This window comes from Synechococcus sp. HIMB2401, assembly GCF_042883245.1.
In the GTDB taxonomy this organism is placed as follows: domain Bacteria; phylum Cyanobacteriota; class Cyanobacteriia; order PCC-6307; family Cyanobiaceae; genus Parasynechococcus.
Window position 1 is genome coordinate 1 of the sequence record NZ_JBDJKK010000001.1, and the last position, 105,287, is coordinate 105,287.

The 105,287-nt window shown below is 61.1% G+C and carries 130 protein-coding genes, 4 tRNA genes and 1 pseudogene (1 of these 135 running past the window's edge); 62 read left to right on the forward strand and 73 right to left on the reverse strand.

What is annotated here, in order from left to right:
• The first annotated feature begins 213 nt into the window (after window positions 1–213).
• A complete protein-coding gene (locus tag AAXE93_RS00005; protein WP_390128597.1) occupies window positions 214–420 on the forward strand; it encodes a YqaE/Pmp3 family membrane protein in 207 nt (68 codons plus the stop codon).
• An 8-nt stretch (window positions 421–428) separates the two neighbouring features.
• Here AAXE93_RS00005 and AAXE93_RS00010 read toward each other — a convergent pair whose 3' ends face one another.
• The 4 genes from AAXE93_RS00010 to AAXE93_RS00025 form a co-directional block, all read right to left on the reverse strand.
• A complete protein-coding gene (locus AAXE93_RS00010; protein WP_390127093.1) occupies window positions 429–941 on the reverse strand; it encodes a hypothetical protein in 513 nt (170 codons plus the stop codon).
• A 60-nt stretch (window positions 942–1,001) separates the two neighbouring features.
• On the reverse strand, window positions 1,002–1,640 hold the full coding sequence (locus AAXE93_RS00015; protein WP_390127095.1) for a DUF389 domain-containing protein: 639 nt from the start codon (window positions 1,638–1,640) through the stop codon (window positions 1,002–1,004).
• A gap of 13 nt (window positions 1,641–1,653) precedes the next feature.
• A complete protein-coding gene (locus AAXE93_RS00020; protein ID WP_390127097.1) occupies window positions 1,654–2,448 on the reverse strand; it encodes a prohibitin family protein in 795 nt (264 codons plus the stop codon).
• Window positions 2,449–2,551: 103 nt separating this feature from the next.
• On the reverse strand, window positions 2,552–2,830 hold the full coding sequence (locus AAXE93_RS00025) for a hypothetical protein (RefSeq protein WP_114988186.1): 279 nt from the start codon (window positions 2,828–2,830) through the stop codon (window positions 2,552–2,554).
• A gap of 557 nt (window positions 2,831–3,387) precedes the next feature.
• Between AAXE93_RS00025 and AAXE93_RS00030 the strand changes: the two genes are divergently transcribed.
• On the forward strand, window positions 3,388–3,681 hold the full coding sequence (locus tag AAXE93_RS00030) for a hypothetical protein (RefSeq protein WP_390127099.1): 294 nt from the start codon (window positions 3,388–3,390) through the stop codon (window positions 3,679–3,681).
• A 4-nt stretch (window positions 3,682–3,685) separates the two neighbouring features.
• On the opposite strand, the gene AAXE93_RS00035 is transcribed toward AAXE93_RS00030, so the two are convergent.
• Window positions 3,686–3,982 (reverse strand): hypothetical protein, encoded by a 297-nt coding sequence (locus tag AAXE93_RS00035; RefSeq protein ID WP_115010336.1) that lies wholly within the window; start codon window positions 3,980–3,982, stop codon window positions 3,686–3,688.
• 107 nt (window positions 3,983–4,089) lie between these two features.
• On the opposite strand from AAXE93_RS00035, the gene AAXE93_RS00040 reads away from it, so the two are divergent.
• From AAXE93_RS00040 to AAXE93_RS00055, 4 genes are all read left to right on the forward strand, one after another.
• Complete coding sequence (locus tag AAXE93_RS00040; protein WP_390127101.1) at window positions 4,090–4,578, forward strand: hypothetical protein; 489 nt, start codon at window positions 4,090–4,092, stop codon at window positions 4,576–4,578.
• A gap of 155 nt (window positions 4,579–4,733) precedes the next feature.
• The gene (locus AAXE93_RS00045; protein ID WP_390127103.1) at window positions 4,734–4,940 is read left to right on the forward strand and encodes a hypothetical protein; all 207 of its coding nucleotides are present in this window, start codon (window positions 4,734–4,736) and stop codon (window positions 4,938–4,940) included.
• Between the two features lie 80 nt (window positions 4,941–5,020).
• Window positions 5,021–5,305, forward strand: coding sequence for a hypothetical protein (locus tag AAXE93_RS00050; protein WP_255441877.1), 285 nt, complete (start codon window positions 5,021–5,023; stop codon window positions 5,303–5,305).
• A gap of 326 nt (window positions 5,306–5,631) precedes the next feature.
• Window positions 5,632–5,949, forward strand: a complete 318-nt coding sequence (locus tag AAXE93_RS00055; RefSeq protein WP_250397367.1) for a DUF3288 family protein — start codon at window positions 5,632–5,634, stop codon at window positions 5,947–5,949.
• 523 nt (window positions 5,950–6,472) lie between these two features.
• Here AAXE93_RS00055 and AAXE93_RS00060 read toward each other — a convergent pair.
• Window positions 6,473–6,676 carry a hypothetical protein gene (locus AAXE93_RS00060; protein ID WP_390127106.1) on the reverse strand — a complete coding sequence of 68 codons (204 nt, stop codon included), beginning with the start codon at window positions 6,674–6,676 and terminating at the stop codon, window positions 6,473–6,475.
• 120 nt (window positions 6,677–6,796) lie between these two features.
• A complete protein-coding gene (locus AAXE93_RS00065; protein ID WP_255441878.1) occupies window positions 6,797–6,967 on the reverse strand; it encodes a hypothetical protein in 171 nt (56 codons plus the stop codon).
• Window positions 6,968–7,107: 140 nt separating this feature from the next.
• Here AAXE93_RS00065 and AAXE93_RS00070 point away from each other — a divergent pair, with 140 nt between their 5' ends.
• The 3 genes from AAXE93_RS00070 (at window position 7,108) to AAXE93_RS00080 (ending at window position 8,699) form a co-directional block, all read left to right on the forward strand.
• On the forward strand, window positions 7,108–7,380 hold the full coding sequence (locus AAXE93_RS00070) for a DUF3303 domain-containing protein (RefSeq protein ID WP_390127108.1): 273 nt from the start codon (window positions 7,108–7,110) through the stop codon (window positions 7,378–7,380).
• A 282-nt stretch (window positions 7,381–7,662) separates the two neighbouring features.
• Window positions 7,663–7,950, forward strand: a complete 288-nt coding sequence (locus AAXE93_RS00075) for a DUF3104 domain-containing protein (protein ID WP_390127110.1) — start codon at window positions 7,663–7,665, stop codon at window positions 7,948–7,950.
• 575 nt (window positions 7,951–8,525) lie between these two features.
• The gene (locus AAXE93_RS00080; RefSeq protein WP_390127112.1) at window positions 8,526–8,699 is read left to right on the forward strand and encodes a DUF3104 domain-containing protein; all 174 of its coding nucleotides are present in this window, start codon (window positions 8,526–8,528) and stop codon (window positions 8,697–8,699) included.
• 141 nt (window positions 8,700–8,840) lie between these two features.
• Here AAXE93_RS00080 and AAXE93_RS00085 read toward each other — a convergent pair whose 3' ends face one another.
• From AAXE93_RS00085 to AAXE93_RS00095, 3 genes are all read right to left on the reverse strand, one after another.
• Complete coding sequence (locus AAXE93_RS00085) at window positions 8,841–9,254, reverse strand: hypothetical protein (RefSeq protein WP_390127115.1); 414 nt, start codon at window positions 9,252–9,254, stop codon at window positions 8,841–8,843.
• Window positions 9,255–9,328: 74 nt separating this feature from the next.
• A complete protein-coding gene (locus AAXE93_RS00090) occupies window positions 9,329–9,928 on the reverse strand; it encodes a hypothetical protein (RefSeq protein ID WP_390127117.1) in 600 nt (199 codons plus the stop codon).
• 439 nt (window positions 9,929–10,367) lie between these two features.
• Window positions 10,368–10,441: transfer RNA gene (locus AAXE93_RS00095), tRNA-Arg, on the reverse strand.
• 89 nt (window positions 10,442–10,530) lie between these two features.
• Between AAXE93_RS00095 and AAXE93_RS00100 the strand changes: the two genes are divergently transcribed.
• The gene (locus AAXE93_RS00100; RefSeq protein ID WP_390127119.1) at window positions 10,531–11,241 is read left to right on the forward strand and encodes a helix-turn-helix domain-containing protein; all 711 of its coding nucleotides are present in this window, start codon (window positions 10,531–10,533) and stop codon (window positions 11,239–11,241) included.
• A 19-nt stretch (window positions 11,242–11,260) separates the two neighbouring features.
• Here AAXE93_RS00100 and AAXE93_RS00105 read toward each other — a convergent pair whose 3' ends face one another.
• Window positions 11,261–11,497: a hypothetical protein gene (locus AAXE93_RS00105; RefSeq protein ID WP_115081645.1), complete on the reverse strand. Its 237-nt coding sequence runs from the start codon at window positions 11,495–11,497 to the stop codon at window positions 11,261–11,263.
• A 19-nt stretch (window positions 11,498–11,516) separates the two neighbouring features.
• The gene (rsmI, locus tag AAXE93_RS00110) at window positions 11,517–12,374 is read right to left on the reverse strand and encodes a 16S rRNA (cytidine(1402)-2'-O)-methyltransferase (RefSeq protein ID WP_390127122.1); all 858 of its coding nucleotides are present in this window, start codon (window positions 12,372–12,374) and stop codon (window positions 11,517–11,519) included.
• Window positions 12,375–12,400: 26 nt separating this feature from the next.
• On the opposite strand from rsmI, the gene AAXE93_RS00115 reads away from it, so the two are divergent.
• Window positions 12,401–13,318: a 3'(2'),5'-bisphosphate nucleotidase CysQ gene (locus AAXE93_RS00115; protein ID WP_390128599.1), complete on the forward strand. Its 918-nt coding sequence runs from the start codon at window positions 12,401–12,403 to the stop codon at window positions 13,316–13,318.
• 7 nt (window positions 13,319–13,325) lie between these two features.
• Here the strand turns inward: AAXE93_RS00115 and AAXE93_RS00120 are convergent, their stop codons facing one another.
• The 14 genes from AAXE93_RS00120 to sppA all read right to left on the reverse strand — a co-directional run bounded on the left by AAXE93_RS00120 (window position 13,326) and on the right by sppA (window position 24,712).
• Complete coding sequence (locus AAXE93_RS00120; RefSeq protein ID WP_188021730.1) at window positions 13,326–15,491, reverse strand: polyribonucleotide nucleotidyltransferase; 2,166 nt, start codon at window positions 15,489–15,491, stop codon at window positions 13,326–13,328.
• A 107-nt stretch (window positions 15,492–15,598) separates the two neighbouring features.
• Window positions 15,599–15,901: a 30S ribosomal protein S14 gene (gene rpsN, locus AAXE93_RS00125; protein WP_011363576.1), complete on the reverse strand. Its 303-nt coding sequence runs from the start codon at window positions 15,899–15,901 to the stop codon at window positions 15,599–15,601.
• A gap of 57 nt (window positions 15,902–15,958) precedes the next feature.
• Window positions 15,959–17,041 (reverse strand): RIP metalloprotease RseP, encoded by a 1,083-nt coding sequence (gene rseP, locus AAXE93_RS00130; protein WP_390127125.1) that lies wholly within the window; start codon window positions 17,039–17,041, stop codon window positions 15,959–15,961.
• Between the two features lie 24 nt (window positions 17,042–17,065).
• Window positions 17,066–18,343: a serine--tRNA ligase gene (gene serS, locus AAXE93_RS00135; RefSeq protein ID WP_390127127.1), complete on the reverse strand. Its 1,278-nt coding sequence runs from the start codon at window positions 18,341–18,343 to the stop codon at window positions 17,066–17,068.
• Between the two features lie 42 nt (window positions 18,344–18,385).
• Entirely contained in the window at window positions 18,386–18,547 is a 162-nt protein-coding gene (locus tag AAXE93_RS00140; protein ID WP_390127129.1) for a hypothetical protein, read from the reverse strand.
• Window positions 18,548–18,625: 78 nt separating this feature from the next.
• Window positions 18,626–20,116, reverse strand: a complete 1,491-nt coding sequence (locus tag AAXE93_RS00145; RefSeq protein ID WP_390127132.1) for an AAA family ATPase — start codon at window positions 20,114–20,116, stop codon at window positions 18,626–18,628.
• Window positions 20,113–20,649 (reverse strand): YceD family protein, encoded by a 537-nt coding sequence (locus tag AAXE93_RS00150; protein ID WP_390127134.1) that lies wholly within the window; start codon window positions 20,647–20,649, stop codon window positions 20,113–20,115. The genes AAXE93_RS00145 and AAXE93_RS00150 overlap by 4 nt, the downstream gene beginning before the upstream one ends.
• Complete coding sequence (gene yidC / locus AAXE93_RS00155) at window positions 20,646–21,776, reverse strand: membrane protein insertase YidC (RefSeq protein WP_390127136.1); 1,131 nt, start codon at window positions 21,774–21,776, stop codon at window positions 20,646–20,648. The genes AAXE93_RS00150 and yidC overlap by 4 nt, the downstream gene beginning before the upstream one ends.
• 56 nt (window positions 21,777–21,832) lie before the next feature.
• Window positions 21,833–22,240 carry a PH domain-containing protein gene (locus AAXE93_RS00160; protein WP_250397357.1) on the reverse strand — a complete coding sequence of 136 codons (408 nt, stop codon included), beginning with the start codon at window positions 22,238–22,240 and terminating at the stop codon, window positions 21,833–21,835.
• Complete coding sequence (locus tag AAXE93_RS00165) at window positions 22,237–22,623, reverse strand: ribonuclease P protein component (RefSeq protein WP_390127138.1); 387 nt, start codon at window positions 22,621–22,623, stop codon at window positions 22,237–22,239. The genes AAXE93_RS00160 and AAXE93_RS00165 overlap by 4 nt, the downstream gene beginning before the upstream one ends.
• Before the next feature lie 61 nt (window positions 22,624–22,684).
• On the reverse strand, window positions 22,685–22,822 hold the full coding sequence (gene rpmH, locus AAXE93_RS00170) for a 50S ribosomal protein L34 (protein ID WP_011363584.1): 138 nt from the start codon (window positions 22,820–22,822) through the stop codon (window positions 22,685–22,687).
• 46 nt (window positions 22,823–22,868) lie between these two features.
• Window positions 22,869–23,444, reverse strand: coding sequence for a DUF2808 domain-containing protein (locus AAXE93_RS00175; RefSeq protein ID WP_390127140.1), 576 nt, complete (start codon window positions 23,442–23,444; stop codon window positions 22,869–22,871).
• Window positions 23,445–23,519: 75 nt separating this feature from the next.
• Complete coding sequence (gene aroH / locus AAXE93_RS00180; RefSeq protein ID WP_390127142.1) at window positions 23,520–23,903, reverse strand: chorismate mutase; 384 nt, start codon at window positions 23,901–23,903, stop codon at window positions 23,520–23,522.
• Window positions 23,900–24,712: a signal peptide peptidase SppA gene (gene sppA / locus AAXE93_RS00185; RefSeq protein ID WP_115010417.1), complete on the reverse strand. Its 813-nt coding sequence runs from the start codon at window positions 24,710–24,712 to the stop codon at window positions 23,900–23,902. Before sppA ends, aroH begins: the two co-directional genes overlap by 4 nt.
• 53 nt (window positions 24,713–24,765) lie before the next feature.
• Here sppA and AAXE93_RS00190 point away from each other — a divergent pair, with 53 nt between their 5' ends.
• The 3 genes from AAXE93_RS00190 to AAXE93_RS00200 are packed head-to-tail and all read left to right on the forward strand — an operon-like array spanning window position 24,766 to window position 28,617.
• Complete coding sequence (locus AAXE93_RS00190; protein WP_188021738.1) at window positions 24,766–25,707, forward strand: DMT family transporter; 942 nt, start codon at window positions 24,766–24,768, stop codon at window positions 25,705–25,707.
• Complete coding sequence (locus AAXE93_RS00195; protein ID WP_390127145.1) at window positions 25,704–26,813, forward strand: glycosyltransferase; 1,110 nt, start codon at window positions 25,704–25,706, stop codon at window positions 26,811–26,813. The genes AAXE93_RS00190 and AAXE93_RS00195 overlap by 4 nt, the downstream gene beginning before the upstream one ends.
• The gene (locus tag AAXE93_RS00200; protein WP_390127147.1) at window positions 26,788–28,617 is read left to right on the forward strand and encodes an ArnT family glycosyltransferase; all 1,830 of its coding nucleotides are present in this window, start codon (window positions 26,788–26,790) and stop codon (window positions 28,615–28,617) included. Before AAXE93_RS00195 ends, AAXE93_RS00200 begins: the two co-directional genes overlap by 26 nt.
• Window positions 28,618–28,628: 11 nt before the next feature.
• Here the strand turns inward: AAXE93_RS00200 and AAXE93_RS00205 are convergent, their stop codons facing one another.
• Entirely contained in the window at window positions 28,629–29,150 is a 522-nt protein-coding gene (locus AAXE93_RS00205) for a DUF721 domain-containing protein (protein ID WP_390127149.1), read from the reverse strand.
• A gap of 64 nt (window positions 29,151–29,214) precedes the next feature.
• Between AAXE93_RS00205 and AAXE93_RS00210 the strand changes: the two genes are divergently transcribed.
• The 4 genes from AAXE93_RS00210 to AAXE93_RS00225 are packed head-to-tail and all read left to right on the forward strand — an operon-like array spanning window position 29,215 to window position 32,323.
• Window positions 29,215–29,988, forward strand: coding sequence for a PspA/IM30 family protein (locus AAXE93_RS00210; RefSeq protein WP_390127151.1), 774 nt, complete (start codon window positions 29,215–29,217; stop codon window positions 29,986–29,988).
• A 47-nt stretch (window positions 29,989–30,035) separates the two neighbouring features.
• Window positions 30,036–30,371 carry a thioredoxin gene (gene trxA, locus AAXE93_RS00215; protein ID WP_390127153.1) on the forward strand — a complete coding sequence of 112 codons (336 nt, stop codon included), beginning with the start codon at window positions 30,036–30,038 and terminating at the stop codon, window positions 30,369–30,371.
• A complete protein-coding gene (locus AAXE93_RS00220; protein WP_390127155.1) occupies window positions 30,358–31,548 on the forward strand; it encodes an aminotransferase class I/II-fold pyridoxal phosphate-dependent enzyme in 1,191 nt (396 codons plus the stop codon). Before trxA ends, AAXE93_RS00220 begins: the two co-directional genes overlap by 14 nt.
• Window positions 31,532–32,323 carry a biotin--[acetyl-CoA-carboxylase] ligase gene (locus tag AAXE93_RS00225; RefSeq protein WP_390128602.1) on the forward strand — a complete coding sequence of 264 codons (792 nt, stop codon included), beginning with the start codon at window positions 31,532–31,534 and terminating at the stop codon, window positions 32,321–32,323. The genes AAXE93_RS00220 and AAXE93_RS00225 overlap by 17 nt, the downstream gene beginning before the upstream one ends.
• Before the next feature lie 398 nt (window positions 32,324–32,721).
• Here AAXE93_RS00225 and AAXE93_RS00230 read toward each other — a convergent pair whose 3' ends face one another.
• The gene (locus AAXE93_RS00230; protein ID WP_390127157.1) at window positions 32,722–33,420 is read right to left on the reverse strand and encodes an ABC transporter ATP-binding protein; all 699 of its coding nucleotides are present in this window, start codon (window positions 33,418–33,420) and stop codon (window positions 32,722–32,724) included.
• Window positions 33,413–34,984: an NAD(P)H-quinone oxidoreductase subunit N gene (locus AAXE93_RS00235; RefSeq protein WP_390128605.1), complete on the reverse strand. Its 1,572-nt coding sequence runs from the start codon at window positions 34,982–34,984 to the stop codon at window positions 33,413–33,415. Before AAXE93_RS00235 ends, AAXE93_RS00230 begins: the two co-directional genes overlap by 8 nt.
• Before the next feature lie 111 nt (window positions 34,985–35,095).
• Here AAXE93_RS00235 and topA point away from each other — a divergent pair, with 111 nt between their 5' ends.
• Genes topA through AAXE93_RS00260 form a run of 5 tightly spaced genes read left to right on the forward strand, consistent with a single transcriptional unit; the run spans window position 35,096 to window position 41,054 of the window.
• Entirely contained in the window at window positions 35,096–37,795 is a 2,700-nt protein-coding gene (gene topA, locus AAXE93_RS00240; RefSeq protein ID WP_390127159.1) for a type I DNA topoisomerase, read from the forward strand.
• Window positions 37,795–38,223 carry a hypothetical protein gene (locus tag AAXE93_RS00245; RefSeq protein WP_390127161.1) on the forward strand — a complete coding sequence of 143 codons (429 nt, stop codon included), beginning with the start codon at window positions 37,795–37,797 and terminating at the stop codon, window positions 38,221–38,223. Before topA ends, AAXE93_RS00245 begins: the two co-directional genes overlap by 1 nt.
• Window positions 38,220–38,873: a DUF2232 domain-containing protein gene (locus AAXE93_RS00250; protein ID WP_390127163.1), complete on the forward strand. Its 654-nt coding sequence runs from the start codon at window positions 38,220–38,222 to the stop codon at window positions 38,871–38,873. The genes AAXE93_RS00245 and AAXE93_RS00250 overlap by 4 nt, the downstream gene beginning before the upstream one ends.
• Window positions 38,845–40,044: a nicotinate-nucleotide--dimethylbenzimidazole phosphoribosyltransferase gene (locus tag AAXE93_RS00255; protein ID WP_390127165.1), complete on the forward strand. Its 1,200-nt coding sequence runs from the start codon at window positions 38,845–38,847 to the stop codon at window positions 40,042–40,044. Before AAXE93_RS00250 ends, AAXE93_RS00255 begins: the two co-directional genes overlap by 29 nt.
• The gene (locus tag AAXE93_RS00260; protein ID WP_390127167.1) at window positions 40,041–41,054 is read left to right on the forward strand and encodes an ABC transporter substrate-binding protein; all 1,014 of its coding nucleotides are present in this window, start codon (window positions 40,041–40,043) and stop codon (window positions 41,052–41,054) included. Before AAXE93_RS00255 ends, AAXE93_RS00260 begins: the two co-directional genes overlap by 4 nt.
• On the opposite strand, the gene AAXE93_RS00265 is transcribed toward AAXE93_RS00260, so the two are convergent.
• Entirely contained in the window at window positions 41,028–42,149 is a 1,122-nt protein-coding gene (locus AAXE93_RS00265; RefSeq protein WP_390127169.1) for an aldo/keto reductase, read from the reverse strand. The genes AAXE93_RS00260 and AAXE93_RS00265 overlap by 27 nt on opposite strands.
• Complete coding sequence (locus AAXE93_RS00270) at window positions 42,146–42,694, reverse strand: bifunctional nuclease family protein (RefSeq protein WP_114988245.1); 549 nt, start codon at window positions 42,692–42,694, stop codon at window positions 42,146–42,148. The genes AAXE93_RS00265 and AAXE93_RS00270 overlap by 4 nt, the downstream gene beginning before the upstream one ends.
• A 49-nt stretch (window positions 42,695–42,743) precedes the next feature.
• Here AAXE93_RS00270 and AAXE93_RS00275 point away from each other — a divergent pair, with 49 nt between their 5' ends.
• Window positions 42,744–43,412 carry a riboflavin synthase gene (locus AAXE93_RS00275; protein WP_390128607.1) on the forward strand — a complete coding sequence of 223 codons (669 nt, stop codon included), beginning with the start codon at window positions 42,744–42,746 and terminating at the stop codon, window positions 43,410–43,412.
• Here the strand turns inward: AAXE93_RS00275 and AAXE93_RS00280 are convergent.
• Genes AAXE93_RS00280 through AAXE93_RS00295 form a run of 4 tightly spaced genes read right to left on the reverse strand, consistent with a single transcriptional unit; the run spans window position 43,397 to window position 46,918 of the window.
• Complete coding sequence (locus tag AAXE93_RS00280; protein ID WP_011363609.1) at window positions 43,397–43,768, reverse strand: AbrB-like transcriptional regulator; 372 nt, start codon at window positions 43,766–43,768, stop codon at window positions 43,397–43,399. The two genes, AAXE93_RS00275 and AAXE93_RS00280, sit on opposite strands and share 16 nt — an antisense overlap.
• Before the next feature lie 54 nt (window positions 43,769–43,822).
• The gene (locus AAXE93_RS00285; protein ID WP_186509149.1) at window positions 43,823–44,422 is read right to left on the reverse strand and encodes a cytochrome c oxidase subunit 3; all 600 of its coding nucleotides are present in this window, start codon (window positions 44,420–44,422) and stop codon (window positions 43,823–43,825) included.
• On the reverse strand, window positions 44,419–46,086 hold the full coding sequence (gene ctaD / locus AAXE93_RS00290) for a cytochrome c oxidase subunit I (RefSeq protein WP_390127172.1): 1,668 nt from the start codon (window positions 46,084–46,086) through the stop codon (window positions 44,419–44,421). Before ctaD ends, AAXE93_RS00285 begins: the two co-directional genes overlap by 4 nt.
• 1 nt (window position 46,087) lies before the next feature.
• Window positions 46,088–46,918 carry a cytochrome c oxidase subunit II gene (locus AAXE93_RS00295; RefSeq protein WP_390127174.1) on the reverse strand — a complete coding sequence of 277 codons (831 nt, stop codon included), beginning with the start codon at window positions 46,916–46,918 and terminating at the stop codon, window positions 46,088–46,090.
• 200 nt (window positions 46,919–47,118) lie between these two features.
• On the opposite strand from AAXE93_RS00295, the gene AAXE93_RS00300 reads away from it, so the two are divergent.
• Genes AAXE93_RS00300 through AAXE93_RS00325 form a run of 6 tightly spaced genes read left to right on the forward strand, consistent with a single transcriptional unit; the run spans window position 47,119 to window position 52,197 of the window.
• On the forward strand, window positions 47,119–48,045 hold the full coding sequence (locus tag AAXE93_RS00300) for a heme A synthase (protein ID WP_390127176.1): 927 nt from the start codon (window positions 47,119–47,121) through the stop codon (window positions 48,043–48,045).
• Window positions 48,038–49,021 carry a heme o synthase gene (locus tag AAXE93_RS00305; RefSeq protein ID WP_390127178.1) on the forward strand — a complete coding sequence of 328 codons (984 nt, stop codon included), beginning with the start codon at window positions 48,038–48,040 and terminating at the stop codon, window positions 49,019–49,021. The genes AAXE93_RS00300 and AAXE93_RS00305 overlap by 8 nt, the downstream gene beginning before the upstream one ends.
• A gap of 50 nt (window positions 49,022–49,071) precedes the next feature.
• Window positions 49,072–50,085 carry an ATP-binding cassette domain-containing protein gene (locus AAXE93_RS00310; protein WP_390127180.1) on the forward strand — a complete coding sequence of 338 codons (1,014 nt, stop codon included), beginning with the start codon at window positions 49,072–49,074 and terminating at the stop codon, window positions 50,083–50,085.
• A gap of 9 nt (window positions 50,086–50,094) precedes the next feature.
• The gene (locus AAXE93_RS00315; RefSeq protein WP_186497207.1) at window positions 50,095–50,949 is read left to right on the forward strand and encodes an ABC transporter permease; all 855 of its coding nucleotides are present in this window, start codon (window positions 50,095–50,097) and stop codon (window positions 50,947–50,949) included.
• 4 nt (window positions 50,950–50,953) lie between these two features.
• Window positions 50,954–51,502: a hypothetical protein gene (locus AAXE93_RS00320; protein WP_390127183.1), complete on the forward strand. Its 549-nt coding sequence runs from the start codon at window positions 50,954–50,956 to the stop codon at window positions 51,500–51,502.
• Between the two features lie 5 nt (window positions 51,503–51,507).
• Window positions 51,508–52,197 carry an N-acetylmannosamine-6-phosphate 2-epimerase gene (locus AAXE93_RS00325; protein ID WP_390127185.1) on the forward strand — a complete coding sequence of 230 codons (690 nt, stop codon included), beginning with the start codon at window positions 51,508–51,510 and terminating at the stop codon, window positions 52,195–52,197.
• Here the strand turns inward: AAXE93_RS00325 and groL are convergent, their stop codons facing one another.
• Window positions 52,198–53,877: a chaperonin GroEL gene (gene groL / locus AAXE93_RS00330; protein ID WP_390127187.1), complete on the reverse strand. Its 1,680-nt coding sequence runs from the start codon at window positions 53,875–53,877 to the stop codon at window positions 52,198–52,200.
• A 131-nt stretch (window positions 53,878–54,008) separates the two neighbouring features.
• Here groL and AAXE93_RS00335 point away from each other — a divergent pair, with 131 nt between their 5' ends.
• On the forward strand, window positions 54,009–54,185 hold the full coding sequence (locus AAXE93_RS00335) for a hypothetical protein (RefSeq protein ID WP_006850012.1): 177 nt from the start codon (window positions 54,009–54,011) through the stop codon (window positions 54,183–54,185).
• A gap of 9 nt (window positions 54,186–54,194) precedes the next feature.
• Here the strand turns inward: AAXE93_RS00335 and fabG are convergent, their stop codons facing one another.
• The 3 genes from fabG to AAXE93_RS00350 are packed head-to-tail and all read right to left on the reverse strand — an operon-like array spanning window position 54,195 to window position 56,895.
• On the reverse strand, window positions 54,195–54,947 hold the full coding sequence (gene fabG / locus AAXE93_RS00340) for a 3-oxoacyl-[acyl-carrier-protein] reductase (protein WP_390127190.1): 753 nt from the start codon (window positions 54,945–54,947) through the stop codon (window positions 54,195–54,197).
• A gap of 47 nt (window positions 54,948–54,994) precedes the next feature.
• A complete protein-coding gene (locus AAXE93_RS00345) occupies window positions 54,995–56,050 on the reverse strand; it encodes a potassium channel family protein (protein WP_390127192.1) in 1,056 nt (351 codons plus the stop codon).
• 11 nt (window positions 56,051–56,061) lie between these two features.
• Window positions 56,062–56,895 carry a glycosyltransferase family 9 protein gene (locus AAXE93_RS00350; RefSeq protein ID WP_390127195.1) on the reverse strand — a complete coding sequence of 278 codons (834 nt, stop codon included), beginning with the start codon at window positions 56,893–56,895 and terminating at the stop codon, window positions 56,062–56,064.
• Between the two features lie 72 nt (window positions 56,896–56,967).
• Here AAXE93_RS00350 and ispD point away from each other — a divergent pair, with 72 nt between their 5' ends.
• The gene (gene ispD / locus AAXE93_RS00355; protein ID WP_115081720.1) at window positions 56,968–57,648 is read left to right on the forward strand and encodes a 2-C-methyl-D-erythritol 4-phosphate cytidylyltransferase; all 681 of its coding nucleotides are present in this window, start codon (window positions 56,968–56,970) and stop codon (window positions 57,646–57,648) included.
• Here ispD and AAXE93_RS00360 read toward each other — a convergent pair.
• Both AAXE93_RS00360 and AAXE93_RS00365 read right to left on the reverse strand, forming a co-directional pair.
• Window positions 57,632–58,516, reverse strand: a complete 885-nt coding sequence (locus tag AAXE93_RS00360; RefSeq protein ID WP_390127197.1) for an LD-carboxypeptidase — start codon at window positions 58,514–58,516, stop codon at window positions 57,632–57,634. The genes ispD and AAXE93_RS00360 overlap by 17 nt on opposite strands.
• Window positions 58,516–59,409, reverse strand: coding sequence for a 4-hydroxybenzoate polyprenyltransferase (locus AAXE93_RS00365; protein ID WP_390127199.1), 894 nt, complete (start codon window positions 59,407–59,409; stop codon window positions 58,516–58,518). Before AAXE93_RS00365 ends, AAXE93_RS00360 begins: the two co-directional genes overlap by 1 nt.
• Before the next feature lie 87 nt (window positions 59,410–59,496).
• Between AAXE93_RS00365 and AAXE93_RS00370 the strand changes: the two genes are divergently transcribed.
• The gene (locus AAXE93_RS00370) at window positions 59,497–61,134 is read left to right on the forward strand and encodes a Ppx/GppA phosphatase family protein (protein ID WP_390128610.1); all 1,638 of its coding nucleotides are present in this window, start codon (window positions 59,497–59,499) and stop codon (window positions 61,132–61,134) included.
• Here AAXE93_RS00370 and AAXE93_RS00375 read toward each other — a convergent pair.
• The 6 genes from AAXE93_RS00375 to petC all read right to left on the reverse strand — a co-directional run bounded on the left by AAXE93_RS00375 (window position 61,118) and on the right by petC (window position 65,234).
• Complete coding sequence (locus AAXE93_RS00375) at window positions 61,118–61,894, reverse strand: helix-turn-helix domain-containing protein (protein WP_390127201.1); 777 nt, start codon at window positions 61,892–61,894, stop codon at window positions 61,118–61,120. The two genes, AAXE93_RS00370 and AAXE93_RS00375, sit on opposite strands and share 17 nt — an antisense overlap.
• A 90-nt stretch (window positions 61,895–61,984) precedes the next feature.
• Window positions 61,985–62,056: transfer RNA gene (locus AAXE93_RS00380), tRNA-Val, on the reverse strand.
• A gap of 25 nt (window positions 62,057–62,081) precedes the next feature.
• Window positions 62,082–62,843 carry a precorrin-4 C(11)-methyltransferase gene (cobM, locus tag AAXE93_RS00385; protein WP_390127203.1) on the reverse strand — a complete coding sequence of 254 codons (762 nt, stop codon included), beginning with the start codon at window positions 62,841–62,843 and terminating at the stop codon, window positions 62,082–62,084.
• The gene (gene lgt, locus AAXE93_RS00390; RefSeq protein WP_390127205.1) at window positions 62,840–63,718 is read right to left on the reverse strand and encodes a prolipoprotein diacylglyceryl transferase; all 879 of its coding nucleotides are present in this window, start codon (window positions 63,716–63,718) and stop codon (window positions 62,840–62,842) included. The genes cobM and lgt overlap by 4 nt, the downstream gene beginning before the upstream one ends.
• A 5-nt stretch (window positions 63,719–63,723) precedes the next feature.
• Window positions 63,724–64,659 (reverse strand): cytochrome f, encoded by a 936-nt coding sequence (petA, locus tag AAXE93_RS00395; RefSeq protein WP_390127207.1) that lies wholly within the window; start codon window positions 64,657–64,659, stop codon window positions 63,724–63,726.
• A 38-nt stretch (window positions 64,660–64,697) separates the two neighbouring features.
• Window positions 64,698–65,234, reverse strand: a complete 537-nt coding sequence (gene petC, locus AAXE93_RS00400; protein WP_006850760.1) for a cytochrome b6-f complex iron-sulfur subunit — start codon at window positions 65,232–65,234, stop codon at window positions 64,698–64,700.
• Between the two features lie 47 nt (window positions 65,235–65,281).
• Between petC and AAXE93_RS00405 the strand changes: the two genes are divergently transcribed.
• Window positions 65,282–65,698, forward strand: a complete 417-nt coding sequence (locus AAXE93_RS00405) for a DUF3067 family protein (protein WP_390127210.1) — start codon at window positions 65,282–65,284, stop codon at window positions 65,696–65,698.
• On the opposite strand, the gene tatC is transcribed toward AAXE93_RS00405, so the two are convergent.
• Window positions 65,679–66,383: a twin-arginine translocase subunit TatC gene (gene tatC, locus AAXE93_RS00410; RefSeq protein WP_170950543.1), complete on the reverse strand. Its 705-nt coding sequence runs from the start codon at window positions 66,381–66,383 to the stop codon at window positions 65,679–65,681. The genes AAXE93_RS00405 and tatC overlap by 20 nt on opposite strands.
• A gap of 125 nt (window positions 66,384–66,508) precedes the next feature.
• Window positions 66,509–68,236 (reverse strand): NFACT family protein, encoded by a 1,728-nt coding sequence (locus AAXE93_RS00415; RefSeq protein ID WP_390127212.1) that lies wholly within the window; start codon window positions 68,234–68,236, stop codon window positions 66,509–66,511.
• 38 nt (window positions 68,237–68,274) lie between these two features.
• On the opposite strand from AAXE93_RS00415, the gene gmk reads away from it, so the two are divergent.
• Window positions 68,275–68,832 carry a guanylate kinase gene (gmk, locus tag AAXE93_RS00420; RefSeq protein WP_390127214.1) on the forward strand — a complete coding sequence of 186 codons (558 nt, stop codon included), beginning with the start codon at window positions 68,275–68,277 and terminating at the stop codon, window positions 68,830–68,832.
• A gap of 113 nt (window positions 68,833–68,945) precedes the next feature.
• Here the strand turns inward: gmk and psaJ are convergent, their stop codons facing one another.
• Window positions 68,946–69,062: a photosystem I reaction center subunit IX gene (gene psaJ / locus AAXE93_RS00425; RefSeq protein WP_006850741.1), complete on the reverse strand. Its 117-nt coding sequence runs from the start codon at window positions 69,060–69,062 to the stop codon at window positions 68,946–68,948.
• A 32-nt stretch (window positions 69,063–69,094) separates the two neighbouring features.
• Window positions 69,095–69,571: a Photosystem I reaction center subunit III gene (locus AAXE93_RS00430; RefSeq protein WP_114988265.1), complete on the reverse strand. Its 477-nt coding sequence runs from the start codon at window positions 69,569–69,571 to the stop codon at window positions 69,095–69,097.
• 77 nt (window positions 69,572–69,648) lie between these two features.
• Between AAXE93_RS00430 and tsaD the strand changes: the two genes are divergently transcribed.
• A complete protein-coding gene (gene tsaD / locus AAXE93_RS00435; RefSeq protein ID WP_390127217.1) occupies window positions 69,649–70,722 on the forward strand; it encodes a tRNA (adenosine(37)-N6)-threonylcarbamoyltransferase complex transferase subunit TsaD in 1,074 nt (357 codons plus the stop codon).
• Window positions 70,723–70,763: 41 nt separating this feature from the next.
• Window positions 70,764–70,940 carry a chlorophyll a/b-binding protein gene (locus tag AAXE93_RS00440; RefSeq protein ID WP_115010387.1) on the forward strand — a complete coding sequence of 59 codons (177 nt, stop codon included), beginning with the start codon at window positions 70,764–70,766 and terminating at the stop codon, window positions 70,938–70,940.
• Here AAXE93_RS00440 and AAXE93_RS00445 read toward each other — a convergent pair.
• A pseudogene (locus AAXE93_RS00445) lies at window positions 70,941–72,127 on the reverse strand (type IV pilus twitching motility protein PilT).
• A gap of 97 nt (window positions 72,128–72,224) precedes the next feature.
• Here AAXE93_RS00445 and wecB point away from each other — a divergent pair.
• Genes wecB through AAXE93_RS00465 form a run of 4 tightly spaced genes read left to right on the forward strand, consistent with a single transcriptional unit; the run spans window position 72,225 to window position 75,408 of the window.
• On the forward strand, window positions 72,225–73,337 hold the full coding sequence (gene wecB / locus AAXE93_RS00450) for a non-hydrolyzing UDP-N-acetylglucosamine 2-epimerase (protein WP_390127219.1): 1,113 nt from the start codon (window positions 72,225–72,227) through the stop codon (window positions 73,335–73,337).
• Complete coding sequence (locus tag AAXE93_RS00455; RefSeq protein WP_390127221.1) at window positions 73,306–73,908, forward strand: DUF1643 domain-containing protein; 603 nt, start codon at window positions 73,306–73,308, stop codon at window positions 73,906–73,908. Before wecB ends, AAXE93_RS00455 begins: the two co-directional genes overlap by 32 nt.
• Window positions 73,908–74,153, forward strand: a complete 246-nt coding sequence (locus AAXE93_RS00460) for a hypothetical protein (RefSeq protein WP_390127222.1) — start codon at window positions 73,908–73,910, stop codon at window positions 74,151–74,153. Before AAXE93_RS00455 ends, AAXE93_RS00460 begins: the two co-directional genes overlap by 1 nt.
• Window positions 74,143–75,408: a cation:proton antiporter gene (locus AAXE93_RS00465; protein WP_390127224.1), complete on the forward strand. Its 1,266-nt coding sequence runs from the start codon at window positions 74,143–74,145 to the stop codon at window positions 75,406–75,408. Before AAXE93_RS00460 ends, AAXE93_RS00465 begins: the two co-directional genes overlap by 11 nt.
• Here the strand turns inward: AAXE93_RS00465 and gltX are convergent.
• The 6 genes from gltX to AAXE93_RS00495 form a co-directional block, all read right to left on the reverse strand.
• Entirely contained in the window at window positions 75,352–76,785 is a 1,434-nt protein-coding gene (gene gltX / locus AAXE93_RS00470) for a glutamate--tRNA ligase (protein WP_390127226.1), read from the reverse strand. The genes AAXE93_RS00465 and gltX overlap by 57 nt on opposite strands.
• A gap of 21 nt (window positions 76,786–76,806) precedes the next feature.
• Window positions 76,807–76,880, reverse strand: a tRNA-Asp gene (locus tag AAXE93_RS00475).
• Window positions 76,881–77,097: 217 nt separating this feature from the next.
• Window positions 77,098–77,286: a hyperconserved protein Hcp gene (locus AAXE93_RS00480; RefSeq protein ID WP_006043540.1), complete on the reverse strand. Its 189-nt coding sequence runs from the start codon at window positions 77,284–77,286 to the stop codon at window positions 77,098–77,100.
• A gap of 37 nt (window positions 77,287–77,323) precedes the next feature.
• A tRNA-Trp gene (locus AAXE93_RS00485) sits at window positions 77,324–77,396 on the reverse strand.
• 60 nt (window positions 77,397–77,456) lie between these two features.
• Window positions 77,457–77,930: a 50S ribosomal protein L19 gene (gene rplS, locus AAXE93_RS00490; RefSeq protein ID WP_390127232.1), complete on the reverse strand. Its 474-nt coding sequence runs from the start codon at window positions 77,928–77,930 to the stop codon at window positions 77,457–77,459.
• A 25-nt stretch (window positions 77,931–77,955) separates the two neighbouring features.
• Window positions 77,956–78,243: a PepSY domain-containing protein gene (locus AAXE93_RS00495; RefSeq protein ID WP_115081696.1), complete on the reverse strand. Its 288-nt coding sequence runs from the start codon at window positions 78,241–78,243 to the stop codon at window positions 77,956–77,958.
• Between the two features lie 53 nt (window positions 78,244–78,296).
• Between AAXE93_RS00495 and map the strand changes: the two genes are divergently transcribed.
• Window positions 78,297–79,142 (forward strand): type I methionyl aminopeptidase, encoded by an 846-nt coding sequence (gene map / locus AAXE93_RS00500; protein WP_006851506.1) that lies wholly within the window; start codon window positions 78,297–78,299, stop codon window positions 79,140–79,142.
• Here map and AAXE93_RS00505 read toward each other — a convergent pair.
• Window positions 79,123–79,860 (reverse strand): SDR family oxidoreductase, encoded by a 738-nt coding sequence (locus AAXE93_RS00505; RefSeq protein WP_390127235.1) that lies wholly within the window; start codon window positions 79,858–79,860, stop codon window positions 79,123–79,125. The genes map and AAXE93_RS00505 overlap by 20 nt on opposite strands.
• Window positions 79,861–79,896: 36 nt before the next feature.
• On the opposite strand from AAXE93_RS00505, the gene ebsA reads away from it, so the two are divergent.
• Genes ebsA through AAXE93_RS00520 form a run of 3 tightly spaced genes read left to right on the forward strand, consistent with a single transcriptional unit; the run spans window position 79,897 to window position 81,942 of the window.
• Window positions 79,897–80,265 carry a type IV pilus biogenesis protein EbsA gene (gene ebsA, locus AAXE93_RS00510; protein ID WP_390127237.1) on the forward strand — a complete coding sequence of 123 codons (369 nt, stop codon included), beginning with the start codon at window positions 79,897–79,899 and terminating at the stop codon, window positions 80,263–80,265.
• A gap of 26 nt (window positions 80,266–80,291) precedes the next feature.
• Window positions 80,292–81,389, forward strand: a complete 1,098-nt coding sequence (locus tag AAXE93_RS00515; protein WP_390127239.1) for a phosphotransacetylase family protein — start codon at window positions 80,292–80,294, stop codon at window positions 81,387–81,389.
• 16 nt (window positions 81,390–81,405) lie between these two features.
• The gene (locus tag AAXE93_RS00520; RefSeq protein WP_006851763.1) at window positions 81,406–81,942 is read left to right on the forward strand and encodes a hypothetical protein; all 537 of its coding nucleotides are present in this window, start codon (window positions 81,406–81,408) and stop codon (window positions 81,940–81,942) included.
• Here the strand turns inward: AAXE93_RS00520 and AAXE93_RS00525 are convergent, their stop codons facing one another.
• Entirely contained in the window at window positions 81,943–82,359 is a 417-nt protein-coding gene (locus AAXE93_RS00525) for an MAPEG family protein (RefSeq protein ID WP_115161484.1), read from the reverse strand.
• Window positions 82,360–82,458: 99 nt separating this feature from the next.
• Between AAXE93_RS00525 and AAXE93_RS00530 the strand changes: the two genes are divergently transcribed.
• Complete coding sequence (locus AAXE93_RS00530; RefSeq protein WP_006850457.1) at window positions 82,459–82,956, forward strand: YajQ family cyclic di-GMP-binding protein; 498 nt, start codon at window positions 82,459–82,461, stop codon at window positions 82,954–82,956.
• A 106-nt stretch (window positions 82,957–83,062) separates the two neighbouring features.
• Here AAXE93_RS00530 and AAXE93_RS00535 read toward each other — a convergent pair whose 3' ends face one another.
• Window positions 83,063–83,317 carry a hypothetical protein gene (locus AAXE93_RS00535; RefSeq protein WP_390127243.1) on the reverse strand — a complete coding sequence of 85 codons (255 nt, stop codon included), beginning with the start codon at window positions 83,315–83,317 and terminating at the stop codon, window positions 83,063–83,065.
• Window positions 83,318–83,352: 35 nt separating this feature from the next.
• On the opposite strand from AAXE93_RS00535, the gene AAXE93_RS00540 reads away from it, so the two are divergent.
• Both AAXE93_RS00540 and AAXE93_RS00545 read left to right on the forward strand, forming a co-directional pair.
• Window positions 83,353–83,745 carry a phosphoribosyltransferase gene (locus AAXE93_RS00540; RefSeq protein WP_390127245.1) on the forward strand — a complete coding sequence of 131 codons (393 nt, stop codon included), beginning with the start codon at window positions 83,353–83,355 and terminating at the stop codon, window positions 83,743–83,745.
• On the forward strand, window positions 83,745–84,215 hold the full coding sequence (locus tag AAXE93_RS00545) for a nucleoside 2-deoxyribosyltransferase (RefSeq protein ID WP_390127247.1): 471 nt from the start codon (window positions 83,745–83,747) through the stop codon (window positions 84,213–84,215). The genes AAXE93_RS00540 and AAXE93_RS00545 overlap by 1 nt, the downstream gene beginning before the upstream one ends.
• A 72-nt stretch (window positions 84,216–84,287) precedes the next feature.
• On the opposite strand, the gene AAXE93_RS00550 is transcribed toward AAXE93_RS00545, so the two are convergent.
• The 3 genes from AAXE93_RS00550 to hemL are packed head-to-tail and all read right to left on the reverse strand — an operon-like array spanning window position 84,288 to window position 86,449.
• The gene (locus AAXE93_RS00550; RefSeq protein WP_390127249.1) at window positions 84,288–84,707 is read right to left on the reverse strand and encodes a cytidine deaminase; all 420 of its coding nucleotides are present in this window, start codon (window positions 84,705–84,707) and stop codon (window positions 84,288–84,290) included.
• Entirely contained in the window at window positions 84,682–85,140 is a 459-nt protein-coding gene (locus AAXE93_RS00555) for a hypothetical protein (RefSeq protein WP_390127251.1), read from the reverse strand. The genes AAXE93_RS00550 and AAXE93_RS00555 overlap by 26 nt, the downstream gene beginning before the upstream one ends.
• A gap of 7 nt (window positions 85,141–85,147) precedes the next feature.
• Entirely contained in the window at window positions 85,148–86,449 is a 1,302-nt protein-coding gene (gene hemL / locus AAXE93_RS00560; protein ID WP_390128613.1) for a glutamate-1-semialdehyde 2,1-aminomutase, read from the reverse strand.
• A 136-nt stretch (window positions 86,450–86,585) separates the two neighbouring features.
• Between hemL and AAXE93_RS00565 the strand changes: the two genes are divergently transcribed.
• Window positions 86,586–88,037, forward strand: coding sequence for an FAD-linked oxidase C-terminal domain-containing protein (locus AAXE93_RS00565; protein WP_390127253.1), 1,452 nt, complete (start codon window positions 86,586–86,588; stop codon window positions 88,035–88,037).
• A 6-nt stretch (window positions 88,038–88,043) separates the two neighbouring features.
• On the opposite strand, the gene xth is transcribed toward AAXE93_RS00565, so the two are convergent.
• The gene (xth, locus tag AAXE93_RS00570) at window positions 88,044–88,874 is read right to left on the reverse strand and encodes an exodeoxyribonuclease III (protein ID WP_390127255.1); all 831 of its coding nucleotides are present in this window, start codon (window positions 88,872–88,874) and stop codon (window positions 88,044–88,046) included.
• A 55-nt stretch (window positions 88,875–88,929) separates the two neighbouring features.
• Here xth and AAXE93_RS00575 point away from each other — a divergent pair, with 55 nt between their 5' ends.
• Complete coding sequence (locus tag AAXE93_RS00575) at window positions 88,930–89,214, forward strand: hypothetical protein (protein ID WP_390127257.1); 285 nt, start codon at window positions 88,930–88,932, stop codon at window positions 89,212–89,214.
• Window positions 89,215–89,280: 66 nt separating this feature from the next.
• Here the strand turns inward: AAXE93_RS00575 and AAXE93_RS00580 are convergent, their stop codons facing one another.
• The gene (locus tag AAXE93_RS00580) at window positions 89,281–89,910 is read right to left on the reverse strand and encodes a hypothetical protein (RefSeq protein WP_390127259.1); all 630 of its coding nucleotides are present in this window, start codon (window positions 89,908–89,910) and stop codon (window positions 89,281–89,283) included.
• A gap of 174 nt (window positions 89,911–90,084) precedes the next feature.
• Between AAXE93_RS00580 and AAXE93_RS00585 the strand changes: the two genes are divergently transcribed.
• From AAXE93_RS00585 to AAXE93_RS00605, 5 genes are read left to right on the forward strand one after another with little or no spacing between them, the layout of a single operon-like run.
• Window positions 90,085–90,705: a hypothetical protein gene (locus AAXE93_RS00585; RefSeq protein ID WP_115081712.1), complete on the forward strand. Its 621-nt coding sequence runs from the start codon at window positions 90,085–90,087 to the stop codon at window positions 90,703–90,705.
• Window positions 90,705–91,352: a hypothetical protein gene (locus AAXE93_RS00590; RefSeq protein WP_115132139.1), complete on the forward strand. Its 648-nt coding sequence runs from the start codon at window positions 90,705–90,707 to the stop codon at window positions 91,350–91,352. The genes AAXE93_RS00585 and AAXE93_RS00590 overlap by 1 nt, the downstream gene beginning before the upstream one ends.
• Entirely contained in the window at window positions 91,349–92,557 is a 1,209-nt protein-coding gene (gene larC / locus AAXE93_RS00595; RefSeq protein ID WP_186541949.1) for a nickel pincer cofactor biosynthesis protein LarC, read from the forward strand. Before AAXE93_RS00590 ends, larC begins: the two co-directional genes overlap by 4 nt.
• Window positions 92,557–93,471: a lysylphosphatidylglycerol synthase domain-containing protein gene (locus AAXE93_RS00600; RefSeq protein WP_390127262.1), complete on the forward strand. Its 915-nt coding sequence runs from the start codon at window positions 92,557–92,559 to the stop codon at window positions 93,469–93,471. Before larC ends, AAXE93_RS00600 begins: the two co-directional genes overlap by 1 nt.
• 33 nt (window positions 93,472–93,504) lie before the next feature.
• Window positions 93,505–94,476 (forward strand): metallophosphoesterase family protein, encoded by a 972-nt coding sequence (locus AAXE93_RS00605; RefSeq protein ID WP_390127264.1) that lies wholly within the window; start codon window positions 93,505–93,507, stop codon window positions 94,474–94,476.
• Here the strand turns inward: AAXE93_RS00605 and AAXE93_RS00610 are convergent.
• A complete protein-coding gene (locus AAXE93_RS00610; protein WP_390127266.1) occupies window positions 94,453–96,147 on the reverse strand; it encodes an ABC transporter permease in 1,695 nt (564 codons plus the stop codon). The two genes, AAXE93_RS00605 and AAXE93_RS00610, sit on opposite strands and share 24 nt — an antisense overlap.
• Window positions 96,148–96,211: 64 nt before the next feature.
• Here AAXE93_RS00610 and AAXE93_RS00615 point away from each other — a divergent pair, with 64 nt between their 5' ends.
• A complete protein-coding gene (locus tag AAXE93_RS00615; RefSeq protein ID WP_390128615.1) occupies window positions 96,212–97,282 on the forward strand; it encodes an ABC transporter ATP-binding protein in 1,071 nt (356 codons plus the stop codon).
• A gap of 47 nt (window positions 97,283–97,329) precedes the next feature.
• On the opposite strand, the gene AAXE93_RS00620 is transcribed toward AAXE93_RS00615, so the two are convergent.
• The 4 genes from AAXE93_RS00620 to AAXE93_RS00635 are packed head-to-tail and all read right to left on the reverse strand — an operon-like array spanning window position 97,330 to window position 99,633.
• Window positions 97,330–97,512: a hypothetical protein gene (locus tag AAXE93_RS00620; RefSeq protein ID WP_390127268.1), complete on the reverse strand. Its 183-nt coding sequence runs from the start codon at window positions 97,510–97,512 to the stop codon at window positions 97,330–97,332.
• Window positions 97,513–97,529: 17 nt separating this feature from the next.
• Window positions 97,530–98,663 (reverse strand): CobW family GTP-binding protein, encoded by a 1,134-nt coding sequence (locus tag AAXE93_RS00625; protein WP_390127270.1) that lies wholly within the window; start codon window positions 98,661–98,663, stop codon window positions 97,530–97,532.
• A gap of 19 nt (window positions 98,664–98,682) precedes the next feature.
• Entirely contained in the window at window positions 98,683–98,973 is a 291-nt protein-coding gene (locus AAXE93_RS00630; RefSeq protein WP_115161708.1) for a 4a-hydroxytetrahydrobiopterin dehydratase, read from the reverse strand.
• Between the two features lie 42 nt (window positions 98,974–99,015).
• Window positions 99,016–99,633 carry a secondary thiamine-phosphate synthase enzyme YjbQ gene (locus AAXE93_RS00635; RefSeq protein ID WP_390128617.1) on the reverse strand — a complete coding sequence of 206 codons (618 nt, stop codon included), beginning with the start codon at window positions 99,631–99,633 and terminating at the stop codon, window positions 99,016–99,018.
• A 52-nt stretch (window positions 99,634–99,685) separates the two neighbouring features.
• Here AAXE93_RS00635 and AAXE93_RS00640 point away from each other — a divergent pair, with 52 nt between their 5' ends.
• The 5 genes from AAXE93_RS00640 to AAXE93_RS00660 all read left to right on the forward strand — a co-directional run bounded on the left by AAXE93_RS00640 (window position 99,686) and on the right by AAXE93_RS00660 (window position 103,214).
• A complete protein-coding gene (locus AAXE93_RS00640) occupies window positions 99,686–100,093 on the forward strand; it encodes a thiol-disulfide oxidoreductase DCC family protein (protein WP_114987985.1) in 408 nt (135 codons plus the stop codon).
• A gap of 198 nt (window positions 100,094–100,291) precedes the next feature.
• Complete coding sequence (locus tag AAXE93_RS00645) at window positions 100,292–101,800, forward strand: carboxypeptidase M32 (protein WP_390127273.1); 1,509 nt, start codon at window positions 100,292–100,294, stop codon at window positions 101,798–101,800.
• 62 nt (window positions 101,801–101,862) lie between these two features.
• The gene (locus AAXE93_RS00650) at window positions 101,863–102,450 is read left to right on the forward strand and encodes an inorganic diphosphatase (RefSeq protein ID WP_114987983.1); all 588 of its coding nucleotides are present in this window, start codon (window positions 101,863–101,865) and stop codon (window positions 102,448–102,450) included.
• Between the two features lie 224 nt (window positions 102,451–102,674).
• On the forward strand, window positions 102,675–102,893 hold the full coding sequence (locus AAXE93_RS00655) for a hypothetical protein (protein ID WP_390127276.1): 219 nt from the start codon (window positions 102,675–102,677) through the stop codon (window positions 102,891–102,893).
• Between the two features lie 3 nt (window positions 102,894–102,896).
• A complete protein-coding gene (locus AAXE93_RS00660) occupies window positions 102,897–103,214 on the forward strand; it encodes a L,D-transpeptidase (RefSeq protein WP_390127278.1) in 318 nt (105 codons plus the stop codon).
• On the opposite strand, the gene hemC is transcribed toward AAXE93_RS00660, so the two are convergent.
• Complete coding sequence (hemC, locus tag AAXE93_RS00665; RefSeq protein ID WP_390127280.1) at window positions 103,215–104,168, reverse strand: hydroxymethylbilane synthase; 954 nt, start codon at window positions 104,166–104,168, stop codon at window positions 103,215–103,217.
• Window positions 104,169–104,305: 137 nt separating this feature from the next.
• On the opposite strand from hemC, the gene AAXE93_RS00670 reads away from it, so the two are divergent.
• The gene (locus AAXE93_RS00670; RefSeq protein ID WP_390127282.1) at window positions 104,306–104,773 is read left to right on the forward strand and encodes a hypothetical protein; all 468 of its coding nucleotides are present in this window, start codon (window positions 104,306–104,308) and stop codon (window positions 104,771–104,773) included.
• A gap of 192 nt (window positions 104,774–104,965) precedes the next feature.
• Here the strand turns inward: AAXE93_RS00670 and rpoD are convergent, their stop codons facing one another.
• Window positions 104,966–105,287: the end of an RNA polymerase sigma factor RpoD gene (gene rpoD / locus AAXE93_RS00675; protein ID WP_390127284.1), read on the reverse strand. The gene runs 1,073 nt beyond the window's last position; the window shows 322 of its 1,395 coding nt (coding positions 1,074–1,395); its start codon lies off the right edge, out of view; the stop codon is at window positions 104,966–104,968.

Genomic DNA, 105,287 nt, shown 5'->3' on the forward strand with positions numbered 1-105,287 from the left:
CTGCTGAGTCCACTCCTGTGGCTCTGCAGGCTCCTGCCATCGGTTGATCTGGAATCAACAAACGGTTCAGATCAACTGAATCGGAAAGCCCCCTCCTCGGAGGGGGCTTTTTGTTGTGCTTGCAGAATTGAGCTCCAATCAACCATCCATAGCGAGGAGCCATCTGTGCTTCAGGTGGTGATGGCTAGACATGGGCACCCCCGTGCTCCTCTGATGACCTGCGGCGACATCTTTCGGATCATCATTGCCCTATTCATTCCCCCTCTGGGTGTCTTCACTCAGGTGGGATTGACGCAGCCCTTTTGGATCAACCTGGTGATCTATCTCTTTGCCGTTGGCGGCCTTGGGTTCCCAGTCTTGTTTGGCATGTGGCCAGCCGCTGTGGTTCACGCCCTGTTTGTCATCCTGACCCGCAAATAAATCGCGTTTCAGCAAACTGGTTTTGAACAGATTGCTGCTACGGCTGAATCTTCAGCTTGATCTTTCGGTTCATCTTCAAGCACCTGTGGCGGCGCAAGGTCTGTGTCCGCGTCGTTGAAGATTTGCTCGAGGTCAACCTCAAGGTCCACTTCATTGCCTTCCACCACGCTCACGTTGATGCGTTGCACCTGCATCTGCAGTTCAAGGCCAGGGAATTGTCCTGCAAGTCTGCTGTTGATCGTGTCTTGAATGTTCTGAACCTGTTTGTAACTCGGCAGCTTGGGGTCGAGTGATCGCACCACCACCAGGAAGCTTGGGGCTTGATTTTGTTCCCAGTAGTCGGGCCAGTCGAAGACGACCTTTTCCAGTTCCACGGCGTCGTTGGCGCCAAAGGTCAACGTCTCATTCTTGAGGTAGTAGCGGATCTCAGATTCAATCTGTTTTTGGGCCACCTCCCGATTGAGCCTGTATCGGTATTGCTCATACCTGCCATACAGTTTTTGACCCACCAGCACGGCCAAACCCAATGCCAACAGCACGGGTAAGCGTGAGCGGCGGCGGCGACTGAGTTTGTCGCGGAACTACGGCTCACGAATCGCCAGCACCGTGATCCCGCCAATCAGAATTCCAAGCAAGTTGGCGGCATAGAGCAGTGCAGGACCCTGGGCGCTGCTGATGTCTGGCCCGGAGAGCATCAATCCCATCACGCACACCGGCGGCACCAAGGCCACGGCAATCGCCGTGCCGGCCATCGAACTCACGGCCCCAGGGTTGACCTTGGCGTAGGTCGCGATGGCACCTGCCGCCAAGGCGATTCCCAGATCAAATGTGTTGGGTTCAAGTCGGGCGACGATCTGTTCCGGCAAGGCCTCGACCACAAGCAAGCCCTGACCGCGTGCGATGAGGCCCAATCCCATCGACAGGATCAAGGTGATCCCTGCTCCGGCGACAAGGGTGATCAGTGATCGTGACAACAGCCTGGCCTGCCCGATCAGGATCGCGAACACCGCCACCCGCAGCGGAAGGATCCACGGCGCTACAACCATGGCACCGATGATCACCGCATTGTTGTCGGCGACCAAACCCAGGCTGGCGATCAGGCTGGCGCCAACCGTCAGAACGATGAAGGATTCGTTCAGCCGTGCTTCAGCGTCGTAACTGCGGCGCAGTTCTTCGAGACGATCTTTGTCTTCGAGAAGCGATTGTTGATCAACAACCACGGCTGGCGTTGGTTCAGCTGCGTCGCCCCACAATTACTGGAGGTGTGCTGGGGTTGCTGCCCGGAAGGGCCGGTACCACCTCCGTTTGCCCATCCCATTTGTCGAGGAAAAGCTTGTAAAGCACCTGATCGTCCAGGCTGCGGTTGAGGGTGTCGTAGCGCAGGGCTTCCTGCTCAGCGATTTTCACTTCGGTCTGGGCGCGGAGCAGTTGCTGCTCTGCGATCTGTTTCTGTTCAATGGCAGCGCGATATTCCTCGGCGATCTGCAGGCCTGTGAGGTCGAGACCGCGCACTTCCACATAATCAAATTTGTCGAGTTCTTCGGCGACCGTGCGCTCTACCAGGGCGGAGATGTCGTTCCATTCGGTGGCAATGGTGACGAGCTCGTACTGGGAGAAGACCGACTTCAGGGCTTTCAGTAATGACGGCTGAATGATTCGGGGGTAGATCTCCCGGTCGTTGCCGGCGATAGTTCTGTAGATCCGTCCGGCTTCGTTGGGGCGAACGGCGTATTTCACGGTTGCGGTGGCTTCGATCACCTGGAGGTCTTTGGTGAGGGTGGCAAATTCCTCCGGTTTGACCTGGGTGCGCACATCAAAGGGATACACCGATTGAATGAACGGCACCTTGAGATTGAGGCCCGGGAGTCTCGAACCTCCGCTCACCTTGCCCAAGGTGGTGACCACGGCAACCTTGCCGGCCGGAACGATGAACAGAGCCTGCCCCAACAACAGCAGCGCGGTGAGAACGACGGCAACCACCACGGCGAGGCTATTGGCGGGATCGTTGATCCGTCGTGGGGTTTGCATGATGGGCCTAGATCCTGACTCGATGATGTCGGGTTTGCTCGTGCGCCGTTGGCTTAAGGCCCGGTTCTCCGCCAAACCGACATCATCAGGATCTGACGGATGCCTAGTTCAACCAAAGCGATTTAAAGGCTCTTGGGTATGAATCGCGCATGCTCATCGAGGTCTCGCGGATGAAGGTGATGCACGCCTTGGATCCGTCGAACACTTTCGCTTTGATCATCATCTGCATGGCTTGCTGAAGCGTTTTTCCTTGTCCCAGGCTGGTGTCGATGATCTTCACCGCTTCGGCCGGTTCACAAGGACCCAGCTCAAGGGCGCCTGCTGAAGACGGGAGCACGCTCAGAGCAATCGCTAGTAGCAGCAATCCGTTCAGGGCACGCATTTGGTCGAGATTTTGTGTTGCTGCACGGAGCCTATGGCGTGGATCTGAGTCTTGCCTGAATAAGTTGTTGGTTTGATTTCACGTGCTGGGTCAGAGCTGAAGCAGTCTTCAGTTCACTGAGATGCGTCAGATCCGTGAACAAAGTTATGCAGATGTGGCTTACCTCTTCTGCATGGGCATGCCCCTTGGCCATGTGAGCTCTGCAGACAGGGCTGCCTTGTCATGGAAGAAGGCATAAAAAAACCTCCGTTGGACGGAGGAATAAGCCAAGTAATCCCCATCACCCGGCGTTTCAATAAGTGTAGTGCTTCTCGTCAAGTTTGTGCAGCTGATCCACCAGATGTGGTGGATTGAATCTCACAAAATATCGCTTGGCGGGGCCTTATCCACAGGAAAGTGGAAAACTTTGCCAGCCCGTGTTGTCGCCATTTCTTCAAAAGGCCTGCAATCACTGGTTTGTTCGGGTAGGCTGTGGATATCCCCATCACCCGGCCGCCCATATGAGGCGGCTTTTTTGTGCCTGGGCTGCCAGTGTGGTCCCGTATTCCACAAGCCCTATGACGGTGAACCGGGAGCAGGCCAGGGATGCGCTGGCGACACTTCTCGAGGTTTTCGCTGGGCCGAACTACTCGGGCGCATTGCGTGATGGTGATCTCACCACCCGCCTTGAGCGATGCACGGTCTGGGTGAAGGCTGAAGCCTCTGAGGCGGCATCTCTGATCGAATCATGCGTCCCCCATGGCAAGCCGATGCTTGCTCAGGCTCAGCAACGCCTGGCTGTTCTGGAATCGTTGAAGACGTTGCAGGCGGTTGCCGTCAACCATTTCGGCTCCCTCGACGATCCCCGTTAACGCGTCAGTCGCGACGCAGCCATGGCGAAGCATTGCTGAACCAGTCGCCGAGATCATCTTCTGGATGCTCAGGGTCGTCTGGATGACGTCGCCCCAGGTCGAGATCGGCCATCAAGCCGTCGAGGCCTTGTTGTGTGCCTTCCCGTTGAAAGCGTTGCGCTCTGCTTACCCACGTGCTCACGCTGCGATCGCGTTCGGCAAATTTTTGAAGGTAGACGCGTTCCTGGAGTGACACGAACTCACCCTGAGCGAGGCGGCTGCAGATGTTTTGCAGTTTCAAGCGTGTCGATGTGGTCAGCATGATCGGTTCACCTTTTTCAGGTGATAGGGACTTCCGACCTTGCCTTCAGTGGCCCAAGGCACCATTTTTTGCACGGGTGCATGGTCTGGTTTTCATATCCTGACGGGATGGATCATGAGGAAACCCAGAGCCTGACGCCGATTGCATCGGACTCGCCCTGGTTGGAGCGCTGTGGCACCTTGTTGCGTCCGCAGAGCGATCCTGCATTGTTCGGTCCAGCGGACGCAGATCTCTTCTTCGCTGCAGATGGTCAACCGCGCTTTTACGTGATGCGGATCCGCCGCCGGCCTCCTGTGCTCAAGTCGATGACGCGGCACCATCGCGTGAGTCAGTGTCTGGGATCTGCCGATGCCCAACCCTGGTGGCTGGCCATGGCCCCTTCCACGGATTCTGGCTGTCCGCCCCTCGCTTCCTCGATCGCATTGATCAAGTTTCAGGCCGGTGAAGCCTTCAAGCTTCATCCGGGAACGTGGCATGCAGGCCCTTTTGTTCAGGAGCAATCAGCGCTCTTTTTCAACCTTGAATTGAGAACGACCAACGAAGACGACCACAATTCGCTCGCATTGGCGCAGCTTTTGCGGTTGAACTTGATTTAGTTGCCTCTGGCTGTAACGGGATGAACAGCGCAACTCAGCTTGGGTGCCCTATATTTAGTTTGTAGCAACCGCTACAAACGTTCACTTCGCTACACAGCGAAGCGCAGTTCGACTCAGGGCATGGAACGGGGCCTGAGCTTTCTACGAGGAACACCATGAATGCTCTTCAGCTTCTGAAGGAGCGTGAGCTGCGCGTGCAGCTCCGCAACAGCTCCAAAAAGGCCGTGGCTCGCGTATCTGAATCCGGCGACTACACCTCTGCACATCTCTCTCCCGTCAAGCTGGCGAAAGAGAAGGTGGCTCCAACTCAGTTGAAATATCGAGGAGTGACCTACGAAGCCATGCGTGCCAATTGGCTCTGACTCCTGTTTCACTCAAGAGATGAAGCCCCACTTCGGTGGGGCTTTTGTTTGGATGGACTGATCGTGTGTGCAAGTCGACAGTGGCCTTTGATGTTGCGACCACCGGGTCAATGTCGTATCTGGATGTAAGGGATCAACTGCCATCGATTGACCCAGAAAATCTTTCCCCGCAGGACGTTCTGACCATTCTCCTGCATCTGTTCCAGCAGCAGCCCGGGTTCGTTGACCGTGGCCATGAGGTCAATAATAAAGAAACAGCTTGGGTGAATGGCTTTCTCTTTCGTCTTCAAAATGATGCCTCAGCTGAGCGTCTTTTTATTGAGGAAGTTGGTTCAAGTGTCGACAAAATCTCGGCTTTGCGCTGATTACAACAGCTGATCAAGCGATCCCAACGAGTTTCTGTTGATCCTGCACAGAACGCACGTGCTCCTCGAGCCTTTGTTCAGTTCGAGTCAGGCGCATGTTTGCGGTTCAAGAGCTAACAGTTGATGGTTGGTCCAATCGTGCCGAACACGCTTCCAAAGACAATGCCTTCTGGCATGCCCGTGCCCGTAGTGATGCTGATGGGCACACGTATCGCCTGATCAGCGAGGAAAAGCACGTTGTCTGCCTGCTCACAAGTCGTGGGTCTGAGTGCTGGGAGCTCGACTGATCTGCTGCTCTGCTCGCCCTGTTCAGGCATGATCGGTGGATGACCGACGACACGCAGCAAACCCATCCGCTTTACGCCATCGATCGTGACCAGATCGATGCTGTGTTGGGTCATGGGGGCGAACCAGGCCCGCAGCAGTTGACAACGATTGCTGCATTATTTTCGCGATATGCGGATTTTCCTGGCGCTGAAGATATTCGTGATGATCTGCAGAAATGTCTCACGCTATGGGGACTTTCGCGCGACGAGTTGAATCTCAAGACGCGTCAAATCTGGGAGAGTGGCTGGCGGCCTGGGCAGGATCCTGGGGCTGAAGGTGTTGGTTCCGGGGCCGATGTGGAGGATGCAGATGCTTGATGCTTGCCTGTATGGCTCTTCCCTTAACTGTTTGAACGTGAGCCCGAGATGAGAGCGGGCTGGTGTTGTTTCATGGGTAATTAGCCAAAGAGGAAGGCCGCCCTTCCCGGTGGAAAGACGGCCTAACTCGCTCGTTTGTGCATCGTTCAACCCATCACTTCAGCTAGGGAAAGAAAGGGTCGAAGCGTCTGGCTCGAGGCGCCCTGGGGCCATGGACTCGAGTGTTGGGTCGTTTTCTCCGAGGGCACCTGAGACGGTGCAAGTGGAGCGTCGATTGGCGTGGCGGACCATTGCGTGCCCACCAAAGGACCAACCCAGGTCATTGTTGAGACTGTTGGAGCAGGGGCCAGAAAGTCAGTCTGCTTCTACGGTCTGCTGGGGTGGAGTGTCGTCCGTCATGGGCTCCTCCGATCTCGATGCCCATAGTTTTGTGCCTTCGGGGCACAAAGTCATCAGCATTAAGGCGCATTGCCTTGAGGGCCTGAACGATTGATTGTTGGGGTGGCGTGCCTTTCAGTTGGTTTCAAGCCTCGGGCTGGTTCTCGACGCCCCTTGATGCCCGTTCTTCCGCTGTGAGGTATTCCTCGATGAGGGGGGAGTGTTCACCTCGCTGAACGGCGGCGATCTCCCGTTCGATGTTCTGAATGAACAGCTCGTTCCCGTTCCGCTTGGCCACCGCAAGCACACGCTCGAGGCGTTCCAGTTCCGCCTGCTGCTTTTTATTCATCCCATGAAACGTCAGTGATTCCCCACGCTGGCAGGGTTGGATCAATAACGCTGAACAAGCTGGCCTGACGTGTTGCTGAACTCGCTGGAGTTTGGCGCTGAGGCTGATGTCAAAGCCCGCTTATGCAGCCTCTGATTCCTCCTCCTCATACAGAGCCTTGAGCTGATCGAGCTCAACCATCAGATATTGAATTTCAAGCCAGTCCGTCGAAAGGTCAATGGCGGTTTCCAGGCGGTCAATCTGACGCTTAAGAAGCTCCGGCATTCCGCCATCTGGCTGCATGGCTCCCATGTAACCGCGCATGACGCTGGATGCAAGACGACTGCTGATGACGATTGAGGGAAGGGCTTGCAGCGATCTATCTCGCCGTGTTCGCTCTCACAGACAAGCTGTTTGGCATGTGGGAATGTTCGATCGCTTCAACACCTTCCATGACCTTTTTGATGCACTGGTCGTTCAAGACCGGCTACCACGAAATCGCTGCCAAGAAGTTTCTGGCAACGGGTGCGCCTTTCCCTGAGTGCAAGTCCTGGAAGCGTTGGCACGCACCGGGTTCTGTTGAGGGCTGGATTCTCGTGGAGGCAGAAAATGCCGATGCCTGTTACGAGCACGCCGCGGAGTGGGCCGAGTGCCTCGACTGGGAGGTCACCCCAGTGCTGTCAGATGAGCAAGCTGGCCCCCTCATCGCCAAGGCCTACAGCTGATCGTTTGATCTGATCGGTGCCCCTCACACTTCGAGGGGCTCCACAACCCGTTTGAACCATTCCGAGACGTATTCGTTGGAGTGGCTTCGTCGTAGACGCCCCCTGATGGATTCGAACCATCGACCGACTGCTTAGAAGGCAATAGGTCAACCAGCTCAGATCGCAGGCTGTGACTAGAAGGCTCCCCGCCACTTTGCGGGAAGTGCGCAGATTGGTGCGCAGAACTGACCGTTGACTCTTCCGCTCCGAGGGGTTTAGTACATGCGTACTAGCAAGAGGGTTATGTCGGTTGATCATGCAAGCGGCGTTGCAGCGCCCAAATCAGATCCGGTTTTCTTGAGCGTCAAACCAGGCATGTGCGTGATCGTCACTGACACCGATGGTGCTTGGCGTATGGCTGACGTGATTTGGGTTGATGGTGGTGCCAGGAACCCCAAGGTCCCCACGCTCTTTCAGGTTGCTGACGTTGATACCGGCGTCATCAACTGGGTCAACGCTGACCTCGTGACCCACATCAAGCACTACGCCCAGTGGATTGACGAAACGACCTTGGTGGACCGAGTGGCGTAGTGGGAAGGGGTACTGGTCTCACAGCCGGAATCACTTACGAAGCGTCAGCAGCGGATGCAGCAACAGCAGTCGTGAATGGACTGGAGATGGAAGGGGAAGACGAATGGAGCTCTTGCAGCTGAGCCCAACCGCTTAGGAAGCAGGTAATGCGACGAGTCTGAGTCTCAACACAGCACAGCTTTAATGACTTGAATTTTCCAAAAAAAACCTTAAAAAAGGGTGTCTTTGAGTTTTGATCTCCTCAAGACAGCAAATACGCCTGATGACCTACGTCAGCAGTCGTATTTGTTCGTCTTTAAATCGTGACTACAGTCACATCCCCTTTGTCAGTAGCTTATAAGTGACAAGTCGCGTGGCTGAGCAAGTCCACGACTGCGGATCCGAGAGTCATCCTCACCTCTTGGATTCGTATGCCATAAATTAAGGACATAAGTCTAAAAATACAATCAATTTCAAACCCACTGCACATATCTACCAATACATAAAAAGAACGCTCTAGTGACCTAGTCGGCTTACTATTTGTGCGGTGTTGCAGCACACAAGGCGGATCCTGTCTTTCTGAATGTCGGGCAGGCATGACGGTGATCGTTGATGACGGCAGCGACTGGTGGATGGCTGACGTGATCTGGGTGGATTGCGGCGCCAGAAACCCCAATGTTCCAACGTTGTTCCAGGTGGCTGATGTCGATACCGGCGTCATCAACTGGGTCAACGCTGACCTGGTGACTCACATCTGCCCCAGGGTTTGAAACGTCAACCAAACGTCAACCAAAACGGCCTAGAAGTTCCAACCTGTTCTCAGAAGGCTCAACCTCTGTCAATTGACTCACATTTCTAGCGATCATGAGGACCCAGTAAAAGAAGTAAGAAGTAAGAAGTAAGAAGTAAGATTAGTCTATTATGTAGTAATAAGGATTTACCTGAATGCCAGACATGAACAAATTCAGGCGATGCCAAAATTCAGAATTTCCATGAAACTCAAAAGCCGCAAGCTTTTTTGCTTGATCTTTATCTCTATAAACAATCCAAACGGTTGAATTGACACCTTGGTGAAGCTTCCAAGTTCGTTCTATTTGTTCAGGAGTAATTCCTGGCCCTGAGTCAACAGTCATTTTTTCCTTGGAGAATCTGACCATGCACACCTGTCCCCATTTTTCACAGTAAGCTTTAAACTCATTTTCAAAGAAACCTCTAAACAATGTTTTGCCAGGACGACTGGAGTTAATTCCCTTTTCAGCAGCGCCAAGATCAGCAAACGCAGGTACTGGCATCAACAAGAGGATGGCAATTAATAACTGCTTCATGAGGTGATGTCTGAGTTGAAAGCAAGGCCTTGTTCAATTAGAAGCGATAGTTGTCGCAAGGGCTATAGAATTATTCACCAATCTCTTGGGGTTCTCCTGGGTTTTTTTGGTTTTTCTTCTTTGACTTCAGGAGAGTAATTTTGAATATATGTTCTAGTCATTTTTCCTGATTTTTCTGCGGCAGCATCGCCATCAAGAGTTCCTGTTGACCCCACTGCGGTTGCAGCAGATTCTGCATCTTTAATTTCTTGAGCTGTTCTTACCTGGCCCATCCCAAGTCCTGTTATTAGTTGCATCTCATTAATAAACCTTCTTGCTGGCTTATCATTTTTAAATTGAATATTTAGAGAAGTCCTTCTCCCTTCGCGATCATATCCATTGACTAAAAAGTTGAACTCATGATTCTTTGCCAAAAATCCAAGTAGGCCAAGAGGTCCAAGAAGAATCGTGGTAGCGACGCCCGTTCCAACCGAGGTTGAACTATCACCGCCGCCCCCCCAGTCGGTTACTCGCTCAGGGGGGATGCTGCCATTTGGAGATCGGATTTCACTAGCACTCACAAACACCGTGCACTTTGTTCCCCCACACAACGCCTCATAACTGCCTGCAAAAGCGGGTACCCCCGCATTCAGCAAAGCGGCACTGGACAGGACCGGTAAAAGCAGGCGTTTCAATTGATCTCATGGATACCACTCTCATTATTCCTCTTGCCTTAGCTACGCATCACGGAGGAAAGCCCGGGGTGTCCAAGCCCCGGGCCAGTACGCACCACAAGCAGGGCGCTGTCGCGGTTAGGCGCGCCAATAACTCACTGTCAGGTTCTGGTGTTGCCGTGGCGATAGCCCCAGCCAGGACGACTGGCTTTGGCAGCTTCGTGGTCCAACTTCCTGCGCAGCAGAAGCTCGTAAAGCATCTTCTGTGCGCCGACAGCAGCTGCGAACTGACCTGACTCTTCGGCTTTCAGAGCAGGTACCGGCTCCTGCGGCCAGTGCGCGGAAATCGCAACCCCACCCCCCGTGCAGTTGAGCTTGGGTCAAATCTGCGCACAAACGTCGCTTTTCAAGAAAAAACGGCTTCCAGCAAATCGCTGAAAACCATTGGTATGACTGTTAACGCCCCCTGATGGATTCGAACCATCGACCGACTGCTTAGAAGGCAGTTGCTCTATCCAGCTGAGCTAAGGGAGCAAGCGCCCACATATTGGCAGGCTGCTTCGAGGCAGGCTGGATTTGGAAGCCTTGCGCCATCTAAGGTGATGGGCTATTGATCGGCATCCATGGCCCCGCGTCGTCTCAGCGACAGCGAGAAGCAGGATCTGGTCGGTCGTTACAAGGCCGGCGAGTCAACATCAGCTTTGGCAGAGGCCTTTGGCTGCAGCCCTAACACCGTGAGTCGCACGGTGAAAGCACTGTTGCCAGCTGATGCTTATGCCGCGCTGAAGGCCAGCAGGCAAAAAGGGCTGGCGACTCCTCCTCCGCCAACCGTCACTCAGGTGGAAGAACCAGAGGCTGACTCCCTCAAGGAAGACGACAGCAGCCTGGCCCTGGATGACGCAGATGACTTCGGCGAAGACTCTGATGAGGAGCTCGCTGAAGACGATGACAACGGCAGCGTTGAAACGTTCACGGAGCTTGTTCCCCTGCTTGGGGTGGGAGATCTCAGTGATCGCCCACTGAATCAAGCCCAACCGTTCAGTGTCGACCTGCTGCCGGACAGCGCTTACATGCTGGTTGACAAGGTGGTCGAGCTGGATGCGCGCCCCCTCAAGGAGTTCCCCGAGTTGGGCCTCCTCGACGATGCCGAGCAGGAACGGCAGGGGTTGTGCCTGTTTGCCAGCCCCCGCGCGGCCAAGCGCCAGTGCGGGCGGAGTCAGCGGGTGATCAAGGTTCCCGATACGGCTGTGTTTCAGCGCACCAGCAGTTACCTGTTGGCCCGGGGCATTACACGACTAGTGCTGGACGGAACCTTGATTGCGCTGGATGCATGAGCACCGCCGCTGATTGCTCTTAATCGAAGCGATCGCGTTGATCGGGAAGCAAAACGGCCGTTGCGGTTCCGCCGCTGATCACCCCGATCACCATCGCAATCCCCACGAGAAAACCCGTGGGAAGAGGCACTGAGCGCTGCCCCCCGAGTTGGAGCGTGTGGCGATCCTGAAGGTTCTGGGCTCCAAGGCAGAGCAGCAGCAGCAGCAGCAGGCCACCGCCAAAGCTGATCAGCAGAAGACGCAGGCGAATCAACACAGCACAACCGTCGACGGGCTTAGTTTGACGTGCCCTGGTGCAAGAGGGCATACAGGCGTCGTCTGGACAGCCCTGTGGTCTGGGCCAGTTGCCGTGCAGCGTCACTGGCGCTTGCACCCTCGTCCTGCAACGCCTGCAGCTGCCTGAGCAGCTCATCGTCGTTGGGTTCTTCCACGTTCTGCGACGGTGCTCCCCCCAGCACAATCGTGCATTCCCCCTGGGGCGGGTGCTGCTGAAAGTGCAGCAGGGCACGATCCACCGTCGGCCCCACCTGTTCTTCATGGCGTTTGGTCAGTTCCCGTGCCACCTTCAGAGGACGGTCTCCTCCGCAGTGGTGCTGGAGTTCCTCGAGCAACGTGATCAGGCGGTGCGGCGCTTCGTACAGCACCGTTGTGCGGGGTTCATGGCTGATGGCTTCGAGGCGGGCCCGCCGTTCCTTGCCTTTGGCCGGCAGAAATCCTTCGAAGCAGAAGTGTCCACTGGGCAGGCCACTGCTCACCAGAGCAGTGGTGGCGGCGCAGGGGCCGGGGATGCAGATCACGGGATGGCCGGCCTGGTGCGCTGCGGCCACCAGCTCTTCACCGGGGTCGCTTATGCCCGGCAGCCCGGCATCACTGATTATCGCCAGGCTTTGACCCTCCGCCAGTAGATCCAGCAGTTGGGGCACGCGGGTGCGGGTGTTGTGCTGATGAAAGGACAGCTTGCGGCCGCCCGCTCCAAGGCTGCTGAGCAGCTGTCCGCTATGCCGAGTGTCTTCACAGGCGATCACATCGACGCTGCGGAGCAAGTCACGGGCGCGTGGTGACAGGTCCCCCAGATGACCAATGGGAGTGCCCACCAGATAAAGGCTGCCGCCGCTTGGTTCATCCCGCTGCATCACAATGGCGAGCGCCTCTGATGATCATGATGCCCAGCTCTGCCGTCCTCCCCGCTGGCGTTGACAAGGAGGCTCTGCTGACGGAATTGCGTCGCTTGAGTTGGGGTGCCGCCGACATCCTGCGGGCCTATGCCCGCGGCGAGCAGCCTCCGCATGGTTTCCCCAAGGCGTTGAGTGTCGATGAAGGCGGAGAGGGCCCCGTCTCTGCAGCTGATCTGGCCGTCAACAAGTGGTTGCTGGATGGGCTGTCGGCCGCGTTCCCCAAGGCCGACTGGACGCTGCTCAGCGAGGAGACCGCCAAGGAGCAGCTCACGGAAGGCCAACCGCTGCCGGCGGAGTGGCTGTGGATTCTCGATCCCCTGGATGGCACCAAGGATTTCCTGCAGGGCACAGGCGAATACGCCGTTCATCTGGCCCTGGTGCGCGACAAGCGGCCGGTGATCGGTGTTGTGCTTCTGCCGGAAGCCGATGAACTTTGGATCGGCATCGTTGGTGAGGGTGCCTGGTGTGAAGACCGTCAGGGTGAGCGGTCGCCGGTTCGCTTCAGCGCCAGAACCGAGGTTTCAGATCTGATCCTGGTGGCCAGCCGCAGCCACCGCGACGACCGTTTGGTCAAGCTCATTGATGCCCTCAATCTCGGCGGTTCCAAAGCCGTGGGCAGCGTTGGCTTCAAGGTGGCCACGATCCTGAGAGGCGAAACCGACCTCTACGTTTCCCTCTCCGGCAAGAGCGCTCCCAAGGATTGGGACATGGCTGCTCCGGAGGCGGTGTTGCTGGCGGCCGGTGGTCGTTTCACCCATGCCGATCAGGCCGACCTCACCTACAACACCGGAGATGTGCGACAGGCCGGCTGTCTGATCGCCAGCCATGGAAAAGCCCACGCCGAGCTCGGAGAGCGTGCGACGCGGGCCATGGCCGAGATCGATCCCGGCTTTCAGGTCTGAGACCTGATCAGCTGAGCGGTGCCACTGGGGTGGGTTGAGGCTCCACTTCGGCGGCATCGCCGGCCTGGGGCACGCCCCGCAGGGTGAGGTTGATGCGGCCGCGGTTGTCGATTTCGCGCACCCGCACGGTCACCTCGTCGCCCACCTTCACCACGTCTTCGACCTTCTCGACGCGAGCTTCGGAGAGCTGCGAGATGTGGATCATGCCTTCCTTGCCAGGGAGGATCTCCACGAAGGCGCCGATCGGGATGATCCGGGTGATCGAACCGGAGAACACCTCGCCCTCGTTCACCTTGCGGGTCAGGCCTTCGATGATCTTCTGGGCTTCTTCAGCCGCAGCACCATCGTGGGAGGCGATGGTCACGATGCCGCCGTCCTCGATGTCGATCTTGGTGTTGGTGCGCTCGGTGATGCCCTTGATCGTGCGTCCACCTGGGCCAATCACGGTGCCGATCAGCTCTGGATCAATCCGGAAGCTGAGCAGACGTGGGGCATGGGGAGACAGGTTGTCCCGAGGGGTGTCGATCGCCTCGAGCATCTTCTCGAGGATGTGCAGCCTTGCTGGACGTGCCTGGTTGACGGCTTCAGCCACCGTCTTCACCGAGAGGCCGGTGATCTTCATGTCCATCTGCAGGGCGGTGATGCCCTTCTCGCTGCCGGCCACCTTGAAGTCCATGTCGCCGAGGAAGTCCTCGATGCCCTGGATGTCGGTGAGGATCCGTACCTCATCGCCCTCTTTGATCAGACCCATGGCTGCGCCACTCACCGGAGCCTTCAGAGGCACACCGGCATCCATCAGCGACAGGGTGCTGCCGCAGACGGAACCCATCGAGGTGGAACCATTGGAGCTGAGCACTTCGCTCACCACCCGCACCACGTAGGGGAAGGTGTCCTTCTCGGGGAGCACCGGAAGAATGGCGCGTTCGGCCAGGGCGCCATGGCCAATCTCACGACGACCGGGGGAGCGCATCGGCCGTGTTTCACCGACGGAGTAGGGAGGGAAGTTGTAGTGGTGCAGGTACAGCTTCTCGGTGTTGGGATGGAGATCGTCCATCTCCTGGGCATCGCTGGGGGTGCCCAGGGTTGCGGTGGAGAGCACCTGGGTGAGTCCCCGTTGGAACAGACCAGAACCATGCACCCGGCGCGGCAGGACGCCGGCCATGGCGCTGATCTGGCGAACCTCGTCGAGGCCGCGTCCATCCACACGCTTGCCGTCTTTGAGAATCTGCTGGCGCATCAACTTCTTGGTCAGCGCCTTGAAGCTGTTGCCGAGCAGTTTCGGGCTGCTGGCCAGGGCTTGGCGAACGGCGTGGTCGTCCTTGAGACCTGCGATGGTCTCGGACACCTCGCCCTTCACGGTTTCCAGGGCTGTGTCCCGCTCGTCCTTGCTCTGATCAAATTTGCTGAGGACAGCGCTGATCGCCTTGGTGCACTGCTTCTCGAGATAGGCAGGAACGGTGCTGTCTTCCTCCGGCTTCTCCGGCTTCACCTGGGTGATGCCCAGATCCTTCAGCAGCTGTTCCTGTGCCTTGATCAGTTCGCAGATAGCTTCGTAGCCGAAATCAATCGCCTCGATCACGTCTTGCTCGGGCAGTTGGTTGGCGCCGGCCTCAACCATCACCACGCCGTCAGGGGTGCCGGCGACTACCAGGTCCAGATCACCCCGTTCGATCTCCCGATAACTCGGGTTGAGCACGAAGTCATCCCCGAGCAGTCCCACCCGCACGGCGGCCATCGGGCCGTTGAAGGGGATGCCCGCCAGCAACGTGGCAATCGATGCACCCGTCACCGCAAGAACATCGGCGGGGACCCGCTCATCAAGGGACAGGCAGGTGGCCACCACCTGTAGGTCGTCGCGCAGCCAGCTGGGGAACAGTGGCCGCATCGGGCGGTCAATCAGTCGGGCCGTGAGCGTGGCCCGTTCGGGGGGGCGGCTCTCACGACGCATGTAGCTGCCAGGAATGCGGCCAGCTGCATAAAGCCGCTCCTCGTAATCGCAGATCAGCGGCAGGAAATCAATGCCTTCTCGTCCGCCTGAACGGGTTGCGGTCACAAGCACGGCGGTGTCGCCACACTCCACCAAGACGGATCCTCCCGCCTGAGGGGCGAAGCGCCCGGTGGTCAGTCGAATCTCGCGTCCGTCAAAGGAGATCGACTGGGTTTGTCCTTGCACGACGTCTTATGTCCTTTTGTCAATCACAAGTCTGACATTTCATGGCTGCTCTTCACAAGAAAGGGGAGGCCAAGCCTCCCCCTCACGACGCCGTGGCGACAAGCTGATCACCAGCTGGACTTGACCACGCCGGGCAGTTCACCTTTGTGGGCGCGCTCACGCAGCTGGTTACGGCAGAGACCGAAATCGCGATAGACGCCGCGGGGCTTGCCGGTGGCCCAGCAGCGGTTGCGCACACGGATGCGTGCGCTGTTGCGGGGCAGAGCCTGGATCTTGCGATGAATCTCCAGGCGATCCATCGGATCTTCGGCTGCGTTGAAGGCTGCCATCAGTGCTGCGCGCTTCGCCGCATAGCGCTCAACCGTTTTCTTGCGCTTCACATCGCGAGCGATCATCGACTTCTTGGCCATGCAGCTGAGGGCAGCGAGTGAACGAATCGTCAACGATACATGGGCGCCATCACCCTCCTAGCGACCCATCAATTGCTGGACCACCGGTAGCTGGCTGGTGTCACGCACGATCAGCACAAGCGTGAGCCCCACCAACAGAAGAAAACCGGATTGCACGAAGGCCATTTGGATTCGTTCGGACACCGGACGCCCCCGAACGGATTGAATCGCCAGCATCATCATCTGCCAGCCATCGAGCAGCGGCAGCGGCAGTGAATTGAGCACTGCCAGATTGATGGAGATCAGGGCTGAGAAGAGCACCAACCCGGATCCCCCCTGCTGGCTGAGCTGAGCTCCCATCTCAACGATCTTGACGGGGCCACTCACCTGCCCCGCCGTGGCGCGGAAGTTGGTCAGGAGGCCGGCGTAGCCACGCACGGTTTGCTTCAGCATTTGGCTGAATTGCGAGCCGGTGGTGAGCACCAGTTCACCGGGATTGCGCACGGGGCGCATCTCCCCACTGATGTTGGCCTGCAGCTGGGCGCCGATTTTTCCTGTGCCCTCTTGATCGTCGGGGATGAGTTCAAGGGTGGACGTCTCGACTCCTCGCTTTCGCTCCACACGGATGGCTCGCTCGGGTGCTGCTTTCACATCCCGAACCATCGCTTCAACGCCCCGTTGTCCTGCAGCAAGGGGTTGGGCATTCAGGCTGAGGATCTGGTCACCGGCACGAAGCCCGGAGCGGGCGGCAGCGCCACCCGGTTGCACCTGCACCACCAGAACCCCTGGATCCGGCGCGGCGGGAACGCCGACAAACGCTGCCTGAGCGAACAGCACCACCAGTGCCAAGGCCAGGTTGGCCAACACCCCTGCAGCCACCACCAGGGCTTGCTGGGGGATGGGCCGGTTGCGCAGCAGATCAGGATCATCAGCCGGGATCGTGCTCTCTTCATCGTCGTCAGGGAAGGCGACGAAACCACCCAGGGGCAGCAGCCTCAGGGCGTAGGTCACCCCACGCCGTTGCCGCTTGATCAGGGCCGGGCCAAAGCCAATGGAAAAACCGCTGACGCGGATGCCCTGGAGCGTGGCAGCGAGGAAATGGCCGGCCTCATGCACCACGATCAGCAGGGCGAGCACCAGAAGGGCGGCCAACACGTTCATATGTCCGTCAGGAGTCCAGTCGGATCATTCTGGCTGGAGTCGCTCGCGGCCGACGTAGGGCACCAGCGCTTTGGGCAGCAGGACGCTGCCGTCGGGCTGTTGGCCGTTCTCCAACAGGGCCGCCATGGTTCTGCCGACGGCCAGGCCACTGCCGTTCAGGGTGTGAACCAACTTTGTGGCCTTGCCCTCCTTGGTGCGAATGGAGGACCGTCGCGCCTGGAAATCGCCACAGACGCTGCAACTGGAGATTTCCCGGTAAGCCCCTGCTCCCGGCAGCCAAACCTCGAGGTCGTAGGTCCGGCGGGCGGAAAAGCCGAGGTCGGCGGTGCAGAGGTCCAAGACCCGATAGGGCAGCTCCAGCGCCTGAAGCACGGCCTCTGCATCGGCCGTGATCTGTTGGTGCGCCTCTTCGGAGTGATCGGGGTGCACAAACCAGTACAGCTCCACCTTGTTGAATTGGTGCAGGCGGATCAGGCCACGGGTGTCGCGGCCGTAGCTGCCGGCCTCACGGCGGAAGCAGGGGCTGTAGGCGGCGTAGCGCAGGGGCAGTTGATCTGCCGGGATGATTTCATCCCGGTGCAGGGAGGTCACGGGCACCTCAGCGGTCGGTGTCAGCCAGAGGTCGTCCTCCGCGCAACGGAAGCTTTCCTCGGCGAACTTGGGCAGTTGTCCTGATCCGGTGAGGCTGGCGCTGTTCACCAGCACAGGGGGCAGCACCTCGCGGTAGCCCTTGCTCGTGTGGAGGTCGAGCATGAAATTGATCAGGCCACGCTCCAGCCGTGCCCCCTGGCCCATCAGCGTGACAAAACGGCTCTGCGCGATGCGGACGGAGCGCTCGGTGTCGAACAGCTGTAACCGCTCAGCGATCTGCCAGTGCTCGTCGAGGTTGTCATCAACCCAAGGGGTTCCCCAGCGGCGCACTTCAACGTTGTCGTCTTCGCTGCGTCCATCAGGGCAGGCCTCTGAAGGGAGGTTGGGGAACCCCAGCAGCTGCTGCTTGAGCTCACTGGAGAGCTGCTTTTCCTCCTCCTCCAGCACCGCCACCTTCTGCTTGATGGCATTGCCCTGTTGGCGGAGTTCGGCGACCTCGTCGCCCTTGGGATCAGCGCCCGACTTGATGCGTTGGCCAACCTCCTTGCCGATCCGGTTGCCTTCCGCCTGCAAGCCGCTGCGTTGTTGCTCCAGGTCGCGCTGCTGCTGGGCAATCAGCTGCAGTTTGCTGAGATCAACAGCCTTACCTCGTCGCCCCAGTTGCTGGGAGATCGTTTCGGGGTTGTCACGCACAAGGCGCTGATCGAGCACGGTTTCAGGGGCGTCAGCGCCGGCAGCCTATGGCAGTACCTTTCAGAGCACCTGGCCGACCATCACCGCCGCGATGCCCGAGAACAGGGTGATGCTAAGGGCGGTGAGGGGGCTTTGCCCCTGGGCCACGGCCATGGTCGTGATCACACCGGCACCAAGGCAGGCCACGCAGAGCTGAGTGGCGATGTCGTTGCGGCTCTCCACGTTGGTCCTGCTGTTGTTGGGACCGTAGGGAGCGCGCCGGCCAGCGCCTTACTCAAGGCGGGCGTTCGTTACGCCGCGTCAGGCTTCGTTACCTGCAGCAACAGAGGCGGGGCGGGCACGGCCGCCGGCAGCCCACTGCTTCAGCCGCTCGAGCTGTTCGCTGGCGGTGCGGGAGAGGGGGATGAGCTGGGAGGCCGCTCCAATCAGATCAGGCTCCGTCAACTCACGGTTGTCGGCGAAGGCCAGGTGCATCGCTTCGATCACGGTCTGCTCCAGCTCGGCACCTGAGAAGCCCTCACTGCGACTCACCACCGTGTCCAGGGGAAGCTTCAGCCCCGGTCGTCTCCCTTCCAGATGCAGCTCAAGAATGCTGTGGCGCTCAGCGCTGCTGGGCAGATCGAGCATGAAGATCTCATCGAAACGTCCCTTGCGCAGCAGCTCCGGTGGCAGCTTCTCAACGCCGTTGGCGGTGGCCACCACGAACACCGGTGACTGTTTCTCCGCCATCCAGGTGAGCACGTTGGCCAGAACCCTCTGGGTTGTGCCACCGTCACTGCGGCCATCCCCGCCGAAGCCCTTGTCGATCTCATCGATCCAGAGCACGCAGGGTGCCATGGCTTCAGCCCGTTGGATCATCTCGCGGGTGCGTGCCTCGCTGGCCCCCACCAAGCCCGCGAACAGCCGCCCCACATCCAGCCGTAACAAGGGCATTGACCAACTGCAGGCAATGGCCTTGGCCGTGAGTGATTTGCCGGTGCCTTGAGGACCCACGAGCAGGACGCCACGCGGCAGAGGCAGTCCGAAACTCCGGGCATCTTCCGAGAAGGCCCGGTGCCTTTGCTTCAGCCAGGTCTTGAGACCATCGAGGCCTCCGATGGCTTCGGTGCCCGCATCGCTGCGACAGAACTCCAGCACCTCACTGCGGGCAATCGTCTGGCGTTTTTCGTCCAGAACGTCCTGCAGATCCTCAGATCCCAACTGGCCGCGGCGGGCCAGGGCCCGGGCGGCCACCTGGCGTACACGCATCTCGCTGAGCCCGCTGCAGGCCTGAGCCAATTCATCCAGGACAGGAGCTGGCAGGGGGCTGCCGCTGCTGGTGCTGATGCTGCTGATCAGCCGACGCAGGTCGTTGTTGTCGGGAAGGGGGAGATCGAGAAGCGTGAGGCTTTCTTCCAGATCACCGGGGGGGGTCCATTGCCCGCAGCACAACACCAGGGTGTGCGGTGTGCTGCGCAGCGATCCTTCGAGATTGCGCAGCATCCGGGCAACGCCCGGGTCATCGCAGAAACGATGAAAATCCTTGGCCAGCAAAAGGGTTGGGCTGCCCGCATCCCGTTGCTGGAGCCACTGCAGCATGGCCATCGGTTGACGGCTCCCCTGGCCGTCGGCATTCACCGGCCCACTGATGCCATCGATGAAATTCCAGCAGACCAGCTGGCGTGCAAGCCGCTGAGCGGCTTCTCCCAGCAGGCTCTCCACCCGGGCTTCTTCATTGCTCCGCACCCAGATCAGGGGTGTGCGCGCACGCACCAGAAGGTCGATCTGATGTCCCCACGTGGCACTGCTCATGGCTGATCGATCTGCTGCTGAAGCTGGTGCAGGGCCTGCCAGCGGGGATCCACAGCCTTTGTCTTGGTGTCTGGGATCACGGGCTGCTGCTGGAGGCCTGGTGGGCCTGGGCAGTGGTCACCGCAGTGGTTGACGACCGGCAACAGCAGGTTGAGCTGTTCGAAGGCCCATTGCTGGGGGTCAAATTGACCGCGTGGATCGAGAACATCCACCAGCCCTTCCATTTCGGCCACCTCTCCGGAAAGCTCCAGCTCGTCGGCCGTCGGTTGCTCGTTTCCCAGCCAGATCAGCTCGGAAGGCGTGCAGCTGAGCTTCTGATTGAACTTATTGAGGCAGCGATCGCAGCAGAGGGTGACGATCGTGTTGAGTCTCCCCTCAACCGCCAAGACGTTGCCGCGGTGCTCTGCGGAAACATGGCCTCGCACTGGTGTGAGCGAGGGGAGCTCATCGAGCTCACCCTCAACCTCCCAGACTTTCGCGGTGCCGAGGGCCCGGAGCTCCTGGAGGGGAACAGGCTCCAGTGCCTCGATCACTTGCCTTTCGGTTCAAAGGGCAGGCGTGAGCCGCCTGAGGTGGCAGAGACCGTGACTGTTTTCTGGGCCATTTGCTGATCCAGAATTTTCTGCAGGTTGTCGGGCAATGCCTCTTTGGTGAGGATGAAGGTTTGCAGGCCTTGGAAGATGTTGGCGATCAGCATGTAGAGCAGAACGCCGGCGGGGAGTGGGAAGAACAAGAACATCCCCGTGATCATCACCGGGGTGATTTTGTTAGCCGTGGCCTGCTGAGGGTTGGCAGGCATACCCATGCCCGACAGCAGTTGGGAGATGAACAGGGTGATGCCGAAGCCGGCAACGAGAATGGCGATGTCCCAGTTGATGGCACCGTCGGCATAGAAGCCGACCTGGCCCAGGGCTTTGATGAACAGGAAGCCGCTGCGGGCTGCCAGGCCCGGAATCTTCGCTTCAACGGTGGCATCACCAGCGGCGAGGGCCGTGATCGTGCCGTCCTTGCTGACGCTGACGATGTCATCACCTTTGGTCACTGCCCATGTGGGGGCGAAGCGTCCAGGGTTCTCAACATCCGTGAGCACGTCGCTGAAAACGCGGCCGTCCTTCGTATGAAGGTTCACGGTGGCGCTGTCGCCAACGCCGATCTTGGTGCCCCGCGGCAGGCTGGCGATCACCGGCACATGGTCGGTTTCACCAATGAAGATGGAATGGCTGGCGCTGTTGAACGGTTTGGGTTCAACGGCAGCGATCTGGTCTGCCGGCAACACCTTCATGTTCAAGGTGTAGGGGACGTCGGCGAACGGTGACCCCCGCAGGGTTGCAAACAGTGCAAACAGGATCGGCATCTGCACCAGCAGAGGCAGGCATCCCGCCAGGGGGCTGCCGAATTCCTTCATCACATTGCCCAGCTCCTCCTGCTGTTTCTGAGGATTGTTGGCATACCGGCTTTTGATCTCAGCTTGACGTTTCTGAATCACCGGTTGGGCGATGCGCATGCGCCGAGCGCTGCGAATCGATCCTGCGCTCAGGGGGTAGAGCGCGATCCGGATCACGAGGGTGAGGGCGACGATGGCCAGGCCATAGCTCGGAACCAACCCATAGAAGAAGTCCAGGATTGGAATCAGCAGGTTGTCGGAGATGTATCCGATCACGTTGAAGAAACGGGGGGGCGGGACGTTGTGAGGCCAGTGTGCATGAACAGCTGCACTCAGGCGGCGAAACCTTCAGTGCTTTTCTCTTGGGCTTTGGTCCCGCGGCTGCTGATGCGTTCGAGGATGTAGGCCTCAACTTCCCGGAATCGGGGCATCGAGCGCAGTTCGAGCCTGGCGCCGTCCTTGAGCACCAACACCATGTCTCCCCAGGCACCGAAGCCCCGGGGCACGGTGCGCACTTCGCTGATCTGTGAATACACCACCTGGGTTTTGTCTTTGCCCATCCAGCCCCCCGTCACCGAGATGCGGCGACTGGTGATGCGGAAGCGCAGCCAAAGGGCCCGCACAACAGCTCCGATGGTGAAGGGAAGGCCGATCAACGTGAAGCCAAGCAGGATGTTGAAGATCAGATCCCCGCGGGCTGGTCCACCGTCGTAGTGGACATCTTCCTGAATGCTGGTCATGGATCCAGTCCGGCGCTTCTCAGAAGACTGTCGCATTCTTCGAGCAACTGTGTGGGTTCGGCTTCCGCGGCTTCCGGGCGAAGACTGATCAACAACCACCGTCCCGCCAGGTCGTTTCGCTGTTCAAAACGAAGACGCAGGTGATCGTGCAGAAGCCGCCTGAGGCGGTTCCGCTTGACGGAACGCTTGCTCACCTTGTTGCTGATCACCAGGGCGCAGCGGCAGGTTCTTTCCTGGATGCCCCGCAACTCCCGGCGAAGCAAGTTGGAATCACCTGCAGCAACGCGCAGAACCATCAAGGTTCCCTGTTGGCGCTTGGAAGACCGGTGCAAACGGTTGAAGCATCGATGCCCGCGCAATCGCATGGAGGCGGGAAGGACCATCAACCAATCCTATTTGGGGATGCCGAGGCTGGGATGAATCCTCTGGATTCATCCCACACCATCAAGCGGCGAGGCGGGCGCGGCCGCGCTTGCGGCGCGTGCGGATCACACGACGGCCGGTGTGGGAGCGCATCCGTACACGGAAACCCGAGACGCGCTTCCTCTTGCGGTTTGTTCCCCCGAGGGTGCGCTTGGTCATGGACGTCTCCTGGCTACCGGCCGATCTGAATCTGGGATTTTATCAGTCAGTCCACATCGATCAGCCAGCTGCCGCGGTAGCCGGACATCGGCACATCGCCGGGGGCCTGCACCAGGGCGTTGAACTGATACATGCGCTTCCCCTGGGGGTTGAACAGCTTGATGTGAAGCGAGTAGTCCCCGTCTGAAGGCAGCGGCGTGTCGGGGAAGACCACGATTTCTGTTTGGTCTTTGTTGACCTCGATCACGGCCGGGATTTCTTCGAGGCACTTGCTGCGGTTCATCATGCTGCCAACGCTGGTGCGGCAAATGCGCATGCGGTGGGGCTTGAGCTTGGCGTCGAAGTAGTCCGGAACGGTGACGGTGAGTTTGAGAATCGCGGTCTTGCGGTCCTTTTCGCGCAGGGTGAGATACCACTCCGAGCGGTCGTTTTCGATGCTGGAGGTTTGGTAGTAGTACAGCTTCCGGTAATCGCGGTCGTTGTCCCAGCGGAATTCCATCAGCCCCGGTGTGCCCTGGGCGTGGGCGATCTGCTCGGGAGTTCCGGTGAGTGCTGAGCCCATCAACAGAGCTGCAGCGGTGCCGGCTCCAGCAAGCAAGCGTCTGATGGTGGAACGGGCCATGGGAAGAATCTTGATGATGGGATTCTCCTGAGTCCAACCAGTGGGCGGTGATCTCAGGGGTCGGAGGCTGATCTGTCAGTTGTGACCAGATCTGTCTGGACGGAGCCGCTGCGCGTCGCCCTGATAAGGATGCACGGGTTGCTGGTCCTGTGGGATCCTGGCGTGGGCCAGAACACGGATGCAGCGTGGGAGGTCGCCTTGAACAGCCATTTGCTGGCAATCCAGCAAAGCCACCGTGTCCCAGCCGGGCCGCCGCCGGGCAATGGCCGCTGGGAAACAGGCGTCGAGATCGGCGGTGACCGAGAAGGTCACCGACACCAGCTGATCGGGGGTCAGATCATTGCGATCGACAAGGGCGTCCATCAGGGCGCTGACCGCCGCATGGATGGCCTCCGTGCTGTTCTCTGTGCAGGTGGTGGCCCCGCGCAGGCCTCTCAGAACAAGGGGTGAGCTGGTCATGGGCGGTACAGCCAAAGCACTTGACCGCTGCCCATCAATTCAATCGAGAGTCGCTGCTGCAGTTGATGCAGGAGCTGGGACCCAGGCAGCAAACCACTGAGCTTGCGGCGTTGCTTGCCCAGGGTGACGGGGCGAATGTCGTCCGCGTCGAGATCGGCCAGCTGCGCCGCGAGGCGACGGGCATGGTCTTCGTCGCCGAGTTCATCCACCAAGCCCAGCGCCTGTGCCTGTTCTCCGCTAAAAACCCGTCCATCGGCGAAGCGCTTCACCGTTTCCAGCTCGAGGTTTCGCCCCTGCGCCACAACACCAACGAACTGGCCATAGCTGCTGTCGATCAGCTCCTGCAGCAAGGCACGTTCGGCATCGCTCAGCGGACGATCCGGGGAAAGGATGTCCTTGAACGGGCCGCTCTTCACCGTGTCGAAGCGAATCCCGATCTTTTCGAACACCCGCGAGAGGTCGTTGCCCCGCAGGATCACCCCGATGGAACCGGTGATCGTGCCGGGATTGGCGACGATTTTCTCCGCAGCCACACCGATGTAGACGCCGCCGGAGGCGGAGATGTTGCCGAAGCTGGCCACCACGCGACAGCCCTGTTCCCGGAGCCGCAGCAGGGCTGCATGAATTTCCTGGCTGTCTCCAACCGTGCCGCCGGGGCTGTCAATGCGCAGCAGCAGTGCTGGAAATTCCCTTTGCTTCACCTCCCGCAGCGCTTTGAGCACCCGCTTCCGCGTGGCACCGGTGATGGGGCCATCAACAACGATGCGCGCCATCCGTCGTCGGGATTTTCGCCGCCAGGGCCAGATCATGTTGCGCATCTGCATCGCTCCAGATCTTAAAAAGAGCACCCCAGCGCCCATCCATGCCGTCGTTGCGACTCTGGTTTCTGATGGTGTTGCCCTTCGCGCTCTGGGGAACGGCGATGACCGCCATGGCGCCATTGCTCGCCAGTGCAGGGCCTTGGCTGGTTGCTGGCTTGCGCCTTGTGCCCGCCGGTTTGGCTCTTCTGCTCTGGGGGCAGTGCACCGGCCGAGGCCTGGCGATCGATTCCCGTGATCGGCCTTGGTTCCTCCTGTTCACCCTGGTGGATGCCACCTTGTTTCAAGGGCTGTTGGCGCGGGGGTTGGAGGGCACAGGCGCGGGTCTCGGTTCCGTCCTGATTGATTGCCAACCTCTGTTGGTGGCCCTGATGGCACGCGCGTTGTTCATGGAGTCGATCAATCCCATCGGCTGGATGGGGCTGGCCATCGGTTTGGCTGGAATCGTCTGCATCGGCCTACCGGCTGAGCTGTTGGGACATTGGTGGTTGCTGGCTGACCCGCCGGTGGTGCAGCAGTTGTTTCAGCCCGGTGAGGGCTGGATGTTGCTGGCGGCCGTCGCCATGGCAGCTGGAACGGTGTTGATTCGCTTTGCCTCACGCCACAGTGATCCGGTCAGCGTTACGGCCTGGCACATGGTGCTGGGCGGACTTCCCTTGCTCGGGGTTCATGCCCTGCAGCGCACGGATGCCGGCTTTGCCTGGACGGCAACGGACTGGGCGCGCATGGGGTACGCAAGTTTGCTCGGAAGCGCCCTGGCCTACGGATTGTTCTTCTGGTTCGCCAATCAGCGCGATCTCACCAGTTTCAGCAGCCTTGGATTTCTCACCCCTGTGTTTGCCTTGGCCACCGGTGGTTGGTTGCTTGGAGAGCGCCTTGATCTGCTCCAGTGGATCGGTGTTGTGATGGTGCTCGTGTCGGTGATCTTTGTGAGTCAACGTCGCCGGTTCTGGGAGCCGCTGCCGCTTGCGGACCCCTCCTCATGACGGAGTCGCCGCTTCACCTCGTCATCGTTAACACGCCCATCGGGGCCCTCGGTAGTGGCGAGGGTGGAGGTGTGGAGCTCACCCTCCGATCCTTGGTGCAGGGGTTGGTGCGGCGTGGCCACAGGCTCACGGTTGTGGCCGCCAAGGGCTCCACGCTCCCCGCCGACTGCAGCGGAGTTGAGTTGCTGGAGGTGGAGGGTGTAAACCAGCCCAGCTGGCAGCACGCCGCCGAGCATGCGCCGGTCGAAATTCCCCGTAATGGGCTTCTGCCGGCTCTCTGGGAGGCCGCGCTCGATGTGGGTGAGTCCGCCGACGCCGTGATCAACGGTGGCTACGATTGGTTGCCGCTGTGGCTGACGCAACGGGTCAGCGCCAGGCTCTTTCATCTCGTGAGCATGGGGGATGTGGCTGCGGTGATGCGCGATGTGATCGAAGCCGTCGCCGCCTGGGATTCCCGTCGCCTTGCTTTTCACACCCACCGCCAGGCCGCTGATTTCCGGCTGCCTTCTCCGCCTAGTGTTGTGGGCAACGGATTTGATCTCAGCAACTACACCTTCCAAGGGCAGACCAATGGCCCCCTTGGTTGGGCAGGCCGCATCGCTCCGGAAAAGGGGCTGGAGGATGCTGCTGCTGCCGCTGCCGCCCTGGGTGAACAGCTTCTGGTTTGGGGGCTGCGTGAAGACGACGCCTATGCCCGGCAGGTGGAGTCGAGTGTTCCCAAGGACACGATCGACTGGCGTGGATTTCGATCGACCCGGGAGCTGCAGCAGGAGATGGGCCACTGCCGCGCTCTGATCAACACACCGAAATGGAATGAGGCCTACGGCAATGTTGTGGTTGAAGCCCTGGCCTGTGGTGTTCCGGTCGTCGCCTATGACCGTGGAGGACCGGGGGAGCTGATCTGTTCCGGTCGCACTGGCTGGTTGGTGCCGCCCGACGATGTTGCTGCTATCACGGAGGCTCTTCGGCGCGTCGACAGCATTGAGCGCTCCCTCTGCCGCAGCTGGGCTGAAGAGCACGCCTCTTGTGAGGTCTTCAGTCAGCGTGTTGAAGCTTGGGTTCGAACAGGACTGACGGCGGATGTCAGCATCGACCGCAGGAGCTGAGGGTCCCTTGTCGGTCAATGTTTCAGGACGCCAGCGACGCCAGGTTCTGGCACTTGTGCTGATCCTGGGACTCGTTATCACCTTTTGGCGGTTGGGATCCACCGGTGTGGTGGATGAAACTCCGCCGTTGTTTGCCGCAGCCGGACGGGCCATGGCTGACACCGGCGATTGGCTGACGCCTCGGGTGAACGGCTTGCCCCGTTACGACAAACCGCCCCTGGTGTACTGGCTGATGGGGTTTGGCTATGCCTGGCCCGGACGCGAGGTTTGGGATCCTCTCGGCAGTTGGGCGGCACGGCTTCCTTCCGCCCTGGCCACGCTCGGACTGATGCTTGGCCTCGCCGATACGGTGCTGCGTTGGCCGTTCTCCGGCGATGCCCGTCCGCGTTTGACGGCACTGATCGCACCGCTGGCCTTTGCCTTCTCGCCGCTGGTGCTCGTCTGGAGCCGCACCGCAGTGAGTGATGCCCTGCTGTGTGGCCTGTTGGGTCTCAGCCTGTTGTTGCAGTGGAGGCGTTTTGCCTCCCCCCAAGAGGTGGCCTGGTGGCCAGCCTGGGTGATTCTCGGATTCGCGGTGCTGGCCAAGGGGCCTGTTGCTGTGGTGCTGTCTGGTCTCGCTCTGCTGATGTTCGGCGCGTTGCGACGGGATCTTGTTCAACCCTGGCAGCGGCTGCGCCCGCTGCCAGGGTTGCTGCTCACCGCTCTGGTCAGCCTTCCCTGGTATGCCCTGGAGTTGCTGGTGGAAGGACAGCCCTTCTGGGACAGCTTTTTCGGCTACCACAACCTTCAACGCTTCACCTCCGTGGTGAACGATCACCTGCAGCCCTGGTGGTTTTTCGGCCCGGTGATGCTCGTGGCTGCCCTGCCCTTCACGCCCTACCTGCTGATTGGCCTGGCACGGGTGCCCCGATCTCGGATCTCTCCGGAGCATTCGTTGCATCAATTCGCAGCGTGCTGGCTGTTGGCGGTGCTGCTGCTGTTCACCACCGCAGCCACCAAGCTCCCCAGTTATTGGTTGCCCGCCACCCCCGCGGCGGCCCTGTTGGTGGCCCAGGCCACGGTGGGCTCTTCGCGCTGGCAACGGATGGCCTGGGCAACTTGCCTGGCCTTGATCGCCGTCCTGGCTGCTGGGTTCTGGCGGGGATCGCTCTGGGTTCCCTTGATCGAGGATCCGGAGATGCCGACGCTGTCGGTGGATTTGCTTTCCAGCGGTTTGTTGAAGTGGGCTGCGGTCTGGTTCAGCGCTGCAGCCGTGCTTGGAGCCGGTCTGTTGCTTCAGCGTCGTGCTGCTGCTCAAGCCTTGCTGGCCATGCAGGGCTGTCTGCTCGGATTTCATCTCACGGCTCTGGTTCCCATCGCCGAACTCGCCGATCGTCTGCGTCAGCAGCCCGTGCGTGACGCGGCCTCACTGATGTTGTCGCAGCAGCGCCGTGGAGAGCCCATGGTCATGGTTGGCGCCATGAAGCCTTCGCTGCACTTCTACACAGGCCAGGTGATCCTTTACGAAGGCCAATCCGATGGGGCGTTGGTCAACATTGCGGATCGCCTGGCCCATGAACAGCGACGCGGCTGGAGTGGATATCCCCTCGGGAGCCCCGGTGCCTCCAGAACCGTACTGGTGCTGATCGATCGCAGAACGGCAGAACGGGATCATTGGAGGAACCTGCAGCCTGAGCTGCTGGGACAGATCGGGATCTACGACGTTTGGCGTCTGGACCGCACTCGCCTTGAGCAACGGGCACAAACCCTGATGGCCGATGGCGTAGATGCCGACTGGGAGGAGCCGCGCCCGGAGCGCTATTGAGTTATGGAGCCTTAAGAGGGCGACAAGGTCTGGCGATGGCAAAAGCCGCAGTGCCCCCAGAGCTTGATTTCTCCGTTGGGCGCTGGTCGGCCACAGCCCGGGCATGTCCCCATGCCATGCACATCGGTGCGGCTCGGATGTTTGGCCCAAATGCTGGCTTCACTCTCCAGCACCGGGGATTGGAGGGAGTGGTGTTGCTGAATGCGCAGATCACGCACCGCGTGGCCGGCTTGGTGCAGGGCGCTGATCAGTTGAGGCTTGTTGTAAAGGAGAGCCTGGCGCCATTGGGGATGGCTGGCTCCCACGGTCAGCACCCCGCGTTGCAGCGATAAGGGGCGGCAGTGCGGTGCCAGTTGCGCTCCCGCAACTCTCGGCCAGTCCTGCCAGAGCGCTGCAAGATGGTCGTCCTTGCGCCATTCCCTCTGAAGTGCGCCAAGACAGGTTTTCAAGGGTTCTGCCGGTGCTGGCGCAGCTGACTGCAGCAGCTCCAGCCCTGGAAGGCGACGCCGTTGGGATTCAGGTGCAACCGCCATGAGTTGATCCTAGGCAGAACTGCTGCAGGAACCTCGCTAATCTCAGCGCGTCTGAGGCCAAGTCATGGGTTTCTTTGATCGGCTGAGCAGGCTGGTTCGTGCCAACGCCAACGCTGCCGTCAGCAGCATGGAGGACCCGGCCAAGATCCTCGATCAATCCGTCGCTGACATGCAGGCGGATCTGGTCAAGTTGCGGCAGGCCGTCGCCCTGGCGATCGCGAGTCAGAAGCGACTGACCAGCCAGGCTGAGCAGGCTGCAGCTCAATCCAAGACCTGGTACGAGCGTGCTGAGCTGGCCTTGAAAAAAGGTGAGGAATCCCTGGCTCGGGAAGCATTGACCCGCCGCAAGACGTTCCAGGAGACAGCAACCTCGCTGACGGCCCAGGTGCAGGCCCAAGACGGCCAGGTGGAATCGCTCAAGAAGAGTCTGGTTGCCCTCGAAGGAAAGATCGCTGAGGCCAAGACCAAGAAGGACATGCTCAAGGCCAGGGCCCAGGCGGCCAAGGCCCAGCAGCAGTTGCAAAGTGCCGTCGGCAGCATCGGCACTGATTCCGCTATGGCGGCCTTCGAGCGGATGGAGGAAAAGGTGGAGGCCCTGGAGGCCACCGGTCAGGCTGCGGCTGAGCTGGCTGGATCTGATCTGGAGAGTCAGTTCGCTGCTTTGGAAAGCGGTGACGGTGTTGATGATGATCTCGAGGCGTTGCGCGCTCAGCTGAAGGGAGGCCCGGAAGCCGTTGCTCTACCCGCATCTGAGACCTCCGAGGCCGTGAAGCCCGTGCAGGTGGAAGAGGTGGATGCTGAACTCGAAGACTTGAAACGATCCATCGACAAGCTCTGATCAACCCAGGAAAGTCGTCCGGCTTTCCATAGGATCAGTTCAGTCATTTGAGTGCCTTGGCTGGAGCTGTTGCCAATTTCACCGACGCAGGTTTTGAACGTGAAGTTCTCAAGGCTTCCGGCACGGTCCTCGTCGATTTCTGGGCTGCTTGGTGCGGCCCCTGCCGACTGATCGCTCCGTTGATGGATTGGGTGGCGAGCGACTACGGCGATCGCGTCAGCGTCGGCAAGCTCGAGGTGGATTCCAATCCTCAGACCCGTGACGCTTATCAGGTTCAGGGCATTCCCACACTGATCCTCTTCCGCAACGGTGAAGTGGTGGCGCGGCATGAAGGTGCCATCGCAAAACCGCAGCTGCAGTCCTTCCTGGATGCCAACCTCTAAGCGGCTTGCCTCACTGGGCAGCGCTGTTTTTGCCCGTGTTGATGCCGCCAAACAGGCTTATCGGCTCGAGGCGTCTTCTTCGGTCCGTCCGGATCTGGTGGATCTCTCCATCGGATCCTCTGATCTTCGGCCTCCCACGGCGTTGTTGGACTCCATGGCCTCAGCGCTCATGGAGTCCAGCAGCAGCTCCTATTGCCTTCAAGCCGGACTGAGGCCTTTTCATGCCGCCGTCGCGAACTGGTGTCGGTATCGCTTCGACGTTGCCGTGGATCCTGATCATGAGGTCCAGTTGTTGGTGGGATCCCAGGAAGGAACCGCCCATCTGCCGCTGGCGGTGCTGGATCCCGGTGACGCCGCCTTGCATCTGGACCCCTGTTATCCGTCCCATACCGGTGGATTGCACCTGGCAGGAGCCCGGACCACGGCCCTTTCTCTTTCCCCTGAAAACGACTGGCGGCCAGACCTGACGACCATCAGCCCCCAGCTCTGGGATCAACTGAAGTTGTTCGTTTTGGGGTACCCCCACAACCCTTCAGCCCGGGTGGGGGATCAGGAGGATCTCAATCGCATCACGGCGATCGCAGCTCGGCATGACGTGGTGATCGCTCACGACAATCCCTATGTGGATCTTGCCCTGGATGGAGAGCCTCCCTCGCTTTTGCAGGCTCCGAACTGGAGGGAGTGCGGCATTGAATTCTTCTCCCTTTCGAAGGGCTGGTGCCTTGGGGGATTCAGACTCGGTTTTGCAGTTGGTGCGGCACCGCTGATTGCCGCCCTGCGTCGCGCCAAGGCCGTCATCGATTTCAACCAGAGCCTGGCTCTGCAGCAGGGTGCGATTCAGGCCTTGCAACGCTTCCCCGATTGGCCGCGGCAGCTGCATCCGACTTATCGCGAACGACGGGATCGTGTGGTCGAGACCCTCAGGGCACGCGGTTGGTCTGTTCCCTGTCCAGAGATGGCGATGTACCTCTGGTTCCCCTTGCCTGATGCGGCCCATCGTCGGGGCTGGAGTGATGAAGATGCCGCGAGGGAACTGCTTCAGCGGAGTGGTGTCGCCTTGACCCCTGGGTCTGGGTTTGGTGGCGGCGGTCGCCAGTGGCTGCGCATGGCGCTTGTACGGCCAGTGAATGAGTTGGTGGACGCTGCATCGCGTCTCGCGGATGCGATGGATGACTGATCCACGCATGCAGCAACATCGATTCCCACACTTCGGTGGTGGCCGGTTGATGGCGACGTATCGCCGCCTCGCTGGTGCCTCGGCACGCCACTGGTCCATCCGTCATGTGCCTGTGTGCAGCAGCACGGAGGAGCTGCTGGGGGCCTGGTTGCGCGATCAGCCTTCATTGATGGGACCTCGCGCCGTCATTGCCACCCACCAGCGCCGGGGAGTTGGCCAATGGGGGCGCGCCTGGGTTTCTCCGCCAGGTGGTGTCTGGATCAGTGCTGCTTTGCCTTGGCGGAGCCAAGGGTCCGGTCAGGCCGGCTTGCTTGGCTTGGCGCTGGCCCTTTCGGTGGTGCACCGGCTTGAGCAGCAGGGCCTTTCGGTTCAGATCAAATGGCCCAACGACCTGTTCGTGAACGGCCGCAAATTGGCGGGCCTTCTGCCAGGGGTGGTGCAGCGGGGCTCCCAGCTGCGTTTGCTACGCATCGGCCTGGGCCTAAATGTGCGGAATGCAGTTCCTGGCCATGCCATTGCCCTTAGAAGGCTAGAGGGGCAGCAGGCTGCGGATCCGATCCGATGGACGGCGGAGGTTTTGCTGGCCTTCGATCATTGTCACGACGAAGGAGGCGATGGGGCCTGGTGCCTCGATGGCGTTCAGGCCAGGCTCTGGTCCGATCAGCTCGTCCATCCTCAAGACGGTCAGATCTGGAGGATTGATGGCCTTGAACGCGATGGAGGGCTGCGGTTGCGTCAGGGTTCAAGGACTGAAACCTGGCGCCGCTGGCCCTGAGTTGGTGTCCCATCCATAGGATTCCTGAGCACAGCCGTCTTGTCCGTTGCTGGCTTGGTTCGCGCTGATCTGGATGTTGGTTCCAGCCGCGGCTGCGCAAGGTTTTGATCAGTCGCTCGATGGTCTGGTTCGCTAACTGGTGATCACGTCCCAGGAGCGCAAGCTGCTTCGGGGCGGTGGCGCGGCGGTTCCCATCGAAAGAAGCCGTTTTGAGGAGGCCTGTCGCACCGGTGCTCTGTCCCGGAAGCACGGGTTCGCTTGATCCCCTCGGGCCAACCGTTGCGTGTTCCTGCGTCAGCGCTTCTCGCCCCCGATGGCGGCACCTTTCGGCTGGAATCCGTCTTTGCGGTCACGCCCCGTCCGCTGCCAACTCCTGCATTAGCGCAGGGGCACTGCACTCATTGTGGGCATCCAGTGAGCACCCGACCATCCTGGAATCGAGCAATGCGTTGTGCTCGGGCTGCCACATCGTCCTCATGGGTCACCATCACCAGGGTGATGCCCTGTTGGTGGAGTTCATCAAACAGTTCCAGCACCTCGGCGGTGGTGCTGGAGTCCAGAGCTCCTGTGGGTTCGTCCGCCAGCAGCAGACTGGGGCGGTTGATGATGGCCCGGGCAATGGCCACCCGTTGTTGCTGCCCTCCGGAGAGCTGATTGGGCTTGTTCTCCAAACGCTGCGCTAGACCAACGCGGCGCAGGGCCGATTGGGCACGCTCGATCCGTTCCTCCCTGGGCACCCCCGCATAGATCATCGGGAGCATCACGTTCTCCATGGCGCTGGCGTGGCCGAGCAGATGGAACTGCTGAAAGACAAACCCGAGCGAGCGGTTGCGAACGTCGGCTAAGGCATCGTCATCCAACTGTTCAACAGCCGTGCCATTGAGTCGGTAGGTGCCACTGGTGGGCCGGTCCAGGCAGCCAAGGATGTTCATCGCCGTGCTCTTGCCTGAGCCGCTGGCCCCCATCACAGCCAGGTAGTCCCCCTCCTGAACGGTGAGATTCAGTTGGTCAAGGGCTTTTACTTCGAGATCACCAGATCCGTAGATCTTGCTGATCCCCCTGAGCTCAGCAACCGGCTGATGCACAGCCTCAGCCAAGACCCTTCAGGCTGGACAGGGCGATGGCTTGCTGAAGCAATGGCGTTCCTGCAACCGCTGTGTTGGCCCACTGGAAGAGTGGATTGGAAAGGATCCCACCAACGGCGGTGATCGCCACACATCCAATCAGGGCAACTCGAAGCGGCTGCATCCCCATCAACGACCAATTCACCTCGGGGTAGGCCTTGACCACATCGGAGGCCTCCTGAGGCTCTTTCACCACCATCATTTTGATGACGGAGATGTAGTAGTAGATCGACACCACGGAGGTGACCAGGCCAACCACCACCAGCAGGTATTCGTGGTTCGCCCAACCGGCAAAGAACAGATAGATCTTTCCGAAGAAACCCAGCATTGGCGGAATGCCACCCAGAGAAAGCAGGCAAAGACTGAGGCCGAGGGTGATCAGGGGATCCTTCTGGTAAAGCCCCGCGTAATCAGAAATTCGATCGCTTCCTGTGCGGATCGAGAAGAGGATGATGCAGGCGAAGGCCCCCAGGTTCATGAACAGGTAGGCCGCCATGTACAGAACCATGGCCGCGAAACCGTCCTCGGTGCCGCAGACCATGCCGATCATCACGAAGCCGGCCTGGCCGATCGAGCTGTAGGCCAGCATGCGCTTCATCGAGGTTTGGGCGAGGGCAACAATGTTGCCCAGGGTCATGCTCAACACCGCCAGAACGGTGAACAGCAATTTCCATTGATCATCGAAGGCACCGAAGCAACCCACCAGGATGCGAAGGGCCAGGGCGAATCCGGCGGCTTTGGAACCCACGGAAAGGAACGCCACCACAGGGGTTGGTGAGCCTTCGTAGACGTCAGGCGTCCACTGGTGGAAGGGCACTGCTGCGATCTTGAATGCAACCGTGGCCAAGACGAACACCAGGGCCAAAGCAGCCAGAGGTGTGGTGCTGGTTTGCAGAGCCAGGCCGATGGTGTCGAGGCTGGTGCTGCCGCTCAGGCCGTATAGCAGGGAAGAGCCGTACAGGAAAACAGCAGCGGCTGCCGATCCCACGAGCAGATATTTGAGTGCTGCTTCGGAGCTGCGGGCATCCCGCTTCATGTATCCCGACAGCAGATAGCTTGCGACGGAGAGCGTTTCCAGCGAGATGAACACACTCACCAGATCCGTTGCTCCGCAAAGGAGCATGGCGCCGAGGGTTGCGGCGAGGAGGATGGCGGCGTATTCGCCGACGGGTGTGCCGCTCTTCTCCGCGTAACGCCAGCTGATCAGCAGCGATAGAAGCGTGGACAAGGCAATCACGGCCCGGAACGCCACCGCCAGGTTGTCGGCGAGGAAGGCTCCAAGGAACGAGGGCTCCAGCGGTGCGTTCCACTGCAGGGCCAGCACCACCAGGGAGGTTCCCAGGCCCAGGTAGCAAATCGGCGGCACCCAACGTGTGGCGACCTTTTCGCCGGCCAGGTCCACCAAGAGGGTGGCGATCATCGCCAGCAGAACTGCAGCTTCGGGCAGTACGGCGGAGGCGTTGAGAGAGAGATTTAGCAGCTCACCAGGGGCAGCCATGGCCTGGGTGGCGAGAAGGAAAGCACCCATGTCGGGCATGGCGGCCTGGAACTGTTGCGCTGCGGCGACTGTAGCGGCGCTCGACGCGCCGACGGTCATGCAGAGCGTTGCTCGGTGCGATAAAGAAGGGGAACGGTTCACCTGCCGCTAGTGGCGCACACCCTCGTCATCGTTGAAAGCCCCACGAAGGCCAAGACCATCCGTGGCTTCCTTCCCAAGGGATTCAAAGTTGAAGCCTCCATGGGGCATGTTCGAGATCTTCCCAACAACGCCAGCGAGATTCCGGCATCGGCCAAGGGGCAGAAATGGGCCAACCTCGGCGTGAACACCGACGCGGATTTCGAGCCGCTGTATGTGGTCCCAAAGGACAAGAAAAAGACGGTTCGCGAACTCAAGGACGCTCTCAAGGGTGCTGATCAGCTGCTGCTGGCGACGGACGAAGACCGGGAGGGCGAAAGCATCAGTTGGCACCTTCTCCAGCTGCTGGCGCCGAAGGTGCCGGTGAAGCGCATGGTGTTTCACGAGATCACCAAGGAGGCCATTGGCAAGGCCCTGGATCAGACCCGCGACCTGGACATGGAGCTGGTCCATGCCCAGGAAACCCGGCGCATTTTGGATCGCCTCGTGGGTTACACCCTGTCGCCCCTGCTTTGGAAAAAGGTGGCCTGGGGACTGTCCGCCGGGCGGGTGCAGTCCGTTGCGGTTCGGCTCCTGGTCCAACGGGAACGGGCCCGCCGCGCCTTCCGCAGCGGCAGTTACTGGGATCTCAAGGCCCAACTCGAGCAGTCGGGCAGTGCCTTTGAGGCCAAGCTGACCCACGTGGGTGGCCAGCGGATCGCCACTGGCAACGACTTCGACGAGAGCACTGGCGGGCTGAAGGCGGGCAGTGCTGTGCGGCTGCTCAGCGAGAGCGAGGCCAAGGCGTTGGCTGAAGCCGTTCGATCCAGTGCCTGGACTGTGGATGCGGTGGAGGAGAAGCCCACCGTGCGCAAGCCGGTGCCTCCTTTCACCACCAGCACCCTCCAGCAGGAGGCGAATCGCAAGCTTCGCCTCTCCGCCCGGGAAACCATGCGCTGTGCCCAGGGGCTCTACGAACGCGGTTTCATCACCTACATGAGAACCGACTCGGTTCATTTGTCGGATCAGGCGATCAACGCATCCCGCAACTGCGTGGAGAGCCTCTACGGCAAGGAGTATCTGAGCAAAGGGCCGCGGCAGTTCAGCACCAAAGCCCGCAATGCCCAGGAGGCCCATGAAGCGATTCGTCCATCCGGCGAAAGCTTCCGAACCCCTGGTGAGACTGGTCTGGATGGACGAGATCTGGCGGTATATGAGCTGATCTGGAAGCGCACCGTGGCCAGCCAGATGGCTGAAGCCAGGCTCACGATGCTCTCAGTGGATCTCAGCTCAGGCGAGGCCAGTTTCCGGGCCAGCGGCAAGCGCATCGACTTCCCCGGTTTCTTCCGCGCCTACGTGGAAGGCAGTGATGATCCCGATGCGGCCCTTGAGGGTCAGGAAGTGTTGCTGCCGGCGTTGAGCGTTGGCGATGCACCGGAGCCGAAGACCGTTGAGCCCCTTGGCCATCAAACCCAGCCACCGGCACGGTTCAGCGAGGCATCGCTGGTGAAGATGCTGGAAAAGGAGGGCATCGGCCGGCCGTCGACCTACGCCTCGATCATTGGAACGATCGTGGATCGCGGCTACGCCACGCTGTTGGGCAACGCCCTGACCCCCAGCTTCACCGCCTTTGCTGTGACGGCGTTGCTCGAGGAGCATTTCCCTGAACTGGTGGACACCAGCTTCACCGCGCGGATGGAGAACACCCTCGATGAGATCTCCCACGGCAAGGTGCAGTGGTTGCCTTACCTGGAGGGCTTCTACAAGGGTGATGAGGGCCTGGAAAACCAGGTGCAGCAACGGGAAGGGGACATTGACCCCGGTGCATCCCGCACCATCGATCTGGAGGGCTTGTCCTCCGTGGTTCGCATCGGCCGTTTTGGCGCCTACCTGGAGGCCAAACGGGTCAGCGACGACGGTGAGGAAGAGCTGATCAAGGCCACCTTGCCCCGGGAGATCACTCCGGCTGATCTGGATGAAGAGCAGGCCGAGCTGATCCTCAAACAGAAGGCCGACGGCCCCGAAGCCATCGGTGAGGATCCGGAAACGGGGGATCTGGTCTACCTGCTCTTCGGCCAGTACGGGCCTTATGTGCAGCGGGGCCAGGTGAGTGATGAGAACCCCAAGCCCAAACGTGCCTCTCTGCCCAAGGGGCAGAAGCCGGAGGATCTCACCCTGGAGGATGCCCTCGGATTGCTCCGCTTGCCGCGTCTTCTCGGAGAACATCCTGATGGTGGGCGTATTCAGGCGGGGCTGGGCCGCTTTGGCCCGTACGTCGTCTGGGACAAGGGCAAGGGCGAAAAGGATTACCGATCGCTCAAGGGGGATGACGATGTTCTGGCGGTGGGGCTGAGCCGTGCCCTTGAGCTGCTGGCCATGCCCAAACGGGGTCGGGGTGGACGCACCGCCCTCAAGGACCTCGGTAAGCCGGAGGGCAGTGATGAAACGATTCAGGTCTATGACGGTCCTTACGGCCTGTATGTCAAACAGGGCAAGGTGAATGCCTCGCTGCCGGAAGGCAAGGGCGCTGACGATGTGACCCTTGAGGAGGCGGTGGAACTGCTTGCCGCCAAGGCAGCATCGAATAAGGGCGGTCGTAAAACCGCCGCGAAAAAAACAGCTGCCAAGAAACCAGCCGCCAAGAAACCAGCGGCCAAGAAACCCCCCGCCACCACCAAGACCGGTCGGCTCAGAGCCAGTGCGGTGCGGGTGATCAAGCCGGCTGACAACTGATGGCCCGTCTGCTTTGGCTGCTGCCTGTGGGGCTCCTGCAGGCCTGTGCCGGCACACCGGTCGCTGAACAGTTGGAACGCTCCTTCGCGGTGACTGAAGCCAGGCCGGCCCAGGCAGCTGCGCCCGTACCGGTTGTGAAGACCAGCCCAACAGTTGTCAGCCCATCGGTTGCCAGCCCTACTGCTGCGACTCCCTCCACGCCGGCGGCCGAGGCTGTTTCCCTGCCTGAGGCAACGGATGCTCCTGATCCCGTTCCACAGCCAAAACCGCGGACGGTGTCATCCCAACGTCTGCCCCAGGCGCCCTACCGGATCACCATCCGTTTGGCCGGAGCCGACCCTGCCGCTCCTGCTGAAGCCGTCACCCGCGCCCTGCGTGAGGCGGATGTTGGCTTTGCGGTGGAACGGATTGAGCGGGTTGAACCATGACCGACGTGACCCCCCGGTTGAGCCGCCAGCAGGCTCTGAGGCTGGTTGAGGGGGCATATCTCGCGGCAGCGACTGGGCTGATCTGGTTGGCTCTGTACTACTTGCCGGTGGGTGGTGCGCTGTTCCGTCTGGCCCTTCCCTTGCCCCTGATCCTGCTGCAATTGCGTCGTGGCAACCGTTCCGGTGCAGAGGGTCTGCTGCTCTCTTTGCTTCTGCTCACCGCCTTGATGGGCCCTTTGCGTGGACCGCTGCTGCTGTTTCCCTACGGCCTTTTGTCGCTCTGGCTGGGCTGGAGCTGGTGCCGGGGGATCAACTGGTGGCTGAGCTGGTCGGGGGGCGTTGTTCTTGGAACAGCAGGGTTTTTGGTGCGAGTTCTGGTGCTTTCGTTGCTGGTGGGAGAAAACCTCTGGGTCGTGATCACCCGGGCCGGTTCCGCTCTGCTCGAGCGCTTGATCGCGGTACTGCATCTGCCGATCACACCGGATCTCACCCAGGTGCAGTTGATGGCGTTGCTGTTGGTGGTGGTTCAGGAGGTCATCTATGTGCTGTCTCTTCATGCTTTGGCGTACTGGATCTTTCCCCGCCTGAAATCACCGATTCCGGAGCCTCCGAGGCTGCTGCATGGACTCATTGCCCTCGATCCCCTCTGAAGCCTCGGTGTTGCCTGAGGGCTGCCAGCAGCTGGGAGGTCTCGGTGCACGAACGTTGGACGCAGCGGCACTTCGTCCCTGGACCTCCAACGATCAACCGCTGGATCTTTTGCTCGTTCTGGCGGCCACACAAACTGCTGAGCATGAAGGGATTTCCGCCGCTGGCTCCACCGTGGCTTCGCGGCGCTACACCGCCCTGGCTGATGCGGAGCTTCTGATTCACGGGCCGGCGCGACAGCGCCGTTGGCCTCTGCCGCCTCTGCCCGCTGGCGTCTCCCCCGCCCTGCTCAGCCATGTCGCGGCGCGACGCTTGACGTTGAGGCCGCAGGTGGCGGCCCTCGGCTTGGCCCAGAAACCCGATTTCCCTCACCTGCACATCGAGCCCCTGGACCAAGGCCCCTCGGCCTGCCTGTCCAGTGGTGCGGCGATGCCATTGCCGCGGGTGCAGCATTTGTGGCGACAGGGAGAGCTGCTGGGGCGGCGGTTGCAACGCCCCCTGGTGGTGGCGGAGTGTGTTCCAGGTGGCACCACAACCGCTCAAGCGGTGTTGACGGCCCTCGGCGTGGAGGTTGCCCATCTGATCAGCGGTAGTGCTCTTCATCCGCCGCAGCAACTCAAGAAAGACCTCGTTGTCCGAGGGCTTCAGCGGGCTTCGCTTGGTGCGCATCCTTCGGCCGAGCAGATCCTGGCCGCTGTTGGTGACCCTTTTCAGGCCTTCACCGCAGGGGTGTTGGTGGGTGCGGTGTCCGCGGGACAACCGTTGCTGCTGGGGGGCGGTTGCCAGATGCTGGCTGTTCTGGCCTTGGCGATGCAGGCTTTGCCCGCCCGTCAGCAGGACCAGCTGGCGGCCCAGGTGCTGATCGGCACCACCGGTTGGCTCGCTGATGAGGGTGCGGATCTGGCAGGTCAGTCCCCCTTCGGCGGGTTGGTGGATGCCACTGCGAGCCACCTGGCTGCTGCCCTCTCCGTTCTGGCCTGCGGCGTGCGTTTTCACAGCAGCACCCATCAACCCTTACGGGACTACGAACGGGGCTATGTGAAAGAAGGGGTGGGGGCCGGCGCTCTTTTGCTGCTCGCCCAGCTGCGTGGATGCTCTTGTGCCGATCTGATTCTGGATTGTGAGCACGCCCTGGAGCAGCTGCTCAGTCGCCCCGTAACGTCAAGCCCATGAACGTCTGGAGAGAGCGGTTGGGTCCCCTGCGCCGGCGCCAAGTGCTCCAGATGATCGGGGCGACGGGAACCGTGCTGCTGGCGGGCTGTCGTCCGGCGACATCCGCGCCAACCCTGATGGCTCCGGCTGGGGTTTTGCCGAAACCGTGGGCTGATGCCTTGCCCAAGCCCTGGAGCCTGACGCTGGCTCCAGCCCAGCAGGACTGGAGGCCGGCGGATCAGGCGCGTGCCGATGTGTTGGTGATCGGTGATGGATGGCTTGATGCCCATCCAGCGGACACGCTTCAGCCCATTGCCTCTGAACCGCTCCTGAGTCAGTTGGATGGTCAGGCCAAGGCTCTGCTGGCCAGCCTCGGTGCTCTTCAGGATCGGGTGTTGCCGCTGGCTGTCAGCCCCTGGGTGATGCTGCTGCGGGATGACCCGGCCATGTCCCAGGAGGGGTGGCCCCTGTTGCTGGATTCCGCCATGGCAGGGCGTGTGGTGCTTCCCGCCAGCCCCCGCTTGGTCATGAGCCTGGCGGACCATTTGGGCGGAGGCCAGGCTTTGCCTGCGCTGCGTCGCCAGGCCCTCACCTATGACGACCGTCAAGCCACCAACTGGTTGCTCAAGGGTGAGGCCAAGGTGGTGGTTCTTCCCCTGAGCCGCTGCATCGCTCTGTTGGGGCGGGATCCCCGTCTTCGGGCGATCCTGCCTGCCTCCGGCGCCCCCTTGCACTGGACTGTTCTGCTCAGGCCGGAGGCCAGTCGTGAACCGGTTCCCCAGCGCTGGGTCGAGCAGGGATGGCGGGATCCCCTGCATCGCCGCTTGGTGCAGCAGGGATGGCGGGCTCCGATTGCATCGCCAGGGCTGATGGTGGACCAGAACGCCCTATCGGCGCGTCTGCGGCCTCTGCTCTTTCCGTCCGCAGACACCTGGTCGCGCTGCTGGTCGCTGCCACCGCTGTTGCCCGAAGACCGGAGCGCCCTGGAAGAGCGCTGGCGTGATTCAGCTCCAGAGCCGCCGTCGCGGTGAAGCCTTTAAGCGTTGGTGGGTGTCCGCCAGTAGATCAGGAATGGGCAAGTGATGCGGGCAACGGGGAAGGCACTCCCCACAGCGTTCACAGGCGGAGGCGTCGTGCTCTTCCCACCAGTGACCGGCACGGCCGATGAGGTTGTAGCGCTCCTGCGCAAATTCGGTGAGCCCATGGCCAATGGCCAGATTGCGCAGCCGCAAGAGTTCGGGGATCGGAACCTCGTTCGGACAGGGAAGGCAGGCTTGGCACTGTTTGCAATGCTCCTGGCCAAGCCGTTCCTGCTGCCGCCGCTCTGCCCTGACCAGAGCCTGTTGCTCGGCCTGGCTGAGGGGCCCATCCCCCTGCGCCAGGGTTGCGGCGAGTTGAAGATCCCCTGCAGCTGAGGCCCCAACGGTCAGGGTGCTGATGCCCTGTGCCAGCAGGAATCGGTAGGCCAGCTCGAGGGGGGCAAAGGGGGTGCAGTCCTCCACCAGTGTTGGGCTGGGGGCCTGGAGACGACCACCTTTGTCGGCAGGGGAGATCGCCATCACTCCGAGGCCGTGCGCAAGGGCCCAACGGGCCAGTGGCAGGCGCTGGGGATCCAGCCAATGCAGGTGCAGGCTGCAGAAACTGAAGCGCTGGCTGCGCAGCGCCCGATCGATCAGCGGGTTGCTGCCATGGCTACTGAAGCCCACCTGGCTGACGCGTCCACTGCTGACGGCCCAGTCCAGAAGCCTGGACCCATCACCCACCAGGGCCCAGTCCAGGTGCTCCTCCCGGTTGATGCCATGGATGGCGAGGTTGTCGAGCAGTGGACAGCCCAGCCGCTCCAGAATCTGATCAAGGCGGCGTTGTCCTTCCTCGAAGCTCAGCCCTGGCAGCAGTTTGCTGGTGATCACCCAGTGGTCAGAGTCTGTGCGGCTGTTCTGGCGAAGGGCCTCTCCCAGAAAACGTTCCGCAGGTCCGTAGGCCGGGGCGGTTTCCAGATGGTTGATCCCAGCTGCCGCCGCCGCGTCAAGCACCTCGGCCATCTGGGCCGCCGAGTTCAGGGCACGCATCGTGCCGAGGGTGAACAGGCTGACGGGGCGGCCGCTGCCGAAGGCGCGGGTGTTCACTCCTCCGAGGGCGTCTCGCTGTCTTGGTTGCGCAGATGGCGCACCAAGGCCGCAGGGCTGAGGTCGTCGACGAAACGGCTGAAGGCACTTTGATCTTCCGCATCCGCCTCCGCATCCACCGGTATCGAGGCTTCCGCCACCACCTCTTCCAGCATCCAGATGCCGCTGCCCGTGCGGATCGCCAGCGCAATGGCGTCGCTGGGTCGGGCATCCACTTCGATCAGTTCCAGCACTTCGTTTTCAGCCAACTCGGCTTCGTCCAGATCGGGTCGCAGCTTCAACACCGCATGAAAGGTGCTGTCTTCAATCGCGTGGACGATCACGCGTTCCAGTTCGAGCCCCCCAGCCACCAACAGTGCTGCCATCAGGTCATGGCTGAGGGGGCGTGGTGGTTCTCCCCCCTGCAGTCCGGCCATGATGTTGTGGGCTTGCGCCTGATCGATCCAGATCGGCACCTGACGGCGGCCACTGGGATCCCGCAGCAGCACCATGGGTGTGCGGCTGGCAGCATCGAGGGCGATTCCGGCGACGCTCATTTCGACCATGTCGGCGGCGCAGCTCTATCCGATTATGGCCAGAGAGCCGCTGCGGGCGATGTTCACGGGGCTGGTGCAGTCAGTTGGAAGGATCGAGCGCCGTGCCGGGGCGGTGGTGGTTTGGGGCTGCGCTCCTTTTGCCCCGTTGGCCCTTGGCGACAGCGTTGCTGTGGATGGCGTTTGCCTCACGGCAGCAGAGCTGATCGCGGATGGTTTCCGCGCCGATGTGAGTGAGGAAACCCTGCGCCGCACAACGTTGGGACGCAAAGCGGACCGTGGTGGTGCGGTGAACCTCGAGCCAGCGCTTCGACTGAGCGACCGCCTTGGAGGTCATCTGGTGAGCGGTCATGTGGATGCGACCGGACAAGTCACCTGCGTGGAGACCCTCCCCCACTCCTGGGCCCTGTCGATCCGCTGGTCGGATCCCCGATTCGGCCGTTATGTCTGTGAGAAGGCCAGCATCGCGGTGGATGGGATCAGCCTCACGGTGGCTGACTGTTCAGCCGATGGAACGACATTCAGCCTCGCCGTCATCCCCCACACCTGGGAGGCGACGACCCTGAAACACCTGGCTGTCGGGGACACCGTGAACCTAGAGGCCGATCAACTGGCCCGTTACGCCGAGCGGCTGCTGCATGCCGCTGCTGCCGATGACGGAAACACCGTTGGCCAAGACAAGACCGAGAATCTGTCAGCCAGCTGGCTGGCGGCTCACGGCTGGTCTTGATCCATCTGCTGCAGAACGATCATTCCGGAGTCCCGCTGCAGCTCGATCTTGAACTCCTGGCCGGGTTCCAGGCCGAGCCGACGGGTGTAAGCGTGGCCGATCAGCAGGTTGCCGTTGCCATGCACACGGGTTCGGAATTCGGCCTGGCGACCTCGGCTTCCGCCTGAGGAACTGCTGCTGCTTTTCGGCAATTGCCATCCCTGGGCCGCCGCTTTGGCCTCCACCAGAGCTCGATAGAAACTCTTTTTCAGCAGTCGTCCGCTGGGGCCGACGTAGCCGCAGCCGCGGGCGATGTCATCTTCCGGCCGATTGCTGAGCGATCTGGCCTTGTCCAGCAGTTCCTTGCCGACCAGCATTTCAGGAATTAATTCAACTGAATTCTGGCCACGCTCGCCAATCAAGGCAAGGGATCAGAGCAGATAAAGGATCACGAAAAGAATCACCCAGATCCCATCAACAAAGTGCCAGTACAACTCCGCTGCTTCCAGGGGGAAGTGGTCGGCTGCAGTCACACGGCCCTGCGGCTGCCTCGCCTGCCACCAGACGATCAGGATCATCAGGGCGCCGAGGGTCACGTGGAGACCATGAAATCCCGTGGCGGCGAAGAAGGTGCTGGCGTAAAGGTTGTCGGTGAGACCGAAGGGGAGTGTGAAGTACTCCACCATCTGGCTCACCAGAAAGGCCAGGCCCAGGCCTGCGGTGATCAGCAGCCAGCGTCGACAGCGGCCGTGGTCGTCCTGTCGGATCGCCTGGCCGGCCCGGTGGAAGGTGGCACTGCTCACCAGGAGCAGAACGGTGTTGAGGATGGGCAGGGGGAGCTCCAGTTCATAGATGGCTCCATCCGGTAGGGGATTGACCGCTTTGAAGGTGAGGTAGGCCGCAAAGAAGCCGGCGAAGGTCATGGCGTCCGCCACAAGAAATGTGGCCAGGCCGAACATGCGGTGATCGGGATGCTCGGCATGCTCCCCATGGCTGTGGTTTTGATCCTTCGTGGGAACTGTGGTGGTCATTTGCCGCTGCTCCAGAGATCACGACCGCTGGTTGCGGTCAGGTCCAGCTCGTCCGGTGGGACGCCGTAGCCGTAGGGCTCTTCCACCAGAGGGGCCTCACCAATCCAGTTTTCGACCGGTGGCGGAGAACTGGTCAGCCATTCGGGCGTGAGTGCTTTCCAGGGGTTGTCGCCTGCGACAGGACCGCTGAGGGCGCTGTGGATCACATTCCAGAGGAAAGGCAGGGTGCTGATGGCCATCAGCAGGGCTCCGCCGGAGCTGATCTGATTGATCAGGGTGAATTGGGGGTCGTATTCAGCAACGCGTCGCGGCATCCCATTGAGGCCCAGCCAGTGCTGAGGGCCGAAGCACAGGTTGAAGCCGATGAACGTGAGAGCACAGTGCAGGCGGCCGAGATCTTCATTGAGCATCCGGCCGGTGAACTTGGGATACCAGTGGTAGATCGAGGCGAAGATCACGAACACCGATCCACCGAAGACGATGTAGTGGAAGTGCGCGACGACGAAGTAGGTGTCGTGCACATGAATGTCGAACGGCACCTGCGCCAGGGCGACCCCTGTGATGCCTCCGAGCACGAAGTTCACGATGAAACCGCAGGAAAACAGCATGGCGCTGTTGAGGCTGATGCGGCCGCCCCAAAGCGTTGCCAACCAGTTGAAGAATTTGATGCCGGTGGGAACGGCGATGAATGCGGTTGCAATGGTGAAGAACAGGCGCATCCAGGGAGGTGTGCCGCTGGTGAACATGTGGTGCGCCCACACAATCAGGCCCAACACAACGATGGCCATGATCGAATACACCATCGTCACGTAGCCGAACAGCGGCTTGCGGGCATGAACCGGCAGGATTTCGCTCACCAGGCCGAAGGCCGGCAAGACCATGATGTAAACGGCTGGGTGCGAATAGAACCAGAACAGATGCTGGTAAACCACCACGTTTCCCCCAAGGGTGGGGTTGAAGAAGCCTGTATGGGCAACAATGTCGAAACTCAGCAACACCAACGTTCCCGCCAGAACCGGTGTTGAGAGAACCACAAGAATGCTGGTGCCCAGCATCGCCCAGCAATACATGGGGAGCTGCATTAGTTTCAAACCGGGGCGACGCAGTTTGAGAATGGTGGCGATGAAGTTGATGCCTCCGAAGATCGAACTTCCGCCCAGGAGCAGCACGCTCAAGATCCAGATGATTTGGCCCGTTGCTGGTGTGGTGATGCTCAGAGGTGGATAGGCCGTCCAGCCCGATTGCGCAGCCCCCGTGAGGAAATAGCTGGTGATCAGCATCAAACCGGCTGGAGGGATCAGCCAGAACGCCACGGCATTCAGTCGCGGGAAGGCCATGTCCCTTGCACCCACATAAAAGGGGATCAAATAGTTCCCAAAAGCACCATTCACCACGGGGACAATCCAGAGAAAGATCATCACCGTGCCGTGGAGCGTCAGTACCTGGTTGTAGACATCACGTGCCATGAAGTCGGACACGGGGCTGGTGAGTTCCGTGCGAATGGCACCGGCTAGGGCGCCGCCAATCAGATAAAAAACAAAGCCGCAGACGAGGTACTGCAGCCCGATCACCTTGTGATCAACGCTGAAGCTGAAATACCGCAACCAGCCGCTGGGTTGAAGCCGTGGAGGGCTGGACGTTTCCGGGGGCAAGCTGATGGTCATCTCAGGCGTTAGCGATGGTGAGGGTTTCGTTTTCAGGTGCGGCTTTGGCGTTGTCCCGGTACCAGCTGTCCCAGTCCTCCGGGCTTTCCACCACAACGGTGGAGCGCATTCCACCGTGGTAGGGCCCACAGAGTTCGGCGCACACGATCGGATAACGGCCGGTGCGTGTGGGTGTGAAACTCAGCTGGGTTGGTTGGCCGGGAATAACGTCCTGCTTCAAGCGAAATTCAGGCACCCAGAAGGCGTGAATCACATCTTTGGCTTCCATCCGAAGAGTGATCGGCCGATCGGCCGGAACATGCAGTTCACCTGATGTAATGTCTCCCTCTGGGTAATGAAAGAGGAAGGCAAATTGCATGGCTGTCACTTCAACGGGTAAAGCATTTGTTGCGGCTGCTGATTCAATCGAGCCTGAACTGATGCCTCCCCAGATCTGTTCGTCGTGGGCTCCGCCCATGTGGTCATGGGCCAGAGGCACCATGCCCCCCATCCGGTCGTAAATGTCGTAGCTGTACAGACCAACAAACAGCACCACAACAGCAGGAACAGCTGTCCAGAAGATTTCAAGTGGCAGGTTTCCTTCGATGGCAAGGCCGTCGCCGAGCTGGCCGCTGCGTCGCCGAAAGCGAATCAGGCTGAACACGAGAAGGCCAACGATTCCGATAAACAGAATGCTGCCAATCGTGAATAGAACCTTAAAAAGATCGTCGTAAATCGGCGCGTTGGCGCTCGCATCGATGGGGAGAAGGTTGATGTTCTGGCCGATCCACAGGCCGCCCAGAGCAAGGACCATCCCGATCACCAACGTGAGAATGGCGGATGGGATCTGCACCTGATCAATCCCAGGTTTTCAACAGCGTATGGGGCTGGCTGCGGTTCTCCATGAAGTGATTGTTAAGGCCTCATTTCTGTCAGGGAAAGGGGATGACTTTTTGATCTTTTCTGTTGCAGACGTCCACACAGCGTGACGTCATCTTCTGCATCGCTACGGTCCAAGCAATCCCTTTTGGGGCATCGGATGGAGCTTGTTCGATGATGCTTTCCTCAATGTCGACATTGCGTCGACGTCTTGGGTTGTTGTCGGCTCACCTTGTGGTTGCCGTGATCGCTTTGGTGGTGATCGGTGGAGCAACCCGGGTGATGGAAGCCGGCTTGGCCTGCCCGGACTGGCCCCTGTGCTTCGGCTCGTTGTTGCCGGGTCGCCAGATGAATGTTCAGGTGTTCCTTGAGTGGTTCCACCGCCTCGATGCCTTCGTCATTGGCATTGCCCTGGTGGTGATGGCTGTGGCGACGACGCTTCAGCGCCGCCAACTGCCGCGATGGCTGCCCTGGCTGGCCATCGGTCTGATGGTTTTGGTGGCGATGCAGGGAGGTTTGGGTGCGCTGACGGTGACCCAACTGCTCCCCTCTGCCGTGGTGACAGCCCACCTGGCACTCGCACTAACCCTCGTGGCGCTCCTGAGTGGGCTGACCCAACGCTTGCTTCATCCCGCTGCTGCCGTCGCTCCGCTCTGGTGGCGCATCGGGGCATCGCTTGGCCTGTTGTCGGTCTTTGTGCAGTGCCTGCTCGGTGGTCGCATGGCCACCGCGTGGGCAGGGCAGCGATGCCTTGCTGGAGGAGAGGCCTGCCAGCTGGTGCTTTCCCATCGCCTGACGGCGATGCCGGTGGCCGTTGTTCTGCTCGGCTTCGCCGGGGCAGCCGTGCTGGCAGGTGGTTGGGCTCGTCAGCAGTGGCCCTGGCTGGGTGGGGTCGTGCTTCTGGTGCTGGTTCAGGTGGCCCTTGGCGTCCTCACCCTTCGTCTTGGTTTGTCGCAACCGGCAGTGACCGTTGCGCATCAACTCGTGGCTGCACTGCTGATTGCTCTGCTGGCGGCGCTTCTGGTTCGTTCTCCGGACCTCCCCTCACCGTCCCGTTCCGTCGTCCTCGACGACACCTCGTTGGAGGCCTGTCATGGCTGAAATCACTGCAACCGTTCGTCCGACCCGTGAGGAGGTCGTTCCCTCCCGCAAGCGGGTGAAACTTCCGGCTTGGCTGGAAGTCGCCAAGCCCCGCCTTATCCCTCTGCTGCTGGCTACCACCCTGGGTGGAATGGCTCTCAGTGAAGGCTGGCCTCTTGCATCGCCTCGGCTCGTCTGCACTCTGGGGGGAGGGGCGCTTGCCTCCGCTGCTGCAGGGGTTCTGAACTGCTTGTGGGAGCAGGATCTTGATGGCCGGATGGCCCGCACCAGCGGTCGCGCACTCCCCTCCGGTCGGCTGTCTCCTACCAGTGCATTCATCGGAGCCATCGCCTGCACCCTCGCGGCGGCGATGCTTCTCGTCAGCGGTGTGAACTGTCTCGCCGCTGGATTGTCCCTGCTCGGCCTCTGCAGTTACGTGCTGCTCTACACAGCCTTGCTCAAGCCGCGGACGTCCCAGAACATCGTCATCGGTGGGGTCGCCGGGGCCATTCCGCCCCTGGTTGGGGCGGCGGCCGCCACGGGCCATGTTGGCCTCGGGGGCTGGTGGTTGTTCGCTCTGGTGATGGTCTGGACGCCAGCCCATTTCTGGGCTTTGGCCCTGCTGTTGCGCGAGGACTATCGCGCTGTCGGGATCCCGATGCTGCCCGTGGTGAAGGGTCCTGTGGTGACGGCACGGGCGATCAAGACCTACGGCTGGATCACTGTTCTGCTCAGCGGTTTGGGCGTTTTTGCTTTGCCTTCAGGTGGCGCCTTCTATGGCGTGATGCTGCTGCCCTACAACGGCCGATTGCTGCAGCTCGTCGATCGGCTGTCCCTGGATCCCGACAGCCTTGTGAATGCCAAGGCCCTGTTCCGTTGGTCGATCCTTTATCTGTTTGGTCTTTGCCTGCTTCTCATTCTCAGCCGGACGGATCTGGCCTCAGGCTTTGCTCAACAGGTGATGCAACTTCTCTCCCTGTCAACGGCGGTGCAATGAGCACTCTCTAGATTCCCTGAATTGGCCGAGCAAGTCCCTGACGGTGCCTGATGGCGTTGATTGAACTGCGCAAGATCTCCAAGGCCTACGGCTCGGTACCGGCTCTGCGTGAGCTTGATCTCACCGTTCCTGAAGGATGCCTGTACGGGCTGCTTGGCCCGAACGGTGCCGGCAAAACAACGGCCATGCGCATTCTGGCCACCCTGCTCTCCCCCGACAGCGGCTCCGTTGTTGTTGGGGGTGTTGACGGTCTGGTGCAGCCACGAGAAGTGCGCCAGCTCATGGGCTATGTGGCCCAGGAGGTGGCCATCGACAAGATCCTGAGTGGCCGGGAACTGCTGCAATTGCAAGGTGATCTCCACCACCTGCCGCGGAACGATCGCGACAGCCGCATCGCCGATCTGATTGACCGCCTCGCGATGGGCGACTGGATTGACCGCCGCTGCGGCACCTACTCCGGTGGCATGAGGCGGCGTCTGGATCTAGCCGCCGGTCTGCTGCACCGCCCCCGGTTGCTCGTGCTCGATGAACCCACCGTGGGACTGGATATCGAGAGCCGCAGTGCCATCTGGCAGCTGCTGCGTCGGCTGGTTGATGAGGGCACCACTGTTCTGCTGAGCAGTCACTACCTCGAAGAAGTGGAGGCTCTGGCGGATCAGTTGGCGATCATCGACGCCGGCCGTGTGATTGCCGAAGGCAGCCCTGATCAGCTCAAACAACGGCTGGGGGGTGATCGCGTGACTCTGCGAATCCGAGAGTTCAGCAATGCCGATGAGGCGACCCAGGTGCGTGCCCTTCTCGAACCCTTGGATGGGGTGCGTCAGGTGGTGGTGAACCGCTCCCAAGGCTTTTCCCTCAATCTGGTGATTGAGGGAGGGGCCGTGATCGATCAGCTGCGTCAGACCCTCGAGGCTGCAGGTTTGCCTGTGTTTGCCCTGGCCCAGAGTCGTCCCAGCCTGGATGATGTCTACCTTCAGGCCACAGGACGCACCCTGATGGACGCTGAACTGGCCATCGCAGGCCAGCGCGACGTCAAACAGGAAAAGCGTCAATCCATGCGTTGAGTGCCAACGATGACTTCCCCAACAGCATCTGTTGCTCTCCAGCAGCAGCAATCCGGAGCCCTCGCTGAGCTCAGCCAGGAAACATTGGCCCTCACCCGGCGCTTGTTTCTTCAGTTGATGCGTCGCCCTTCAACCTTGATCGCCGGGGTTCTGCAACCCCTGATCTGGTTGATTCTCTTCGGTGCATTGTTCGCCAATGCCCCCGAGGGGCTGTTGCCAGGGGGCATGAGCTACGGCCGTTTTCTTGGTGCTGGAGTGATTGTCTTCACAGCCTTCAGCGGTGCTTTGAATGCCGGCCTGCCGGTGATGTTTGATCGTGAATTCGGTTTCCTCAATCGGCTGCTGGTGGCACCGCTGCGAAGCCGCAGTTCAATCGTGCTGGCGTCGGTGATCTACATCACGGCGTTGAGCCTGTTGCAGAGTCTGGCGATCATGGGTACGGCAGCAGTGCTCGGTTACGGATGGCCCGGCATCAGTGGCCTGGCCCTGGTGCTGGTGACGCTGCTGCTTCTGGTTTTCGCTGTGACGGCCCTCAGCCTCGGACTGGCCTTCGCTTTGCCGGGGCACATCGAGTTGATCGCTGTGATTTTTGTGGCCAACCTGCCGTTGCTGTTTGCCAGCACGGCCTTGGCCCCGTTGTCATTCATGCCCACCTGGCTGGGCTGGCTTGCGGCCTTGAATCCCCTTACCTTCGCGATAGAACCCATTCGAGCGGCTTACCAGGGTCCTCTGGATCTTTCGGCCGTTCTGCTGGAGGCCCCCTATGGGGATGTCACCGGCACCAGTTGCCTGCTGATCCTTCTGGTCCTCACCATCGGGCTGTTTCTTGCGATTCGCCCTCTACTCAACCGCAAACTTTCCTGAATCCGTGCTCTCTTCTCCGTTCCAGCAGCCATCACCTCGACAGAACGCTCTGGCCCAACAGATCCAGGAGGCCCGAACCTCAGGTGATCAGGCCTTGCTCGCGGGTCTGATCAGTCAGTGGGTTCACCGTTATGGGTTTGACGGAGCAGCTGAGCTTGATCTGAGTTTGCCGGAACCTTCAGCTTCGAAGCATGGGTTCAGTTCCGCGCCGATGCCTGTCGCAGAGGAGGAGATTGCTCCTGAAGACGACGTTTTGGTTGAGAACGAGGTGGATGGTCAGGTCGAAGTGGTTGCTGAGGACGAGGTGGTCGTTGAAGAAGAGGAGCAGATTGCGGCTGAAGACGACGTGTTGATTGAGAACGAGGGGATGCCGAACGGGGTGGTCGCTGAAGAAGAACCGATCGTCGAAGAGGACGAGAGTGCAGCTGAAGAAAAGCCGCTTCAACGCAGCTTTGCGGCGGCGCCTGTGCCTGCCCCGCCGATCAGCACGCCCCGTTCGCTGCGGCGTTGGCTTCCCCGCCGGGAGGATGACGCTTTCCCCAAGGCGTCCTGAACAGCATGATTCCTAACCCTGAATCCCTGGATCAGGGCCTGATCGTTTCGGTGCAGGCCCCCCAGGGTTCGCCGATGCGCGATCCCGATGTGATCGCAGCCATGGCGGATGCAGCCCTGCGCAATGGTGCTGTGGGTGTGCGCTTGGAAAGCCCTGAACACATCGGTGCTGTGCGTCGGCGCTGTCCGGATGCCTTGATCATCGGCCTCTGGAAATGCACGTTCCCGGACAGCTCTGTGTACATCACCCCTGGCTGGAAAGAAATTCAGGCGGTGTGGTCTGCGGGGGCCGATGTGATCGCGATTGATGCCACAGCCCGTCCGCGGCCTGCAGGGCAGGACCTGGCCGCGTTGATCCAGCGCAGCCGTGATGAGCTGAGAGCTCCGCTGATGGCTGATGTGGATTCGCTCGAGAACGGTCTGCGCGCAGCCGAGCTGGGCTGTGACTGGGTTGGGACCACGCTCTATGGCTACACAGAAGACACGGCACAGCAGTGCCCCCCTGCGTTTGATCTGCTCCCCCCACTTCGCGCTGAACTTGCCAGCTCGGTTCGTCTGATCTGTGAGGGGGGGATTGCCTCTCCAGCGGATGCACGGTTGGCATTGCAGGCCGGAGCCGACACCGTTGTGGTGGGGACGGCGATCACCGGAGTGGACCTCCAGGTGATCGCCTATCGCCAGGGAATGATCAGCTGATCACATCATCCCGGGCATGCCCATGCCGCCCATTCCGGGCATGCCCATGCCACCCATTCCGCCCATGCCACCCATGGGGTCTCCGTCTCCGGCGGGAGCTGGTGCAGGGGGTTCCGGCTTGTCGGCAATCACAACCTCGGTGGTGATCAGCAGAGAAGCGATCGAAATCGAATCTTGCACGGCCAAGCGCACCACCTTGGCGGCATCAACGATGCCAGCAGCCATCAGGTCTTCGTAGGCACCACTGAGGGCATTGAATCCCTGGCCGCTGCTGCGCATGCCCGCGATCACAACGTCACCGTTCTGACCGGCATTGGTGGCGATCTGATGAATCGGCGCCGTCAGTGCCCGCTGCACGATCTCAACGCCGGTGCGCTGGTCGCCGTTCAGCGATGAAGCCAGGGCGTCCAGGCTGTCGGAGAGTTGCAGCAACGTGCTGCCGCCTCCGGCAACGATGCCCTCCTCGACGGCGGCACGGGTGGCATTCAGGGCATCCTCGATCCGCAGTTTGCGGTTCTTCAGTTCCGTTTCCGTCGGTGCACCGACCTTGATCACAGCCACGCCGCCGGCCAGCTTGGCGATTCTCTCCTGGAGTTTTTCGCGGTCGTAGTCGGATTCAGTGGCCTCCAGCTCACGTCGGATCGCGCCGACGCGCTCGCTCACCGCCTGGCGATGGTCGTCGGTGGCGACGATAGTGGTGCTCTCCTTGCTGATGGTGACGCGGCGGGCTTTGCCGAGATCCTCAAGGGTCACTTTGTCGAGGGTCATCGCCTTGTCTTCGCTGATCAGCGTCCCGCCCGTGAGGATGGCGATATCGGCGAGGGCTGCCTTGCGGCGTTCGCCAAAGGAGGGTGCCCGAACAGCTGCTACCTGCAGAACCCCACGGCTCTTGTTCATCACCAGGGTGGCGAGGGCTTCGCCTTCCACTTCCTCAGACAGGATCAGCAGGGGGGAACCACTCTTCTGAACGGTTTCCAGAACGGGGACCAGATCCGTGATCGTGCTGATCTTGCGATCCGTCAGCAGGATCAGGGGGTTTTCAAATTCACAGACCTGACGCTCGGCATCCGTCACGAAGTAGGGGGAGCTGTAGCCCCGGTCGAAGGCCATGCCTTCGGTGATTTCCAGTTCCGTTGCCAGAGACTTCGATTCCTCAACGGTGATCACCCCATCGGTGCTCACCTTGTGCATCGCCTCCGCGATCATCCGACCGACTTCGTCGTCACCGCCGGAGCTCACTGTGGCCACCTGACGAATGGCATCGCCGGCGACAGGTTGGCTCCGCTTGCCCAGTCCCGCCACGATCTGTGCTGCGGCTTTCTCGATGCCACGGCGAAGTTCCACGGGGCTTGCTCCCGCAGCGGTGTTGCGCAGACCTTCCTTCACCATGGCCTGAGCCAAAATGGTTGCAGTCGTGGTGCCGTCACCGGCCTTGTCCTTGGTCTTCGAGGACACCTGCTGCATCAGCTTGGCGCCGAGGTTTTCGAACGGGTCGTCCAGTTCGATGACGCGTGCGATTGAGTCGCCGTCATTGACGATGTCGGGTGCGCCGAATTTCTGCTCGAGCACAACGTTGCGACCGCGGGGGCCGATCGTGACGCGCACTGCATTGGCGAGTGCGTCAACACCCCGCTCGAGGGCGCTGCGGGATTCGTCAGAGAAGGAAAGGAGTTTGGCCATAGTCGCGGGCACGCCGTTGGTCACTGTCCCACAGCGATGTGGCCCTCGTGGAGAGGCGTTGTGGTGGGGAAAGCCGAATGGTTGGGGTCTGCCGGGATGCCGCTGTCAAATGAACTGATTAGGGTCCGCTTATGGGTGAATCCGGAGCGCTCTTTTTTGTTCTGATGGCGGGGCTGGCCGGTTCGATGGCCCTGGTTTACGTGCCCCTGCGCATCTTTCTCACCGCCACTGCCCGCAGCCGTCGGTTACGTCTGCTCCAGCGCATCCGCCGCCTGCGGGATGAGTTGGCCCAACCCCTTGATTCCTGATCCTGAGGGTCAGGCCATCACCATGCCGCCATCCACCTGCAGCACCTGGCCTGTGATGTAGGCCGCGGCTGGGTCGGCGGCAAGGAAGCGCACGGCACCGGCCACCTGCTCCTGGGTGCCAAAGGTTCCCAGGGGGATGTCTTTGAGGATGGCCTCCGCATCGAGGTCCTTGGTCATGTCTGTGGCAATGAAACCCGGAGCCACAGCGTTCACGGTGATGCCACGGCTGGCGAGCTCTTTGGCGGTGCTGCGGGTGAGACCGATGACGCCCGCTTTGGCGGCGGCGTAGTTGGCCTGCCCTGCGTTCCCCATCAGCCCCACAACGGAGGTGATGTTGATGATCCGACCGCTCTTCTGTTTGAGCATCGGGCGTGCCACGGCTCGCGTGCAGAGGAACACACCACTGAGGTTGAGGTCGATCACCGATTGCCAATCGTCGGTTTTCATCCGCATCAGCAGGCCGTCCCGCGTGATGCCGGCGTTGTTCACCAACACATCCAAACGGCCGCTGCGCTCCAGCACCGTCTTGATCAGGCCATCCACCTCAGCCTCAACCGACACGTTTGCTTGCAGGGCATAGGCCTTGCCCCCTGCTGTGGTGATGGCAGCGACAACTTCATCGGCTGCGGCGGCGGAATTGGAGTAATTCACAACCACCTCTGCACCAGATTCGCCCAGGGCCAGGGCGATGGCCCGGCCGATGCCGCGACCTCCTCCCGTCACCAGGGCGGTCTGTCCGGCAAGAGAAGCGCTGGGAGACATGGGGGCACCGTTGATCGGAGGATCGTACGGAGCCGTCGTCATCCAACTCAACCCGGCATGGTTTCAATCGTGTCGACGGCCTCCCCAAGCAACGACTGAAAGGTGGCGAGCTGGGTTTTGCTTCCCAGCACAATCAGAAGTTGCCCCGGTGCCATTTGGGTGTCGCCGCCTGGATTGGCGATCAGCTTTCCGTTCTCCCGGATCGCCAGCACCATGGCCCCGCTGCGACGGCCCAGCTCCAGTTCCGCCAGGCTCCGTCCGCGGATCTCCCTCAGGTGAAGAGGGTCGTGACTCAGCTGGAATTCCTCGATTTCATAGTCGGAACCCGCCAACAGCTCCATGAAGTTGAGGGCCAGCGGTCGCAGCGCTGAAGCGGCCATCACCCGACCACCGGCCACATAGGGACTGACCACCACAGCGGCGCCCGCCAGCCGCAGCTTTGAGGCGGCTTCATCGCTGTTGGCTCGGGCAATCAAGCGGCAATCCGGTCGTAGGTCCTTGGCGCTGAGGATCACGTACAGATTGGAGGCATCGCTGGGTAGGGCTGCCACGAGGCTGCAGCAGCGTTCCAGACCTGCTTCCAGCAGGGTTTCATCGAGGGTTGCATCGGCCTGAAGCACCCAGAGGCCATTCTCGTCTGCCACTGCCTTTCGCTCTGGATCGGTTTCGATCACCACGAGGGGCACCGCATCCCGTTGCAGTTGGGCTGCAATCTCCTGCCCGATCCGGCCGTAGCCGCAGAGAATCACGTGGTCGTGAAGGCCTTCCAGCATGCGGAGAAAGCGGAATTCCCGCAGTCTGCGGAAATATCCCGATTCCTTCAGCCCGAGAACGCGTTGGATGGCCAGTTGCACAACCACCAAGCCACCCACCACGATCAAGACGGTGACCAAGCGGCCTGGAGGCGAAAGGGGGGCAACTTCTCCAAAGCCGATGGTGCTGATGGTGATCAGCACCATCCAGAGGCAATCGCCCCAGTCCCATCCCTCCGTGATCCGATAACCGAGGGCACCCGCGAAGATCACAGCACTCAGGGCACTGATGGGCCCCCTCCATGGAGCCGTGATCAGCTTCAGCTGTCCCCTGGCTCGGCGCCGCCTCATCGGACGTCTCCTCAGAAACCGAGGGCCGTCAGCACATCACTGCTCTGCAGCGTGGTGAGCTCCTGAGGGCCGCCGAGGCAGCGGATCTCCTGGCGCTCGGGAAGGTCTGCGGCCTCGGCTCCGAGGGCAACCAGGGGGGTTCCGCAATAGGCCGCCAGGCGCTGGGACACTGGGCAGCTGCTGAGCACGACATCGGCATTGGCCACAAAGGCCGCCCGTTTGTTCAGGCTGAGCTCGGCTGGCAGCACCATGCTGCGCAGCGCCGGTAAGCGGCTTTTGATCGTTTCAGGCAGCTTGTGCCATTCCGCCGCAGGCCAGTCATTCCCCTGGCCGGATGGAGACAGCAGCAGCAGGGGGCCGTCACCGCTGGGCAGTGCTTCACGGGCTTCCTTAAGAGCCTCTGCCGCCAGGGGTAGGCGGAACTGATCGGCCTCGAGATCAAGGCCCAGGGCCTGAAGGAAGGGGTTGAGACGCTGCGCCGTCCAGCCGGGACCGACGCTGACTTGGTCGGTGCAGGCAAATCCCTCAACCGCCAACCGTTTGGGGATATGGCTCATCGACAGCATCAGGTTCACCTGCTGCCCTTCAGCGAAGTTGATGCAGATCTGAAAGTCGGGTTCGCGAACACAACCGAGCAGGTTGGCCCAGTCCGCAAGGGTGGGGTTGGCCTCGAAGCTGAACGGCAACAGCTTGTCCAGGCACGGCAGAAGCTTCCATGGAGCTGCCTGCTGGGGGTCACAGGCCACCTGCAGGTTGGCGTTGAGCTTCTGGCAGATGTCGGCCAGAGCCGGTAGACGGTCCAGCTGGTCTTCGAGCGAACCCGGGCTCAGGGCAAGAACTCGCATGCAGCGCCGCCATCCATGGTGCGAGCTGATTGTATGGAGGTCGTTTACGCCTGTCTGGGGCAGGAGTCGATTGTGCATCTGTTGATTGCTGCGGCGGGAAGCGGTCGGCGCATGGGTGCGGATCGCAACAAGCTGCTGCTGCCGTTGGCCGGACGCCCCGTCATTGCCTGGACCCTGGAGGCGGCCCTGCGTTCCGAGCGGATCGAATGGATCGGGATCGTCGGCCAGGAGGTCGATCGAGAGGCCATCCTTGCGGTGCTGGATGCACCCAGCAAGCCGGTGCACTGGATCCAGGGCGGCAGCACGCGGCAGGAGTCGGTGCTTTGTGGTTTGGCGGGGTTGCCGGAGCAGGCTCGGCACGTCTTGATTCATGACGGCGCCCGCTGTTTGGCTGAACCGGAGTTGTTTGATCGCTGTGCAGCTGTGGTGGAGGCCGGCACGGCGCTGATTGCTGCAACGCCGGTGAGCGACACGATCAAGCGCGTGGGATCTGATGGTGTGATTTGTGAGACGCCTGATCGATCGGAGCTTTGGGCTGCGCAGACGCCGCAGGGCTTTGCCGTTGATCAGCTGCGTCGCGGCCACGCTGAGGCGGTTGCCCAGGGCTGGACGGTCACCGACGATGCGTCGTTGTATGAGCGTCTGGGGTGGCCTGTGCAGGTCTTGGATGCCGGCCCCGCCAACATCAAGGTCACCACACCGTTTGACCTCACCGTGGCGGAGGCCGTGCTCGCCCTCAGGTCAGCAGGCTGAGCCGGCCTTTTTTGCCGTCCAGGCGTGCCATCGCCCCCATGGGCAGGGCTGCGTTTCCGGATCGGTGACCAACGGGCAGGTCCATCACTCTGGGAATGCCGAGATCGGCCGTGCGTTCCTCAAGAACCTGCTCAAGGTTGAAGCTTTCGGAGGCGTCTCTGGTTTCATCGGCGCACCCTTCGAAATTGCCAAATGCCAGACCCGCCAGGCCCTGCAAGCTGCCATTCAGCCTCCACTGAGTCAGCATCCGATCAATGCGGTAAGGCGCTTCACCCACGTCCTCCAGCACCAGAACGGCTCCCTTGAGGGGGGGCACGAAACGGCTTCCCAACAGGTGGGTGGCCACGGTCAGATTGGCCACGAGCAGGGGACCGCTTCCCACCCCGCCGCCACCACCCCGACCTTGCAGGTCAGGAACGGTGTTGCCGAAGAGCAGGTAGCGCAAGCGGTCTCGGCTCCATTGCGGTTCCTCCGCAAGTGTTGTGAGCAAGGGGCCATGGATGCCCCCCGCAAACCCTGCTGCCTGGCGGGCCCAGAGCAGAGCTGTCACGTCGGAAAAGCCCAACAGCCAGCCGCTCTGCCAGCGGATGGGCTGCTCCAGGAGCCGAGCAGCCCCCCATCCACCGCGGGCACAGGCGAGCAGCGCTGCCGGTTCTGCCGGATGCAGATCGGCATGGCGCGTGTCATCGCGCCCTGCGAAGTAGCCCCAACGTCGGCTGGCCAAGGTCTGGGGTTGAACATCGAGGCCCCAGCTCTGAAGGACCGCAATGCCCTCCTGCAGCTTGATGTCGTCCTGCAGGGCTGAACTGGCGGCCACACAGGCCACACGGTCTCCAGTGCGGAGCGGAGGAGCCGGGGTGATGCGCATCAGGCTCCCCATCCCCTGGCCAGAACCAGGCCGAGCCAGAGCAGCGTCCCTGCCTGCACCTGCTGGGCAAAGTGCTTCCCGTAGGTGCCCATGGAGGCATCTTGTTTCTTCAAGGGGTTGCAGCTGAGCTGCATGAAGACGGCGGCAAGCAACCAGAGAGGCCAGAACGGTGCTGGGATCTGAGCCGACCATGCCGCTATGGCAAGGGTGATGGCTGTAACGAGGTAGCAGCCCCGCACCACAGGAACCACGCGGGATCCGAGGCTCAGGGCGCTGCTGCGCAGGCCGAGGCGGGCATCGTCACGTCGGTCGGCCATGGCATAGACCGTGTCGAAGCCGAAGGTCCAGACCACGGTTGCCAGCCAACTGCACACCAGGGCAGGACTCCCGCTCAAGGAGGCCGTTGCTGCGGCCCAGGGGATCAGCACCGCGAAGCCCCAGCACAGCGCCAAGACCGCCTGGGGGAAGGCGAACCACCGCTTTGCCGATGGATAGCCGAGGATCGGCAGCACGGCCGTGCTGGCCAAGGCGAGACAGAGCCCGAGGCTGGCGGCCGGCAGACTCAGCACAACAGCCAGGCTGAGGCCCAGCAAGATCAGCAGCAGAGCGAAGGCTGGCCCTCGCTGCAGCGCACCTTTGGCCAGAGGCCGATGTTGTGTGCGTTCCACCTGGCCGTCGAAGCGCTGGTCCCACAGGTCATTGGCGATGCAGCCTGCTCCGCTCACCGCCAGGCCCCCCAGAAGGATCTGCAGGATCAGCACAACACTGGGAGGAGCGCTTGGATTCAGCCAGAGGGCCCAGCCTGCTGGGATCAGCAGAATCAGCCGGCCGGTGGGTTTGTTCCAGCGGAGCAGTTCGATCCAGGGCTGAAGACGGGCAGAGCTGCTGATCACAATCAACGGGATTTGAAGAACCCTAGTCAGGGCCCGATGGCCTCGGCCGTCAGTGTCAGAGTGGATTTCATTGCCGCTCTGACGTTGATGCTGGATGCCAAGGCCCCAGCCCAGCCAACGGAACAGAACAATGGCGCGTCGCAGGCAGTGAACGCTGATCAGCGTCGGATCGCCGCCATCGATATCGGGACCAATTCCTTTCATCTTCTGGTGGCAGCCGTTGATCCGAAGCTGCGCACGTTTCGGATCATCCAGGCCGAAAAGGCCACCACGCGTCTGGGGGAGCGTGATCCCGAGACCGGTGAGCTGACCGCGGCAGCTATGAAACGGGGGCTGGAAACCCTTCGCCAGTTCAGAGATCTCGCCGCCAGTCACCGGGTTGAGCAGATCGTCACAGCGGCGACGAGTGCCGTTCGAGAAGCACCCAATGGTCGCGATTTCCTCCAGACCATCCTCGACGATCTGGGGATGGAGGTGGATTTGGTCAGCGGCCCCGAGGAGGCACGGTTGATCTATCTGGGCGTCCTCTCAGGAATGCCGTTTGGAGACCGTCCGCATCTTCTGCTCGATATCGGCGGTGGCTCCACGGAACTGATCCTTGCCGATGGTCGTGATGCCCGCGCCCTGACCAGCACTCGTGTGGGGGCTGTGCGACTCCAGCGGGACTTTGTTCGGGATGATCCGATGCCCCCTCAACGGCGGTCATTCCTGCAGGCCTTCATTCAGGGGTCGCTTGAACCTGCTGTCGACAAAGTGCGTCGCAGGATCAAACCCGGTGAAACTCCTGTTTTGGTAGCCACCAGCGGCACGGCGATGGCGATTGGCTCCCTTGCGGCGAGTGAAGAGGAGCGCCCACCCCGCAAATTGCATGGGTACCGCGTCACCCGGCAGAGCCTGAAGCAGGTGGTTGATCGTTTGATCACGATGACTCCTGCGCAGCGACGGGAGTTGGCTCCCATCAACGATCGTCGGGCCGAAATCATCGTTCCCGGTGCGCTGATCCTGCAAACCACCATGAAGATGCTCGGTGTGGCGGAGTTCGTGCTCAGTGAGCGGGCGCTCAGGGAAGGTTTGATCGTTGATTGGATGCTTCGCCAGGGTCTTCTGGAAGACCGCTTCAGCTTTCAGAGCAGCATTCGGCAGCGCACTGTGCTCCATCAGGTGCAGCGCTTTGCGGTGAACCAGAGCAGGGCTGAACGGGTTGCCAGCCATGCCCTAAGCCTCTACGACGCCACGCGAGGCGTGATGCATGACGACAGTGGCGAAGGGCGTGAATTGCTTTGGGCTGCCGCCATGCTCCATACCTGTGGCCAGCACATCAACATCAGCGCTTACCACAAGCACACCTGGTACTTGATTCGTCATGGTGAGCTGCTGGGCTATTCCGAGGCGGAGCACTTGATGGTGGCGGCCATTGCCCGCTATCACCGCCGCAGCCTGCCGAAGAAACGCCATGAGTCCTGGCAGCTTGTGGCCACCCGAGACAACCGTCGCTGTGTTCATCAGATGGCCCTGCTGCTGCGCTTGGCCGCGGCTCTGGATCGCAGGCCTGAGCCGGTGATCTCAGCACTCCGTATTCATGCGGTGAAGGGAAGTCTGGATCTGGAGATCGTCCCTGAGCGGGTCAACCAGAACGTCAGCCTTGAACAGTGGAGCTTGGAGGGCTGCGCTGAGGTGGTGAAGGAGGCGGTTGGCGTGAATCTGCGCGTCAGGGTGCAGGGCTGAGCGGGATCCAGCGGATGTCATCCACAGCGCCAAGGGTGCGTGTCTCGGCGTCGGGAGAACTGAGCTGCACCAGATCAGGCCGGCCGGCGTAGATCTCCACCAGGTCAGGATTGTCAATCCTGCGCTCACCGTTCAGCAGCCCTTCGAATTTCACAACTCCCTCACGCCGTAGGGCGATCCAGCTGGGTTCGCTGCTGCTGATCGTGAGGCCCAGGTCGGCCGTTGGTGGCGCTGAAACGATGAGGGCATCGCGCTCATCTGCAACCTTGGTCACCTCCAGATCGGTTTCGCTTGGCTCAAGGGTTGGATTGGCAGGTTTCAACCCCTGGGCGAAGCGCGTCAACTCGGAGGCGTTGCTCCACACAACAAAGCCAAGGCCAGCAAGCCCGGCGAGGGCCACGAGGGGAAGTGGATTGAATGTTCTTCGGTTCTGAGGAGCGATGCCCCGCGGTGTTGTCCAGGGAGTCGCCCGTTTGGGCGGTTTGGTGGTGAGGGGGCCGAGGGTTTGAACCATGGCATCAGCATCCAAACCCAGATGCGAACTGATCCGGCGCACCATGGCCTTGATGAACACGGGTTCAGGCAGTTCGGTTTGATCGCCCCGTTCCAGTGCTGCCAGTTGCTCCTCGCCCATGTGCAGCTGGCTGGCGAGTTGGTTCTGGCTCAGGCTCGCAGCAGCCCGCGCCTCGGCCAACTGTCGCCCTGCTTCAACCAGGCCCGTGGCTTTGCCCTGGTCGTCCGCAAGACTCCGCTCGTTCATCAATGGGTCGATCGACCTCGTTCAAAGCTGAACTTAGGCCGATCCCACAGTGCAGTCAGCAACTAAGGGATTAAATCCCATCAAAAAATATGGGCGATACTGGATTCGAACCAGTGACCCCTTCCGTGTGAAGGAAGTGCGCTACCACTGTGCTAATCGCCCGCACAAAACGATCCTAAACCACCGCCTATTGGGGTTTCGGACGGAACAGGTGGTCGTGGTCAGGCGAGTAAAGCCGTGAGCGCTGGGGACCACCGGCAAGGGCAGGACTCACCACATAAAGCGTTGTGCGAATCAGATTGCGTTCCCGACTCAACGCACCCATCTCCCTGAGAGGGACAACGGTGAGCATCTGATCAGGCCAACTCACCCGATGTCCGATGGCCACGGGCGTGTCGGCGGGGTAGTGCTCCAGAAGGGTGGTTTGCACCTCTTCAACGTGTCGTGCACTCAAATAGATGCAAAGGCTGGCGCGCAGGGCGGCCAGCCGATCCAGCTGTTCCCGTTCCGGCACGCCGGTGCGACCCCCAGCGCGACTGAGAACAATGGTTTGCACCACGCCTGGGAGGGTGAGTTCGCTGGCGAGTCCGGCGGCTGCCGCTTGGTAGGCGCTTATCCCGGGAATCACTTCCACAGGGATTTCGGCGTCGCTTAGGGCGCAGATCTGTTCATTGATCGCGCTGTAGAGCGCCGTATCTCCATCGTGGAGCCGCACCACCCGTTTGCCCTGGCGCTGCCGGTCGATGAGCAGTGGGATCAGCTCTTCAAGCGTGGTCGTGCTGGTGCGGATGCGTTCGCAATCCGCCGGCGCCAGATCGGCAATGGCTGGACAGACCAGTGAATCTGTCCAGATCAGCACGTCGGCTTTGTTCAGACGGTCAGCCGCGCGAAGAGTGAGCAGGTCTGGAGCACCGGGGCCTGCGCCGACGAAACTGACAACGTGACTCAACTGCGTTGGCCTGATGGATCAGGCAGGGGTCGCTTCCGTTGATATAGCCACCAAAGCCCCAGTACGCCGAATGCGACCAGGGTGCAACTCATCAATTGAGCGATGCGGATTCCCCCGTCGCAAGCCGGTGGAAGCGAACCGATGCAGAGAGGATCAATGCGCAGACCTTCGATCCAGACACGGCCAAGGCTGTAGCCCACCAAGTACACACAACTCATGGCGCCCGATGGGAGCATCCCAGGAGCTTTGAGTCCGCGGCGAAAGAGCAGCATCAACAGTCCGAAGAGCAGCAGGTTCCAGATCGATTCGTAGAGGAACGTCGGGTGGAAAAATTCCGACGTGCTGTACATCACGGGGCGGCTCTGCGCCGGGATGAACAGCTTCCACGGCAGGTCAGTTGGAACCCCGAAGGCCTCGGAATTGAAGAAATTCCCCCAGCGACCGATGGCCTGTCCCAAGGCCACGGAGGGAACCAACACATCCAGCACATCCCAAAAGGGTTGCCGGCGCCAGCGGCAGAACAGGATCAGCGTGATTGTTCCCGCCAGCAAAGCACCGTGGATGGCGATCCCTCCTTCCCAGATGGCCAGGGCCTTGAGCGGGTTGGAGGCGTAGTTGTGCCACTCGAAGGCCACGTAGTAAATCCGTGCTCCGATCACGGCAAACAACACGAGCACGGGCAGCAGATCGCTGACCAGGCCGTTCTCCAGCTGTCGAAGCTTGGCCAGTCGGCTGGAGAGGTTCAGTCCAATCAAGACGGCTGTTGCAATCAGCAGTCCGTACCAACGCAGGGGAAGGAACCAGTTTTGGGTGTGAGGCAAAAATTCCCCTGGCGACTGGAAGGTCGCCAGGGGAAACAGGGCTTCAACAGCCATAGCGATCAGAAGTTGCCTTCAGCGGCCTGAACCTTTTCGATCTGCTTCTTCTTCAGCACCAGCATGATCTGAGCCAGAGCCACCGCCGCGAAGAAGGCGAGCAGGCCGTAGATCCGAACGGGGTTCTGCAGAACAATCTCTGCGTCCACCTGGCCGAAGCCGCCCACGTTGGGGTCGTTGGTAAGGGCAGCACCGGCTTCGATGCTGTCACCAACGCTGACCAGAACTTCAGGACCAACCGGAATGGTCTCGCTCACGCTGCTGCCGTCAGCAGCCTTGATGCTGACCACGCTGGCGCCGTTGTCGCCGGGTTCGATGGAGGCAATGGTGCCGCTGGCAGGAGCCGTGTAGACGGTGTTGTTGCTCTTCTCACCGGTGGGATACACCTGGCCACGGCCACGGTTGCCACCCACGTGGATCTGGTACTTGCCGAAGTGGATGTTGCTGTCGGTGGCCGGATCAGGAGACAGCACAGGGAAGACGATCTCTTGGTGCTCATCACCAGGAATAGGTCCCACCAGCAGGATGTTGGGCTGGTCGTCGCTGTACTGGGTGAAATAGACGCCTTCTGTTTCTTCCTTGATCTCGTCGGTCCAGCGGTCCTGAGGAGCCAGGGTGAAGCCATCAGGAAGCATCACAACAGCGCCTACCTGCAGACCCACATCGCTGCCGTCGGCACCGATCTCCTGCAGGCCCTTTTCGTAAGGAACCTTGACGCTGGCGGTGAAGACGCTATCGGGGAGGACCGATTGAGGAACTTCAGCCTGGGTCAGCTTTTTGGCCAGGTGGCAGTTGGCGCAAACAATCTTGCCGGTGGCTTCCCTGGGGCTGTCGTAATTCTGTTGAGCCCAGAAGGGATACGCCCAGCTGGCAGCCGGAGCGATCAGCAGAGCCAGTCCGATGACCAGCGATCCAAGGAAAAGCGAGAGGTGACGACGCATGGGACGGTGAGGGGATGCAGGCGTAGGGAAAGGAAAAATCAGGCCCACCAGGGCTTATCACCAGTTCGGAAGTCGGTCTCGGTCCACTGGCTCACGAACACGTTGTCGTTCTCTACGCTGACGTTCGCCAGGGCCAGGGAGAGAGGGGCAGGGCCACGGACGACTTTGCCGGTGGCGTCGTACTGACTGCCGTGACAGGGGCACATGAACTTGTTGGCGCCGCTGTTCCAGGGAACAACGCAACCGAGGTGGGTGCAGATGGCGTTGATGCCGTAGCTGCCGATGGCGTCTTCGCCTTCAACGATCAAATAGGTGGGATCGCCTTTGAGGCCCTGCACCAGGCTGCGATCGCCCTCGGGGTGGCTGGAGAGCCAGCCGCTGGCTGTGATCGGGTTGCCCAGCTCATCCTTGGCGCTGGTGCCACCGCCACTGCCCGCGGCCTTGGGGGGGATGAAGTAATTCGCTACCGGGTAGAGGGCTCCCAGGGCCACACCGGTGACGGAGCCGAACGTCAGCAGATTCATGAACTGCCGACGACCCATTCCGGGCACATCGCTCGAGGAGAGTTGGGTCATGGCGGACGTTCATCCAGCTCGGATTGGCGACCATTATGGATGCTTAAGTGCCTGTCAAGCTTTGCAACGACAGGCGTCTACCTGTCCCTGCCGCCCCTGCTTCTGTGCTTGATATCGCCAACTCCATGCCCGAGCCGCCGCTCAGTGTTGACGAGGTGATGGCCTGTCTACGCCAGCGCTGGCGGGCGACTTACGACCTTCAGCTGGTGGTTCGACGCCGTCGTTTGTACCTCCAGGTGATGTGGGCTTATCTCGAGCAACAGTCGTTTCCGATGGACCTTGAGGCCTATCGGCAGCATCTCGGTGAGGTGCTGGATGTTGTGAATCGTCTTGGTTTGGCGGGTGAGGTGCGCCAATGGCTCGGTTTCACCCGCGACAAACCCCGTCTTGGTAAGGCGTTGAGTCTTCCGCTGGAGGCGACAGGGCCGGAAGCGGAAACGCTGATCAAGGAGTTTCTGGTCTGAAGGATTCGGTCAGGGCCACCAGGCCGACGCCGATCAGGAACAGTGCCGTGATCGCTCCAGCCAGCAGCAGCATCGTGATCGGATCGGTGGATGGCGTCAGCACCGCTCCAGCCAGGGCTGAACCCAGCACAACCCAGCGCCAGGCCCCAAGCATCGGCCTCCAGCGCACCAGCCCCAGGGCCCCGAGGAGCAGTTGCAGAACAGGGAGCTGAAACGCCAGCCCGGTGGCCAGCATCAGCAGCAGAACAAAATCCAGATAACGCTCGATCGACCAGAGCGGCTCCACCACATCGGCGCCGTAGCTCACCAGAAAACGAAGGGCGGCTGGCACCAGGGCCCACCAGGCAAAGGCCAGGCCCGCCATGAACAGAACCGCGGAGCCAGCGACGGCAGGGGCGATCAGGCGTCGTTCGCGGATCGTCAGGCCCGGCAGCACAAAGGCCAGGATCTGAAACAGCACATAGGGCAGGGCCAGGGTGAGGCCGGCGTAGCCGGCTACCTTCAGCGAGACGAATAAAAACTCGCCCGGTGCCAGTTGAAGGAAATGAATTCCGCTGGCTGGCGCTTCCAGCAGGCGCACCAGAGGTTTAACCCCCAGCAGGCAGGTCAGCGCTGCAACAACAACGGCCAGCAAGCTGCGCAGAACCCGTTGACGTAGTTCCTCAAGGTGATCCACCAGAGGCATCTCCACCTCATTCGGCAGATCGGCATCGCCAGGTGCCCTCCCAATGCGAATGGGCGGTGGTGGCTGCAGAGCTGGGGGACCTTCGGGGCGCTCAGACACGGACGCAGGACGGGCGGCGCAACAGGTCAGCCCGAATGTGGGCTCAGGCTAGGGGCAAGCAGCCGCTCTTCCGCGCCCTGGGGATCCCCCCAGCGGATTTCAGCTTGTCCATGGCGCACGGTGCCCGGGCCGGCACCGGGAATGCGCTGCAGCTGATCGGTGGGCACCATCACCACCGCCACTCGCGTGTTGCCCCGCGCGCGGCTGAAATAGGCCGCCAGATCCGTTGCCATCGCCAGGTCGGATTCCTCAGCCAGCCCGTTGGAGCTCTTCAACACCACGTGACTGCCTGGGCATTCCTGGGCGTGAAACCAGAGGTCACCACTGCGGGCCTGGCGCAGCGAGATCCAGTCGTTCTGGCGGTGATTCCGCCCCACCTGCACCTTGAGACCTCCGGGAGTGTTCAGTTCCAGCGGCTTGGGCTGGTCCCGTTGACGCTGCTGTCGCGTGCTGCGACGGCGTTCCTTGGGCTGCAACAGCTCATCGAGTTCCTCCCGCAGATCATTCAGGGCGGCGAGGCGTGCCGGGCCGTCCTGCCAGGTGGCACTCAGTTGATCTTCGATGAAGGTTTCGCTCGCGCTGATCAGCTCAAGCCGTTGCTGATGGTGCTCCAGCCGCTGCTCAAGGATCGGGCGCGATCTCCGCAGTTTTTTGGCCCTGCGATAGAGCGACTGGGCTTCATCGACCTGGTCGCGGCTTGGGTTTCCGAGGCAGAGGAGAGCGTCCGCCTGGCGTTGAAGAGCCTCGTGCCCTTCGGTGGCCTTCAGGCGCTGGTGTTGGTCCTGCTGAGCTGCCTGTTCTTTGCTGCGCCAACGCTCCAGGCGTTGACGCAGATCTTGGCTGACCCGTGCCAGGGCCCGTTGCTCTTGGGATTGCTGGTGCAGGGATCCCAGGGTGAGCGCCAGAGCGGACTGTGGCTGCACTTCACCCTGGGGAGCTCCCCAGACCCGGTAACGACCGTCGTTCTCCACCACCAGGGCGAACTGCTCACGCTCGAGCTGGTCCAACCAGAGCGACCAGCGTTCAAACAAGTGGCACCAGTGGCGTGCATCCAGGCTGTCCACCGGGGTGTTCAGATGGTCGCCGGCGAGCTGTAGAGCAAGGGCTGGGCTGATCCCCTGATAGGTCTGCTGGAGGGCCTTGCGAAGGGCGATCGGAACGAGAGAGAGCCGCTCCTTCCAGCGTTCAAAGCCCTCCGTTGGATCCGGTGCCAACCCCTGCAGCATCGGGGGTGGGCTGTAGCAATCACCGGTGGAGAGAGGGCGCACGCGGGACTGATGGTCCCGGACCTGTCGCCCCAGGGCAATGATCCGGCGCTGCTCATCCAGCAGCAGCAGGTTGCTGTGCCGTCCCATCAGCTCCAGCACGAGCACCCGCTGGATCGGTTCCCCAGGGCGTTGGGCAAACCGGAATTCCACCACCCGTTCAAAACCGCTCTGGTGGAGCTCCACCAGAGCCAGCTGGCGGAGGCTGTGTTGCAACTGTTGGGCGAAGGTGCTGCCGCTGCCGCTGCGCGGGGGAGGGTTGACCTCCACCAGCCGAGGGGCCTCGGCTTGCCAGCTCAGTTCCAGCCACACCATCCCCTTGAGGCTGCGGCATCCCAGTTGAATCGTTGCCGGGTCCGGTTGTTGAGCCTTCTCGAAGCGGCTGGGCACCAGCTTTGGGCGCAGATCCCAGAGCACCGCGCGCAGCGTGGTGAGATCCATTGGCTGCAGGCTGGTGGAGGCGATCACCTGGAGCACCGGGTGGGGCATTGGGGCTTCCTACTCTGCTGACCCACGCAGACGCCGCGATGTCCACCAGTGGAAAGCTCACCTTGATCACCGGCCCCAGTGGAGTCGGCAAGGGAACGCTGGTGAACCAGCTGCTGGAACGGCACCCCCAGATCTGGCTGTCGGTGTCGGCCACCACCCGTTCTCCGCGCCAGGGGGAGCAGAACGGCATCAACTACTTCTTCCACAGCCGTGCGGGGTTTGAGGCCTTGGTGGAGCAGGGAGGTTTTCTCGAGTGGGCGGAATTCGCGGGGAATTGCTACGGCACCCCCCGAGGTCCTGTGGAAGAACAGATGGCGGCGGGGCGCCCCGTGCTTCTGGAGATTGAGTTGGAAGGTTCCCGCCAGGTGCGTCGCAGTTTTCCGGACGGTTTTCAGATTTTTCTGGCTCCCCCCAGCTTTGAAGAATTGGAGCGCCGGATCCGTGGGCGCGGAACCGATGCGGAGGATGCCATTCAGCGCCGCTTGACTCGCGCTCGCGAGGAACTCGAGGCCCAACAGGAATTCGATGCTGTCGTGATCAATGACGAGCTCGAATCAGCGTTGAACCAGGTGGAGACGCTGATGGGTCTGGGATAAAGCAGAGCTGCTTTTTGCAACGCTGATCGTTGCAACCCTGACTTTCGCAACGGGGGCAGGCACAAAAAAAGGGAACCCGAAGGTTCCCTTGCCTCTTGAAAATCAACCCAGATTTACATCGGGTGGAAGAGAAGATCGGGGAAGAAGCGGTTCCACTCGATCAGGATTCCTGCGGTGGCGGTGAACCAAATGGCTGCAACCACTGGAGCTGCGGTCAGAAACTTGTTCATTGTTGAGGGAGCAATGGTTGAAGTCGTTTAAATCAGCGTGGTGAAACAGTCACCTTGCTGTCGTCTTCGAGCAGCTTGCCGCTGGTGAATTCACCGAAGGCAGCCAGAGGCCAGGTGGCAGCAGCCAGAAGGCTCTTGATGGCGATGCTGCGATCGATGAAGATTTCGTATTGGGCAGCATTCTTGCCGCGAGTTGCTTTCAGGTACTCACGACCGGCCCAGCCGATGCAGCCGGCGACGTACAGGAACATGATCCCGGGATACACAAAATCACCGGCGTGGCTCCAGCGGCCATCGACGATCAGGTGAGGAAGGCCATCCTCACCACAGGAGGCCTGGCTGTACATCTCGAAGCGAGCTTTGGCCTGAGGCGTGGTGGCAGCGGCAGCACGCTGCTGGAAGCGGGCGCTTTCTGAGCAGGGGGTGAGGCCAGCCACATCCGCCTTGGCGACGGGGGCGAAGCCGAACACCAGGAGTGCTGAAAGCACGACGGCGAAGAGACGACGCATCGGAACAATTCCTCTGAACGGTGCCCCGAAAGGGCAAGATGTCACAAGTCGGACAGTAGGGGAGGCGCATCGCTTCGATGCATGCAGTGCTTGCCCTCGAAACAAGTTGTGACGAGTCCGCTGCAGCGGTCCTGCGCCGTCACGGGGATGGGCGAATTGACGTTCTGGCGTCGCGGATTGCATCTCAGGTTGAAGAGCATGCCCGTTGGGGTGGTGTTGTGCCCGAAATCGCTTCGCGCCGCCACGTTGAGGCCCTGCCGGGGTTGGTGGAGGCCGTTGTTGACGAAGCGGGTGTCGCTCTGGGGCAGCTGGATGCCATCGCGGCCACGATCACTCCAGGTCTGGCCGGGGCTCTGATGGTGGCCTCGGTGACGGGTCGCACCCTTGCTGCGCTGCATCAGCGCCCCTTTCTCGGCGTCCATCACCTGGAGGGCCATCTGGCTTCGGTGATGCTTGGAGATGCCCCACCGCAGGCTCCTTATCTGGTGTTGCTTGTGAGCGGGGGCCACACGGAGCTGATCCTGGTGGCTTACGACGGCGGGATGACGCGGCTCGGCCGAAGCCACGACGATGCCGCTGGAGAAGCTTTCGACAAGGTGGCCCGCCTGCTTGGTCTGGGATACCCCGGAGGCCCTGCCATCCAGGCTGTAGCCGAAACGGGTGATGCAACGCGCTTTCGCCTGCCCAAGGGGCGGATTTCATTGCCGGGCGGCGGTTTTCACCCCTACGACTTTTCCTTCAGTGGTCTGAAGACCGCCATGCTCCGCACTGTGGAAACTTTGCGGCAAAACCCTGATCCGCTGCCTCTTGCCGACCTGGCGGCCAGTTTTGAACAGGTGGTGGCCGATGTTTTGGTGCAGCGCAGTCTTCGCTGTGCTGAAGACCATGGTGTTCAGCAACTGGTGATGGTTGGGGGCGTCGCAGCGAACCGTCGCTTGCGCCAGAGCATGCTCGAACAGGGGAAGCAGCGGGGCATAACGGTCTCCATCGCTCCGCTGGCCTTCTGCACCGACAACGCCGCCATGATCGGAGCCGCGGCCTTGCTGCGTCTGGGCCAGAACACGGAATGCACGTCTCTTGAATCCGGGGTTGCAGCCCGCTGGCCCTTGGATCAGGCCAATGCGCTTTACACACCAGACCCACCTTTTTAGGAAGCCTTTAGGCTTGAAGGGCGCTGCTCGGTCTCTGCGTCGTGGACCAACCGGAAACCAGGTCAGATGCTCCGGAACCCGTGGAGGCTGATGAGCTGAACGCCTGGAAGCGTGGCTTCACTCCACAGGCCGAAATCTGGAACGGCCGTCTGGCGATGATCGGCCTCTCCGCAGGGATAGCTGTTGTTCTTTTGGTGCGTGTGTTCAGCGGTGGCTGATCAGCTTCGGCCCCGCAGGGCATGAGCCAGCTCGTTGGGTTTGAGGCTGACGGCAACCGCTTGATCACCGTCAATGCGACCCGACTCCACCAGGGCCAGCAGCGATTGAATGGTGGTCACCATCCCATCGAATCCGCTGCGCTCCATGATCTCCTCCACCTCATCGAGCGCCCCCCGCTGGATGTAGTCCTTGCAGGCGTCGGTGTTGATCAGAATGTCGTGATACGCCGTCCGTTTTGCATCTGTTGTCTTGATCAAGCCCTGGGCGATCACCCCTAGCAACGACTCGGACAACGAACGGCGAACACTCTCCTGCTCTCTTCAGGCGGATACATGCCGAGAACCCGTTCCACGGTCTTCACCGCTGAATTGGTGTGCAGCGTTCCGAACACCAGGTGGCCGGTCTGGGCCGCTTCCAGGGCCGTGGAAAGGGTTTCCTGATCCCGGATTTCGCCCACCAGAATCACATCGGGGTCTTCCCGCTGAGCAGCCCTTAGGGCGTTGTGGAATCTGAGAGTGTGCAACCCCACTTGCCGGTGCCGGATGAGGGACTTGCGGCTCTCGTGCACGAACTCGACGGGATCCTCGATCGTTAGGATGTGGCGCGCCTCGTTGCGGTTGATCCAATCGATCATGGCCGCCAAGGTTGTGCTTTTGCCGGACCCTGTCGGTCCGGTCACCAGGATCAGTCCCTTCGGACGGGCCGCGAGGCTCTCCAGCACGCAGGGGAGATTCAGCTGCTCCATGGTGAGGATCGTCTGCGGAATTAGGCGCAGCACCATCGCCGGCCCCCGCAGTGAATCCATCAGGTTGATGCGCACGCGCACGAAGGTGAAGGCATGGGAGCCGTCAAATTCCTTGTCGCGGTTGAAGCCATCGATCTGCTGTGGCGTCAGGATTTCCTGGAGCCATCCCTGAAAGACCTCGGCGCGGGTGACCGGCCAATCCGTGCCCTGCATGTCTCCCCGGGCCCGGTAGCGCGGCACTTTCCCAACCCCCAGGTGGACATCGGAATGGCCGGCATCATGGGCGATGCGCACGATCTCTTCGAGGCTTGGAGAGCCATCTGCAGCGGATCGGGGTGCCGGGTTGTGACCCTCCCGAAGTCCTTCTGGGCTACGGGATGCGGTTGGGCGCGGCGCGAAGCTGGGGGGGAAACCGGCTGAGCCACGTTGATGGCAAGGGATCTGTTTTCAGGATCGTCTCGATGCTGGAACTGGCAAGGATTTCTCGCTGTTCTCTCCGGGTTAACGCCCGTAAACTCCAGCGGTCCGTCTGGATGGAATGGCTGAACAGCCCCGCGTCACGCTCGTTCTGGGAACGCGTCCGGAGGCGATCAAGCTGGCTCCGGTCATCCGGACGTTCCAAGCCTGTGATGCATTGCAGACCCGTGTCGTCCTGACCGGTCAGCACCGCGAAATGGTGGGCCAGGTGATGGATCTGTTCAATCTCCAGGCGGATCAGGATCTCAATCTGATGGCACCCCGTCAGACCCTGACCCATGTCACCTGTGCTGCGCTGCAGGGGCTGCGGGAAGACTTTCAGGCTTACCCCCCGCAGTTGGTTCTGGTGCAGGGCGACACCACCACGGCGTTTGCCGCTGGTTTGGCTGCGTTTTACGAGCAGATCCCGGTTGGTCATGTGGAGGCCGGCCTGCGCACTGACAATCTTCTGGATCCCTTCCCGGAAGAAGCCAACCGTCGGCTCCTTTCCCAGATCGCAACCCTTCATTTCGCGCCGACGCTCAAGGCCGAATCCAACCTGAAAGCATCCGGGGTGGTCGGGGAGATCGCCGTGACCGGCAACACCGTGATCGATGCCTTGTTGTTGATGGCGGAATCAGCCCCGGATGTTCAGTTTGATGGCCTCAACTGGGATCAACAGAGGGTGATCCTCGCCACGGTGCATCGCCGTGAAAACTGGGGTGAGCGGCTGCACGACATCGCTGCAGGAATGCTGCAGGTGCTTGAGCGCTACCCCGACACGGCGCTTCTGCTGCCGATGCACCGCAACCCGACGGTGCGTGAACCGCTGCAGTCCCTGCTTGGGAGCCATCCCCGTGTCGTTCTGACCGAACCTCTGGACTACGACCGTCTCGTTGCAGCGATGAAAGGTTGCTGCCTGTTGCTCACCGATTCCGGTGGTCTCCAGGAGGAGGCCCCTGCGCTCGGCAAACCCGTGCTGGTTCTGCGGCGAACCACAGAGCGGCCGGAGGCCGTTGATGCGGGCACCGCCCGGCTGGTGGGCACCGATCCCGATGTGATCCTGGAGGAGACCTCGCGGCTGCTTGGGGATGCCACGGCCTATCAAGAGATGTCCCGCGCCGTTAACCCCTTCGGCGATGGTCACGCCAGCGAACGCATCCTTGAACGCTGTCGGCGAAAGCTCGGGGTCTGAAGCGTCCCTCAGCAGCGATGGCTGTTACCGCTGGTGGCTGCGGCGCTGCCTGGGTGCCGGCGAAGGGTGCCTCCTTTTCGTGGGTCTGAATCCCTCGAGAGCTGATGGCCAGCGTGATGATCCGACCCTGCGCCGTTTGATCGGCTTCGCCAGGCAATGGGGATATCGGGAGTTGCTGGTGCTGAATCTGTTCGCCCGGATGTCGCCGTCTCCGGCGGCGCTGCTGCGGGTGAAGGACCCCATCGGTGAGCAGAACGACGCGATCTTGAACCGCTGGTTCAACCACTGGTCCCGAACATCTGGGGTTGATCTCTGGTGTGGATGGGGGGCGAATGGGGCGCGATGGGACCGGGCTCAGCTGGTTCTTGGAACCATTCAGCGTTTGCTGCCGCACCGCCGACGCTCCGTTCCCGACTCGCCGCATCCTCTGATGCTGGGACAGACGGCCTCGGGGCAACCGCGCCATCCGCTTTATGCCCCGCGTAACGCCTGTCTTCGCCCTCTTCTCTGGGCAGACCCGGAACCGATCCGTCATCCTGTGGGGACCGTGATGGATGTCTTTCCGCGCTGATGTCCCGTACGCCCCGCCGCTACGCCGTCCATCTCCACCTTGTGGGAGGGCAAACCGAACGGGTGTTTTTTCCGAAACTCGAGACCTTCCAGGAGTGGTACCAAGGGGTGGTTAATGCCGAGAACCAGGGCGGTTTCGTCAACGTTCCCCTCAGTGATCTGGAGGGCGAGTATCTGGTCGTACGCCCCCAAGCGGTGATCGGCTTGCGCGTGGAACCTCAGTTCTCCTCTGTCGATGACGCCTGAGCGTCTGGGCCTCCTCTGGGGCGTCACGGTTTCCTCGGGCGCTGCAGCCCGTTTTCTGGCGGCCAAGTCGGAATTTCCTGGGGTGGTGTTGCTGCTCTTGTCGGGGCTGCTGATCGGTCGCTCGGGTCTGGGTTGGGTGGAACCCCTTGATCTCGGCTCCGGGCTTGGAACCGTGGTGGGTCTTCTTGTCAGCCTGGTGCTGTTCGATGGCGGACTGAATCTGCGTCTGCCTGGAGACACGATCAAGGCCACGGTGCAGCGCATCGCAGCCCTGCGTCTGTTGATCTCCCTGGGAGGCGGTCTGTTGGCGGCCCATTGGCTTGCGGGCCTCAGCTGGTCGCTTGCGGCTGTGTTCAGTGCCATCGTGCTGGCCACGGGGCCAACGGTGGTCACACCCCTGGTGCGTCAAATTCGGCTCGCACCTCCTCTGGGCGAAGTCCTGGAGGCTGAGGGACTGGTGCTTGAGCCGATTGGCGCCGTTTTAGCCCTGCTGCTGTTGGAGCTTGTTCTTGGCAACCTGCATGGCTGGCGGGAGGTGATGCTCGGCCTGCTGTATCGATTGGGCGGTGGTGTGCTGATTGGCGCGAGCGTCGGCTGGCTGCTGTCAGAACTGCTGCGACGGCTCAAACCCGATCAGTTGAAGGGGCTCCCGCTTCAGCTCAGTCTGGGTTTGCTGTTTCTGATGTATGGCGTCAGTGAGTGGCTTCTGCCGGAATCCGCCCTGCCTGCTTCGGTGGCGGCGGGCATCGTTGTCGGTCGACGTCCAGGCCCCCACACCGCTGAATTGGATGGTTTGATTCAGGAACTGGCGCAGTTGGCGATCACGATGCTGTTTCCGCTGCTGGCTGCTGACGTCTCCTGGGCTGAACTCAGTCCGCTGGGTTGGGGCGGCATCCTCTGTGTGCTGTCGTTGATGCTCGTGGTGCGTCCGATCGGCGTAGGTCTGGCCACCATCGGGTTGCCCTACGAGCTTGAACAACGGCTATTCCTGGGTTGGCTCGCTCCGCGAGGCATCGTCACCGCAGCGGTGGCCTCTCTCTTCGCGATTCGCTTGGAGCAGGCCGGCATCCTGGGGGCAGGACGCCTTCAGGGGTTGGTGTTCCTCACCATCCTGATGACCGTTGGTCTTCAGGGCCTCACGGCTCAGCCGTTGGCTCAGGCTCTTGGCCTAGTCAAAGCTGAGGATGACGAGCCTGCCTCAGCCGAGGCAGCGGCGCAGACGCGGCAGGTCCTCACCGATTCGGGCCAGCAATGACCAGGTGGTGATCAGATCGGGGCCTTGAAGACGCCCCAGCAGAGCGGCGCGCAGTGACTTCATCACAACCCCTTTCTTCACACCGGCTGCTTTGGCGGCATCCCCTAGCCAAGCCTTGGCTTGATCCACCTCGCTGCCGTCCCAAGGGTTGTTCTCGAGTCGCTGAAGCAGGTCCGCAATGGCCGCTTTGGCTCCTTCGATCGAGAGTTGCTCGAGCGCATCGTCTTGGAGTTCCGGACGATCAAAGAACGATTCCGCCTGATCGACGCCATCGTTGAGCAGGGTGAGGGATGGCCCCAGCAAGGCGCAGAGGTCCAGGCACCAGCTCTTGTCGCTAGGAGCGGTCCAACCCCGTTCGGTCCAAAGCGGCGTCAGTTCCTCCAGAAGATGGTCCGCTGTCCAGCCGTGCAGAACCTGGGCATTCAGCCAGTTGAGCTTGTCCCAGTCGAAACGCGCCCCGGCTTTATTGACACGGTCGAAACCAAAAACGGCTGCGGCTTCACGCAAGCTGAACCGTTCCTCCATGCCCTCCGGTACGGACCACCCCAACAAGGTCATGTAGTTGGCGATGGCGTCAGGGGTGTAACCCATGGCGCGGAAGTCGTTGATGGAGGTCACCCCATCCCGCTTTGAGAGCTTGCGTCCCTCGGCATTGAGGATGAGAGGAGCGTGGGCAAAGGTCGGCAAGGGCAGGCCCAGCGCTTCGTAGAGGAGCAGTTGCTTGGCGGTGTTGGCAATGTGATCTTCACCGCGGATCACATGGGTGATGTCCATCGCGGCGTCATCCACCACCACAACAAGGTTGTAGAGGGGGTCGCCGATTTGATCCGCCGGGGCGCGACGGGCAATCACCATGTCTCCGCCAAGGTCTGAGCCTCGCCAGCTCATGGCACCACGCACCAGATCATTCCAGCGAATTTCGGCAGCGTCATCGATGCGAAAGCGAATCACCGCTTCACGGCCTTCTGCCTGAAACGCCTGCTCTTGCTCAGGGGTCAGAGACCTGTGGCGGTTGTCGTAGCGCGGCGCTTGATTGGCCGCTTTCTGCGCATCGCGCATGGCCGTGAGTTCCGTTTCGCTGGCGTAGCAGCGGTAGGCCAATCCCCGATCGAGCAGGGTCTGTATGGCATCACGGTGCTGACCCACCCGTTCGCTCTGGATGACGGGTTCCTCGTCCCAATTGATCCCTAGCCACTGCAAGCCTTCGAGAATGTTCTGGGTGTACTCGGGCTTGGACCGCTCCTTGTCGGTGTCTTCAATGCGCAGCACGAACGCGCCTTGCTCGTGCTTGGCGTAGAGCCAATTGAAAACAGCGGTTCGCGCCGTTCCAATATGGAGCGTGCCCGTCGGGCTGGGGGCCAATCGAACGCGCACCATCGTGGCTCTTGGTGGTGAGAACGGGACCGACGGGATTCGAACCCGCAACTTCCGCCGTGACAGGGCGGTGCTCTAACCGGTTGAACTACGGTCCCAGATTTGATTCAGAACTCGCGAGACGCGCTCCGAAGAATCTGATCTGTGTCGCTTGCGCGACCTGATAAGTATCAACTGTCGCCCTGCCCTCCGTCAACAACTGAGCCATGGATCAGCCTGGTTTTGTCATCCGGGCGCCGCCATAGAAAAAATCCCGACGACAAAGTCGCCGGGACATGAGGGAAGACATCGGCTCAACGCCGAACGACCAACGATTCAAGGACGGAATCCTGCAGGTTCGATGAGCCGAACCTGATTGCCGCGGGCTGTGAATTCACGCCCTTGATCACTCTGAACGACCACACGGCCGCCGGACTTGACGCGTATCACTCGGGCACGGACCCAGCCGAGGGCGGCTGACTCCAACACCTTCACAACATCACCAGGTTGAAGATCCAACTCCATGCTCAGAACCGGGAAACTGCACGAGGGGAACATCGGACGCGCCGTGGAGGACTCGAACCCCCGACATCAGGTTTTGGAGACCTGCGTTCTACCAACTGAACTAACGGCGCAAGGCGATGTACCCCTCAGCCAACGTTGAAGTTGGCAACTGATTGAACGAGGTCGAAACCTCAGCGATCGAAGCGCTGCTTCACGCGGGTGGCCTTGCCCACCCGTTCCCGCAGATAGAAAAGCTTCGCCCTGCGCACTTTACCGCGCCGTTCCACCTTGATGGAAGCCACCTGGGGGCTGTGCAGCATGAACACCCGCTCAACGCCGATGCCCTGGAAAATCCGGCGCACGGTGATGGTCTGGTTGAGGCCACCATGGCGCTTGGAGATCACCACACCTTCGTAGGGCTGAACACGCTCCTTGTTGCCCTCGCTGATGCGAACACCAACGCGCACGGTGTCGCCCACATAGATCTCAGGGAGATCATCCTTCTGCTGAGACGACTCAAAGGAGCGAATCAGAGCTTCAGGGCTCAGTTTCTTGGCAGGGGCACCGGAAGCTTTGCTGGCCTTCGCCGCTGCCTCAGGTGCTGTTTCCACAGCCGTTTCGGTGTTGTCGTCGGTCACCGCTGTGTCCTTCGAATCGGCTGCCATCCCAGCTCCGCGTTGAATCGCCAAACTATGAGTGTACCTTTCGACGCCATCGCTCCATCAGGAGCCCCATGCCTGTGATCAGCATCCACAGCAGGCCGATGGCGTTGAGAAGAACGACGACCGGTTCCAGGGTGGAACCAAGCCATTCACCCTCGTGCACGACCATTAACCAGTGAACCTGGTCTCGGCTGGCTCCGAACCAGTCCCGGGCCAGGCGATAACTGACACCGGAGAACACCGTCACCAGCAATGGCGCCAGAACGAAGGGTGCAACGCTTCGATGCAGTTCCCGCAAGCGCGCAAGCAGCGACATGACCGGCATCAATTCGGTTGCTGTTGATAGCGTGACGGATATTGGGCTGAGCCATGAATCTCTTTGCTGATCTTCTGGCATCCACCCAGGCAGCGCAGGGGCAAGTGACGGCGACGGGCCCGCGCATTCAGAAGCGTCGCGGCGTTGAGATCAAATCAGCCCGTGAAGTGAAGATCATGCGCCAGGCCAGCCACATCGTCGCCACCGTGCTGCGGGAGGTGATGGGAATGGTGGAGCCAGGTCAGACGACGGGAGATATTGATGCCTATGCAGAAAAACGCATTCGAGAGATGGGGGCGACCCCAAGTTTCAAGGGCTACCACGGTTTTCCGGCGAGCATCTGCGCCAGCATCAACAACGAAGTGGTGCATGGCATCCCCAGTCCGAAGCGTGTGATCCGCCAGGGCGATCTGCTGAAGGTGGATACCGGCGCCTATTTCGAGGGCTACCACGGCGACAGCTGCATCACGATCTGCGTGGGAGATGCACCCCAAGAAGCACAGACCTTGAGCCGTGTTGCCAAGGAAGCCTTGATGGCTGGTCTGAGCCAGGTCAAAGCAGGTAACACCCTGCTGGATATCGCTGGAGCCGTTGAAGACCACGTCAAGGCCAACGGTTTCAGCGTTGTGGAGGATTACACCGGCCACGGTGTCGGCCGGAACCTGCACGAAGAACCTTCCGTGTTCAATTTCCGCACCGACGAGCTCCCCAACGTCACCCTGCGTCCTGGCATGACCCTGGCGATTGAGCCCATCCTCAATGCCGGCAGCAAGGCCTGCCGCACCTTGCGGGATCAGTGGACTGTCGTGACCCGCGATGGCTCCCTCTCGGCGCAGTGGGAGCACACCGTTCTGGTAACCAGTGATGGATGCGAGATCCTTACGGATCGGGGCGACTGAGGATCCGGCTGTAAGCCCGCCGTCCAAGCTCGGTCAGAGGCATCAAGAGATACGTCAGTGGGTTTGGTGTCACGATCACCAGGCGAAACCCCCAGCTCGCCTGGCGCAGTACCTGGGTGGCGACGAAATCGGCGCCCATCACTCCAATCGGGTTGAGCGACGAGCGAAAGGGGCCGAGCACAAGCTTGCGCAGGATCAGGGCTTCGCGTCCGGTGGCATCAAGCACTGCGCCGCGGATGCTCACAAGTTGCCCCAGCATTCGCTTGGTGAGTTCATACACGGGACTGACGGCAGGCTGAATTTCAGCCTCTGAGGTGTTGATCCACACCTCCCTCGGATCAGCCTGCGGCGATGCTCTGCTGATGGCCTCAAATCGCTGCATCAGCCTCCAGCTGCTCAACGTGTTGATCTCCAGCGCCTGATTGATCACTTGAGGGCTTTGGCCGCCTTGAGGATTGATCCCGTGGTTCAGCACCAGAACATCGAGCTCCTCCAAATCGGCGTCTAAGCTGGCTTCATCTCCGCAGTTCCAGCTCACCCAACGGTGTGGGCCGTCCGCTTGCTCTGGAGGTATGGATCCGTGGGTGAAACCGACGACGTGGGCGCCTGCGGAACGGAAGCAACGGGCCAGGGCTGCGCCGAGGGCTCCACGAGCGCCTGTGATGCCGATCCGTTTGCCGAGAAAGGGGGACTGGGCCATGGGGCCAGCTTGGGGCATCCTTGAAACGAGCGGAGCACGAATCAAGCACCAGCTGTGTCAGATGCCGCCCAACTGGTTCTGTTCGCTCCCTACTGCGGTGGCGTCAGTCGCGAGCAGGATCTATCCGCAGCCCTGCAGATCCTGGGGCGGGGCGCACTGCAGGGGCGGCGTCCGGTGGTCGGAAGCGATGGACACCCCTACGAACTCCGCTGGAATGGGGTCGCTGCACCGATGGAGAGGCTGGACTGTCAGCTTCGTTTTCCCGGTCATCCCGAGGGAGATTTTGATTTCGCCGTCACCACCCATCAGCTGGTGGTCTGGTTGATGGATTGTTCCCATCTGCAGCCATCGGAGCCCAATTTGCCCAATGGGTTCTGGCAGTGGTTGTTGATCGAGCGCGGAGATGCTCCTGAACAGGCCTAGATTCAGTGGTGTCAGGCATCACCTCCATGGGAACGACACTGTTGATCGGATCGTGTGAGCCGTTCAGTGGGAAGTCGGCCCTTGTTCTTGGAATTGCCCAGCAGCTCGCCCGTGCCGGACAGCAGATCAGGTTCGGAAAGCCCCTGGCCACAAGCCTGGACTGGGATCCGAACCAGGGGCCGTTGCCTCAACCACTCATCGACGACGACGTTCGATTTGTTGGTGAAACGCTGAATCTGCCGCCGGAGCGTTTGATCCCTTCGATGCATCTGCTATCTCCGACAACAGCTGCACAGCGGCTTGACCAAGGCGAGTTGGACGCTGGCCAAGGTTTTGCGGAGCTGCTCCAGTGCATTCAGTCTGACGATGGACTCACACTCTTGGAATGTGCGGGAAGCCTCCAGGAGGGTTTGCTGTACGGCCTCAGCCTTCCGCAGCTAGCCACAGGTCTCGATGCCAAGGTCGTTCTGGTGCACCTCTGGCAGGACAGCCGCAGTGTGGATGCGCTGCTCGCGGCCAAGCAGACCCTGGGTGACCGTCTGGTTGGAGTGGTGCTTAACGCCGTCACTCCAGAAGAGGTCGACAGCTTGGAGCGACAGGTGGTTCCTGCCTTGCAGGGCCTGGGCTTGCAGGTGTTTGGCGTTATGCCCCGTTCTCCTTTGCTGCGCAGCGTCACGGTCGGCGAGTTGGTGCGGCGCCTCAATGCCCGGGTGATCTGTTGCCAGGAACGGCAGGAACTGCTGGTGGAAACCCTGAGCATCGGCGCGATGAATGTGAATTCCGCCATGGAGTTCTTCCGCAAACGACGCAACATGGCTGTTGTGACGGGTGCTGATCGCACCGACATCCAGCTGGCCGCCCTTGAGGCTTCAACCCAATGTTTGATTCTCACCGGGGCTGGGGAACCTCTTCCTCAATTGATCAATCGCGCCGAAGAATTGGACGTGCCCTTGCTCAAGGTGGAGCACGACACCTTGGCCACGGTGGGGGTGATTGAGCAGGCCTTCGGCCATGTGCGCCTGCATGAAGCCGTGAAGGCCACCTATGCCTTCCGTCTTGTGGAGGAGCATTGCAAGCTTGATCAGCTCTTCAATGCATTGAATCTGACGGTTCAGCACGCCTGATGGTTGCTAACTTCCGATGAAATCAGGCGGCAAGTTTTCCTTGGGTCAGTCACTGGATCTGCCGGCTCTTGATCGGGTTGACACGCTTGCGCAGGAACTCGCTCTGCTGCAGGACAAAAGCCAACGAAGGATCGCCATTCTCGGTAGCCGCCATGTGCCTGTTGTGGCGGTTCACCTGATCGAATTGGTGGCTCGCTCATTGGTGCAGGAAGGCCATTCTCTGATCACATCCGGATCTCAGGGGGTGAATGCTGCAGTGATTCGCGGGTGTCTTGAGGTGGATCCCTCCAAGCTCACTGTGCTTTTGCCCCAGAGCCTCGATCGGCAGGTTCCTGAAATCCGAGATCTCCTGGATCGGGTGTTGCACCTTGTGGACAAGCCCGAGCAGGACGACCTGCCCTTGCCGATGGCCAGCAGTTTGTGCAATCAAGAGATCATCAACCGCTGTGATCAGTTGATCTGTCTCGCATTTCACGACAGTGAAACCCTGCTGGCGAGTGCACGAACTGCTGAGGACATGGGGAAGGTGGTGAGCCTTCTGTATTTCGACTGATCAGCCGGCGGCGCTGATCACGGCCCGCAGTCCCTCCACGTAGCAGATGCCAACTGCAGTCACCCCCGTAGCCCAGCAGAGTCCCCTCAGGGGTGGGACGTTGCCGACGTAGGCAAACAGATAAACAAATCGGATGCCTGGCCAGATCCACGCTGCTGCGATGGCCGTGGGGCTGCTGACTCCGCTAATCAGACACAACAGCATGGCCGGTGCCCCCAGGGTCAGTGCTTCCCAGCTGTTCTCCTGTGCCCACACGGCGCGCTGCCCGAAGGCGGGCAGCCGTTCAAACATCGCCCGAGGCGCCTGAAGATCCGCCATGGTGAAGTCGGCTTTGGCCCGTCCGGCACCGGTGAGCACGATGCTCACCATCACGACGGCTCCCATCAGGCAAAGGGCCCAGGCAAACGCAGGAGTCATGACATCCAATCAATCCTCGGGACCCTAACGGGCTCAGGTGGGCCACACCCAGCTGGAGATCGATGGGTTTCTAAAATGGAGGATCGACAGGTTTGCGACATGGCCAGCACTTATTCCTTCGATGTGGTCTCTGACTTTGATCGTCAGGAGCTGGTGAACACCCTTGATCAGGTTCGTCGTGATGTTGGCAACCGTTATGACCTCAAGGATTCCGGCACCGAGATCGATCTTGAGGAAACGGAGCTGGTGATCACCACTGCCAGTGATATGACGCTTCAGGCGGTGGAGGATGTGCTGCGAACCAAAGCGACCAAACGCAACCTCTCCCTCAAGATTTTCGATTTTCAAACACCTGAAACCGTCGGAGGCAACCGGGTGAAGCAGGTGGTGAAGCTGCGTAAGGGCCTCAGTCAGGAGATTGCGAAGAAGTTGAGCAAGATGGTGCGCGATGAGCTCAAAAAGGTGACGGTGGCGATCCAGGGTGAAAGTGTGCGGATCACCGGTAAGAGCAAAGATGATTTGCAAGCCGCGATTCAGCTAGTCAAGAGTAAGGAAGATGATCTTGATGTTCCTCTGCAGTTTGAGAACTATCGCTGATTAAAAGAAAGACTGGTCGGTGATCAACAACGAGTTTTGAAATTCTCCGGTAAGAATTTCAGCCTCGTTGCTCATGGTTGGGACTTTTTTCGCTGAGGGGCGACGTTTAAGCGCTCTGGTCCCGGGCCCGTCGGGCATCGATGATCTTTGCCAGTTCCAGCACATAGCCGGCGGTGCACCAGCGCCCATGGCTGCGGGATCGGTTTTCAGGGTCCGAACGGATTTCAGCGGTCTCGGCCATCACGAGATCCAGCTCTCCCTGCGGCAGGTCATAGAGCTCCTGTAATTCCAGTTCCCGGCTGAGCAGATGGCTGCGAAACCATTTGCGATTTTGTTCCTGGGGCGGGATGTCTCGGCTCAAGGGGCATCACAGCGTGGATGTGTCATTCTCCGGCTATGCAGGTACTGAGCTGGGCCCAATTCGATCAGGCGGTGCAGCAGTTGGCTTCACGCTTTGCCGGTTCTGCAGTGACCGGCGTTTATGGGGTCCCCCGTGGGGGCCTGTGTCTTGCAGTAGCGCTCAGCCATGCCATCGATCGTCCCTTGCTCTCAGCACCTGAGCCATCAGCCCTGATTGTGGATGATGTCTATGAAACTGGACGCACCTTGCAGGCGTTGAAAGGTGAGGTGCCGCAGGCATCCTTTGCTGTTTGGGTCAGCAAGGTGCGTCCTGATTGGTGGGTGGCAGCCGAGGTTGCCGCGTCGTCGGAATGGCTGGTGTTTCCTTGGGAGAACCTTGAACAGGCCCGTGCCGATGAGCAGGCGTACCGCGCCTCCCGGGGCCTGTGATGAACAACAGCGCGCGCACGATTTATCTGGCGTCCCCTTATGGCTTCTCGGAGCAATGGAAGCGGCTGTTGTTGCCGGAGTTCATCGGGGAATTGGAAGCCCTGGGATTGGAGGTCTGGGAGCCCTTTGCTCGCAATGGTCAGGTGAATCTGGCGGAACCGGGATGGGCCTATCGCGTCGCGCAGCGGGATCTGCAGGATGTGCGTGATGCCGATGCGCTGTTCGCCATCGTGAATGGAACGCCTCCCGATGAGGGGGTCATGGTGGAACTTGGTGCCGCCATTGCCCTGGGTAAACCCACCTTCCTGTTTCGGGATGATTTCCGCAGGTGCACCGATTCCGAGCAGTATCCGCTCAACCTGATGGTTTTTGCTGGTCTCCCTGAGCGGGAGTGGCAGAAGTACGTCTACATCGATGTGTCTGACATCAATAATCCCGACAAAGCCTTGGCCTGTTGGGCGCGATCCTGATGTTCGGGTGAATCGTGGTCTGTTGATGCTGCTCGCTCTTGGAGGAGCGCTTCAGGGCTGTGATGGTGTTGATCAGTTGATGTTTGCTTGCCTCAGCTCAAAGGGAGCAGGAAGGAGTTGTTCGAGTTGCCTTGTGCCCACACCATCGATGCTCACCTTGGCCTTGCTTGGCAGCAGTTCCTGCATCACCTGACGGCAGGCGCCGCATGGCATCCGGGATTCAGTGGCTGCATCTCTCTGGGCATCGATGCAGCTCACGGCTAGTTCAATCGGTTGTTTGCCTTGGCTGATCGCCGTGAAAAGGGCGACCCGCTCTGCGCAGACGCTCAGGCCATAACTGGCATTTTCCACATTGCAGCCGTCGATCACACTGCCGTCATCACACCGCACTGCGGCCCCCACGTGGAAGTTCGAGTAGGGGCAATGGGCACGGCTGGCGGCCCGGCGCGCTCGCGCCAGTAGAAACTCAGCGTTGTTCTCGGCAGGAGCCATGGGCCGTTTCAAAAAGGCTGCTCAGGGTTTTCGTCCCAGCTGATTGGGTCAGTCGGGATTGCTGGCTGAGTTCGAATCCCTTTTGATCATCAATGACCAGATCTCCGCTCACAGCGACACGACTCTCCTGGGCAAGACCGCTGGAGGCGCCGGAGTCATTGAATGTGAGTGCTCCTAACGAGGCTTCATAGGACCAGTGATAGGTCCTGCGAGAGCCCGCGATCTGTTCAACACCGGAACTGCTGAAGCGCTCCACCAGGGGGGTGAGTCTGCTGTCGATCACTGTCCGCTGTTCAATCGCAGGGTTCTCACCCTGTTCAACCCGAAACTCCTGCTGCTTGAGCTGTCGGATGCCTGCAATCGGGCGGCCAGACCACCGTAGCTCCACGGTCTGAATGGTGCAGACCAGTGGAGGTGGTGCTGAGGCCAGCACGGAATGATCAGGCCACAGCCGCGAAGCTTTCGCGGAAGGCGTTAATCGTCGCTTCGATGTCGGCGTCGGAGTGAGCCAGGGACGTGAAACCTGCTTCGAAGGCTGACGGTGCGAGGTAAATGCCCCGCTCGAGCATGGCACGATGCAGTTTGCCGAAGCGTTCCGAATCCGTGCTCTTGGCTTCTTCGAAGTTGCGCACGGGGCCTTCGCAGAGGAAGAAGCCGAACATGGCGCTGACGCTGGCCGCTGTGATCGGCATGCCAGCGGATTGGGCGGCGTCCTTGATGCCCGCCACAAGCTTCTGGGTTGTGGCTGTCAGCTTCTCGTAAGTGCCGGGCTGCTTGAGCAGTTCCAGGGTCTTGATGCCGGCGGTCATCGCCAGGGGGTTTCCACTGAGGGTTCCGGCCTGATACATGGGTCCAGCCGGGGCCACCATTCCCATGATGTCGGCACGGCCGCCGTAGGCGCCCACAGGAAGGCCGCCACCGATCACCTTGCCCATGGTAGTGAGATCTGGGGTGACGCCGAAATGTGCCTGGGCACCGCCGTAGCTGATTCGGAAGCCGGTCATCACCTCGTCGAACACCAGCAGAGCGCCGTGCTCTTTGGTGAGTTCCCGCAAACCTTCAAGGAAGCCGGGTTCGGGTTGGATGAAACCGGCGTTGCCGACGATCGGCTCAAGGATCACGCCCGCGATGGCGTCGGGGTTCTCTGCGAACAGGGCCTTAACGGCTTCGAGGTCGTTGTAAGGCGCCGTGAGGGTGTTGGCCGTGGTGCTGCGCGGGACACCGGGGGAGTCGGGCAGCCCGAGTGTGGCCACACCGGAACCGGCTTTCACCAGGAACATGTCCGCATGGCCGTGGTAGCAGCCCTCGAACTTGATCACCTTGTCGCGGCCGGTATAGGCACGGATCAGGCGCAACACAGCCATGCAGGCCTCGGTGCCGCTGTTGACGAAGCGCACCATCTCAACGCTGGGTACAGCGTTGATCACCATTTCGGCCAGGGTGTTTTCCAGGGCACAAGGTGCTCCGAAGCTGGTGCCCTTCTCGATCGCTTCCTGCAGTGCTGCGATCACCTCGGGGTGGGCGTGGCCGCAGATGGCCGGTCCCCAGCTGCCGATGTAGTCGATGTACTTATTGCCATCCACGTCCCAGGCATAAGGACCCTTCACCCGATCGAACACGATCGGCTGACCGCCAACCGACTTGAACGCCCGCACAGGGGAGCTGACACCTCCGGGCATCAGGGCCTGTGCTGCGCCGAAAATGGCCTGGGAGTGGCTGGTGTTCAACGCGGGAGCTGTCACTGGAACCGACGCCAAAGGGCTGATGCAAACCGTGCAACATCCTGACTCAGGAACGACCGGTTCCGTTTGCTGTGTTTCTTAATTGCCCACTTCGCACGCATTTTGATGCGTAGTCTTTGATCAGATCGAGATCGATGTGGCCCACGACTGGTCAGTGCTGGAGAGGGATCTGCGCCGATGTCTGCCCCCTCGGGCCATCGTGGCGAAGCGTCAGGAACTGCTCAGTTACGACTGTGACGGACTGACGCTTGAGCGCCACTGTCCGCCTCTGGCGGTGCTGCCGGAGACCACCGAACAGGTCGCTGCGGTGTTGCAGTGCTGCCATCAACACGGTGTGCCGTTTGTGGCTCGCGGAAGCGGCACCGGCCTCTCGGGGGGAGCGTTGGTGGATCAGCAGGCGCTTCTGGTGGTGACCAGTCGCATGCGTCGAGTGCTCGACCTTGATCTGGCCAATCAGCGCGTCACGGTGCAGCCCGGGGTCATCAACAGCTGGGTGACGCGCGCCGTTGCAGGAGACGGGTTCTATTACGCCCCGGATCCCTCCAGCCAGGTGGTTTGCAGCATCGGCGGCAATGTGGCGGAAAATTCGGGCGGGGTGCACTGCCTCAAATACGGCGTGACCAGCAATCACGTTCTGGGGCTTGAGGTGGTCCTGCCCGACGGAACCATCACGCAGTTGGGCAACGGGCTGGCCGAATCCTCCGAATTGGACCTACGTGGTGCGTTCATCGGCAGCGAAGGAACGCTGGGCATCGCGACGGCCATCACCCTTCGCCTGCTTCGGGCTCCCGAGTGCGTAAACGTGCTCTTGGCGGATTTCGCCACGATGGAAGCGGCAGGGGAAGCGGTGAGATCGGTCACCGCGAGCGGCCTTCTGCCGGCGGGGATGGAAATCATGGACAACGTCACCATCAACGCCGTCAATGATTTCTTCGGCTACGACGAGTACCCCCGTGATGCAGCGGCCGTTCTGCTGATTGAGCTTGATGGGCAGGAGGCTGAGGTTCAGGCCTCTTCTGAGCGGGCTGAGGCGCTTTGTCGCGCGGCAGGAGCCCGTGGGCTGCGTCGGGCCCAAGACCCCACGGAATGCGCGGTGCTCTGGAAAGGCCGCAAATCTGCGTTTTCAGCGGTGGGAAAAATCACGCCGACCTATTACGTGCAAGATGGTGTCGTTCCCCGCAGCAGCCTTCCGTCAGTGCTTGCGGCGATTGAACGGCTCAGCCAGGAGCACGGCCTACCGGTGGCCAATGTTTTCCATGCCGGCGATGGCAACCTTCATCCACTGATCCTGTATTCACTGGACCAGCCCAATGTGGAGCGGAGCGTGAAGGAGCTCGGTGCCGCCATCCTGCGGGTGTGTCTTGATGCCGGTGGCAGCATCAGCGGAGAGCACGGCGTCGGCGCCGACAAGCGCTGCTATCTCGACTGGATGTTCAGCTCGGACGACCTGGAAACGATGCGGCTGTTGCGGTCTGCCTTTGATCCAGACAACCGTGCGAATCCCGGCAAGGTGCTGCCCACGCCGCGCACCTGCGGTGAATCGGCCAAACGGATGGTGACGCTCCCCGCCGGCGTCGAGGTCTACTGAACAGGGTCAGAAGAACGGTTCATCCCCGTCGTCGTCGGTTGGAGGCCAGTCCAAGTCAACGCTGACAGGGGCGTGGTCGCTGGGTTGTTGGTTGCCGCGCATGCCTTTGTGGATGACGCAGCTGCAGGCGAGTCCCAGCAGCTCGTCACATAGGTAGATGTGGTCGATGCGCCAACCGCGGTCCCGATCCCAGGCACCGCTCCGGTAATCCCACCAGCTCCAGTGACCGGAATCCGGTTCGAACACGCGGAACACGTCCTGAAGCCGTTTACCGAGGGCGTCACGAAGGGCCTGGCGTTCGGCATCGCTCGCCATGATTCCGCCGGTCTGGCGGTCGGGGTCAGGAAGATCGCGTGCTTCGAGGCCGATGTTGAAGTCGCCGACCATGCAGAGCGGTTCGCCGCGTTGCTCCTGAGCATCGAGATAACGCTTCAGGCAGCCGAGCCAGGCCAATTTGTAGGGGTATTTCTCCGACTTCAGGCTTGATCCATTCGGGACATAAAGGTTGAGCACGCGAACGCCATTCAGCAGTGCGCTGATCACGCGCTTCTGCGCGCCGAGCTCGTTCGCTTCCGCATCATCCGGGAGCTCCCCGACAAAGCCGCAACGCACATCCTCCAAGGGCTCGCGGCTGATCAGGGCGACGCCGTTGTAGGCCTTCTGGCCATGGATGTGCACGTGCCAACCAGCAGATTTGAAGGCTTCCAGCGGGAACAGGGGGTCATCCACCTTGGTTTCCTGGAGACAGAGCAGATCCGGTTGCTCGCTCTCCAGCCAGCTGAGCACCTGATCCAATCGTGTGCGGACCGAGTTCACGTTCCAGGTGGCGATCTGCACGGCTGATCCAGTGGCGTCAAAGACCCTTAGCATCAGCCAACTCCGGATTCCGCTGATGTCTCGCCGTCTTGCGGCTGTCGCTCAGGCTGTGTTGTCTTCCCTGGTGGTGACAACGATTCCGATGGGTGCAGGGGCCCAGGTTGAAGCTCCCTTTCAGAACCGCGAGGAACGCGAGATCTACGGCGACACCAATGGCAGCGGCTCAATTCTTGATGCCGCCAACCCCATGGATTTGTTGAACCAGATCCGACGGGCGACCGCCATGGACGACGCCACGCCACCATCCGACGCCATTGATGCGGCCCTTAAGGCCTATCAGAACCCTCCAGCGACGCCGTAGCGCTGGAGGGTTCTGATCCGGTGCTGCGGGCTGCGCTCAATCCCAGCTGTGCTGCCACAACATCGATCAAGGGATGGAGCCTCCCATTGGCATCCCGCCTTCTCGGGCCTGCTTGAGCAGGGTTTGACCCGCCTCTGAATTGCCTTGCTCTTGCCGCACTAGGGCCAAGGCCAGCAGGGGCCTTGCATCTGTCTTGTTCTCCGTGGCCAGTTGGCCGTACAACCTCATCGCGGTCTGGTCGGATCCGCTTTGTCGCAGCAGATCAGCCAAAAGCAAACCGATCTCCAAACGCTGGCCAGGTTCCAGGCCCTTGAACCGGGCCGTGAGCTCTGCTGTCACCTGACGCTGACGTCCCTGCTCTTGGTCCAGGAGCACCAGCAGCTGCAGAACCTGCAGAACATTCGGATGCAGCCGCAGCAGATGTTGGAGGCTGCGTCGGGCGGCCTCGGGCTGGCCATTGCGACGTTGCAGATCGGCTTTGAACATGGTTAGTTCGCGCGGCGTCGAGCGGCCAGACAGCCACGGTTGCAGCACCACTTCGGCCTCTTGCAGGCGCTCCAGTGTCAACAAGCGTTCCAACAGCAGGCCTCGTTTGGCTTCACTGACTTCCTCCTGGTTCTGGAGCTGTTGCATCAGCCGCTCAACCTGCAGATCTTCAGCCTGGCGAGTGCTGCGTGCTCGCGTTTCCGGGGCCATGGAGGCCGCGGCGACCTAACCGACCAGTGCAGCCCCCACCATGGACGCCAGCAGCAACAGAATCCGGCGCGGGCTGGGCATCCGATCTCGAATCAGCCACTTCAGTCTGAGGAGATTGCAGTGGGCTGGCTACAGTCTTTACAAGGGCTTTTGACTCCGCCCGGTTCAGCATCAATGCGCGCCCATCCGATTCCCCCGGTCACAGAGCCGTTGCAGTACCGGGCCATCGGTCTTGTGCGCGGCACTTACGCCCCAACCGACCCCGAGCAACTCACCCGTGGCACCTTGACCGATGCCCAGGGGGTCCCCCTGGAAACCGTCGTGCTCGGTCGTGTGCTCACCCTGATGCGGCGGCATCTGCCCCTGGATCAACCCCACCTTTGGGTCGTGTATCCCAGAAGCCGTGAAAGTGATCATCTGCATCTGCAGATAGCTGGGGTCTGGGAACCCAGCACCCTGGCTCCAGACCAAGCCGATGCCTCCGACACCCTGCCGGAAGGGGACGACTTCTTTTCAGTTCGAGGCGAGTTGATCTTCACCAAGCCGGAAACCGGCGAAATGGTGGTGAAGGTGCGGCAGCAGGCCCGTGCCGACGGCCACCGTCCACTTCCCTTCAAGCTCCAGATCAAGGGAGAGCTCCCCCTCGAAAACCTGCGTCACTTCGTCAGCCTTGACCTGCGCCGCCAGGGCCAGGAACTGCACCTCGAAAATCACGACGTGATTGCTCCGATGCCGACGCGTGGCGGCAAATCCAAGGGAGGTCGTGGTCGTGCCACCTCCCGCGCTCGCAGCTGATGGCCGAGGGGGGGCAGGGCTCCACGGGGGCACTTCGGGCCGGCATTGCCGTTGCCGGCATCACTGCCCTCGGCGCTTTTGGTCCTGCCCTGGGTCTGTCTGCTGCCTGGATCGTTGTGGCGGTTGGGGGTGCCCTGGTCACCCTCAGCGTTGATGCCGCCACCTGGGAAGGCATGGGCGGACACATCCTTGCCGAAGCTTTGCCCGGTGGGCAGGAGCGTCTGCGTCGGATTGCGGTGCATGAGGCGGGCCATGTTCTGATCGCGGAAGCGGAGCAACTTCCGGTTCAGCAGGTGCTGGTGGGAACCCTGGCCTGTGTGCGTGCAGGACTGCGCAGCAGCGGCGCCACGGAGTTCGCCGTGCCGGACAGCGTCCGCATGCCGCTTGAGGATCTACGCCGTTGGAGTCGGGTGCTTCAGGCCGGCATCGCTGCTGAGACTGTGGTTTTCGGCAAGGCCCGTGGTGGGGCCGATGACCGCGCTTTGCTGGGACGGCTTTGGGGACTGTCGGGCCATGACGTGGCCACCGCCCAGCGGGAGCAGCGCCGCGCCCGGAGGGAGATTGAGCAGCAGTTGCGTCAGCAGCGGGAGGTGCTTGATCAGCAGGCCGTTGTTCTGTTGGAGGCGGCTCCGCGTCTAGGGCGATGAGCGCGCTTTGGATTGATGCACCAACAGGGTTGGCAGGGGACATGCTCCTGGCCGCACTGTTGGATCTGGGTGTGGACCAGGCCGTGGTGGAGTCGCCTCTGGCGGCCCTCGGTTTGACGGGGCGCTATCGCCTCACCCAGCAGGAGGCGCGCAGTGCTGGTCTCCGAGGCATCCGCGTCGATGTGGAGGGTCTTGAGGATCAGCCGCCCCACCGCCATTGGTCGGGGATCCGTGATCAGATCAATGCAGCTGCTCTAGCGCCATCGCTGAAGCAACGGGTGCTCGCCGTGTTCACCCGTCTGGCGGAAGCCGAAGCCACCGTGCATGGAACTCCGGTGGAGGCCGTTCACTTCCATGAGGTTGGAGCCATCGATGCCCTCGTGGATGTGGTGGGTGTCTGTGCGGCGATTGACGACCTCAATCCAGCCAGGATCGTCTGTTCTCCGTTGCCTGCGGGGAGCGGAACGGTGGCAACCGCCCATGGCCTATTGCCCGTGCCCGTGCCCGCCGTGCTTGAACTGGCACGACGTCACCGCATTCCTCTGCTTCAGGGCGGAGATCTGCCCACAGGAGAGTTGGTGACGCCCACGGGCCTCGCCCTGGTGTCGGTTCTGGCGGATCAGTTTGTCGCTCCTGAACGTTTGGTGGCTGACAAGGTTGGTGTTGGCCTCGGCCACCGCCAACTGGATCGCCCCAACCTGGTACGCCTTGTGCTGCACACCCCAGCCGTTACTGCGGAGGAAGGTCCCCGTTGGGAGTCGTTGGTGGTGCAGGAAGCCTGGATCGATGACGCCACTCCAGAGGAGATTGCGGTGTTGATGAATCGCTTGCGTGATGCGGGAGCGATTGATGTGGCGGTGCAGCCGTTGCTGATGAAAAAGGGCCGCAGTGGTCAGTTGCTCACGTCGCTGGTGCGGGATGGGGATGCCGACCAGCTCCGCAGCCTCTGGCTCAGTGCTGGCAGCAGCATCGGCCTGCGGGAGCGGCGCCAGGGACGCTGGGTGTTGCCGAGGCGGCAGGGTGTGCTCGAAACGCCCTGGGGTCCCGTCGCTGCCAAACAGGTGCGTCGCCCCGATGGCCGTTGCACCGTCAAAGCCGAGGCGGATGCCCTTGAGGCTCTTCAGGCCAGCACTGGGTGTTCCTTTGATGAGCTGCGGGCTGCTGTTGCAGTAGCGCCGTTCGTCAGCACGGACGATTGGGCCTAATGGGCAAGGTTCTCCGGCAACCCAAGCTCTGGATCACGCTGGTCAGCCTGATCTTCATCGCTGTGGCTTTGGCCCAGCAGGCGGGCCAACTTCGCCAGCTGAGCTTGGTGGCCAACGGTTGGTGGTGGCTGGTGCTGGGGCTGGGCCTCACCTGGCTCAGCATCCTGATCAATGGTTTGGCCTGGCGCGACCTTCTGATCTGGTTGAGACATCCTCCCCAGGGGGTTGCGGTGGTGCCGCTGTTTGTCCGGAGCAACCTTCTCAAGTACCTGCCGGGAGGGATCTGGCATTTGGTGGAGCGGGTCCGCGTGCTGCGTCTGGCGATTGGTGGCGGCCCTGCCCTGGCTGGGGTGATCCTTGATCCACTCCTGATCGTGGCGGCGTCCGTTCTTGTTGTGGTTGCTGGTGGATGGCAGCAGGGCCTTGCCCTGCTGGCTCCATGGCCAGCACTGTTGATGATGTCCCGCTGGCGCGAGCCCCTTCTGCGTCGACTGGAGCGTTCCAAGGCAGCGCAATTGCAGTCGCTTGGCAGTGGGGCACTGGAAAGTGAGGGAAGCGGCCGCGGCGGCTATCCCTGGCGGCCCCTCAGCCTTCAGCTGCTGTTTGTGTTCTGCCGCTTTGCCGGGTTCTGGTGCAGCGTGCAGGCCTTCGGTATTCAAAGTCCGGCACCGTTCACCTGGCTTGCGGCCTTTGGTCTGGCCTACGCCGTTGGGCTGGTGGTGCCTGGTGCCCCCGGGGGGCTCGGGGTGTTTGAGGCCACCCTGCTGCTGCGTTTGGGTGCTGCCCTACCAGAGGCGCAGTTGCTCGCGGTGGTTCTCAGCTACCGACTCCTCTCCACCCTGGCTGATGTTGTTGCCAGCGGGGCCCTGGTGGCCGATCGGATGCTGGGCCAACGTTTGAAACGCCACCGCTGACCCCTTGCTGTTGTGTTGCTGAGTCGTCGCCGGATGCTGCAGTTGGTGCTTGGCACCGGTCTTACGGCAGCGGCCCTGCCCTTGAGCGCCGCAAGGGGAGCTGTTCAACGGGTTGGGCTGATCAGCGATCTCAACAGCAGCTATGGCTCCACCCGCTACATCCCTGCCGTGGATCAAGGGCTGGATCAGCTCATTGGCCTGCAGCCGGATCTGGTGGTGTGTGCTGGCGACATGGTCGCGGGTCAGATGCGAGGCCTCACTGGTCAGCAGCTGGATGCCATGTGGCGGGGCTTTGAGACGTCGGTTCTGCAGCGGCTTCAGGCGGCGGACATTCCACTGCTGCCAGCGATCGGGAACCATGACGGTTCACCGGGTTTCCCCATGGATCGTGCTGCTGTGGGTCGGTTCTGGACCCCGATCCGTTCACGAATGGGATTGGTGTTTGTGGATGCCTCGCAGTTCCCGTTTCGCTACTCGGTGCTGCAGGACGGGATCTTCTGGCTGGTCTGGGATGCCAGCTCAGCCCGTGTTCCTGAGGATCAGCTGATCTGGGCACAACAGCAGTTGGCCAGCACCGAGGCACAAAAAGCTCGTGCTCGGTTTGTGGTGGGTCATCTCCCCCTGGCTGGGGTTGGTCTGGGCAAGGATCGCCCCGGTGAGGTGTTGGAGCGGGGAGGTGCACTTCAGGCCTTGATGGATGCCGCCGGCGTGCAGGCCTACATCAGTGGTCATCACCACACCTGGTTCTCCAGCCGTCGTGGACAGCTCGATCTGATCCAGCTCGGCGCCTTGGGCAGCGGCCCCCGGCGCCTGTTGCGTGGTGAAGCGCCAGCACAGCAGAGCTTCACCTTGTTGGAGATCGATGGGGGTATGGGCACCCTGCGGGAGACCACCTATGCCGTGTCCACGGGACGGCCGATCTCCTGGTCAACACTCCCGCTCCGTCTCAACACCCGCGCTGGCTTGCTCCAGCGCAACGCATCAGAGCGTTTGCTGCGGGGGTGACGAGCCCTCTCGTCTGGAGGCATGATCCAGGGTTGGCACCAAGGCCATGGCGGCGACCAGCCCCAGAACGAGGATCATCAGGGCCGGCAACATCGCTTCGGCCAGCCGTTCATCGCCGGCGTACTGGAACACGCGCACCGAGAGCGTGTCGAAGTCAAAAGGCCGCAGGGCAAAGGTGAGGGGAAGCTCTTTCACCGTGTCCACGAACACCAGCAGCAGTCCGACGGTGATCGGTCCGCGCAAGAGAGGCAGATGCACCCGTTGGAGCACGCGCTGCCAAGGTGATCCCATCCCCGTCGCCGCCTCATCGAGGCTCGGGCTGATCCGTTCCAGGGCTGCATCCAGGCCTCCTTTCGCCACCGCCAGAAATCGATCGCTGTAGCCCCACAGCAGCAGGAGCAAGGGGGCGACCTGCCAAGGGCCGCCCGTGAGCAAAAGGGCCAGAGCCAGGACGGTGCCGGGGATGGCGTAGCCCGTTCCGGCCAGGAAGGTGAGGCTTTTCAGCCATGGGGCGCTGGACCAGCGTTTGGCGATGGCCAGCACCAGCGCTGCCGTTACCGCCAAAACAGCAGCGACCAGAGCCAGCAAAAGACTGCGGCCGCTCAGACTGATCAGATCGTCGTTCCAGCTGGTTTGGAGCTGGTCCAAGTTGCTGGCGGCCCACAGCAGTGGGGTGCCCAGGCTCACGATCGGAGGGATCACGGCGAGCAGTTGTGCCACCCCAGCGCGGAATCCATGCAGGTGCCAAGCGGTTGCATCCCCGCCGGCCACGCCATCGCTCCAGCGCCGACTGCGCCTGCGCAGGCTGCGTTCACACACCACCAACGTCAACACGATCACCAGCGTGATCAAGGCCAAGCTGATTGCGCCTGCGGGATCGCCGTTGGACTGCCAGGTTTCCAGGATGCCCGCGGAGAGACTCGGGATGCCGAGCAGCTGCACGGCACCCAGCTCATTGACCACTTCCATGCCCATGAGAGCGACGCCGGCTCCGATCGCGGGCAGTGCAATGGGCAAGGCCACACGCCGGAAGGCTGACCAGGGACCAACCCCCAGGCTCCGGCATGCCTCCAGCTGACGCTGACCGCTGACGGAGAAACTTTCCGTGCTCAGCAGGAACACATAGGGGTATGTCGTCAGGGCCATCACAGCAATGCCCCACCCCATGCCGTGAATGGTCCAGCTGTAGCGACTGCCCAGATCAACGAGGATCGCCGAGAGGAGATAGGCCGGCGTTGCCAGGGGAATCAGCTGGGCGATGCGCAGCCATGCCCGACCGGGAAAACGGCAGTTGCACAGCAGCCAACCGTTCGCAGTGCCAAGCAAGGTGCCCAGCGTTGCTGTTCCGAGCAGCAGCTGGATTGTGCCAACGATCTGGCGCATGCCATCGGGGCCAAGATCGCTGAAGCCGCTGTGCAAAGACGTCAGGGCCTCCCTCACCAGCGTCAACACCGGCCAGATCGCAACCAGGCCAGTGATGGAGGCGATCAGGATCAGGGCCAGCCGGGTTGGGCTTGGAACAACACTCCGGTTGGGCAGCAACTTCACTTCAGCGATGGGCCGGACACCGTTGTCGCGACGTGGTGTTGTGACATTGCCATGGAACGAGTCTGGCGATGAACGATGGGGATCTGATCGAGAGCGTGCAAACCGCACACCGGCTTCGATCATTTGTCACACTCATAAGCTCGGTCGGTTCCCAAGCTTCATCTGATCTGTGGAACAGCTGCTCCCGATGGAGCCAACGGTTGCTTTAAACGGGGTCTGGCACAGCTACGGCGACGCCTCTGACGGCTGGACCCTGAAGGGGGTGAATCTTCAGGTGGCGCCAGGGGAGCTGCTGGGCCTGCTGGGTCCCTCCGGCTGTGGCAAAACCACCCTGCTTCGCTTGATTGCCGGCTTCGAACGCCCCCGGCGCGGCACGGTGCAGCTGGATCAGCGCATGGTGGCTGGAGATGGGATCTGGATGGAACCGGAACGTCGGGGCGTTGGCATGGTGTTCCAGGATTACGCCCTCTTCCCTCACCTGAACGCTTGGCAGAACGCCAGTTTCGGTTTGCCCCGGCGGAATCCCAACCGTGAGCGCGTGGCCTGGTTGTTCGCGTTGCTGGGGCTGAAGGGGCTCGAGCAGCGCTACCCGCACCAGCTCTCCGGTGGCCAGCGGCAGCGGCTGGCGTTGGCACGCGCTCTGGCCCCAGCGCCCAGGGTGGTTCTGCTTGATGAGCCTTTTTCAAGCCTGGATGTGGAGGTGAGGCTCCGCCTGCGCAGTGAGCTCTCCTCCGTACTGGACGCCTGCGGTGCGAGCGGCGTGATCGTCACCCATGACCCTGGAGAAGCTCTGGCGATCTGCGATCGCGTTGCCGTCATGCGGGACGGCGTGCTGCATCAATGTGCATCGCCCCCCGAGATCGTGAGGTCACCGGCGACGCCTTTTGTTGGATCCTTTGTGCTTCAGCGCAATTTGATTCCAGTGCAGGCCCATGGCCAAGGCCAGTTGTCTTGTCTACTGGGAGATCTGGATGCATCGGCCCCATGGGTCCAGGCGGACCGCGAAGCCTCCGGTGACTGTTGTGTGCTCGTGGATCCGCACGACATCACTGTCGTCGCCGATGCCGAAGGAGAGGCCAGCGTCCTGGGCCGTGAATTTCTGGGGGATGCATGGGAGTACCGAATCCGTGTCACGGATGTGCTGGTGCGGGCCCACTGTCCGATTGAACAGGAGCATCCTCCCCACACCCGTTGTCGCCTCAGCTTCAGGGATGGGGCCAGAGTCACGCTGCTTCCGCTTGGCCATGCGCTGGCATAAAAAATCCCCCGCCGCAGCGGAGGATTGGGGAAAAAGAATTGATGGTTTCAGCGTTGGTGATGACGCACCGGGATGGGCACAAGCACCGGCTGACGTAAGCCGCCACCGCCGTTGTCATCATCGGAATCAGCCAGAAGCCACAGCAGCAGGCTGGCAAGAACAAAAAACGTTCCAAGCAGCAGTGGTTCGACCATTGAGGTTTCTCCCATGGCACGCACAATAAGCACCATTCCTGGGTTCTGCTGAATCAGCTGAAACCTTTTCCTGCATCCGGTGCCACACAGGCCTTGAGTTGCTTCCGCAGTTTGTTGTGGTCGATGTTGCGGCCGATCAGCACCAATTGATTTTTGCGATCACCGGTCCAGTCGGTGTCGTCGATGGAAAAGCGTTTGCCTGCCAGATGGAACACATGGCGGCGTTCGCTTTCGTTGAACCACAAGACTCCTTTGGCCCGGAACACCTCCTGGGGCATCTGGTTGTCGAGGAAGTTTTGGAACTTGCGCAATGCAAAGGGCCCATCACTCTGGAACGACAGGGAGGTGAAGCCCTCGATGTCCTGGTGGTCACCCTGCTCATGGCTGTGGTGATGATGTCCGTGGTCATGACCGTCCCCATGGCTGTGGCCGTGACCGTGGTCATGCCCATGCCTGTGATCGTGCCCATGGCTGTGGTCATGCTCATGGTCATGGCTGCAGTGGCCATGGTCGTGGTCGCAGTCGCTGTGATCCAGGCTCGGATCGTCGGCGGGAGAACTCACCTTGTCGGATTCGAACAGTCCAACGCTGAGCAACAGGGCAAGAGGCACCTCCCCTTTCACCGACCGCAGGATCCGCGCATCGTTCTTGACGGCTCTGAGTTGCTGTTCGACGCTCTCAAGCCGCTCCTCTGAGACGAGGTCGCACTTGTTCAGCAGCAGGATGTCGCCATAAATCACCTGGGCCCGGCCAACTTCCGTGTCCAGAACGACGTCGTCGAAGTTTTCTGCATCGATCAAGGTGATGATCGAATCCAGGCGGGTTTGGTCCCGCAGCTCACTGCCAATGAAGGTCATGGCCACCGGCAGGGGATCGGCCAGACCGGTGGTTTCCACGACGATGTAATCGAGTGGCTCGGGCCGTTCAATCACCCGTTCCACCGCCTCCATCAGCTCGTCGTTGATCGAGCAGCAGATGCAACCGTTGCTCAGCTCCACCATGTCTTCATCGGTGGTGACGATCAGATCGTTGTCGATACCGATTTCACCGAACTCGTTCACCAGCACCGCGGTCTTCACCCCCTGCTGATTGCTCAGGATGTGATTCAGCAGCGTGGTTTTTCCCGCTCCGAGGAAGCCGCTGAGGATGGTGACCGGGACGCCGGGACTGGCTGGTGCGGTGGTCATGCGCAAGGACCCTCTCTACTCATGCTGGCAGCAGAGCGTCAATGGCGCTGGCCAGCTCCACATCCAGGCTGCTGAGGCCGCCGAGATCATGGGTGGTCAGGTCGATTGAAACGCGGTTGTAGACGTTGCTCCAGTTCGGATGGTGATTTTTGGATTCGGCCAGCAAGGCCACCTGTGCCATGAATCCGAAGGCCTCCACGAAGCTGTTGAACTGCAGATCGCGGTGCAGCCTGTCTCCGTTCACAACCCAATTGGGCAGGGTTGTGCTGAGTGCCGACTTCTGGGCGGCATCGAGAGGTTCAACTGGCATGGAAGCCCTGAATCACCCCTCCATCGTGGCTGGAGCCGGTTGTCAGTCGCTCAGGTCATGCAATCGATCAATCATCAGATCGGTGTCGGTATCGACGCCGTCGTCGGTTTCCCAGGCGTTGGGGTTGTGGCGGGCCTGAATGGCTTGATTGATTCGTTCGCCATTGCGCAGGCTCAGCAGGGTTTGCGGCGTGGCTGAAGTGTTCTGCGTGGTGCTTCCAGGGGTGGGGCGGCTGGAGGATTCACCGAACAAGTGGCAGGCGATCGTTCTGGTGTGAGCAGCGCTGCGGTGCTCCCAGAGGTAAACGGCTTGCCAGGTGCCCAGCAGCAGTTGCCCCCTGCTGACGCTCAGGTTCAGGGTTTGGCTGGTGAGCGCGGTTCGGATGTGGGCCGGCATGTCATCAGCTCCTTCGTCGTCATGGAGATAACGGCGGTGTTCTGGAACGGCATCGGCCATCCATGCATCCAGGTCCTGCAGCACCCGTGGATCGGCGTTCTCGTTGATGGTGAGGCTGGCGCTGGTGTGCAGGCAGGTGAGATGCAGAACGCCCTGGTCCAGACCCGTGCTGCGGATCCAGGTGTTCAACCGCCCGTCCAGTCGGGTGAATCCTCGTCCCGGGGTTGCCACTGTCATCTGATGCAGGATCTGCTGCACGCCCACCGCTCTCCAGCGTTCTTTCCTTACTTTGCGTGCTGCAGCACCGTCTGAGTCCATGGCCAGCCCATCTGCCCCCGATCTGACCCTGCTGTTTGACGGAGGTTGTCCGTTGTGTGTGCGCGAAGTTCGCTTTCTGCAGCAGCGTGACCGTCAGGCCCGGCTGGCTTTTGTCGACATTGATGCCTCTGATTACGACGCAGCGGCCCATGCCGGCATCAGTTACCGGGTGGCCATGGGCCGCATTCATGCCATCACAGGCTCCGGGGAGGTGCTGCGGGATGTGGCCGTCTTCCGTGAGGCGTATCGCCTGATTGGTCTGGGGTGGCTTTACGCACCGACCCGCTGGCCTTTGATCGGCAGCGTGGTCGATTGGGTCTATGGGATTTGGGCCGCCCGGCGGCTTCAGATCACCGGGCGCGCCGACCTTGAGACCCTGTGCCAAGGCCGCTGTGAGCTGAACTGACCGGTTATTACCGAACGGTCTGTGGTTGTCGGTAGATCAGCTTGAGCGGCCAGAGAGCCATGGGCAGGGCGATCCCCAGGGCCAGCTGCAGCATCAATCGGCGCATGGGTCCAGAACGTCTGAACCGCTTCACCATGGCCTGCATCGCTGCTTCGATGCCACTCCAAGTGTCGTTAGGGTGATGGAAAAGGGGGCGAGATGGCTTCTGCCGCAACGGCTTGGGGGCAGCTGGGCGCCCATCTGAGAGAGACGCAGCTGCTTGGCTCGATTCAGAGCACCCTGTATTGGGACCAGAACACCCGCATGCCTTCTGCCGGGGCGTCCTGGCGAGGTGAGCAGCTCACGCTGCTGGCGACCCAGCTTCATGCTCGTCAGAGCTCTGCGGCCTATGCGGAACTGCTGGCCGCAGCGCGTCAGCATTGGAATTCCGCTGAGCGATGCCCTGAGCAGGGCCGCAATCTGGATCTGCTGGAACAGGACCTGCAGCGGCAGCAGTCCCTCGATCCAGCCCTCGTCGCCGCCTTGGCCAAGGCCAAGGCCGAGGGTTACAACCGGTGGCAGCAGGCTCGATCGGCCTCTGATTTCAGCCTCTTCGCACCGGCGCTTCAGACCCTGATTGATTTGCGTCAGGAGCAGGCCAAACAGCTGGATGAGCCGCGCTCCTGTTGGGAGACCCTGGCGCAACCCTTCGAACCGGATCTGCGTCTGGAGCGTCTCGAGGCCTTGTTTGCTCCGTTACGACAACGGTTGCCGCAATTGGTTGCTCAGGCATCCACCCGGCCACGCCCACGATCAGCGGACTGGGATCTCGAGGAGTCCAGCCAGCAAGATCTCTGTGATGAGCTGCTCGGTGCCTGGGGCCGCAATCCCGCCATCACCTGCTTGGCACGTTCGCCTCACCCCTTCTCGATCACGTTGGGACCGGCGGATTACCGCATCACCACGCGTGTGGTGCCAGGCCAGCCCTTGTCGTGCTTCCTGGCTACGGCCCATGAATGGGGCCATTCCCTCTATGAACAGGGGTTGCCGGACCAGAGCCACCAATGGTTCGCCTGGCCTCTGGGACAGGCCACCTCGATGGCGGTGCATGAAAGTCAGTCGCTGTTCTGGGAGAACCGTGTTGCCCGGAGCCGTCCGTTCGCAGAGCAGTGGTGGAAGCGTTTTGCGCAGGTGGGGGCTCCCTTCAGCGGAACCCAGGACATGTGGCAGGCGATGAATCCGATGGCGCCTGGTTTGAACCGGGTGGAGGCTGATGAACTCAGCTATGGCTTGCACATCCTGATCCGCACGGATCTCGAGATTGCTCTGCTGGAGCAGGGTTTGGCGGTGAACGATCTCCCAGACGAATGGAACCGGCGCTATCAGGAACTCCTGGGGGTGCGGCCGATGAACGATGCCGAGGGATGCCTTCAAGATGTGCACTGGAGTGAAGGCCTGTTTGGCTATTTCCCCTCGTATCTGTTGGGGCACTTGATCAGTGCACAGTTGAGCGAAGCGATGGCGGAGGCCATCGGGTCTCCGGAGGAGCATGTGGAGCGCGGCGATGTCACGCCCTTGCTGGCTTGGCTGCGTGAGCACGTTCACCCGCTCGGACGCAGTGTGAATGCCGATCAACTGGTGGAAAGGGTCACCGGTCGGCCCCTGAGCACCGATGCCTTCCTTGACTATCTGGAGAACAAGCTTGATCGGCTTCAACCGGCCCCCTAGCCGCGTGCAACTCGACGGGCTGAGGCGGCCCGTAGGATGCGCCGCGCTGTCCATCGCCGTTTATGGCCAACCTCGATCAGGCACCCAGCCGCAGCATGCCCAACCTGCTGCACGTGCTGCCGGCCTTCGCTGATGAAGCCGAACTTCGTCTCAACACGATCGTGGAGCTCAACTCCAACACGATCAACAAGTACGAGCTGATCACCGAAACCGGCCATCTCAAGCTGGACCGCGTTGGTTACTCCTCGCTGGCTTACCCGTTCGCTTACGGATGCATTCCCCGCACCTGGGATGAAGATGGCGATCCCCTCGACATCGAAATCGTTGGTGTCACCGAGCCCCTGATTCCTGGTTCGATTGTGGAAGCCCGCATCATCGGCGTGATGACCTTCGACGACGGTGGTGAAGTCGACGACAAGGTGATCGCTGTGCTTGCCGACGACAAGCGCATGGATCACATCAAGAGCTGGGAAGATCTCGGTGAGCACTGGAAGAAAGAGACCACCTACTACTGGGAGCACTACAAGGATCTGAAGAAGCCTGGCACCTGCTCGGTGAACGGTTTCTTCGGCACTGAAAAGGCCGTTGAGATCATCAAGAGCTGCGAGGCTCGCTACATGGCTGAGATTGATCCCAAGTTGGTCGACTGAACGCGTCGGCGATCGACTGCTGATCAGGCGGGGGACACTCCCCCGCCTTTTTCATGGCTCAGCGTCCGGCTCAGCAGCATCGAAGATCCTTCGATTGGGATGGACACCTCTCGTGAGACAACAGAGCTGAAGGAGGACGAAGTCGGGTCTTTGGTCTCGACCATGAGACCAAAGAGATTCTGAAGAGTTCAGTTCCAAGGCTGCTGCTGTTTTTTCTCGCAGCAATGAACACGTTGAGACCAGTGGGTCTTGTGCATCTCATAAAGTGGTCGTTGATGCCGACGCTGTTGGCTGGCCTGTTGGCGGGGTCTGTTGCTCCATGCCTTGCTGCTGAACCTTTTGAGCTGGCCTTGCGTAAACCTGCTCATGCGTCGCGCATCGTGCTTGACCTCAGCAAGCGACAGATCACCCTCATGCGGGGCGAGCAGCAGCTTGGGGCCTGACCTGTGGCGATCGGAGATCCCAAAACCCCCACCCCAAAAGGGGAATTCGCCATCCTCAACAAGAAGGTCAATCCGATCTATGTGACCCATAAGTCGGGTCAGCGGGGGGAGCTGCGCGGACCCAGCAGGCCGATTGGGGATCGCTACATGGTTTTTCACCGCAATGGCCGCGGCGAGTTTGGGATCCATGGAACGGCGTGGCCGCACTGGGTTCAGATTCGCGCTGCCGTCAGCCTGGGCTGCGTGCGCATGCTCAACAGCCACATCCGTCAGCTGTTTGATGCTGTGGACGTGGGAACGCGTCTGGAAGTTCGCAGTTGATCAGGCTTCTGGGCGGACGGTGTCGAAGATCTCTTTGAGGATCTCGCCAGCACCCTGACCTTTGAGGGTGTTGGCCAGAGAGATGCCGATGGCTTCAGCGTCGCTTGCTGCGCCACTTGCCTGGTCGCGGATCAGACGTTTTCCATCAAGGCTGGCCACCATCCCGGTGAGGATGAGTTGATCACCTTCGAAGCGGGTGTTCACGCCGATGGGCACCTGGCAGCCACCTTCCAGTTCCCGCAGGAAAGCACGTTCGGCCAGGCAGCGCTGGGAGGTGGGGGTGTGCTCCAGCACTTTGATCGCCTCAAGCACTTCGGGCTTGCCCTCCACGCATTCAATCCCGAGGGCGCCCTGACCAACGGCATGCAGAGAGATGTCGCCGGGGATCAGCTGGTGGATCCGATCGCCGAAGCCAAGCCGGCCCAGGCCTGCCGCAGCCAGGATCAGACAGTCGTAATCGCCGCTGTCCAATTTTTCCAGGCGGGTGATCACGTTCCCCCGAACGTCCTTGAAGATCAGGTGGGGGTAGTGGTGACGCAGTTGAGCCAGGCGGCGCAGGGAACTCGTGCCCACCACAGAGCCTTCGGGCAGGGTGTCGAGTTTGTACGCCTGGTTCTTGGTGTTCACCACCAGGGCATCGGCCGGGTCTTCCCGTTCGGTGATGCAGCCGAGCATCAGCCCCTCAGGAAGGTTGGTGGGCAGGTCTTTCAGGGAATGGACGGCGATGTCCGCACGGTCCACCAGCATCTGGGCTTCCAGTTCCTTGGTGAACAGGCCTTTGTCGCCGATTTTGGCCAGGGCGACGTCCAGGATCTTGTCGCCCTGGGTGGCCATGGCTTCCACCGTGATCTTCAGGCCGGGATGGGCCTTCTCCAGTTCCGCTTTCACCCAGTTGGTTTGCACCATGGCCAGCTGGCTGCGTCGTGAGGCGATGCGCAGTTCGGTGAGGGCCATGGAAAGGGCGAATCAGCCGCCCAGCCTACGCTTTTGGCCTTGGATTCTTTGGTTTGCCTTCACGAGGTTGTGAAGCTTTGAAAGGGAAGATCTCTTTATGAAGAACGCTTAACATTTGCGGGCGTTGCAGCACAGTCATGCCCGGACCCGTCGTCAATGGCGTTCGTCAGGCCGGAGCAATTGGCTCTGTTGCCCCCGACTCGCAAGAGCAGGAGGCCATGCTCCCCCTGGTGGCTGAGGGTTCCATCCGGCTGATCCTGTTGTGCAGTGGCGATGTGCTGATGGCGCGGCTGCGCCACACCACCGATCGCGATGGAGATCACGCGTATCAACTGCTGCGGCCCCGTCTGGTGCGTTCAGCCGCAGATGCCTCACACGATGCTCAGCCCAGTTGGTTGCTTCAGCCTTACCTGGAGGGGCTGACGTCGCAGCACAATCTGGTGCTGTTCAAGGGGGCGGTTGCTTCCGTGCTTGAACCGGATGCTCGCCTGCTCCAGGCCTATGCACTTGAAACTCGCCAGGAGTGTCCTTTGGAGGAAACTCCGGTGGAGCGCCTGAAGCGTGCTTTTCAGGAATTCACGGAGACCTTCGATGCAAACCCCTGAACCTGTCGCACGGTCTCTTTCTATTTACTAAAGGAAAACCCCAGTCATGGACTGGGGTTTGATCTCTTCCGTGTGAGGAGGGCGTCTCAATTCCCTCAAGCACTCTTATAGGAGCCCTCTGCTCCATTCAGCTAGGGGGAATGTACTTATGTATTACTCCCGTGACCGTTTGGTCACGGGCCCAGTGCTGGCTTACTTGATGTATTCCTTGAGCACCCCATTGCGGTTGGGGTGGCGCAATTTGCGCAGGGCCTTGGCTTCGATCTGACGGATCCGTTCACGGGTCACATCAAAAATCTGACCAATTTCCTCGAGGGTCTTCATCCGCCCGTCGTCCAGGCCATAGCGCAGGCGCAGCACATCGCGCTCGCGGGGGCTGAGGGTGGCCAACACACCTTCCAGGTCTTCACGAAGCAGGTTCTTGGCAACGTCCTGCTCGGGATTTTCGATGTCGGCTTCGATGAAATCACCCAGGCGGGAATCCTCTTCCTTGCCGATGGGGGTCTCCAGGGAG

Excerpts from the sequence above, each read along its gene's own strand:
- AAXE93_RS00630 (WP_115161708.1), bottom strand. The coding sequence starts at position 98,973 with ATGCCAGTTGAACCTCTCGATGCCGCCCAGAAGTCGGCACTCAGCACA.
- rsmI (WP_390127122.1), bottom strand. The coding sequence starts at position 12,374 with ATGCAGCGGGATGAACCAAGCGGCGGCAGCCTTTATCTGGTGGGCACT.
- AAXE93_RS00285 (WP_186509149.1), bottom strand. The coding sequence starts at position 44,422 with ATGACCACCACAGTTCCCACGAAGGATCAAAACCACAGCCATGGGGAG.
- AAXE93_RS00415 (WP_390127212.1), bottom strand. The coding sequence starts at position 68,236 with ATGCCCCACCCGGTGCTCCAGGTGATCGCCTCCACCAGCCTGCAGCCA.
- AAXE93_RS00220 (WP_390127155.1), top strand. The coding sequence starts at position 30,358 with ATGCCAACCTCTAAGCGGCTTGCCTCACTGGGCAGCGCTGTTTTTGCC.
- AAXE93_RS00025 (WP_114988186.1), bottom strand. The coding sequence starts at position 2,830 with ATGCGTGCCCTGAACGGATTGCTGCTACTAGCGATTGCTCTGAGCGTG.
- AAXE93_RS00540 (WP_390127245.1), top strand. The coding sequence starts at position 83,353 with ATGCAGGTACTGAGCTGGGCCCAATTCGATCAGGCGGTGCAGCAGTTG.
- gmk (WP_390127214.1), top strand. The coding sequence starts at position 68,275 with ATGTCCACCAGTGGAAAGCTCACCTTGATCACCGGCCCCAGTGGAGTC.
- AAXE93_RS00075 (WP_390127110.1), top strand. The coding sequence starts at position 7,663 with ATGTCGGTTGATCATGCAAGCGGCGTTGCAGCGCCCAAATCAGATCCG.
- AAXE93_RS00200 (WP_390127147.1), top strand. The coding sequence starts at position 26,788 with ATGTCAGCATCGACCGCAGGAGCTGAGGGTCCCTTGTCGGTCAATGTT.
- AAXE93_RS00350 (WP_390127195.1), bottom strand. The coding sequence starts at position 56,895 with ATGCGAGTTCTTGCCCTGAGCCCGGGTTCGCTCGAAGACCAGCTGGAC.
- AAXE93_RS00345 (WP_390127192.1), bottom strand. The coding sequence starts at position 56,050 with ATGAGGCGGCGCCGAGCCAGGGGACAGCTGAAGCTGATCACGGCTCCA.
- AAXE93_RS00055 (WP_250397367.1), top strand. The coding sequence starts at position 5,632 with ATGACCGACGACACGCAGCAAACCCATCCGCTTTACGCCATCGATCGT.
- rseP (WP_390127125.1), bottom strand. The coding sequence starts at position 17,041 with ATGAACGTGTTGGCCGCCCTTCTGGTGCTCGCCCTGCTGATCGTGGTG.
- sppA (WP_115010417.1), bottom strand. The coding sequence starts at position 24,712 with ATGATCTGGCCCTGGCGGCGAAAATCCCGACGACGGATGGCGCGCATC.
- AAXE93_RS00655 (WP_390127276.1), top strand. The coding sequence starts at position 102,675 with ATGAACACGTTGAGACCAGTGGGTCTTGTGCATCTCATAAAGTGGTCG.
- AAXE93_RS00640 (WP_114987985.1), top strand. The coding sequence starts at position 99,686 with ATGGCCAGCCCATCTGCCCCCGATCTGACCCTGCTGTTTGACGGAGGT.
- AAXE93_RS00115 (WP_390128599.1), top strand. The coding sequence starts at position 12,401 with ATGATGCCCAGCTCTGCCGTCCTCCCCGCTGGCGTTGACAAGGAGGCT.
- AAXE93_RS00370 (WP_390128610.1), top strand. The coding sequence starts at position 59,497 with ATGCTGGATGCCAAGGCCCCAGCCCAGCCAACGGAACAGAACAATGGC.
- AAXE93_RS00645 (WP_390127273.1), top strand. The coding sequence starts at position 100,292 with ATGGCTTCTGCCGCAACGGCTTGGGGGCAGCTGGGCGCCCATCTGAGA.
- AAXE93_RS00600 (WP_390127262.1), top strand. The coding sequence starts at position 92,557 with ATGGGCAAGGTTCTCCGGCAACCCAAGCTCTGGATCACGCTGGTCAGC.
- AAXE93_RS00085 (WP_390127115.1), bottom strand. The coding sequence starts at position 9,254 with ATGAAGCAGTTATTAATTGCCATCCTCTTGTTGATGCCAGTACCTGCG.
- rpmH (WP_011363584.1), bottom strand. The coding sequence starts at position 22,822 with ATGACCAAGCGCACCCTCGGGGGAACAAACCGCAAGAGGAAGCGCGTC.
- AAXE93_RS00580 (WP_390127259.1), bottom strand. The coding sequence starts at position 89,910 with ATGGCCCCGGAAACGCGAGCACGCAGCACTCGCCAGGCTGAAGATCTG.
- AAXE93_RS00310 (WP_390127180.1), top strand. The coding sequence starts at position 49,072 with ATGGCGTTGATTGAACTGCGCAAGATCTCCAAGGCCTACGGCTCGGTA.
- AAXE93_RS00145 (WP_390127132.1), bottom strand. The coding sequence starts at position 20,116 with ATGAGCAGTGCCACGTGGGGACATCAGATCGACCTTCTGGTGCGTGCG.
- AAXE93_RS00245 (WP_390127161.1), top strand. The coding sequence starts at position 37,795 with ATGGCCCGTCTGCTTTGGCTGCTGCCTGTGGGGCTCCTGCAGGCCTGT.
- AAXE93_RS00210 (WP_390127151.1), top strand. The coding sequence starts at position 29,215 with ATGGGTTTCTTTGATCGGCTGAGCAGGCTGGTTCGTGCCAACGCCAAC.
- AAXE93_RS00530 (WP_006850457.1), top strand. The coding sequence starts at position 82,459 with ATGGCCAGCACTTATTCCTTCGATGTGGTCTCTGACTTTGATCGTCAG.
- AAXE93_RS00035 (WP_115010336.1), bottom strand. The coding sequence starts at position 3,982 with ATGCTGACCACATCGACACGCTTGAAACTGCAAAACATCTGCAGCCGC.
- AAXE93_RS00190 (WP_188021738.1), top strand. The coding sequence starts at position 24,766 with ATGCCGTCGTTGCGACTCTGGTTTCTGATGGTGTTGCCCTTCGCGCTC.
- hemC (WP_390127280.1), bottom strand. The coding sequence starts at position 104,168 with ATGGCCCTCACCGAACTGCGCATCGCCTCACGACGCAGCCAGCTGGCC.
- AAXE93_RS00505 (WP_390127235.1), bottom strand. The coding sequence starts at position 79,860 with ATGCCCCAAGCTGGCCCCATGGCCCAGTCCCCCTTTCTCGGCAAACGG.
- AAXE93_RS00030 (WP_390127099.1), top strand. The coding sequence starts at position 3,388 with ATGACGGTGAACCGGGAGCAGGCCAGGGATGCGCTGGCGACACTTCTC.
- AAXE93_RS00040 (WP_390127101.1), top strand. The coding sequence starts at position 4,090 with ATGGATCATGAGGAAACCCAGAGCCTGACGCCGATTGCATCGGACTCG.
- AAXE93_RS00520 (WP_006851763.1), top strand. The coding sequence starts at position 81,406 with ATGAAATCAGGCGGCAAGTTTTCCTTGGGTCAGTCACTGGATCTGCCG.
- larC (WP_186541949.1), top strand. The coding sequence starts at position 91,349 with ATGAGCGCGCTTTGGATTGATGCACCAACAGGGTTGGCAGGGGACATG.
- AAXE93_RS00270 (WP_114988245.1), bottom strand. The coding sequence starts at position 42,694 with ATGGTCGAAATGAGCGTCGCCGGAATCGCCCTCGATGCTGCCAGCCGC.
- AAXE93_RS00525 (WP_115161484.1), bottom strand. The coding sequence starts at position 82,359 with ATGACTCCTGCGTTTGCCTGGGCCCTTTGCCTGATGGGAGCCGTCGTG.
- AAXE93_RS00625 (WP_390127270.1), bottom strand. The coding sequence starts at position 98,663 with ATGACCACCGCACCAGCCAGTCCCGGCGTCCCGGTCACCATCCTCAGC.
- AAXE93_RS00060 (WP_390127106.1), bottom strand. The coding sequence starts at position 6,676 with ATGAATAAAAAGCAGCAGGCGGAACTGGAACGCCTCGAGCGTGTGCTT.
- AAXE93_RS00065 (WP_255441878.1), bottom strand. The coding sequence starts at position 6,967 with ATGGGAGCCATGCAGCCAGATGGCGGAATGCCGGAGCTTCTTAAGCGT.
- AAXE93_RS00515 (WP_390127239.1), top strand. The coding sequence starts at position 80,292 with ATGGGAACGACACTGTTGATCGGATCGTGTGAGCCGTTCAGTGGGAAG.
- rplS (WP_390127232.1), bottom strand. The coding sequence starts at position 77,930 with ATGGCAGCCGATTCGAAGGACACAGCGGTGACCGACGACAACACCGAA.
- AAXE93_RS00325 (WP_390127185.1), top strand. The coding sequence starts at position 51,508 with ATGATTCCTAACCCTGAATCCCTGGATCAGGGCCTGATCGTTTCGGTG.
- AAXE93_RS00670 (WP_390127282.1), top strand. The coding sequence starts at position 104,306 with ATGCCCGGACCCGTCGTCAATGGCGTTCGTCAGGCCGGAGCAATTGGC.
- AAXE93_RS00225 (WP_390128602.1), top strand. The coding sequence starts at position 31,532 with ATGCGATGGATGACTGATCCACGCATGCAGCAACATCGATTCCCACAC.
- lgt (WP_390127205.1), bottom strand. The coding sequence starts at position 63,718 with ATGGCTGTTGAAGCCCTGTTTCCCCTGGCGACCTTCCAGTCGCCAGGG.
- tatC (WP_170950543.1), bottom strand. The coding sequence starts at position 66,383 with ATGCCTCTGGTGGATCACCTTGAGGAACTACGTCAACGGGTTCTGCGC.
- AAXE93_RS00250 (WP_390127163.1), top strand. The coding sequence starts at position 38,220 with ATGACCGACGTGACCCCCCGGTTGAGCCGCCAGCAGGCTCTGAGGCTG.
- psaJ (WP_006850741.1), bottom strand. The coding sequence starts at position 69,062 with ATGAACAAGTTTCTGACCGCAGCTCCAGTGGTTGCAGCCATTTGGTTC.
- tsaD (WP_390127217.1), top strand. The coding sequence starts at position 69,649 with ATGCATGCAGTGCTTGCCCTCGAAACAAGTTGTGACGAGTCCGCTGCA.
- AAXE93_RS00280 (WP_011363609.1), bottom strand. The coding sequence starts at position 43,768 with ATGCTGGTCGGCAAGGAACTGCTGGACAAGGCCAGATCGCTCAGCAAT.
- AAXE93_RS00315 (WP_186497207.1), top strand. The coding sequence starts at position 50,095 with ATGACTTCCCCAACAGCATCTGTTGCTCTCCAGCAGCAGCAATCCGGA.
- AAXE93_RS00495 (WP_115081696.1), bottom strand. The coding sequence starts at position 78,243 with ATGTCGCTGCTTGCGCGCTTGCGGGAACTGCATCGAAGCGTTGCACCC.
- AAXE93_RS00585 (WP_115081712.1), top strand. The coding sequence starts at position 90,085 with ATGCGCGCCCATCCGATTCCCCCGGTCACAGAGCCGTTGCAGTACCGG.
- fabG (WP_390127190.1), bottom strand. The coding sequence starts at position 54,947 with ATGTCTCCCAGCGCTTCTCTTGCCGGACAGACCGCCCTGGTGACGGGA.
- AAXE93_RS00335 (WP_006850012.1), top strand. The coding sequence starts at position 54,009 with ATGGGTGAATCCGGAGCGCTCTTTTTTGTTCTGATGGCGGGGCTGGCC.
- AAXE93_RS00460 (WP_390127222.1), top strand. The coding sequence starts at position 73,908 with ATGTCCCGTACGCCCCGCCGCTACGCCGTCCATCTCCACCTTGTGGGA.
- AAXE93_RS00575 (WP_390127257.1), top strand. The coding sequence starts at position 88,930 with ATGTCTCGCCGTCTTGCGGCTGTCGCTCAGGCTGTGTTGTCTTCCCTG.
- AAXE93_RS00100 (WP_390127119.1), top strand. The coding sequence starts at position 10,531 with ATGGCCCCGCGTCGTCTCAGCGACAGCGAGAAGCAGGATCTGGTCGGT.
- ctaD (WP_390127172.1), bottom strand. The coding sequence starts at position 46,086 with ATGACCATCAGCTTGCCCCCGGAAACGTCCAGCCCTCCACGGCTTCAA.
- AAXE93_RS00590 (WP_115132139.1), top strand. The coding sequence starts at position 90,705 with ATGGCCGAGGGGGGGCAGGGCTCCACGGGGGCACTTCGGGCCGGCATT.
- AAXE93_RS00545 (WP_390127247.1), top strand. The coding sequence starts at position 83,745 with ATGAACAACAGCGCGCGCACGATTTATCTGGCGTCCCCTTATGGCTTC.
- wecB (WP_390127219.1), top strand. The coding sequence starts at position 72,225 with ATGGCTGAACAGCCCCGCGTCACGCTCGTTCTGGGAACGCGTCCGGAG.
- AAXE93_RS00375 (WP_390127201.1), bottom strand. The coding sequence starts at position 61,894 with ATGAACGAGCGGAGTCTTGCGGACGACCAGGGCAAAGCCACGGGCCTG.
- AAXE93_RS00465 (WP_390127224.1), top strand. The coding sequence starts at position 74,143 with ATGACGCCTGAGCGTCTGGGCCTCCTCTGGGGCGTCACGGTTTCCTCG.
- AAXE93_RS00070 (WP_390127108.1), top strand. The coding sequence starts at position 7,108 with ATGACCTTTTTGATGCACTGGTCGTTCAAGACCGGCTACCACGAAATC.
- AAXE93_RS00305 (WP_390127178.1), top strand. The coding sequence starts at position 48,038 with ATGGCTGAAATCACTGCAACCGTTCGTCCGACCCGTGAGGAGGTCGTT.
- AAXE93_RS00360 (WP_390127197.1), bottom strand. The coding sequence starts at position 58,516 with ATGCGCATCACCCCGGCTCCTCCGCTCCGCACTGGAGACCGTGTGGCC.
- AAXE93_RS00650 (WP_114987983.1), top strand. The coding sequence starts at position 101,863 with ATGGCCAACCTCGATCAGGCACCCAGCCGCAGCATGCCCAACCTGCTG.
- AAXE93_RS00430 (WP_114988265.1), bottom strand. The coding sequence starts at position 69,571 with ATGCGTCGTCTCTTCGCCGTCGTGCTTTCAGCACTCCTGGTGTTCGGC.
- AAXE93_RS00260 (WP_390127167.1), top strand. The coding sequence starts at position 40,041 with ATGAACGTCTGGAGAGAGCGGTTGGGTCCCCTGCGCCGGCGCCAAGTG.
- groL (WP_390127187.1), bottom strand. The coding sequence starts at position 53,877 with ATGGCCAAACTCCTTTCCTTCTCTGACGAATCCCGCAGCGCCCTCGAG.
- AAXE93_RS00255 (WP_390127165.1), top strand. The coding sequence starts at position 38,845 with ATGGACTCATTGCCCTCGATCCCCTCTGAAGCCTCGGTGTTGCCTGAG.
- map (WP_006851506.1), top strand. The coding sequence starts at position 78,297 with ATGAATCTCTTTGCTGATCTTCTGGCATCCACCCAGGCAGCGCAGGGG.
- AAXE93_RS00550 (WP_390127249.1), bottom strand. The coding sequence starts at position 84,707 with ATGGCTCCTGCCGAGAACAACGCTGAGTTTCTACTGGCGCGAGCGCGC.
- aroH (WP_390127142.1), bottom strand. The coding sequence starts at position 23,903 with ATGACCAGCTCACCCCTTGTTCTGAGAGGCCTGCGCGGGGCCACCACC.
- petC (WP_006850760.1), bottom strand. The coding sequence starts at position 65,234 with ATGACCCAACTCTCCTCGAGCGATGTGCCCGGAATGGGTCGTCGGCAG.
- AAXE93_RS00045 (WP_390127103.1), top strand. The coding sequence starts at position 4,734 with ATGAATGCTCTTCAGCTTCTGAAGGAGCGTGAGCTGCGCGTGCAGCTC.
- AAXE93_RS00080 (WP_390127112.1), top strand. The coding sequence starts at position 8,526 with ATGACGGTGATCGTTGATGACGGCAGCGACTGGTGGATGGCTGACGTG.
- AAXE93_RS00020 (WP_390127097.1), bottom strand. The coding sequence starts at position 2,448 with ATGCAAACCCCACGACGGATCAACGATCCCGCCAATAGCCTCGCCGTG.
- AAXE93_RS00195 (WP_390127145.1), top strand. The coding sequence starts at position 25,704 with ATGACGGAGTCGCCGCTTCACCTCGTCATCGTTAACACGCCCATCGGG.
- AAXE93_RS00205 (WP_390127149.1), bottom strand. The coding sequence starts at position 29,150 with ATGGCGGTTGCACCTGAATCCCAACGGCGTCGCCTTCCAGGGCTGGAG.
- AAXE93_RS00160 (WP_250397357.1), bottom strand. The coding sequence starts at position 22,240 with ATGACCAGCATTCAGGAAGATGTCCACTACGACGGTGGACCAGCCCGC.
- AAXE93_RS00620 (WP_390127268.1), bottom strand. The coding sequence starts at position 97,512 with ATGGTGCTTATTGTGCGTGCCATGGGAGAAACCTCAATGGTCGAACCA.
- AAXE93_RS00005 (WP_390128597.1), top strand. The coding sequence starts at position 214 with ATGACCTGCGGCGACATCTTTCGGATCATCATTGCCCTATTCATTCCC.
- AAXE93_RS00610 (WP_390127266.1), bottom strand. The coding sequence starts at position 96,147 with ATGATCGAAGCCGGTGTGCGGTTTGCACGCTCTCGATCAGATCCCCAT.
- petA (WP_390127207.1), bottom strand. The coding sequence starts at position 64,659 with ATGCGTCGTCACCTCTCGCTTTTCCTTGGATCGCTGGTCATCGGACTG.
- AAXE93_RS00235 (WP_390128605.1), bottom strand. The coding sequence starts at position 34,984 with ATGCCCGACATGGGTGCTTTCCTTCTCGCCACCCAGGCCATGGCTGCC.
- AAXE93_RS00615 (WP_390128615.1), top strand. The coding sequence starts at position 96,212 with ATGGAGCCAACGGTTGCTTTAAACGGGGTCTGGCACAGCTACGGCGAC.
- AAXE93_RS00300 (WP_390127176.1), top strand. The coding sequence starts at position 47,119 with ATGATGCTTTCCTCAATGTCGACATTGCGTCGACGTCTTGGGTTGTTG.
- AAXE93_RS00605 (WP_390127264.1), top strand. The coding sequence starts at position 93,505 with ATGCTGCAGTTGGTGCTTGGCACCGGTCTTACGGCAGCGGCCCTGCCC.
- AAXE93_RS00165 (WP_390127138.1), bottom strand. The coding sequence starts at position 22,623 with ATGGTCCTTCCCGCCTCCATGCGATTGCGCGGGCATCGATGCTTCAAC.
- AAXE93_RS00275 (WP_390128607.1), top strand. The coding sequence starts at position 42,744 with ATGTTCACGGGGCTGGTGCAGTCAGTTGGAAGGATCGAGCGCCGTGCC.
- gltX (WP_390127226.1), bottom strand. The coding sequence starts at position 76,785 with ATGGTGCGCGTTCGATTGGCCCCCAGCCCGACGGGCACGCTCCATATT.
- AAXE93_RS00480 (WP_006043540.1), bottom strand. The coding sequence starts at position 77,286 with ATGGAGTTGGATCTTCAACCTGGTGATGTTGTGAAGGTGTTGGAGTCA.
- rpsN (WP_011363576.1), bottom strand. The coding sequence starts at position 15,901 with ATGGCCAAGAAGTCGATGATCGCTCGCGATGTGAAGCGCAAGAAAACG.
- AAXE93_RS00175 (WP_390127140.1), bottom strand. The coding sequence starts at position 23,444 with ATGGCCCGTTCCACCATCAGACGCTTGCTTGCTGGAGCCGGCACCGCT.